Annotated in this window: 103 protein-coding genes, 1 tRNA gene and 2 pseudogenes (1 of these 106 cut by a window edge); 37 read left to right on the top strand and 69 right to left on the bottom strand. The window is 73.6% G+C overall.

Features of this window, described 5'->3' with window-relative positions:
- The 5 genes from ACFWU6_RS02805 to ACFWU6_RS02785 form a co-directional block, all read right to left on the bottom strand.
- Positions 1-1,029, bottom strand: the 5' portion of a protein-coding gene (locus ACFWU6_RS02805) for an ALF repeat-containing protein (RefSeq protein ID WP_383805571.1). 150 nt of this gene lie to the left of the window's left edge; 1,029 of the gene's 1,179 nt are visible here — the first part of the coding sequence; the start codon lies at positions 1,027-1,029; its stop codon lies beyond the left edge, outside the window.
- Between the two features lie 154 nt (positions 1,030-1,183).
- Positions 1,184-1,576, bottom strand: coding sequence for a DUF3662 domain-containing protein (locus tag ACFWU6_RS02800; protein WP_383805573.1), 393 nt, complete (start codon positions 1,574-1,576; stop codon positions 1,184-1,186).
- A 122-nt stretch (positions 1,577-1,698) separates the two neighbouring features.
- Positions 1,699-2,010, bottom strand: coding sequence for a hypothetical protein (locus ACFWU6_RS02795; RefSeq protein WP_383977884.1), 312 nt, complete (start codon positions 2,008-2,010; stop codon positions 1,699-1,701).
- 29 nt (positions 2,011-2,039) lie between these two features.
- Positions 2,040-3,185 carry a glutamate--cysteine ligase gene (locus ACFWU6_RS02790; RefSeq protein ID WP_383977881.1) on the bottom strand — a complete coding sequence of 382 codons (1,146 nt, stop codon included), beginning with the start codon at positions 3,183-3,185 and terminating at the stop codon, positions 2,040-2,042.
- 73 nt (positions 3,186-3,258) lie between these two features.
- Complete coding sequence (locus ACFWU6_RS02785; protein ID WP_383805583.1) at positions 3,259-3,618, bottom strand: subtilase-type protease inhibitor; 360 nt, start codon at positions 3,616-3,618, stop codon at positions 3,259-3,261.
- Between the two features lie 458 nt (positions 3,619-4,076).
- On the opposite strand from ACFWU6_RS02785, the gene ACFWU6_RS02780 reads away from it, so the two are divergent.
- Positions 4,077-4,784, top strand: coding sequence for a hypothetical protein (locus ACFWU6_RS02780; RefSeq protein WP_383805579.1), 708 nt, complete (start codon positions 4,077-4,079; stop codon positions 4,782-4,784).
- Positions 4,785-4,847: 63 nt separating this feature from the next.
- Here the strand turns inward: ACFWU6_RS02780 and ACFWU6_RS02775 are convergent, their stop codons facing one another.
- Positions 4,848-5,489, bottom strand: coding sequence for a hypothetical protein (locus ACFWU6_RS02775; protein WP_383977878.1), 642 nt, complete (start codon positions 5,487-5,489; stop codon positions 4,848-4,850).
- Positions 5,490-5,780: 291 nt separating this feature from the next.
- On the opposite strand from ACFWU6_RS02775, the gene ACFWU6_RS02770 reads away from it, so the two are divergent.
- From ACFWU6_RS02770 to ACFWU6_RS02750, 5 genes are all read left to right on the top strand, one after another.
- A complete protein-coding gene (locus ACFWU6_RS02770) occupies positions 5,781-7,031 on the top strand; it encodes an MFS transporter (RefSeq protein ID WP_383807975.1) in 1,251 nt (416 codons plus the stop codon).
- 142 nt (positions 7,032-7,173) lie between these two features.
- On the top strand, positions 7,174-7,707 hold the full coding sequence (locus ACFWU6_RS02765) for a type 1 glutamine amidotransferase domain-containing protein (protein ID WP_383807978.1): 534 nt from the start codon (positions 7,174-7,176) through the stop codon (positions 7,705-7,707).
- Between the two features lie 463 nt (positions 7,708-8,170).
- Complete coding sequence (locus tag ACFWU6_RS02760) at positions 8,171-8,590, top strand: hypothetical protein (protein WP_383807980.1); 420 nt, start codon at positions 8,171-8,173, stop codon at positions 8,588-8,590.
- Positions 8,587-12,564 carry a hypothetical protein gene (locus ACFWU6_RS02755; RefSeq protein WP_383977875.1) on the top strand — a complete coding sequence of 1,326 codons (3,978 nt, stop codon included), beginning with the start codon at positions 8,587-8,589 and terminating at the stop codon, positions 12,562-12,564. The genes ACFWU6_RS02760 and ACFWU6_RS02755 overlap by 4 nt, the downstream gene beginning before the upstream one ends.
- A 127-nt stretch (positions 12,565-12,691) precedes the next feature.
- Positions 12,692-13,291: a hypothetical protein gene (locus tag ACFWU6_RS02750; RefSeq protein WP_383807985.1), complete on the top strand. Its 600-nt coding sequence runs from the start codon at positions 12,692-12,694 to the stop codon at positions 13,289-13,291.
- Between the two features lie 93 nt (positions 13,292-13,384).
- On the opposite strand, the gene ACFWU6_RS02745 is transcribed toward ACFWU6_RS02750, so the two are convergent.
- The 5 genes and pseudogenes from ACFWU6_RS02745 to ACFWU6_RS02725 form a co-directional block, all read right to left on the bottom strand.
- Positions 13,385-13,594, bottom strand: a complete 210-nt coding sequence (locus ACFWU6_RS02745) for a hypothetical protein (protein ID WP_383977872.1) — start codon at positions 13,592-13,594, stop codon at positions 13,385-13,387.
- Entirely contained in the window at positions 13,591-13,803 is a 213-nt protein-coding gene (locus ACFWU6_RS02740) for a hypothetical protein (RefSeq protein ID WP_383977869.1), read from the bottom strand. The genes ACFWU6_RS02745 and ACFWU6_RS02740 overlap by 4 nt, the downstream gene beginning before the upstream one ends.
- A 61-nt stretch (positions 13,804-13,864) precedes the next feature.
- Positions 13,865-17,146 carry an RHS repeat-associated core domain-containing protein gene (locus tag ACFWU6_RS02735; protein WP_383977866.1) on the bottom strand — a complete coding sequence of 1,094 codons (3,282 nt, stop codon included), beginning with the start codon at positions 17,144-17,146 and terminating at the stop codon, positions 13,865-13,867.
- Positions 17,147-17,540: 394 nt separating this feature from the next.
- A pseudogene (locus ACFWU6_RS02730) lies at positions 17,541-17,747 on the bottom strand (ATP-binding protein); the annotation flags it as partial.
- Between the two features lie 338 nt (positions 17,748-18,085).
- Positions 18,086-18,159: transfer RNA gene (locus ACFWU6_RS02725), tRNA-Trp, on the bottom strand.
- Positions 18,160-18,515: 356 nt separating this feature from the next.
- Here ACFWU6_RS02725 and ACFWU6_RS02720 point away from each other — a divergent pair.
- Both ACFWU6_RS02720 and ACFWU6_RS02715 read left to right on the top strand, forming a co-directional pair.
- Complete coding sequence (locus ACFWU6_RS02720) at positions 18,516-19,850, top strand: glycoside hydrolase family 18 protein (protein ID WP_383977863.1); 1,335 nt, start codon at positions 18,516-18,518, stop codon at positions 19,848-19,850.
- 142 nt (positions 19,851-19,992) lie between these two features.
- The gene (locus ACFWU6_RS02715; RefSeq protein WP_383977860.1) at positions 19,993-20,937 is read left to right on the top strand and encodes an aldo/keto reductase; all 945 of its coding nucleotides are present in this window, start codon (positions 19,993-19,995) and stop codon (positions 20,935-20,937) included.
- 23 nt (positions 20,938-20,960) lie between these two features.
- Here the strand turns inward: ACFWU6_RS02715 and ACFWU6_RS02710 are convergent, their stop codons facing one another.
- Together ACFWU6_RS02710 and ACFWU6_RS02705 are read right to left on the bottom strand one after the other, a co-directional pair.
- Complete coding sequence (locus ACFWU6_RS02710; RefSeq protein ID WP_383977857.1) at positions 20,961-21,983, bottom strand: PfkB family carbohydrate kinase; 1,023 nt, start codon at positions 21,981-21,983, stop codon at positions 20,961-20,963.
- Positions 21,980-22,822, bottom strand: coding sequence for an aldolase (locus tag ACFWU6_RS02705; protein ID WP_383977854.1), 843 nt, complete (start codon positions 22,820-22,822; stop codon positions 21,980-21,982). The genes ACFWU6_RS02710 and ACFWU6_RS02705 overlap by 4 nt, the downstream gene beginning before the upstream one ends.
- 88 nt (positions 22,823-22,910) lie before the next feature.
- On the opposite strand from ACFWU6_RS02705, the gene ACFWU6_RS02700 reads away from it, so the two are divergent.
- On the top strand, positions 22,911-23,693 hold the full coding sequence (locus tag ACFWU6_RS02700) for an IclR family transcriptional regulator (RefSeq protein ID WP_383977851.1): 783 nt from the start codon (positions 22,911-22,913) through the stop codon (positions 23,691-23,693).
- Here the strand turns inward: ACFWU6_RS02700 and ACFWU6_RS02695 are convergent.
- Entirely contained in the window at positions 23,665-25,851 is a 2,187-nt protein-coding gene (locus tag ACFWU6_RS02695; RefSeq protein WP_383977849.1) for a tetratricopeptide repeat protein, read from the bottom strand. The genes ACFWU6_RS02700 and ACFWU6_RS02695 overlap by 29 nt on opposite strands.
- Before the next feature lie 471 nt (positions 25,852-26,322).
- On the opposite strand from ACFWU6_RS02695, the gene ACFWU6_RS02690 reads away from it, so the two are divergent.
- Positions 26,323-28,050 carry a sigma-70 family RNA polymerase sigma factor gene (locus ACFWU6_RS02690; RefSeq protein ID WP_383977846.1) on the top strand — a complete coding sequence of 576 codons (1,728 nt, stop codon included), beginning with the start codon at positions 26,323-26,325 and terminating at the stop codon, positions 28,048-28,050.
- A gap of 58 nt (positions 28,051-28,108) precedes the next feature.
- Here the strand turns inward: ACFWU6_RS02690 and ACFWU6_RS02685 are convergent, their stop codons facing one another.
- Entirely contained in the window at positions 28,109-29,500 is a 1,392-nt protein-coding gene (locus tag ACFWU6_RS02685) for a glutamate decarboxylase (RefSeq protein ID WP_383808037.1), read from the bottom strand.
- A 324-nt stretch (positions 29,501-29,824) separates the two neighbouring features.
- Between ACFWU6_RS02685 and ACFWU6_RS02680 the strand changes: the two genes are divergently transcribed.
- A complete protein-coding gene (locus tag ACFWU6_RS02680; protein ID WP_383808040.1) occupies positions 29,825-30,217 on the top strand; it encodes a tyrosinase family oxidase copper chaperone in 393 nt (130 codons plus the stop codon).
- Complete coding sequence (locus ACFWU6_RS02675) at positions 30,214-31,062, top strand: tyrosinase family protein (RefSeq protein ID WP_383977843.1); 849 nt, start codon at positions 30,214-30,216, stop codon at positions 31,060-31,062. Before ACFWU6_RS02680 ends, ACFWU6_RS02675 begins: the two co-directional genes overlap by 4 nt.
- On the opposite strand, the gene ACFWU6_RS02670 is transcribed toward ACFWU6_RS02675, so the two are convergent.
- Together ACFWU6_RS02670 and ACFWU6_RS02665 are read right to left on the bottom strand one after the other, a co-directional pair.
- Positions 31,017-31,721: a response regulator gene (locus ACFWU6_RS02670; protein WP_383977840.1), complete on the bottom strand. Its 705-nt coding sequence runs from the start codon at positions 31,719-31,721 to the stop codon at positions 31,017-31,019. The two genes, ACFWU6_RS02675 and ACFWU6_RS02670, sit on opposite strands and share 46 nt — an antisense overlap.
- Positions 31,718-33,571 (bottom strand): ATP-binding protein, encoded by a 1,854-nt coding sequence (locus tag ACFWU6_RS02665; protein ID WP_383977837.1) that lies wholly within the window; start codon positions 33,569-33,571, stop codon positions 31,718-31,720. Before ACFWU6_RS02665 ends, ACFWU6_RS02670 begins: the two co-directional genes overlap by 4 nt.
- 105 nt (positions 33,572-33,676) lie before the next feature.
- Between ACFWU6_RS02665 and ACFWU6_RS02660 the strand changes: the two genes are divergently transcribed.
- Together ACFWU6_RS02660 and ACFWU6_RS02655 are read left to right on the top strand one after the other, a co-directional pair.
- Positions 33,677-35,053, top strand: a complete 1,377-nt coding sequence (locus tag ACFWU6_RS02660; protein WP_383808050.1) for a cation:dicarboxylate symporter family transporter — start codon at positions 33,677-33,679, stop codon at positions 35,051-35,053.
- 270 nt (positions 35,054-35,323) lie between these two features.
- A complete protein-coding gene (locus tag ACFWU6_RS02655) occupies positions 35,324-37,096 on the top strand; it encodes a S8 family serine peptidase (protein ID WP_383978042.1) in 1,773 nt (590 codons plus the stop codon).
- A gap of 158 nt (positions 37,097-37,254) precedes the next feature.
- Here ACFWU6_RS02655 and ACFWU6_RS02650 read toward each other — a convergent pair whose 3' ends face one another.
- Entirely contained in the window at positions 37,255-37,926 is a 672-nt protein-coding gene (locus tag ACFWU6_RS02650; protein WP_383977834.1) for a (2Fe-2S)-binding protein, read from the bottom strand.
- A 339-nt stretch (positions 37,927-38,265) separates the two neighbouring features.
- On the opposite strand from ACFWU6_RS02650, the gene ACFWU6_RS02645 reads away from it, so the two are divergent.
- The 4 genes from ACFWU6_RS02645 to ACFWU6_RS02630 all read left to right on the top strand — a co-directional run bounded on the left by ACFWU6_RS02645 (position 38,266) and on the right by ACFWU6_RS02630 (position 41,911).
- Positions 38,266-38,949 (top strand): hypothetical protein, encoded by a 684-nt coding sequence (locus ACFWU6_RS02645; RefSeq protein WP_383977831.1) that lies wholly within the window; start codon positions 38,266-38,268, stop codon positions 38,947-38,949.
- Between the two features lie 206 nt (positions 38,950-39,155).
- On the top strand, positions 39,156-39,641 hold the full coding sequence (locus tag ACFWU6_RS02640; protein WP_383977829.1) for a hypothetical protein: 486 nt from the start codon (positions 39,156-39,158) through the stop codon (positions 39,639-39,641).
- 339 nt (positions 39,642-39,980) lie between these two features.
- A complete protein-coding gene (locus ACFWU6_RS02635) occupies positions 39,981-41,165 on the top strand; it encodes a pyridoxal-phosphate dependent enzyme (RefSeq protein ID WP_383977826.1) in 1,185 nt (394 codons plus the stop codon).
- A complete protein-coding gene (locus ACFWU6_RS02630) occupies positions 41,162-41,911 on the top strand; it encodes a transcriptional regulator (protein ID WP_383807888.1) in 750 nt (249 codons plus the stop codon). The genes ACFWU6_RS02635 and ACFWU6_RS02630 overlap by 4 nt, the downstream gene beginning before the upstream one ends.
- Positions 41,912-42,012: 101 nt before the next feature.
- On the opposite strand, the gene ACFWU6_RS02625 is transcribed toward ACFWU6_RS02630, so the two are convergent.
- From ACFWU6_RS02625 to ACFWU6_RS02615, 3 genes are all read right to left on the bottom strand, one after another.
- Positions 42,013-42,600, bottom strand: coding sequence for a hypothetical protein (locus ACFWU6_RS02625; protein WP_383807885.1), 588 nt, complete (start codon positions 42,598-42,600; stop codon positions 42,013-42,015).
- A gap of 139 nt (positions 42,601-42,739) precedes the next feature.
- Positions 42,740-43,432 (bottom strand): hypothetical protein, encoded by a 693-nt coding sequence (locus tag ACFWU6_RS02620; RefSeq protein WP_383807882.1) that lies wholly within the window; start codon positions 43,430-43,432, stop codon positions 42,740-42,742.
- 690 nt (positions 43,433-44,122) lie between these two features.
- The gene (locus ACFWU6_RS02615) at positions 44,123-44,953 is read right to left on the bottom strand and encodes an oxidoreductase (RefSeq protein ID WP_383977823.1); all 831 of its coding nucleotides are present in this window, start codon (positions 44,951-44,953) and stop codon (positions 44,123-44,125) included.
- A 101-nt stretch (positions 44,954-45,054) separates the two neighbouring features.
- Here ACFWU6_RS02615 and ACFWU6_RS02610 point away from each other — a divergent pair, with 101 nt between their 5' ends.
- Positions 45,055-45,507 (top strand): MerR family transcriptional regulator, encoded by a 453-nt coding sequence (locus ACFWU6_RS02610; protein ID WP_383807876.1) that lies wholly within the window; start codon positions 45,055-45,057, stop codon positions 45,505-45,507.
- Between the two features lie 368 nt (positions 45,508-45,875).
- On the opposite strand, the gene ACFWU6_RS02605 is transcribed toward ACFWU6_RS02610, so the two are convergent.
- The 4 genes from ACFWU6_RS02605 to ACFWU6_RS02590 form a co-directional block, all read right to left on the bottom strand.
- Positions 45,876-46,310 (bottom strand): pyridoxamine 5'-phosphate oxidase family protein, encoded by a 435-nt coding sequence (locus ACFWU6_RS02605; protein WP_383977821.1) that lies wholly within the window; start codon positions 46,308-46,310, stop codon positions 45,876-45,878.
- Between the two features lie 99 nt (positions 46,311-46,409).
- On the bottom strand, positions 46,410-46,679 hold the full coding sequence (locus tag ACFWU6_RS02600; protein WP_383977818.1) for a hypothetical protein: 270 nt from the start codon (positions 46,677-46,679) through the stop codon (positions 46,410-46,412).
- 72 nt (positions 46,680-46,751) lie between these two features.
- Positions 46,752-48,572, bottom strand: a complete 1,821-nt coding sequence (locus tag ACFWU6_RS02595; RefSeq protein WP_383807870.1) for a SulP family inorganic anion transporter — start codon at positions 48,570-48,572, stop codon at positions 46,752-46,754.
- Positions 48,573-48,700: 128 nt separating this feature from the next.
- Positions 48,701-49,300, bottom strand: a complete 600-nt coding sequence (locus ACFWU6_RS02590) for a carbonic anhydrase (protein WP_383807867.1) — start codon at positions 49,298-49,300, stop codon at positions 48,701-48,703.
- A gap of 466 nt (positions 49,301-49,766) precedes the next feature.
- On the opposite strand from ACFWU6_RS02590, the gene ACFWU6_RS02585 reads away from it, so the two are divergent.
- Positions 49,767-50,510, top strand: coding sequence for a response regulator transcription factor (locus ACFWU6_RS02585; RefSeq protein WP_383807864.1), 744 nt, complete (start codon positions 49,767-49,769; stop codon positions 50,508-50,510).
- A 15-nt stretch (positions 50,511-50,525) separates the two neighbouring features.
- On the top strand, positions 50,526-52,058 hold the full coding sequence (locus tag ACFWU6_RS02580) for a sensor histidine kinase (RefSeq protein WP_383977815.1): 1,533 nt from the start codon (positions 50,526-50,528) through the stop codon (positions 52,056-52,058).
- Positions 52,059-52,106: 48 nt separating this feature from the next.
- Here ACFWU6_RS02580 and ACFWU6_RS02575 read toward each other — a convergent pair whose 3' ends face one another.
- From ACFWU6_RS02575 to ACFWU6_RS02565, 3 genes are all read right to left on the bottom strand, one after another.
- Positions 52,107-52,628, bottom strand: a complete 522-nt coding sequence (locus tag ACFWU6_RS02575) for a DUF4396 domain-containing protein (RefSeq protein WP_383977812.1) — start codon at positions 52,626-52,628, stop codon at positions 52,107-52,109.
- A 165-nt stretch (positions 52,629-52,793) separates the two neighbouring features.
- The gene (locus ACFWU6_RS02570) at positions 52,794-53,420 is read right to left on the bottom strand and encodes a DUF305 domain-containing protein (protein WP_383977809.1); all 627 of its coding nucleotides are present in this window, start codon (positions 53,418-53,420) and stop codon (positions 52,794-52,796) included.
- A gap of 121 nt (positions 53,421-53,541) precedes the next feature.
- The gene (locus ACFWU6_RS02565; RefSeq protein WP_383977806.1) at positions 53,542-53,952 is read right to left on the bottom strand and encodes a DUF6153 family protein; all 411 of its coding nucleotides are present in this window, start codon (positions 53,950-53,952) and stop codon (positions 53,542-53,544) included.
- 606 nt (positions 53,953-54,558) lie between these two features.
- Between ACFWU6_RS02565 and ACFWU6_RS02560 the strand changes: the two genes are divergently transcribed.
- Together ACFWU6_RS02560 and ACFWU6_RS02555 are read left to right on the top strand one after the other, a co-directional pair.
- Entirely contained in the window at positions 54,559-55,245 is a 687-nt protein-coding gene (locus ACFWU6_RS02560) for a GNAT family N-acetyltransferase (protein ID WP_383807854.1), read from the top strand.
- 198 nt (positions 55,246-55,443) lie between these two features.
- Positions 55,444-56,748 (top strand): alpha/beta hydrolase, encoded by a 1,305-nt coding sequence (locus ACFWU6_RS02555; RefSeq protein WP_383807851.1) that lies wholly within the window; start codon positions 55,444-55,446, stop codon positions 56,746-56,748.
- Positions 56,749-56,835: 87 nt separating this feature from the next.
- Here the strand turns inward: ACFWU6_RS02555 and ACFWU6_RS02550 are convergent, their stop codons facing one another.
- The 3 genes from ACFWU6_RS02550 to ACFWU6_RS02540 all read right to left on the bottom strand — a co-directional run bounded on the left by ACFWU6_RS02550 (position 56,836) and on the right by ACFWU6_RS02540 (position 59,415).
- Positions 56,836-57,075, bottom strand: a complete 240-nt coding sequence (locus ACFWU6_RS02550) for a hypothetical protein (RefSeq protein WP_383807848.1) — start codon at positions 57,073-57,075, stop codon at positions 56,836-56,838.
- 162 nt (positions 57,076-57,237) lie between these two features.
- Positions 57,238-57,804 (bottom strand): EF-hand domain-containing protein, encoded by a 567-nt coding sequence (locus ACFWU6_RS02545; protein ID WP_383807845.1) that lies wholly within the window; start codon positions 57,802-57,804, stop codon positions 57,238-57,240.
- Between the two features lie 72 nt (positions 57,805-57,876).
- Positions 57,877-59,415 carry a carboxylesterase/lipase family protein gene (locus ACFWU6_RS02540; RefSeq protein ID WP_383977803.1) on the bottom strand — a complete coding sequence of 513 codons (1,539 nt, stop codon included), beginning with the start codon at positions 59,413-59,415 and terminating at the stop codon, positions 57,877-57,879.
- A gap of 186 nt (positions 59,416-59,601) precedes the next feature.
- Here ACFWU6_RS02540 and ACFWU6_RS02535 point away from each other — a divergent pair, with 186 nt between their 5' ends.
- Entirely contained in the window at positions 59,602-59,898 is a 297-nt protein-coding gene (locus ACFWU6_RS02535) for a hypothetical protein (RefSeq protein ID WP_383977800.1), read from the top strand.
- A gap of 95 nt (positions 59,899-59,993) precedes the next feature.
- Positions 59,994-60,281, top strand: a complete 288-nt coding sequence (locus ACFWU6_RS02530; protein WP_383807836.1) for a chaplin — start codon at positions 59,994-59,996, stop codon at positions 60,279-60,281.
- A 96-nt stretch (positions 60,282-60,377) separates the two neighbouring features.
- Here the strand turns inward: ACFWU6_RS02530 and ACFWU6_RS02525 are convergent, their stop codons facing one another.
- The 6 genes from ACFWU6_RS02525 to ACFWU6_RS02500 all read right to left on the bottom strand — a co-directional run bounded on the left by ACFWU6_RS02525 (position 60,378) and on the right by ACFWU6_RS02500 (position 65,865).
- A complete protein-coding gene (locus tag ACFWU6_RS02525) occupies positions 60,378-61,241 on the bottom strand; it encodes a tyrosinase family protein (RefSeq protein WP_383807833.1) in 864 nt (287 codons plus the stop codon).
- 15 nt (positions 61,242-61,256) lie between these two features.
- The gene (locus ACFWU6_RS02520; protein ID WP_383807831.1) at positions 61,257-61,625 is read right to left on the bottom strand and encodes a tyrosinase family oxidase copper chaperone; all 369 of its coding nucleotides are present in this window, start codon (positions 61,623-61,625) and stop codon (positions 61,257-61,259) included.
- A gap of 59 nt (positions 61,626-61,684) precedes the next feature.
- On the bottom strand, positions 61,685-62,224 hold the full coding sequence (locus ACFWU6_RS02515) for a GNAT family N-acetyltransferase (RefSeq protein ID WP_383807828.1): 540 nt from the start codon (positions 62,222-62,224) through the stop codon (positions 61,685-61,687).
- Between the two features lie 358 nt (positions 62,225-62,582).
- Positions 62,583-63,707 (bottom strand): acyl-CoA dehydrogenase family protein, encoded by a 1,125-nt coding sequence (locus ACFWU6_RS02510; protein ID WP_383807825.1) that lies wholly within the window; start codon positions 63,705-63,707, stop codon positions 62,583-62,585.
- Positions 63,704-64,894 (bottom strand): acyl-CoA dehydrogenase family protein, encoded by a 1,191-nt coding sequence (locus ACFWU6_RS02505; RefSeq protein ID WP_383807822.1) that lies wholly within the window; start codon positions 64,892-64,894, stop codon positions 63,704-63,706. Before ACFWU6_RS02505 ends, ACFWU6_RS02510 begins: the two co-directional genes overlap by 4 nt.
- On the bottom strand, positions 64,891-65,865 hold the full coding sequence (locus ACFWU6_RS02500; RefSeq protein WP_383978039.1) for an NADPH:quinone oxidoreductase family protein: 975 nt from the start codon (positions 65,863-65,865) through the stop codon (positions 64,891-64,893). Before ACFWU6_RS02500 ends, ACFWU6_RS02505 begins: the two co-directional genes overlap by 4 nt.
- Before the next feature lie 370 nt (positions 65,866-66,235).
- Between ACFWU6_RS02500 and ACFWU6_RS02495 the strand changes: the two genes are divergently transcribed.
- Entirely contained in the window at positions 66,236-67,150 is a 915-nt protein-coding gene (locus ACFWU6_RS02495; RefSeq protein ID WP_383807816.1) for an SDR family oxidoreductase, read from the top strand.
- Positions 67,151-67,192: 42 nt separating this feature from the next.
- Here ACFWU6_RS02495 and ACFWU6_RS02490 read toward each other — a convergent pair whose 3' ends face one another.
- From ACFWU6_RS02490 to ACFWU6_RS02475, 4 genes are all read right to left on the bottom strand, one after another.
- Positions 67,193-68,026, bottom strand: a complete 834-nt coding sequence (locus tag ACFWU6_RS02490; protein WP_383977797.1) for an enoyl-CoA hydratase/isomerase family protein — start codon at positions 68,024-68,026, stop codon at positions 67,193-67,195.
- Positions 68,027-68,079: 53 nt separating this feature from the next.
- Positions 68,080-68,844 (bottom strand): PIG-L deacetylase family protein, encoded by a 765-nt coding sequence (locus ACFWU6_RS02485; RefSeq protein ID WP_383807810.1) that lies wholly within the window; start codon positions 68,842-68,844, stop codon positions 68,080-68,082.
- 105 nt (positions 68,845-68,949) lie between these two features.
- On the bottom strand, positions 68,950-70,260 hold the full coding sequence (locus ACFWU6_RS02480) for an alpha/beta fold hydrolase (protein ID WP_383977795.1): 1,311 nt from the start codon (positions 70,258-70,260) through the stop codon (positions 68,950-68,952).
- Between the two features lie 200 nt (positions 70,261-70,460).
- Entirely contained in the window at positions 70,461-71,549 is a 1,089-nt protein-coding gene (locus ACFWU6_RS02475) for an S-(hydroxymethyl)mycothiol dehydrogenase (RefSeq protein WP_383807804.1), read from the bottom strand.
- 594 nt (positions 71,550-72,143) lie between these two features.
- Between ACFWU6_RS02475 and ACFWU6_RS02470 the strand changes: the two genes are divergently transcribed.
- Entirely contained in the window at positions 72,144-72,803 is a 660-nt protein-coding gene (locus tag ACFWU6_RS02470; RefSeq protein WP_383807801.1) for a transglycosylase SLT domain-containing protein, read from the top strand.
- Between the two features lie 49 nt (positions 72,804-72,852).
- On the opposite strand, the gene ACFWU6_RS02465 is transcribed toward ACFWU6_RS02470, so the two are convergent.
- Positions 72,853-73,755 (bottom strand): polysaccharide deacetylase family protein, encoded by a 903-nt coding sequence (locus tag ACFWU6_RS02465; protein ID WP_383977792.1) that lies wholly within the window; start codon positions 73,753-73,755, stop codon positions 72,853-72,855.
- Positions 73,756-74,056: 301 nt separating this feature from the next.
- Here ACFWU6_RS02465 and ACFWU6_RS02460 point away from each other — a divergent pair, with 301 nt between their 5' ends.
- The 4 genes from ACFWU6_RS02460 (at position 74,057) to ACFWU6_RS02445 (ending at position 76,175) form a co-directional block, all read left to right on the top strand.
- Positions 74,057-74,935 carry a SigB/SigF/SigG family RNA polymerase sigma factor gene (locus ACFWU6_RS02460; protein ID WP_383807795.1) on the top strand — a complete coding sequence of 293 codons (879 nt, stop codon included), beginning with the start codon at positions 74,057-74,059 and terminating at the stop codon, positions 74,933-74,935.
- A 94-nt stretch (positions 74,936-75,029) separates the two neighbouring features.
- The gene (locus ACFWU6_RS02455) at positions 75,030-75,443 is read left to right on the top strand and encodes an ATP-binding protein (RefSeq protein WP_383977789.1); all 414 of its coding nucleotides are present in this window, start codon (positions 75,030-75,032) and stop codon (positions 75,441-75,443) included.
- Positions 75,444-75,713: 270 nt separating this feature from the next.
- Positions 75,714-75,860: a hypothetical protein gene (locus ACFWU6_RS02450; protein WP_383807789.1), complete on the top strand. Its 147-nt coding sequence runs from the start codon at positions 75,714-75,716 to the stop codon at positions 75,858-75,860.
- Between the two features lie 54 nt (positions 75,861-75,914).
- Positions 75,915-76,175: a DUF4404 family protein gene (locus ACFWU6_RS02445; RefSeq protein WP_383807787.1), complete on the top strand. Its 261-nt coding sequence runs from the start codon at positions 75,915-75,917 to the stop codon at positions 76,173-76,175.
- Positions 76,176-76,333: 158 nt separating this feature from the next.
- On the opposite strand, the gene ppk2 is transcribed toward ACFWU6_RS02445, so the two are convergent.
- The 7 genes from ppk2 to ACFWU6_RS02410 form a co-directional block, all read right to left on the bottom strand.
- The gene (ppk2, locus tag ACFWU6_RS02440; protein ID WP_383813250.1) at positions 76,334-77,305 is read right to left on the bottom strand and encodes a polyphosphate kinase 2; all 972 of its coding nucleotides are present in this window, start codon (positions 77,303-77,305) and stop codon (positions 76,334-76,336) included.
- A 99-nt stretch (positions 77,306-77,404) separates the two neighbouring features.
- Positions 77,405-77,635: a DUF6296 family protein gene (locus tag ACFWU6_RS02435; protein WP_383813252.1), complete on the bottom strand. Its 231-nt coding sequence runs from the start codon at positions 77,633-77,635 to the stop codon at positions 77,405-77,407.
- A gap of 263 nt (positions 77,636-77,898) precedes the next feature.
- Positions 77,899-78,657, bottom strand: coding sequence for a restriction endonuclease (locus ACFWU6_RS02430; RefSeq protein WP_383977786.1), 759 nt, complete (start codon positions 78,655-78,657; stop codon positions 77,899-77,901).
- Positions 78,658-78,751: 94 nt separating this feature from the next.
- Entirely contained in the window at positions 78,752-78,925 is a 174-nt protein-coding gene (locus tag ACFWU6_RS02425; protein WP_383805424.1) for a CsbD family protein, read from the bottom strand.
- An 83-nt stretch (positions 78,926-79,008) separates the two neighbouring features.
- Complete coding sequence (locus tag ACFWU6_RS02420) at positions 79,009-79,797, bottom strand: hypothetical protein (protein WP_383805422.1); 789 nt, start codon at positions 79,795-79,797, stop codon at positions 79,009-79,011.
- Positions 79,798-79,977: 180 nt separating this feature from the next.
- Positions 79,978-80,346 carry a PRC-barrel domain-containing protein gene (locus ACFWU6_RS02415; protein WP_383805420.1) on the bottom strand — a complete coding sequence of 123 codons (369 nt, stop codon included), beginning with the start codon at positions 80,344-80,346 and terminating at the stop codon, positions 79,978-79,980.
- 102 nt (positions 80,347-80,448) lie between these two features.
- The gene (locus ACFWU6_RS02410) at positions 80,449-80,814 is read right to left on the bottom strand and encodes a PRC-barrel domain containing protein (RefSeq protein ID WP_383805418.1); all 366 of its coding nucleotides are present in this window, start codon (positions 80,812-80,814) and stop codon (positions 80,449-80,451) included.
- 180 nt (positions 80,815-80,994) lie between these two features.
- Here ACFWU6_RS02410 and ACFWU6_RS02405 point away from each other — a divergent pair, with 180 nt between their 5' ends.
- Complete coding sequence (locus tag ACFWU6_RS02405) at positions 80,995-82,119, top strand: glutamate--cysteine ligase (protein ID WP_383805432.1); 1,125 nt, start codon at positions 80,995-80,997, stop codon at positions 82,117-82,119.
- 459 nt (positions 82,120-82,578) lie between these two features.
- Here ACFWU6_RS02405 and ACFWU6_RS02400 read toward each other — a convergent pair whose 3' ends face one another.
- From ACFWU6_RS02400 to ACFWU6_RS02370, 7 genes are all read right to left on the bottom strand, one after another.
- Positions 82,579-83,013, bottom strand: coding sequence for an ATP-binding protein (locus ACFWU6_RS02400; protein WP_383977783.1), 435 nt, complete (start codon positions 83,011-83,013; stop codon positions 82,579-82,581).
- Positions 83,014-83,129: 116 nt separating this feature from the next.
- Positions 83,130-83,492, bottom strand: a complete 363-nt coding sequence (locus tag ACFWU6_RS02395) for an STAS domain-containing protein (RefSeq protein ID WP_383805414.1) — start codon at positions 83,490-83,492, stop codon at positions 83,130-83,132.
- Between the two features lie 26 nt (positions 83,493-83,518).
- Entirely contained in the window at positions 83,519-83,968 is a 450-nt protein-coding gene (locus ACFWU6_RS02390; RefSeq protein ID WP_383978037.1) for a response regulator, read from the bottom strand.
- Positions 83,969-83,970: 2 nt separating this feature from the next.
- Positions 83,971-85,782, bottom strand: a complete 1,812-nt coding sequence (locus tag ACFWU6_RS02385) for a CHASE3 domain-containing protein (protein WP_383977780.1) — start codon at positions 85,780-85,782, stop codon at positions 83,971-83,973.
- Positions 85,764-87,047 (bottom strand): PP2C family protein-serine/threonine phosphatase, encoded by a 1,284-nt coding sequence (locus ACFWU6_RS02380; protein ID WP_383977776.1) that lies wholly within the window; start codon positions 87,045-87,047, stop codon positions 85,764-85,766. The genes ACFWU6_RS02385 and ACFWU6_RS02380 overlap by 19 nt, the downstream gene beginning before the upstream one ends.
- Before the next feature lie 107 nt (positions 87,048-87,154).
- Positions 87,155-87,673, bottom strand: a complete 519-nt coding sequence (locus ACFWU6_RS02375; protein WP_383977773.1) for a MarR family transcriptional regulator — start codon at positions 87,671-87,673, stop codon at positions 87,155-87,157.
- Between the two features lie 82 nt (positions 87,674-87,755).
- Positions 87,756-88,937: a PP2C family protein-serine/threonine phosphatase gene (locus ACFWU6_RS02370; RefSeq protein ID WP_383805406.1), complete on the bottom strand. Its 1,182-nt coding sequence runs from the start codon at positions 88,935-88,937 to the stop codon at positions 87,756-87,758.
- Positions 88,938-89,037: 100 nt separating this feature from the next.
- On the opposite strand from ACFWU6_RS02370, the gene ACFWU6_RS02365 reads away from it, so the two are divergent.
- Positions 89,038-89,538, top strand: coding sequence for a MarR family winged helix-turn-helix transcriptional regulator (locus tag ACFWU6_RS02365; protein WP_383977770.1), 501 nt, complete (start codon positions 89,038-89,040; stop codon positions 89,536-89,538).
- An 87-nt stretch (positions 89,539-89,625) separates the two neighbouring features.
- Here ACFWU6_RS02365 and ACFWU6_RS02360 read toward each other — a convergent pair whose 3' ends face one another.
- Positions 89,626-91,065, bottom strand: a complete 1,440-nt coding sequence (locus ACFWU6_RS02360; protein WP_383977767.1) for a cellulose binding domain-containing protein — start codon at positions 91,063-91,065, stop codon at positions 89,626-89,628.
- A 26-nt stretch (positions 91,066-91,091) separates the two neighbouring features.
- Positions 91,092-92,615, bottom strand: coding sequence for a beta-N-acetylhexosaminidase (locus ACFWU6_RS02355; protein ID WP_383977764.1), 1,524 nt, complete (start codon positions 92,613-92,615; stop codon positions 91,092-91,094).
- Between the two features lie 399 nt (positions 92,616-93,014).
- On the opposite strand from ACFWU6_RS02355, the gene ACFWU6_RS02350 reads away from it, so the two are divergent.
- On the top strand, positions 93,015-93,830 hold the full coding sequence (locus ACFWU6_RS02350) for a GntR family transcriptional regulator (RefSeq protein WP_383977761.1): 816 nt from the start codon (positions 93,015-93,017) through the stop codon (positions 93,828-93,830).
- 112 nt (positions 93,831-93,942) lie between these two features.
- On the opposite strand, the gene ACFWU6_RS02345 is transcribed toward ACFWU6_RS02350, so the two are convergent.
- Positions 93,943-94,683 carry a carbonic anhydrase gene (locus ACFWU6_RS02345; RefSeq protein WP_383805396.1) on the bottom strand — a complete coding sequence of 247 codons (741 nt, stop codon included), beginning with the start codon at positions 94,681-94,683 and terminating at the stop codon, positions 93,943-93,945.
- Between the two features lie 236 nt (positions 94,684-94,919).
- Between ACFWU6_RS02345 and ACFWU6_RS02340 the strand changes: the two genes are divergently transcribed.
- Together ACFWU6_RS02340 and ACFWU6_RS02335 are read left to right on the top strand one after the other, a co-directional pair.
- Complete coding sequence (locus tag ACFWU6_RS02340) at positions 94,920-96,062, top strand: alpha/beta hydrolase (protein ID WP_383977758.1); 1,143 nt, start codon at positions 94,920-94,922, stop codon at positions 96,060-96,062.
- A gap of 66 nt (positions 96,063-96,128) precedes the next feature.
- The gene (locus tag ACFWU6_RS02335; protein WP_383805392.1) at positions 96,129-97,214 is read left to right on the top strand and encodes an RICIN domain-containing protein; all 1,086 of its coding nucleotides are present in this window, start codon (positions 96,129-96,131) and stop codon (positions 97,212-97,214) included.
- 183 nt (positions 97,215-97,397) lie between these two features.
- On the opposite strand, the gene ACFWU6_RS02330 is transcribed toward ACFWU6_RS02335, so the two are convergent.
- The 5 genes from ACFWU6_RS02330 to ACFWU6_RS02310 all read right to left on the bottom strand — a co-directional run bounded on the left by ACFWU6_RS02330 (position 97,398) and on the right by ACFWU6_RS02310 (position 103,473).
- The gene (locus ACFWU6_RS02330) at positions 97,398-98,225 is read right to left on the bottom strand and encodes a phosphatase PAP2 family protein (protein ID WP_383977755.1); all 828 of its coding nucleotides are present in this window, start codon (positions 98,223-98,225) and stop codon (positions 97,398-97,400) included.
- A 107-nt stretch (positions 98,226-98,332) separates the two neighbouring features.
- A complete protein-coding gene (locus tag ACFWU6_RS02325; RefSeq protein WP_383805388.1) occupies positions 98,333-99,286 on the bottom strand; it encodes a YihY/virulence factor BrkB family protein in 954 nt (317 codons plus the stop codon).
- Positions 99,287-99,340: 54 nt separating this feature from the next.
- Positions 99,341-101,191 (bottom strand): diacylglycerol kinase family protein, encoded by a 1,851-nt coding sequence (locus ACFWU6_RS02320; RefSeq protein ID WP_383977752.1) that lies wholly within the window; start codon positions 101,189-101,191, stop codon positions 99,341-99,343.
- A 170-nt stretch (positions 101,192-101,361) separates the two neighbouring features.
- A complete protein-coding gene (locus ACFWU6_RS02315) occupies positions 101,362-101,898 on the bottom strand; it encodes a DoxX family membrane protein (RefSeq protein ID WP_383805384.1) in 537 nt (178 codons plus the stop codon).
- 162 nt (positions 101,899-102,060) lie between these two features.
- The gene (locus tag ACFWU6_RS02310) at positions 102,061-103,473 is read right to left on the bottom strand and encodes an MFS transporter (protein WP_383977749.1); all 1,413 of its coding nucleotides are present in this window, start codon (positions 103,471-103,473) and stop codon (positions 102,061-102,063) included.
- Positions 103,474-103,565: 92 nt separating this feature from the next.
- On the opposite strand from ACFWU6_RS02310, the gene ACFWU6_RS02305 reads away from it, so the two are divergent.
- The gene (locus ACFWU6_RS02305; protein WP_383805380.1) at positions 103,566-104,438 is read left to right on the top strand and encodes a helix-turn-helix transcriptional regulator; all 873 of its coding nucleotides are present in this window, start codon (positions 103,566-103,568) and stop codon (positions 104,436-104,438) included.
- Positions 104,439-104,453: 15 nt separating this feature from the next.
- Here the strand turns inward: ACFWU6_RS02305 and ACFWU6_RS02300 are convergent, their stop codons facing one another.
- From ACFWU6_RS02300 to ACFWU6_RS02280, 5 genes and pseudogenes are all read right to left on the bottom strand, one after another.
- Positions 104,454-105,398 (bottom strand): nucleoside hydrolase, encoded by a 945-nt coding sequence (locus ACFWU6_RS02300; RefSeq protein WP_383805378.1) that lies wholly within the window; start codon positions 105,396-105,398, stop codon positions 104,454-104,456.
- Between the two features lie 239 nt (positions 105,399-105,637).
- The gene (locus tag ACFWU6_RS02295) at positions 105,638-107,260 is read right to left on the bottom strand and encodes a serine/threonine-protein kinase (protein WP_383977746.1); all 1,623 of its coding nucleotides are present in this window, start codon (positions 107,258-107,260) and stop codon (positions 105,638-105,640) included.
- 4 nt (positions 107,261-107,264) lie between these two features.
- Positions 107,265-108,536 (bottom strand): annotated as a pseudogene (locus ACFWU6_RS02290) (peptide-N4-asparagine amidase); the annotation flags it as partial.
- Between the two features lie 154 nt (positions 108,537-108,690).
- Positions 108,691-108,957: a GlsB/YeaQ/YmgE family stress response membrane protein gene (locus ACFWU6_RS02285; RefSeq protein WP_383977743.1), complete on the bottom strand. Its 267-nt coding sequence runs from the start codon at positions 108,955-108,957 to the stop codon at positions 108,691-108,693.
- A 139-nt stretch (positions 108,958-109,096) separates the two neighbouring features.
- Complete coding sequence (locus ACFWU6_RS02280) at positions 109,097-110,206, bottom strand: hypothetical protein (protein ID WP_383977740.1); 1,110 nt, start codon at positions 110,204-110,206, stop codon at positions 109,097-109,099.
- Positions 110,207-110,380: the final 174 nt, after the last annotated feature.

The raw sequence follows: 110,380 nt of genomic DNA, 5'->3' as shown, positions 1-110,380 counted from the left end.
GGTGGTGTTACCGGCGCTGCTCCCGCCCGAACCGGTGCCGGGACCGGTGTCCGAGCCGGCGCCGGAGCCCGAACCGCTGCCGGGCTCGTCCTGGGCCGGCTGGGCCTTGGTCCTGTCGTTCTCCTGCTGGGCCTTCCTGTCCCTGGCGCGCGCCTCGTGCTGGCCCGTTTGCAGGAACGCGGTGCGGTCGGCGGCGGTACCCTTCAGCGCGGCGCGGCCGGCCTTGACCAGTTCCGGTCCCCCACCGTCGATGATCCTGGCGATCGCGACGCCGTTGTCCTGGTCGCGCAGCTCGTGCTGGGTCAACTCCAGGAACCGGCGCAGCTCGGCCGGGGCCGGGGAACCGTTGAGGAGCCTGCTGATCGCCTCGCTCAGGATGGCGCCGTCCCAGCCCTGGTCGATGCGGGCGAGTTCGACCCGGTCGTCCGAGGCCTGGGCGAGGTACTGTCCCGCCTTCAGGAAGGCGGTCCGGTCGGCGGGAGTGCCCTTGAGGGCCTTCTTGCCCGCTTCCCTCACGCCGGGGCCGGCGGTGGCGATCAGCCTGGAGATGTCGACCTTGTTGTCGTCGTCGCGCAGTTCGTGCTGGGTGACCTCGTAGAAGTGGCGCAGCTGCGCCAGAGTGTTCCCATGGCCCCGGAGGAGCGTGTTGATGCCCTCCTTCAGGCCGGGCCCGGCACCGTTCCCGAGACGGGTGAGCAGCACCCGGTAGTCGTCGAGCCGGATGCTGTGCTGGTCGGTTTCGATGAAGGCGCGCATTGCCGCGGGGCCGTCGGCGATGGCCTTGCGTCCGGCTTCCTTCATGTACTCGCTGGCCATCGGGTCGGCGATGATCGCGAGGATGGTCTTACGGTCCTGCTCCACCCGGTCCTTGCCGGCCTGGTCCGTCGCCGCCTGGTCGGGTGCGGTCGGCGCCGTCGGAGGGGCGGAGGTGGCGGCCTCGGCGCCGGCGGCGAAGGCCGGAGACGAGAGGAGAACCGCCGGCGCCAGAGCAGCGGTGGTGACCGCTGCGGCGATACGGGACAACTTCACAGACAAAACCCCCTGGAGAATGTTCCTACCGGCCTACGACTCTCCGGATGCGCCGATGGTTGTACCGTCCATCTGAAACGGGACCGGAAGTGAGCGGTGGCCGCGCCGGAGGACACGGTGGACGGTGTCCGGCCGGGGGGTGGTGCGGGGCCGGTCAGTCGGGGAACGCGTTCGCGCTGATGTGCGGTGTTGCGGCGCTGGAGATCCGGTACCGGGCGCCGGCCTCCAGGTCGGCGGAGCGCAGTCTAACCGCCAGCGGGCCGGCCCACTCGTAGTCGCGCTCCTCGGCGTGCCGCACGAGGGCGTCGGTCAGCTGTAGCCCGATCTTGCGGACGTGCCGGGCGATCTTCCGGTAGATGTCCGGAGGCAGGTCGATCTCGTACGCGTTGGGCGCTACGACACGACTGCGGCTGCACACCACGATCTGCTCGTCACACTCGCGCTGCAACGCCTCCACCAGCTCCACCGGACCGTGTCCGCGGATCCGGGCGAGGAGCGCGTCCTGCCGGCGCTCGACCGCTTGCTCCCAGCGACTCAAGGCATTCATGGTGCGCGTCTGCCCGCGGTACGCCGTCTTACCGCCCCGCGCCCGTTCCGGTACGGGCCGCGCAGCGGGCGCGGGGCCCGTACCGGGCACGGGGCCCGTACCGTACGGGGCCGGGCGGTGGATCAGCCCCGGCGTCCCGACGCCAGCACGGCGGCGGAGGCCGACGGCCTGGACCGGGCCGCCTTACGGGCCGCCATCCGGGCGCGCAGCGCCACCCGGTGGCGCCAGAGGGACGCGACGGTGAGGGACAGCAACCCGGTGAACAGGGCCAGGAGCACCAGGGACGCCCACATCTGACGGCTCCCCGGATGCTCCCAGGCCTCCCGGGCGGCCCCGGCCGCCCACAGGACGATCCCGGCGGCGTACACGGTGCGGATGCGGCGCAGCTGTCGTACCGCGCGCGGGGCAAGGGGGGCGGGGCTCAGCGGTTCCATGCCGACCCACTACCCCGAACGCGCCCCCGCTACCGCGGTCGGCGCGGGTGAGTGCGAACCGCCGGACCGGCCGGTCCGGGCTCAACCCGGGGGGCCACACCGGTGATCAGTCCGGTCACCCCCGGCAGTCCCCCTTCGGCCAGGGCCCGGCGCTGGCGGTCGGCGGGCGTACCGTCCCGAAGGAGCCGGTGGACGAGGGCGCTCACCTCCCGCAGGTCGCCGGCGTCCTCCAGGGCAGGGGTGATGTGGCGCAGCAGGGAGCACAGCACGTCCCCGCTGCTGCGCGGCCGGCCCTGCGGATCGACCAGTGTGCCGTTCAGGCCGTGCCGGGCGGCGTGCCAGTTTCCCGCCTGCAGGAGCTCGGGGGCGCAAGCCACCGGCGCCGCCCCGGCCTTCTCCTCGGCGATCGCCGTGGCGACCAGGGCGCGGACGATGCCCGCGAACATGACGGCGTCGTCGACCTGCAACTGCACGTCCAGGCACCGCACCTCCAGGGTGGGGTAGCGGTCGGAGAGCCGGGCCTGCCAGTACACCTGGCCCCGGTCGGCGATCACCCCGGACGCCACCAGGGCGTCGATCCGCTCGTGGTAGTCGGAGATCCCGGCGAAGCACGGCGGCGGGCCGCTCACCGGCCAACGGCCGAACACGATGGTGCGCCAGCTCGCGAACCCCGTGTCCTGTCCGTCCCACAGCGGCGAGTTGGCGGCCATGGCCAGCAGGGTCGGCAGCCACACCCGGATGCGGTTCAGCACCGCCACGCCCGTCTCCGGGTCGGGAACGGCCGCGTGCACGTGCATCCCGCTGATCAGGTGTTCGTCGACGAGCAGCCGGGCCTCCCCCTCCATCCTCAGGTAGCGGGGCGTGGGGGTCACGGGCACGGGCGTCGTCCCCCGCAGCGGCGCGGCGCCGGTGGCGGCGATGCGGCACCCGTTCGCCTCGGCCGCGGAGGCCACCGCGTGGCGCAGGCGCAAGAGGTGGCCCCCCACCTCCTCCAGGACGGAGCAGACGGGGGTGGCCACCTCGACCTGGGCCTGGAGCAGCTCGTCCTGGACCTCGTCGCGCTCCGCCAGGGTTCCGAGACCCGCGGTGCGGCGCACGCCCTCCGAGAGGGGCACGGGCAGCGCCGTTGCCGGGTCCACCAGCAAGTACTCTTCTTCGACACCGACGGTGATCACGTCCTGCGGGTACCCCGGCGAACCATGATCACCCCTTGCCCGCGGCGCCTGCGGGGATGCGCCCGGTCGCGGATCAGAACGCGAAGACCGCGTTGCCGTTCAGGGTCGCGGACATCACGCAGGCGTTGGAGAAGGTGTGCTTCCACGCGACGCGGGTGCCCTGCCACACGCCGTCCGCGGTGACCGTCACGGGGGCGTAGAGCATCGGGCACGCCCGGTCCGGGTTCGGGGCGGCGAGCAGGCGGTCGAAGGCGCCGCCGGTGGACTTCAGGGCCGCACAGGCGCCCTTCGGGTCGGGGTGCGTCCCCTGGGCGCTGGGCGCGCAGCTGAGGGTGGACGCCCGTACGACGGTGGCCGCGGCGTCGTCGCCCTGGGCGACGGTGAAGACGAGGGCGGAGGGGGCGTACAGGCTTGCGGGCTGGGCCTCCGCCATGCCGGAGGCACCGGCCACGCAGAGGAGGGCAGCGGCAGAAACGGTAGCGAAGCGACGCACGACTGACTCACTTTCGATTCAAAGGTTGGGCGCGAACTTTTATTGCGGATTCGCGCTTCGACACAGCTGAGACTGTCGGATGCGAAGGGCAGTTGCACATCGAGGGCCGATTTACGGACAGGGTGTCCGCATAGCGGAGACCGAATGGCCGTTCGGGCAGCTCACAGGGGGTGCGCGCGCCCTTCCGGAGCGTGCCGGTCCGGACTCCGGACGCCGCGACCTGCCCTCTTCGGCCCGCTGACCTGCCGAAGGCCGCCGGCGGTTCACCGAACGGCCACCCAGCTTGTCCGGATAGTGCGGTCCGACGCGGTCGACGCGGGGCGGCCGAGGGTGGTGTCCGTACACCGGCGCGACCGTGTGACCATGACCCTCGACCATCCGCACCACATGGGGGGACCATGCACACCCGCACCACCACCGCCGCGACCGGCCTCGTCGCCGCACTCGCCGCGCTATTCGTCCTGGCCGGTTGCACCGCGCCGGGCGCGAAGCCGCGCGCGGCGGTGAGTCCGACGGCCCCCGCACCCGCGCCGGGCGGCGCGGCGGGCTACGAGGGACCCCGGCCCCAGGACCAGAACCTGCTGGCGTGGACCGGCGACCCCAACGACGCGGGACACGTCACCGCCCAGTCGGCCTCCGGGGTCGGCGGGCGGATCACCCTGGTCCGGATCGTCCTGCGCGAGCAGACCGCATGGTCCAACATCTGGCTGGGCCTGGCCGGCATCGACCCGAACGCCCGGCTCGCCAACTGCTACCTCGGCGTGTACGACGCCGAGGGCACCCTGCGCGCGGCCACCCCGGACGTGTCGCCCCAGCTGATGACCGACGCCATCGCCAAACCGCTGCCCCTCGCGCAGCCGTTCACCGCCGCGCCCGGAACGTACTTCATCGCCCTGCTGCTCAACGGTGAATGGGCCACCAACGCCCTCACCCTGAAGTCCACCGGCGCCGGCATCTCGGTCAACGCCGGCCTGACGCCTCCGAACCTGCGCTACAGCACCGTGCTGACGGGTCAGACCTCGCTTCCGGCGAAGGTGAACCTCGCCGAACAGTCCACCAGCACCATCAACACCGGCTGGGCCAGCCAGTGGTACGCGGTCTCCTGAGATCCCGGGCAACCGCCCCGCACTCCCACGGCCCGCCGGGCCGGCCGGCCTCCCGGAGCGCGCTCACCGCTTCCGGGGCATCAGGCCGGCCCGGCGGGCCGCCTCGTCCTCGGCCGGCGCCCCCTGGCCGAGGCCCGGCGCGGAGCGGCGGACGTAGCGGAAGGGAAGGCCGCCGGGGACGGCGAGCATGCCCCCGAAGCGCGTGTCACCGGCGAACCACACCTCGTCCAGGACGTGCCGCTGCGGCGCCTTCGGCCCCTCCCAGCCGTCCCAGGGCAGGGGGAAGGAGCAGTGGCTCCGGCCGTCCGGCCGCAGCAGCACGATCCGGCCCGCCGTCCCCCACCGGCGCCCCTGCGCACGCTCCCCGTCCGCGGAGGCCACCCGCACCGCCTCCGCCCGGCAGGGCCACACCTGCCAGCCGTACACGGCCATGACGCGCCGCTCCTTGCGCCGCGCCCTGCGCCAGAGGAGCACCACGCCCGCCGTCACCGCCATGACGGGAACGAGCACGGCGAGGGCGACGCCGCCCAGGAGCGACGCGGGGCCGCCGAACAGGAGCGCGGCCAGGAGCAGTACCGCCTCGGCGGCGATCAGTGCGGCGCCCTGCCGCAGGCCCCGCTCGCGGCGCCGGAGCACCGCCTCGACACCGGGGGTGTCGAGGGCCGCGCCGGGCAGCACCTGGTAGCCGTACTCATGAGCCGTCATCGCCATGCTCCGGTTCCGAAGAGGTCCGCACACCGGGCGGCGCCTTCAGTGCGCCGCCGGGCGGCCGGGCGACACCACCCGGGCGCCGACCGGATGGAGCATACTGCCGCCTCCCCGATCTTGAAGTGTTCAGGTAAAGCCCTGCCGCGAGGCGGCCGGTGGCGGCCCGTGGCGCCAGGAGCGAACACCGTATGCCCAGGGCGAAAGCCGCCGGGACGGCCACAGGACGCGGGGCAAGGATGGAGGACCTGAAACCCCGTCACCCGCCACCCCGCCACCCCCGGAGCCGACATGCCTCTGACACCGACCCGGCTCATCCGCGCGTCGCCCTACGGACCCGTGCTCACCCACGCCGCCCTGCGGCGGCTGCTCCCCGGCTTCGCCGTCTCGTCCCTGGGCGACGGCATGGCCGTGGTGGCCGTGAGCTGGCTGGCGATCGAGCTCGCACCGGCCGCGCAGCGCGGCATGTGGGTCGCGCTGGCCGCAGCCGCCTACTCGCTCCCGGGGGTCCTGGGCGCACTCCTCCTGGGGCGGTTCCTGAGGCACCGGTCCCCGGCCCGGCTGGTCGGCTGGGACGCCCTGCTGCGCGCCACCGCGCTCGGCGCGATACCCGTGTGCCACGCCTTCGGGGGGCTCGACGTCGGGTGGTACGTCGCCCTGCTCGCGGCCTCGTCCGTACTGCACTCGTGGGGCCAGGCCGGGATCTACACGACCCTGGCCGGCCTGCTCGCGGAACGCGACCAGCTCGCGGGCAACGCCGTCCTGTCCGGGATCGGCTCGCTCGCCACCGTCGTCGGACCACCGCTCGCCGGTCTCCTCATCGTCCACGGTGGCGCCGCGACCGTGATCGCCGCCGACGCGCTGACGTTCGCCGTCCTGGCCGCCACCTTCCTGCTCGGCGCCCCCCGGGGCGGCGCGCCCCTTCCCGACCCCGCGGCAGGGAAGGGGAGTTCACGCGGCGCGGGATTCGCGGTCATCGGGCGGACACCGGCCCTGACGGGCATGCTCGGCCTCAGTTTCGCCTTCTTCTTCCTCTTCGGCCCGGTGTACGTGGCCCTGCCCCTGCACGTGGCGGACGGCCTCGGCGGACCCGCCGGACTGCTGGCGGCCTTCTACACCGCGTTCGGCCTCGGAGCGGTCGTCGGCTCCGCCCTGACCGGTTACCTGAGCCGCCTGCCGGTGTGGCCGGCCACGACCGGCATCGTCATCGCCTTCGGGGTCTTCCTCCTCCCCGTCGGCCTGGGAGCGCCGACGGCCGCCGCCATCGGCGGCTTCGCCCTCGCCGGCCTGGTGTGGCCCCCGTACGCGTCGTTCTCCACCGCGCTCTTCCAGCGCTCGGCCCCCCGTGACCTGCTCCCCCAGACCCTGGCGGCCTCTTCGGCGGTGCGCGTGCTGTCCGTCCCGCTCGGTACCGCCCTCGGCGGCCCCCTCGTCACCGCACTCGGAGCAGAGGCGACCCTGACGGTCTCGGCCGTCTCGATCACCGTTGTCGGCCTGGCCGCCGCGTGCACCGCACGGGCGACGCGCGGACGCCGGCCGTGACCGCGGACGGGCCGCCGTCCGGTCGCCAACCAGGTCCGGGCACCCGGTCCGGGCATCCGGTCCGGGCATCCGGTGTTTCGTCCTTCGATCGTGGGACAGTCGGTAGACAGACACCGACTTTCCACTCCGAAGGAGACATTTCATGCGTGTGGCGTTCCTGGTGGCGACCGAGGGCATCGAGCAGGTCGAACTGACCGACCCGTGGCAGGCCGTGTCACAAGCCGGGGGCAACCCGACGTTGATCTCCACGGAGGCGGGCCGGGTCCAGGCCTTCGACCACCTGGACAAGGCGGACACCTTCCCGGTCGACCTGACGGTGGACGAGGCGAACGCCGACGACTTCGACGCCCTGGTCCTCCCCGGCGGGGTGGCGAACCCGGACGCGCTGCGGACCAACGGCGCCGCCGTCGCGCTGGTGCGGAGCTTCTTCGACCAGGGCAAGCCCGTCGCGGCGATCTGCCACGCCCCCTGGACCCTCGTGGAGGCGGACGTCCTGCGCGGTCGCACCCTGACGTCCTGGCCGAGCCTGCGCACCGACATCACGAATGCCGGCGGCACGTGGGTGGACGAGGAGGTCCACGTCTGCCGGGCGAAGCCCGGCGCGCTGGTCACCAGCCGGAATCCGGGCGACCTGCCGGCGTTCTGCTCGACACTGCTGGCCGAGCTGAAGGGCTGAGGGGGAGCACCGCCGGGCCGGCGCGTGGGCGGACCCGTTCTCGTCCTCGGAAGAACTCGGCGGGTTCGAGGCTTTCCGTCGAATAGCCGTTGGCCGCCACGAGCCCCTCGACCACCTCCTCCTCCCCCAGCTCCAGAGGGTGCGGCGTGGGCCGCCGCGGTGCAACCGGACACGGTGGTTCCCTTCCTTCGACTGCGTGGCTGGAAACCAGAGCCTGCCCGCGCAGCGCGGCCGGAGGGCGGGCCGAGGGCCCCGTTCCCCCGGGACCTCCGTCCCTGCGGTGACGGACCTGCGGCCCTTGCGCCGGTCGGCGGCCGCGGTGCCGGCCGCGCTTGTGCGAGTCCCGGCCGTCAGCAGGACGAGCGCCGTCACCACCGGCCAAGGGCGTTGACTGCAGGGCCCGTTGGGGCGTCCCCTCACCCGGCGTGCACAATGAACTCCGGACCGAAGAGGGGGGTTGGCAATGGATGCAGGACTGGTGGCACTGGCATCGTCGGCCGCGGCCACGGTGGTCGGGCTCATGGCGACGGACACCTGGGAGCAGACCAAGGTGGCGGTCGCCGCGCTGTGGCAGCGGGCCCGCCCGGAGCAGGCCGAGACGATCGAGGCCGAACTGGTCGCGACCCGTACCGACCTGCTGGTGGCCCGCCAGGACGGCGACGACACGGCCGAGGATCGCCTGAGGACCGGATGGCGCGATCGGCTGCACCGGCTCCTGGCCGCCGATCCGGCGCTCGAACGCGATCTGCGCGCCCTCCTGGCCGAGCTGTCCCCGTCGACGCCCCCGGCCGGCCGGGGCGGCCGGGTGGAGATGCACGGCACGGCCTCGGACGAGGCCAGGATCTACATGTCCGGGGGCGACATGCACATCACCGGCCAGTGACCGACGGGGCGGCCGGTCCCGAGGTCCGGATGCAGGCGTACGCCTCCGGGTCCGGCACCATCTACCTGGCCGCCGAGAGCCAGTACATCGCCGGCCGGGACCTGCACCTGCACTACTGGGACGGCAGCCACCGGGTGGACCGGGTGCGGCCGGGGTCGGGCGCCGGGGACGAGTGCCCCTACCCCGGCATGAGTGCCTTCGGCGTCGAGCAGGCGCCGTGGTACTTCGGCCGGGACGCGTTGCGCGCCCATCTGGCGGCCCGTCTGGACGACTGCCTGCGCGAGGGCGGCGCGCTGGCCGTGGTGGCCGCCTCCGGCGCGGGCAAGTCCTCGCTGCTGAGGGCCGGACTCGTCCCCGATCTGGCCCGGGGCGCGCTACCGGGCTCGCGCCGCTGGCCCTGCCTGGTCTTCACCCCGACCGCCCGCCCGATGGTCGCGCTGGCCACCCACCTGGCCTCCCTGACGAACGCCGAGCCGCAGGAGATGGCACGTCGACTGGACTCCCATCCGGAGGAGGTGGCCGTCCGGCTGCGCGGCGCCCTCACCGAGCGGCAGGCCGGCCGGCTGGTCGTGGTGGTCGACCAGGCCGAGGAGCTGTTCACCCTCGTCACCGACCAGGGGGAACGGCAGCGCTTCGTCACCGCACTCGACCGGCTGGCCCGGGCGGAAGGGCCCGCGCTCGTCGTGTACGGCCTGCGGGCGGACTTCTACGCCCAGTGCGCCGGGTACCGGCCGCTGCGCGACGCTCTGCGGCACCGGCAGGTCCTCGTCGGCCCGATGGACCGGACGCAGATGCGCGAGGCCGTCCTCTTCCCCGCCCGAGCGGTCGGGCTGGAGCTGGAGGAAGGCCTGGTCGAGCTGCTGCTGACCGACCTCGGCGTCGCGGGCGGCACCGAGGAGAGCTACGACCCCGGGCTGCTTCCGCACCTGGCCCACGCGTTGCGGCTGACCTGGCAGCGGCGGCACGGCTCCCTCATGACCGTCGCGGGATACGAGGCCACGGGGCGCATCCACGGTGCGGTCGCCAAGAGCGCCGAAGACGCCTACGGCAGACAGGACGCCGGCGGGCGCGAGGCCGCCGAGGTGATGTTCCGCCGCCTGGTCCGGATCGGGGAGGGCGTCGACGACACACGGCGGACCGTATCCATCGCGCAGCTGACGGAGGGACTGGACCGCGAGACCGCCGAGGGCGTGCTGTCCGACTTCACCGCGAGCCGGCTGCTCGTCCGGCGGCAGGACACCGTCGCGATCAGTCACGAGGCCCTCCTGCGGGCCTGGCGGCGGCTGCGGGACTGGGTGAACACCCACCGGGCCGACAACCTGCTGCGCCAGCAGATCGAGGAGGACGCGGCCACCTGGGCCGCCGGGGATCGCGACCGGGCCCACCTGTACCGGGGCAGCCGCCTGGAGAACGCCCGCGGTTGGGCGGCCAGGGTCGGTCGGGGCAGCCTCGGCCCCACCGCCTCGGACTTCCTCGACGCGTCGGTCTCGCTCGCCCGGCGGACCTCCGCGCTCCTGCGCGGCTCGGTGGCGGCGCTGGTCGCGCTGACGCTCCTCGCCGTCGCGGGCACGATCACCGCACAGGTCCAGAGCCGACGCGCCGACACGTCGCGCGAGGTGGCGCAGGAGCAGCGCCGGCTGGCGGTCGGCCGGGCGCTCAGGGCGCAGGCCGAGAGCCTGCGCGACAGCGACCCCCGGACGTCACTGCGGCTCAGCCTCGCCGCCCAGCGGGTCACGCCCACGCCCGAGGGCCGGCAGGGGCTGCTCACCACCCTCCAGCAGACCCGGTTCGACGGAGCGTCACCCGACGGGGTGCTCGGGCCGGTGGACGACGTCGCCGTCTTCTTCCGGGACGGCACGCTGCTGGCCACCAGCGGCGGACGCACCAGATCAGTCGAACTGTGGGACACGGCGGACGCCGTGCGCCCGCAGCGGCTCGCCACCCTGACCGGCTTCCCCGACGCCGTGTCGACCGTCTCGCTGAGCCCCGACGGGCGAACCCTCGCAGTCCTCACCGGTGGCGACTCCAGCCCCTCCCCCGTCCACGAGCTGTCCCTGTGGAACGTGACGGACCTCCGGCACCCGCGCCGCCTGCCGTTCCGAGCGGACGTCGAAGAGGTCCAGGATGCCGCCTTCAGCCCCGACGGCAGGACGCTGGCGGTCGTGGCCGGCGGCGTGGACGGCACGCTGACGCTGTGGGACGTCGGCGACCCTGCCGCGCCGCGCAGGCTCTCCGAGCCGACCGCCGCGACCGACGCGTACGCCGTACGGTTCAGCGCCGACGGTCGTACGCTGGTCACCGCCGCCGGCCTGGTGACGAAGGGCGCGTCGTTCGGGCCCGACTCCATCGCGCACTACTCCGGCTGGCAGCTCTGGGACGTGGGAGACGCCCGGCGCCCGCGTGCCGTCTTCCGCGGATCGGGCTATGCGGAGGGCACGCTCGCCCTCAGCCCGACCGCCCCCGTGCTGGCCGTCGGATCGGGGCACGAGCTCGCCCTGTGGCAGTTCACGGACCCGGCCTCCCCGAAGAAGATCGGGGTGCTGGGGCACCCGACCCGGGTCGCGAAGGCGGCCTTCCGGCCCGACGGCCGTACCGTCGTCACGGCGTCCGACGGAGGGCGGACCCACCTGTGGGACATCACGGACCCGGCCCGGCCCTCCGGCCCCACCCCGCTGTCCAATCCTGCCAAGCCCGTCGGACTCACCTTCAGCGGCGACGGCGGCCACGTCGTCCTGGCCGACGGCTCCCGCTCGGTCTGGCGGTGGCGGGTCAGCCCGCGTCCCGGGCCCAGCCCCTCGGCCGCGCTCCCCACCGGCGAGGCGGGCCTTGCCGAGGCCGCCTTCAGTCCGGACGGCCGCAGGCTGGCGGTGGGCGGCTTCGGAGGCGACGTCCACCAGTGGGACCTCACCGACCCGGCCCGCCCCCGTCAACTGCCGCCGCTGCCCGGCGAGGCCGGCCGGCCGGTGGAGACGCTGGCCTTCAACCGGGACGGCACCGCCCTGGCGGCCGGCACGGTCGCGGATTCCGTCTCCGCCGGCGGCGAGCTCGTGCTCTGGGACACCTCGGACGCCGAACGACCTCGGCGACGAGCCGTGCTGGCCACGCCCACGGGGGTGGCCTCGCTGGCGTTCAGTCCTCGCACGGCGATTCTGGCCGCCACGGGCAGGGAGCACCCGGTGGGCAGCACGTGGTTCGGCCTCTGGGACACGAGTACGCCCGTCCCCGGCCGGAGGTACCTGCGGGAGTCTCTGAGCCGGCTGCTCGACGACACCGACGACCGGGCGCCCGTCGTGGCACGCCACATCATCGGCACCACCCCCACCGCCTTCGGTCCGGACGGTCGGCTGCTGGCCCTGCCGGGCTCCCTCTGGGACGTGTCGGACCCGTCGGCTCCCGTCCGTGTGCGCCACGCGGAGCCACCACCCGGCGACCGCCGCTCGCGCCCCTTCCTGGGAGGCATGGGCCGGGCGGCCTTCAGCCCCGACGGACTGTGGCTGGCGGCGGATGCGCAGGACCGGGTCGAGCAGTGGCAGGTCGGCTCGAAAGCCGACCCGAAAGCCGACCCGAAAGCCGGCCCGGCGGCCGAGCTGGAGGTGGGTTACGGACCCGTCGGTGCCGTGCCGGTGAAGGAGCCCCAGGACCTCGCGTACCACCCCGGCGGCCGCCTCCTCGCCACCGCCGAGGAACACGGCGTCGTCCGGCTCTGGGACGTCTCCGACCCCGCCGCACCCGCCCTCGCGGCGACGCTGGAGGAGACCGCCGCAGCCATCCGGTTCAGCCCCGACGGCAGGACACTGGCCATGGTCCCCGGGCGGGGCGGCGGCGTCCGGCTGTGGAACCTCGGCGAACTCCCCGCGACCGTCACCGACCCCGCCGGCCTCGCCTGCCGGATCGTGGGAACCGGGCTCTCCGAGCAGGAATGGACCACGCTGTACGCGTCCGGCCTGGCCCATCAGGACACGTGCGGGAAGTGACCGCGTCCGCGGCGGGCCGTTCGGAGCAACCGCGATGGCGGCGCCCGCCGATGCGGGTGACGGTGATCGGAGCGCGCCGGCGACCGCTGCCGGCGTCCCGTTGTCGCGCCAGCCCGAGGAGAAGCCGATGTCCGAACGCAACACCGTCCTGCGGAGCCTGCACGACGTGGGGCTGGCCGCATGGTTCGGCGGTTCCCTGATGGGCGCCGTAGGCCTCAACGGCGCCGCGAAGGCCCAGAGCGGCGGGGACTGGGAGCACGGTGCTCGGATCGCGAGTTCCGGCTGGTCGAGGTGGGCTCCGGTCGGTGCGGCGGCGATCGGGCTGCACCTCGTCGGAACCACTGGCCTGCTCGCCGCGAACGCGGCGCGTGTCGCCACCCAGCAGGGCGTCGCCGCCTCCACGATCGCCAAGACCGCGCTGACCGGCGCCGCGCTCGCCGCGACCGCCTACACCCGGATGCTCGGCAAGAAGATCGAGTACGCCGCCTCCGACGCCCCGGCCGACGCCGAGAAGGCCGAACGGCATCCCGTCGAGACGAAGAAGGCCGAGCAGCACCTCGCCCTCATGCAGTGGGCCGTGCCCGTCCTGACCGGCGGCCTGCTCGTCCTCAACGCCCTCCACGGCGAGCAGCAGCGCCCCGCCCAGCAGGCGCACGGCATGTGGCAGCGCTGCCGCAGCCTCGCCCCCCACATGCCCGCACCGGGCGACTGGCACCTGCGCCACTGACCCCTTCGTACGCGTGCGTCCGTGCGATTCGATTTGGTCAGGCGGTCTGCGAGCGCTCCGGCGCCGGGGACGGGAGGGGCGAGTCGGGATGGGCTACGGCCGCGCCTTGGCGACGCTCCGCAGATATGCGTACACCAGCACCCAGGGCGCGACCAGCATGACCAGCAGGAGCCAGCCGTCCGGGTCTCCGGAGGCGATGAGGAAGACGGCCAGCGCCCCGCCGCACACGACTGCGATGGTGGCGAGCGTGAAGTGGCGCTTGATCCGGGCCCGCTGCTCCATCGTCCGCCCGGGCCGGCTCACGGCCGTGTCTTGCGGTGGCGCACGATTCCCATTCCGATCGCCGGCCCGAGCAGGACCGCCGCGGGTGTGCCGAATGCCGCGGCGGGTGCTGCTCCGGTCAGCAGCATGACGGCGGCCATCACCGCGTAGAGGCCCCCGAAGGCCAGCACGAAGTTCCTCCACGGATGAACGCCGTGGGTGGCACGGGTGGCGTGGGACTCGTTGGACATTCCTCTTCCTTCCCGGGAGGGGTGGGGGCCGTGGTCCACGGCCCCCACCCCGTTCACTGGTTCACGAAAGCCAGGCCTCGACCAGGCCCGCCGTGTTGGCGCCGGCCGCCGCGCAGCCCGCGGTCGCGAGGAAGCCGGTCGCCGGTCCGACCGCCGCCTCGCAGGCCGCACCGACCACGACGCCGGCGGAGAGGCTGGCCGCGCCCTGCGCCGCTCCCGTCACGTCGCCGTTCGCCAGGTCGCGTCCGATGTCGATGACGTCGAGCGCGTCGCCCACGTAGCCGAGCCCGTCGGTGATGCTGCCGAAGCTCAGCAGGCCGCTGGGGTCGATGCGGTTGACGGGGTCGCCCTCGGCGTAGAGGTAGGGGTTCTTCTCCTGGCCGGAGGGGTCCTGCTGGGTGAAGCGGCCGATGTTGGGGTCGTAGTAGCGGGCCTGGAAGTGGTACAGGCCGGTGGGGTCCTGGTAGCCGCCGGCGAAGCGGTAGGGCTGGGCGACCTTCTCGGACGTCGCCGCCCGCTGGACGCCGCGGGGGCTGTAGGCATAGGTGTTGGCCTTGGCGCCGGCGCCGTCCACGAGGGCCACCACGCTGCCGAGCGCGTCGGTCAGGTAGTAGTAGGACGCGCCCCCGGTGGTCATGGAGTTGAGCGTGCCCCCCGGTTCCCGGTTGAATCCCATGTCGACTCCGCCGGTCGTCTTGGCGGACAGGCCGAGCGGCCCGTTGTGGAAGAAGGTGTCGCCCAGCTTGATGCGCTCGCTCTGGTCGGTCGAGCCGTACTGGCCGTCGTACACCTTGCCGCCCACGGTCAGCGAGGTGAGCTGCGAGTGGTCGGACCACGTGCCGGCGGTGCGGGTGCCTTCCGGGGTGGAGGCGCCCGCGGTCTCGTTGCCGGTCTTGTCGTAGGACCAGTTCGTCGTGGAACCGTCCTTCGCGGTGATCTGCTGCGCGTCGTTGAGGCTGTAGGTCGTGCCCCGCGGGCAGCCGGGGTCGACGCCCTGGGAGGTCAGGTTGCCCGCCTGGTCGTAGCAGTACTGCCAGGAGGAGTTGAGGGTGGCGCCCTTCTCCTCCTTCGCGTAGGAGAAGCGGCCGGCGCCGTCGTAGGTGTAGGTCGTCTTCAGACCCGTGACGGCGTCGGTGCTCGTACGGATCTTCCCTCCGTCCTTCGAGCCGTTGAGGTAGGAGTAGGACAGCTCGACCAGGGTGCCCTTCGAGGAGGTCGCCTTGATCTTCTGCGGCCGCCCCGCCTTGTCGGGGGTGACCTCCTGGACGGTTCCGCCGGGGTACACGGTCTTCTTGCGCAGGTCGTTCTCGTTGTACTCGTACGTCGTGGTCTTGCCGCTCGGGTCCTTCAGCTCCTTGAGCTTGTTGACCTCGTTCCACGTGTAGTCGGTGGTGCCGGCCGGGTCCTGGTAGTAGTCGACGTTGCCGGCCGGGGTGTAGGCCAGCTTCGTCTGCGAGCCGTTCTGGAGCGTGCGGACGGTCTCGCGGGACAGCGGGTCGAAGTCGTACTTCGTGACGCCCGTGCCGTCGGAGCGCTGCTTCAGGTTGCCGTCGCCGTCGTACACGTAGGTGACGGTGGCGTAGTTGGAGCTGTCGACCTTCTTGATCCGGTCGCGGTTGTCGTAGGTGTAGGTGATGGTGACGCCGCGGCCGTCCTGCGCGCTCGCCATCCGTCCGAGCTCGTCGTAGCGGTAGTTCGTGACGCCCAGCGGGGCGGGCGGGGTGACGCGGTCGAGGTTGCCCTTGGCGTCGTAGCGGAACGCCGTGGCGACGGACTTGGTGGCGCTCAGCCGTGTCGTCGCCTTGCAGCGCTGCCCCTCGAAGCCGCCGCACGTGGGCGTGGCCGGGTTGTAGTCGAAGGACTGGTTGCCGCCACCGGTGCCGGTGACCGCGACGGACTTGGTGTTGCCCGCCGTGTCGTAGGTGTAGTCCGTCTTCTCGTCGTCCGCGTTCGTCGAGGTCCTCGGCAGGTCGGTGCCGGCGACGGTCTGGTAGCCGGCCGTGGAGGTCGCGCCGGTCGGCAGCTTGGCCGAGGTCGGGTTGTTGCGGCTGTCCCAGCCGTAGTCCGTGACGTTCGCACCCGTCCCGCCGACGCCCATCGCATCGCTGGAGGTGTCCACGTTGTGGTTGGCGTCGAACGTCTTGGAGCGTTCGTGCCGGAGGGCGTCGGTGACCTTGGTGATGTCGCCGTCGGCGTTGTGCTCGTACGCGGTGGCGTGCTGCTCGGGGTCGGTGACCGTGGTCGTGCCGGCGTCGGAGGCGTCCGCGGCGCTGTAGGCGTACGTGTAGGTGGGGCCGGTGTGGCCCGGGCCGCTGGTGTTCGTGGCCCGCAGCATGGAGGTGACGCGGTTCTCGGCGTCGTAGGTGAAGGTGGTCACGCGCCCCTCGGGCGTGGTGATCTTCACCAGTCGGCGGGAGGAGTCGTAGCCGAACGCCGTGGCCTTGCCCTCGGTGTCCGTCGTCTTGGCGAGGTTGCCCGCCGGGTCGAGGTCGAAGACGGCTGTGCGGCCGGTGTGGTCCTTGGCCTGCCACTGGGACGGGTTCGTCTTGAGCAGGTCGACCGACCGGCCGGACCGGGTCTCGGTGAGCTTGAACCCCTTGTGCTCACCGCCCTCGTCGTGCTGGGTCACCGTGATGACCCCGTTGTTGCGGTCGGTGACCTTCGTCAGGGTGCCGTTGGCGTCGTAGGTGTCCTTGACCCCCGACTTGCGGTCGGTGAGCGTGTAGGTCCCGTCCGCGTTCCTCTTCAGGTCCTTCGAATAGCCCGCGGGCGTCGTGAAGGTGCCGTCTGCGTTCTTGGTGAAGGACAGCGTGTCACCCGTCGTGTCGTAGACCACGACCTCGCCGGTGAACACGTGCGCGTAGCGTTCGTACTCCTGCCACCAGCGCTGCGAGACCTTCCCGTACGGCGCGTCGAACGCGTTGTAGGTACGGGCGAGCCTGAGCTTCTGGCCGACGCCGGCGATCTCGAAGTCGGTGGCGGCGAGCATCAGGTTGCCGGTGGAGTGGTTGATCCGGGCCACGAGCGAGTCGGTGATCCGGAAGTCGGAGATCTGGTGCCAGGGCACCGCTCCCTGGTCCTTGGGGACGTAGACGAGCGGGGCCGCGGCACGGGCGGCCGTGCCGGGCTGCGCTGTCGCGGTCTCGGCGGTCGTGGAACGCGACCGACGCTGCTGCGCATGGCGCCAGTCGGCCTGTTCTGTGGACGGCTCGCCCTCCGCCTGGGCCTCGACGGGCCGGTTCGTCCCGACCTGCACCGGCGGGACGGGGAGGGCGGGGGCCTTCGCACCCCAGGCCGAGGACGGCGGCGCCGCCCCGTCGGCGGGGAGGGCAAGGGCCGGCATGGACGAGAGGCTCAATGCGGCCACCACCATGGCGGCGGTCAGGCCGTGCTCGATTCGGAAACGGGCTCGCCGAGAAGGCGCGCCGAAAACACGCGTGGTCATGCGCTTCCCCCCACAGGAAGTCATCACAGGGGCCCCATCGGCCGCTGGAGCTCCTTACGCTTCCACGGTCCAGCACCCGTTCCCGCTAACCAGTTCGATATCCCCGCCGGATTCGGCCAATCTGGAGCACGGCCCGCGGGGCGCCCGAGCCGCACCCGGCATGACATCGACTGCAAGATCGTCCGGCGGTGGCCGCTCGAAGGCGGCCGGAACCTTTCCCTGCACTTGATCGGCTGTTCGCTTGACGGCCGGGGTGCAGTGCCCTGTGAGGTGGCGGACCCGGCCGGGGACGCTACAGAGGCGGCGTACCGGGAAGCCGGACCGTGACGAGGAGGCCGCCGGCGGGACGGGGGACGAGGTCGAGGGTCCCCCCGTGGGCGCGGACGATGCTGTGCACGAGGGCGAGCCCGAGGCCCACGCCGACGTGCTCGTCGGTGTGTACGCGTTCCGTTCCGCGCCGGAAGGGTTCGGTGAGCGTCGGGACCAGTTCGGGCGGCACGATCCCCATCGGTCCCCTCGTCAGCAGGTCCCGACAGACACGTCGGAGCGAACATCATGAGCGGCCGGCGCACGACGGACGCGGCGCCCGCCACGCCGAGGACCGCCAGGGCCGAGGAGGACGATCCCGCACGTGCGGCGGTGCGGTGGCGGCAGGGGGGCAGCGTGGTTCATGCCCCCATGGGAGCCGCAGGACCGTTGCGGTGGCGTATGCGCTCTTCGATACGCCCGCGATACGCACAGTGGTCTGGAAGCATCCGCGGCGACTGCCCCGACCGCGAGCCCGGTAGGCACGGCCATCACGGCGACAACGGCCCGGCGAGGGCCGGTCCTGCACAGCAGGGGCGGCAGGATTCGAACCTGCGGCCTTCGGTTTTGGAGACCGGCGCTCTGACCAGCTGAGCTACACCCCTTCGGTGGCACAACCATGACATGGCGGGGCGCGGAGATCCACTCAATACGTCGATCAACCGGGTGGATTTCCCTCGCGGCACGAGCGCGGGCGGCCCCCGGGCCGGCGGGTGGGGCGGCGTTCCCGCCGGTCATGGCCATGTAGAGCAGCGTCGGCCCGCTCCGTCCGGTCCGGGCGGCGTCCGCGCATCGGGACAACGGGCAACGCGCGGCGCTCCGTTGCCTCCCCCTCCTCGTAGGGCTTCCGCGGACACCGAGTTTCGGCCGCCCCCTTGACCACCCTGGTCCAGACCAATAGTTTCCGGCATGCACCGCGCACGCGCTCATGCCCCACTCCCCGCATCCGCAAAGGAAGCCCATGCGCCGCAGCACGCTCGGCAGACTGGCCGTCGCCGCCTGTTCCCTCTCCCTGCTGACCGCCTTCGCGCCCGCCGCAGGGGCGCACGGCGACGACAGGACGGGCGGCCACGACCGCTCGTACAGGAAAGTCGGCTACTTCACCCAATGGGGCGTCTACGGACGGGACTTCCAGGTGCAGGATCTGGAGGCGAACGGCTCCGCCGGCAAGCTCACCCACATCAACTACGCCTTCGGCAACGTCAGCGCCGAGGGCAAGTGCTTCACCGGGAACGTGCCCGGGGAAGCCGACGCCTGGGCCGACTACGGCAGGCCCCTCGACGCGGCGAACTCCGTCGACGGCGTGGCCGACACCTGGGACCAGCCGCTCGCCGGCAACTTCAACCAGCTGCGTGAGCTCAAGGCGAAACACCCCGGCCTCAAGGTGCTGATCTCGCTGGGTGGTTGGAGCTGGTCGACGCACTTCTCTGACGCCGCGCTCACACCGGCCTCCCGCAAGGCCTTCGTCTCCTCCTGCATCGACCTCTACATCAAGGGCAACCTGCCGCAGGACGGCACCCGGGGCGGCGCGGGCGCGGCCGCGGGCCTGTTCGACGGGATCGACCTGGACTGGGAGTGGCCCGGGTCGGCCGGGGACGCCGACACGAAGTTCCGACCGGAGGACAAGCACAACTTCACGGAACTCGTCAGGGAGTTCCGCACCCAGCTCGACACGTACGCCAAGAGCGAGAAGCGAAAGTCGAAGTACGAGCTGACGGCCTTCGTCCCGACGGCGCCCGCCAAGATCGACGCGGGCTTCGACGTACGCCGCATCATGCGCGACTTCGACTTCGTGAACCTCCAGGGCTACGACTTCCACGTCTCCGGCGAGCCGACCACCGCCCAGCAGTCCGCCCTCTTCGCCCGAGACGACTTCAGCGTCGACGGCACCGTCGAGGCATGGAAGCGGCGCGGCGCGCCCGCGCACAAGTTGGTCGTGGGCATGCCCTTCTACGGGCAGGGCTGGACCGGGGTCTCCGGCGGCGCCGACGGCCTGGGCCAGCCGGCCACCGGCCCGGCGCCCGCCACCTGGGCCGCCGGGTACGAGGACTACAAGGTGCTGAAGAAGCTGGCCGACTCCGGGACCTACACGGTCCACCGCGACCGGCGCGGCGGCCACGCCTGGCTGTTCGACGGCACCACCCTGTGGACGTACGACGACCCGCAGGTGCTGCGTGCGAAGACCCGGTACGTCCGCGACGAGGGGCTGGGCGGTGCGATGTTCTGGTCCCTGGACGCGGACACCGCCGACGGCGAGCTGATGACCGCCGTCGACCGCGGTCTGCGGGGCCGCTGACCGGGCTCCCCCCGCGGGAGCCCCTGCCGACCGGCGCCGCCGGGCCGCGGACACCGATCCGGCCCGGCGGCGTCACACCATGTACGCTGCGGCGCCGCGACCCGCCCGGGGGTCGGGGCGGTGCGCCCGGTACGGTCGCCCGATGACCGCTGAAGCGACCCCCGCAGGACCGGCCACGGCAGGACCGGCTACCGCAGGACCGATCACCGCAGACTCCGCCGGCACCTGGCGGCTCGGGGACCTGACGGTCAACCGGATCGGCTTCGGCGCGATGCGCCTCACGCACCTCGCCGACGGCTCGCCGTCGGACCGCGAGCGCGTGACCGGAGTGCTGCGGCGGGCCGTCGAGCTCGGCGTCAACCACATCGACACCGCCGCCTTCTACTTCTCGCCGCTGCGCTCCGCCAACGAGCTGATCAACCGCGCGCTCGCCCCGTACGCCGACGAGCTCGTCATCACCACCAAGGTCGGTCCGGGCCGCGACGCGGCCGGGGAGTGGTGGTGGGCCGCACCCTCGGAGCTGCGCGGGCAGGTGGAGGAGAACCTGCGCCAACTGGGCCGCGACCACCTGGACGTGGTCAACCTCCGGGTGGAGCGCCGCGAGACGACCGGCTCGATCGCCGAGCACTTCGGGGCGCTCGCCGACCTGCGCACGGCCGGGCTCATCCGCCACCTGGGCATCTCCAACGCCCGGCCGGACCACCTCGCCGAGGCCCGGGCCATCGCACCGGTCGTGTGCGTGCAGAACCCGTACGGGATCGGCTCTCCGGCTGAGGACCACGCCTTCCTCGACGCGTGCCGGGAGCACGGCACCGCCTTCGTCCCCTTCTTCGCCGTCGCCGGAGCGGGCCGGGAGGCGGGGGTGGTCACCAAGGACAGCGCCGAGGTCCTCGCCGTGGCCGAGGCCCACGGCGTCTCCGTCGCGCAACTGCGCATCGCATGGACGCTGGCCCGGGGCCCGCACGTGCTCGCGATCCCCGGCACCGGCGATCCCCGCCACCTGGTCGAGAACGTCGCCGCGGGCGCGCTCCGCCTGTCGCCCGAGGAGGTCGCGCTGCTGGGCGCGGCGGACCCGGCCGACCGGTAGCGGCACCCGGCACGGGCCGCGGGCTACCGCGCCACCGGCCCCCTCCCCGCTCCCGTACCCGTACCCGCACGCGTGGCCGACGCGCCGCCGCCGCCCCGGTGCGCGGCGGCCAACGCCGCCGTCGCCGCGAAGGCGGGCACGTGCCCGGTGCCGCCGCGCCCCGAGACGGAGAGGGACGCGGCCGCCGTGCCGTACGCCACCGCGTCCTCGATGCGGTCGCCGAGGGCGATCCGGGCGGTGACGGTGCCGGTGAAGCAGTCCCCCGCACCGGTCGCGTCGACGGGCGCGGGGTTGACGGGGACCGGGTGGTACTCCGCCCCGGTGCCGTGGTCGAGCAGCAGCCGGCCCGCACCCGCGGTGACGGCCACCGCGCGGGTGCCGAGCGCACGGCAGCGGGCGGCGGCGGTCCGCGGGTCGGCGGTGTCCAGGAGGGCCAGTGCGTCGGCGGGGCAGGAGGCCTTGAGCAGCCCGGTCAGCGGGGCGATCCGGGCGAGGAGCTCCCTGGCCTCGGCCCGACCGGTCAACCGGGAGCGGTAGTTGGGATCGTACGAGAGGTGCCCGCCGGCCCCGTGCACGGTCCGGGCGGCGGCCAGCACCGCGTCCCGGCTCCCGGGCGACAGCGCGCCGGTGATCCCGCTGGTGATGAGGGCCTTCGATCCGGTGAGCAGGGTCCGCCAGGAGTCGACGTGGGCGGGCGAGAGGGTGGAACCGGCGCTGTCCGTGCGCCAGTAGACGAACTCGCGGTCGCCGTCGGTGTCGGCGCACAGCAGGTAGGCGCCGTTGGGGCGGGGCGCGCGGCGGACGTGGGAGACGTCCACGCCGAGGTCCGCAGCCCGGCGCAGGAGGGGGATGCTGAGCTCGTCGTCGCCGACGACGGCGAGCAGGGCGGTCCGGGCCCCCGCCGCCGCCGCGGCGGCGGCCGCGTTGAGGGCGTCCCCGGAGTAGGAGACGCGGGCCGGGGTGCCGTCGGCGGCAGAGCGCAGGGCGGTGTCGGTGTGGACCTCGACGAGGACCTCGCCGAGTACGAGGACGTCGTAGCCGCTCACGTCCGGCCCCGCGCGGTCGGCCCGTTCACGACCGGGGCCGCAGGGCCGCTCGCTGCCGGGACCACAGTGACGTCCGGGCCCACGGCGACGTCCGGGCCCGCGGTGGCCCCGGTGCCGGCCGGGTCCGGGGCGCCGAGTAGGCCCGGGTCCGGGGCGGCCTCGAACCGGACCGGGCGCGGAGCGGCCGTACCCACCGCGGCTGCGGAGTCGGCTGCCTGGCATCCGGGGCAACAGGGGACCGCCAACTCCCGAAAGACATCGGCCACTTCGCGGGGGTCGGCCGGCAGCCCGCTCCCGATGCCGACCGCGCCCGCTCCGGCGGCGAGCCAGGCGCGGACCTCGCCCGGCCGGATGCCGCCCGTGGGGATGATCAGGGCCCGCGGCAGCACGGCCTTGAGGGAACGGACGAACTCCGGTCCACCGACGTGGGCCGGGAACACCTTGGCGGCGCCGGCGGACCGGACCGCGGCGGCGATCTCGCCGGGGGTGAAGCCGCCTTCGATGAACACCGCGGCCCGGCGCCGGGCGACTTCCCGGACCTCGGGCGCCGGGTAGGGGGAGATCAGGAAGGCGGCCCCCGCGTCCAGAGCGGCTTCGGCCTGCGTGGTGGTGGTGACCGTGCCGACCCCCACGACGGCGGTGCGGCCGTGCGCGTCGCGGAGCGGGACGACCCGGCGGACGGCGTCGGCCCAGCCCGGCGTGGAGGTGGTCAGTTCGACCGCGCGGCAGCCCGCGGCGAGCAGGGCGGCGGTACGTCGGACGGCCTCTTCGGCGTCGGGGCTGCGCAGCACCGGCAGCAGTCGCTGGGCGGCTATCACCGCGTACGGGTGGCAGGACAAGGAACCCTCCCGTTCGTTCCACGTAGCGGAACGAGGTATCGTGTACCGGAACCATCTGGTCTGGACCCTACACAGGGCGGGAGTTGTCGTGTCAACGGAGGACCGCTCGGACGGCGTGCGCGGCGGGCGTACGTCCGCGGCCGGATCGGCGCTCGAGAAGTCGCTGCGCATCTTGGAGGCGGTGGCGGCCCCCGGCGGGCCGCACCGACTGGCCGAGGTGACGGCGGCGGCCGCGGTGCCGAAGTCGAGCACCTTCCGCATCCTGGCCTCGCTCGTCGAGCAGGGCTTCGTGCGCCAGGAGGGCGGGAGCCGCTACGGCGTGGGGCCGCGGCTGCGCGGACTGTCCGCCCTGGTGAGCGGCGGGGAGCCGACCGGCATCGAGCACGTCCTCGGCGAACTCCGCCGGGCCACGGGGCAGACGGTCCACCTCGCCCTGCACAGCGGGGAGACCATCACCTACATCCGGAAGCTGGAGAGCGACCAGCCCTTCCGCACGGCCTCCCGCGTCGGCATGGTCATGCCCCTGCACACGACCGCGATCGGCAAGAGCATCCTGGCCCACCTGCCCGACGAGGAGGTCCGGGACCTGATCGCCGCCACCGGGCTCCCGGCCCGGACCCCGCGCACGCTCACCACCGGCCGGGAGCTGCGCGCACAGTTGACCGAGGTCCGCGCCCGCGGCTTCGCCCTGGACGACGAGGAGAACGAGCCCACGATCCGCTGCGTCGGCGCCGCGGTGCTGGGCCCGAACGGCCGCCCGGTCGGCGGCGTCAGCGTCACCACCGTCACCTTCCTGGTCTCCCGCGAGGAGATCGAGGCGTACGCACCGGCCCTCCTCGCCGCTACGGAGGCGCTGGCCCCGCTGCTGTGACGCGGGCGCGGAGCTCGTGGAGGCGTCGCAGGTGGCGGTGGCCCGGCTCCAGGAACGGCGCCGCCTGCTCCAGTGCGAGGTCCAGCAGGGGCAGGGCGGCGGGCGGGCGGCCGGCGGCGATCAGCGCCTGCGCCCATTCCAGCCGGGTGTACAGCGTGTGCGGGTGCTCGGCGCCCAGGACGCGGGCACGGTCCGCGGCCAGCGCCTCCCAGGCCCGCACGGCCTCGGCGGTGCGCCCGGCCCGCGCCGCCGATGCCGCACGGACGGCCCGGACGGCCAGGGTGTGCGGGTCGGCGGGCCCGAGCCGGCGCTGCGTATCGACGAGGAGCGCGGTCACGTCCCGCTCCGCGACGTCCGGTTCGGCGGCGCCGTACCAGAGCAGACCGCGCCGCACGGCCAGCACCCGGGGGTGGTCCGCGCCGAGGACGGGCCGGGCCGCGTCCAGCAGGGACGCCAACTGCCGGGCCGCCGAGCGGGGATCACCGGCCTCGCCGGTGAAGTACGCCAGCTGGTGGCGGGCGTCCAGGGTGTCCGGGTGGCGGGGGCCGAGCACGGCCGCGCTGTCGGCCACGAGGGCGGCGAAGCGGACGGCCGCGGCCCAGGGGTGTCCTGACTCTCCTGTGAAGAAGGCCAGTTGGTGCCGGACCGCCAAGGTGTCCGGGTGGCGGGGACCGAGCCGCCGCTCGCTGCGCCGGGCCAGCGCGGCGAGGTCGGCCGCGGCCCGGCGGGGCCGGCCCGCGTCACCGACCGCGAGCGCCAGGGGCAGCTCCGCGGCCGTCACCCCGCCCCGCAGGGCCCGGGTGAGCGCCTGCACCGCCCGGACGGGCCTCCCTTCCTGCCGGGCGACGATGCCCAGGTCGTACGCGTCCCCCGGCTCGACGTGCGCCAGCAGGCCCCGCCACAGGTGATCGGGGACCGGAGGCAGTCCCGGCAGGTCCAGCAGGCAGCCGGCGGCGGTGTACCCCCGGTCGGGGCTCCCCGCCAGCAGCCCGCCCGCGGCTGCCGCCTCCTCGCAGGCCCAGGCCAGCGCCCGGGTGAAAGCCCGCTCCAGGCCCTCGGGACGAAGCCCTCCACCACCACCGCCGCCGGCCAGGTACGGCTGGTGCAGTGCGCGCAGCAGCGCGTGGTCGACGGGCCGGCGCAGGCCCGCTCGCCGGCAGTCCACCGCGGCGGCCACGACGGCGCCCCCGCGCGCACGCTCATCCGCCGGCCCCGGGACCGTCCCGTACGGACCCGCCGCCGCGTCGCCCGCCCCGCCGCGGCGCCGCCCCCGGCCCGGCTCCCCGCCCGGCGCGTACCGCCCCGGCACTCCCCCGCCCGGCGGATCACCGCTCCCAGCCCGGCCGCCCGGCAGCTCCCCACTCCACGCCCGCCCGTCCGAGACCTCACCGCCCCGCGGAGTCGCGCCCGGCACATCGCCGCCCCGCGGAGCAGAATCCGGCACAGCAGCGCCCGGCGAGGTCTCGGCCGGGGGGCGGGCGTGCGTCCAGCGGGTCCTCAGGCGTACCACCCCGGCCAGGACTTCGGCCACGCCGTACTCCCCCGCGGCCTCCAGCGCCGCCGCGAGCCGGGCGTCCTTCCGGGCGGCGGCGCGGCGGCGCTCCGCGGGTGACCAGTGCCGGGCGAGGGGGACCACCGCCGCGCGCCGCAGCAGTTCGTCCTGCGCCCGCCAGGAGCCCCGGTCGCTCCCGGTGAGCCGGCTCGCCTCCCGGGCCTGGTGGCGGCGGTACTCCGCGGCCCGCATCGTCGCGACCACCACCACGGCCTCGCCCAACCCGTCCAGGTGCGCGGTCGTCAGGCCGCCGGCCCCCAGGTAATCCTGCAGTCCGTCCAGCCACAGCACGGCGCGTCGGCTGCGCGCGGCGAGCCGTACGGCCTCGGACAGAGCCGCCCGGGACAACGGCCGGACGAAGGCGTGCCGGGGATGGCGGGAGCGCACCACCTCGTAGGCGAGCCGGGTCGCGCCCGCCGCGGCCTCCCCCACCACCAGCGCGAACCGGGGGCGCGGTCCTGCCAGGGCCGCGCGCAGCAGCGCGTCGGCGTCCCGCTCCACGTACCCGGGCGTTCCGCCCGGCCCCTCGGCCGGACGGACTCCGGCCTGCTCCGGGCCGTCCAGGTGCCGCAGCAGCGGGATGCGGCCGCCCGGAGTGCGCCACACGCCGGCCGGGCCCGGATCGACGGGGTCCCGCGCCGACCCCCGGCCGCGTCCCCCGGGATCATCCGGTCGTGCGCGCCGTGCGAACCGTGCCGACATGCCGCCCCCACCACGTACCGTGTCGCTTCGCCGTTGCCCACGCGTCCGTTCGCGTACCCAACGAACCTGGGACGGGCGGCAGTTCCCCGGGGCGCCGCCCGGCGTTCGTCGCCCGGCGGCAGCGCTCCGAGGAGATGGCGGAACGGGTGCGGAACGGGTGGTGGCGGGCACCGTTCCGGGGGATGCGATGCTGGCGTCCCTGAGGCGGCTCGCCCAAGCGGACGGCTCGGTTCGGCGGTACCCCGTGCCGGCCGTACCGGAGGCGGTGGAGCCGACTTCGCGATAAGTGTTCGGGAAAAGTGTTATCGAGACCCCTCTCGACGGTCTCCCAGGTATTGGGCATCATCGACCGCCGGTACGGACAGGGAACATCACATGAGTACTCAGCACACGGCAGCGCTGGTGGCAGCGGCCCGCGCGGGCGATCCCCGCGCGCAGGACGAGCTGGTCAGCACCCACCTGCCGCTCGTCTACAACATCGTCGGGCGGGCCCTGAACGGGTCCTGCGACGTGGACGACGTGGTGCAGGACACGATGCTGCGGGCGCTCGACGGGCTGGGCGGCCTGCGGGCGGACGAGAGCTTCCGGTCCTGGCTGGTGGCGATCGCGATGAACCGGGTGCGGGCGCACTGGCAGGCCCGGCAGAACGGCCTCGGCCAGAGCGGCCTGGAGGCGGCGCAGGACGTCGCCGACCCCGGTGCCGACTTCGTGGACCTGACCGTCGCGCGCCTGAACCTGGCGGGCCAGCGCCGTGAGACGGCCCGCGCCACCAGGTGGCTGGAGCCCGACGACCGGGCGCTGCTGTCGCTGTGGTGGCTGGAGTGCGCAGGGGAGCTGACCCGGGCCGAGGTGGCCGCCGCGCTGGAGCTGCCCCCGCAGCACACCGGGGTGCGCGTCCAGCGGATGAAGGCCCAGCTGGAGGCGGCCCGGGTGGTGGAGCGGGCCCTGGAGGCCCAGCCGCCGTGCGAGGAGCTGCGGGCGGTGACCGCGGGCTGGAACGGCGCGCCCTCCGCCCTGTGGCGCAAGCGAATAGCCCGCCACGCCCGGGAATGCGTACGGTGCTCCGGCTTGTGGAGCGGGCTGGTTCCGGCGGAGGGGCTGCTGGCCGGGCTGGCTCTGGTCCCGGTCTCGGCGGCTCTGCTGGCAGGGTTGGACGCGGCCGGGGCGGCCGGGTCCGCCCCCGCGGGCGCCGCCTTCGCCGACGGCTCGGGGGCGGACTTCGCGAACGCCGCGACCCAGCTGTCCCCGGCGGTGTCCGGGCCCGGCCGCGCGGCCCGGCGCCGTTCGGGCGACCAGGCCGGAGCGGCCGGACCGGGCGCGGGCGAGGGGCAGGCCACCCGCGGCACGCTGCGCAAGCGGCGCCGCAGCCGCCGCCGGGTGATCGGCGGCGCCGTGATCGCGGCGTGTGTCGCGGGCGGCGGACTCGCCTACCTCGGCACGCTCCCGGGCTCCGGCGATTCCGAGGCGGGCGGTGGCGCGCCCGCGGCGCCGCTGGCCGCGCTCTCGGCGACCGAGTCGGGAGCGCCGCTGCCTTCCGCGTCGGCCTCCGCGTCGCCCTCTCCGTCGGCGTCCGCTTCGCCTTCGGCCTCCCCGTCGCCCTCGCCCTCGGCGTCGGCCTCGTCCTCCGCCGCGCCGAGCCCCAGTGCGAGCCCGACCCCGGCGCAGAGCCGCTCCAGCGCCCCCGCCCCGAAGCCCTCGGCCCCGGCGCCCGCGCCGGCTCCGCCGGGTGTCGCGGGCCAGGTGGTGGCCCTGGTCAACAAGGAGCGGGCCTCGGCCGGCTGCGGCCCGCTGAAGGAGGACGCGCAGCTCCGCGCGGCCGCTCAGGGGCATTCGGTCGACATGGCGAAGCGGGACTTCTTCTCGCACACCAGCCCCGACGGCGCGGACCCGGGCAAGCGGACGACCGCCTCCGGGTACCGCTGGTCGACGTACGGGGAGAACATAGCCCGGGGGCAGCAGACGGCCCAGTCGGTGATGGAGTCCTGGATGAACAGCTCGGGGCACCGTGCGAACATCCTGAACTGCGCGTTCAAGGACATAGGTGTCGGCATCCACCAGGGTGCGGGCGGCCCCTGGTGGACGCAGAACTTCGGCGCCCGCTGACCGGCGCCGCGGGCCCGGCGCGATCCGAAGGGGCCCGGCACGATCCGAGCGGGACGGACTAGTGGTGGAAGCCCGACCTCGGCTCCGAGGTCGGGACGGGCGGCGGCGTGGCCGTCAGGTGTTCGACGGCCCGGCGCAGGTCCGCGACGAGGAGGGCGATCTGGTCGCGGGTCACGCCGTGTCGGACCAGGACCCTCTGGATGACCGTCTCCTGACGGTCGGCCGGCAGCGGGTACGAGGGCACCTGCCAGCCGCGCATCCGCAGCCGGTCCGAGAGGTCGTAGAGGGAGAACCCGGCCGAGGCCGGATCGGTGAGGGTGTAGGAGACGGCCGGCAGGGCGCCCCGCCCGTCGTACAGCAGGGTGAAGGGTCCCATCGCGGCGATCTCGCGGGCCAGGTACTGGGCGGTCTCGGCGCAGGCGAGCTGCACGCGCCGGTAGCCGCCCCGGCCGAGGCGTAGGAACAGGTAGTACTGGGCGATGATCTCCCCGCCCGGGCGGGAGAAGTTGAGGGCGAAGGTCGGCATGTCGCCGCCGAGGTAGTCCACGTCGAAGACCAGGTCCGCGGGGAGCAGGTCGGCGGTGCGCCAGACGATCCAGCCGACGCCGAGCGGCGCGAGGCCGTACTTGTGGCCGGAGGTGTTGACGGACGCGACGCGCGGCAGCCGGAAGTCCCAGACCACGTCCGGGTGGAGGAAGGGCGCGACGAAGCCGCCGCTGGCGGCGTCCACGTGGATCGGGACGTCCCAGCCCCGCTCGGCCTGGATGCGGTCGAGCTCGGCGGCCAGTTCGGCGACGGGCTCGTAGTCGCAGGTGTAGGTGACGCCGAGGATGGCGACGACGCCGATGGTGTTCTCGTCGACGTGCATGGCGAGCTGGTGGGGCCGCAGGCCGGTGGCGCCCGGCTCCAGGGGGACTTGGCGCAGTTCGACGTCGAAGTAGCGGGCGAACTTCTCCCAGCAGATCTGGACCGGCCCGCAGACCAGGTTGGGCCGGTCGGCGGGCAGCCCCTGGGCGCGGCGGCGCTCGCGCCAGCGCCATTTGAGGGCGAGCCCGCCGAGCATGGCGGCCTCGCTGGAGCCGGTGGTGGAACAGCCGGTCCCGGTGGTGCCCTCGGGTGCGTTCCAGAGGTCGGCGAGGATGTTGACGCAGCGGGACTCGATCTCCGCGGTCTGCGGGTACTCGTCCTTGTCGATCATGTTCTTGTCGAGGCACTCGTTCATCAGGCGGTGCACGCCGTCGTCCGACCAGGTGGTGCAGAAGGTGGCCAGGTTCTGGGCGGCGTTGCCGTCGAGGAGGAGCTCGTTGTGCAGGAGCTGGTAGACGACCTCGGTGGGCGAGTGGTCCTCGGGCATCCGGTACTTGGGGAGGATCTGGCCGCTGAGGGCGGACGCGAACACGTCCGAGTCGGCGTCGGGGCCGCGTACGTCCTTCGTCTCATGAAGAGCCATATCGGGACTATAGGTGAATGCCCCCCATATACACCTGAAGTGACTCGGGAGAACCGGGGGACGACTGCGCAGGCAGCCCGGCGCGGCCCGGCGGCCGGTCCACCCCGCTCCTTCCGGCCGACTCTGGACTGTGACCCCTCCCATAGCGTCCCGGGTCCACCGGAGAAATTACCGTCCAGTAGGGTTACCCGCGTAGATCTTCCCGTCCGAGCCGCTGGAGCCGGTACGGACGGGAAGATCATCCAACTTGTTCTATAAGCAACTTATCGGTTCATGTCCGGATACCGGTCACCGAACTCCGGCGCCCTGATACCTCTTCGGGTCATGAAGAAGATCACCCGCCGGCAGGCTTTGGGTACCACTGCCGGTGCACTCACCGTCCTCGGCATCACCGCAGCCGCCACGAGCGCAAGCGCCGACACCTCCGCGGCCACACCCACCGCCGCGGGCACCGTCGACGAGGTCTACAAGGGTCGACGCATCCAGATCACCCCGGGCGGAGGCGGCCACCACGGCGGCCACCACTCCCCCGGCCTGCCCACCGTCCGAATAGACGGCCGCGAACTGCACGTGATGCGGAACGCCGACGGCACCTGGATCAGCGTGATCAACCACTACGAGACCTTCGCCGACCCGGCCTCGCTGGCCCGCGCCGCCGTGCGCGAGCTCCAGGGCGCCGTCCTCGCGCCGTTCGCACCGATGGGAGGCGCGGCATGACCGTGCGCAAGAACCAGGCCGCGCTCACCCCCGAGGAGAAGCGCGCCTTCACCGCGGCCCTGGTGGAGCTGAAGCGCAACGGCAGCTACGACCGCTTCGTGACCACCCACAACGGGTTCATCATGAGCGACACCGACTCGGGCGACCGGGTCGGCCACCGCTCGCCCTCCTTCCTCCCCTGGCACCGGCGCTTCCTGCTGGAGTTCGAGGCGGCGCTGCAGAAAGTGGACCCGAGCGTCGCGCTCCCGTACTGGGACTGGACCGTCGACCGCACCCCCCGCGCCTCCCTGTGGGCCGCCGACTTCCTCGGCGGCACCGGGCGGGCCCGCGACGGGCAGGTCCTCGACGGACCGTTCGCGTACGCCACGGGCAAATGGAACGTGAACGTACGGGTGGACGGCCGCGCCTACCTGCGGCGCGCGCTCGGGGAGGGCGTCGCGCAGCTGCCGACCAAGGCCGAGGTGGACGCCGTGCTCGCCATGCCGGTGTACGACGCGGCGCCCTGGAACAGCTCGTCGAGCGGCTTCCGCAACAACCTGGAGGGCTGGCGCGGGGCCAACCTGCACAACCGGGTGCACGTGTGGGTCGGCGGCCAGATGGGCACCGGCGTCTCGCCCAACGACCCGGTGTTCTGGATGCACCACGCCTACGTGGACAAGCTGTGGGCCGACTGGCAGGCGCGCCACCCGCAGTCCACCTACCTGCCCGCGGCCGGCACGCCGAACGTGGTCGACCTGGGCGACACCATGCGGCCGTGGAACGACGTGACCCCGGCCGAGATGCTGGACCACCGGAAGTTCTACACGTTCGACACCGAGCCCGCCGCGGCGGCCAGCCAGCGGTAGTGCAGTTCGGGGCGGCCGACCTGGCCGTACCGGGGGGTGCGGTCCGCGCGGCCGGTCTCCACCAGGTGCTCCAGGTAGCGGCGGGCGGTGATCCGGGAGATCCCGGCCGCCTCGGCCGCCCCGGCGGCCGTCATCCCCTCGGGCGCCGACCTCAGCAGCGCGGCGACCCGGTCCAGGGTGGGCGCACTCAGCCCCTTGGGGAGCTCGGCGGGGCGGGGCGCGCGCAGGGCGGCCATCGCCCGGTCGACGTCGTCCTGCCCGGCCGCCTCGCCCGCCGTGGCGCGGAACTCGGCGTAGCGCAGCAGGCGTTCGCGCAGGGTCGGGAAGGCGAAGGGCTTCAGGACGTACTGGACCACGCCGAGGGAGACGCTCTCGCGGACCACGGCCAGGTCGCGGGCCGAGGTCACGACGATCACGTCGACGGGGTGCCCGGCGGCGCGCAGCCCGCGCGCGAAGCGAAGGCCGTGCCCGTCGGGCAGCGCGAGGTCGAGCAACAGCAGGTCGACCCGGGTCCGCTCCAGGACCCGGGCGGCCTCGGCGAGCGAGTGCACGGCGCCGACGGCGGTGAAGCCGGGGACCCGGCCGACGTAGAGCGCGTGCGCGTCGGCGGCGACCGGGTCGTCCTCGACCACCAGCACCCGCACGCCCGGCCCGCTCATACGGGCTCCTCCCCGGTCCGCGGCCGCGGTATCCGAGGCGGCCCGACCACCGGTCCGGAACCCACGCCGCCGGAACCCACGCCCCCGGGGCCCGCGCGCCCGGGGCTTCCGTCCCCGGGGCCCACGCTCCCGGGGCCCGCGTCGCGCCCGGGGCTCCCGTCCCCGGGGCTCCCGCCCTCGGGGCTCCCGCCCTCGGGGCCCGCGTGCCCCTCCGGGCCGACGGCCCGACGCTCCCCCGCCGGGTCGCCGCCGGCGTCGGACGGCGGGTCCGCCAGGGGCAACCGGACCGTGAACTCGGCTCCGCCGCCCGGTCCCCGGGCCGCGGTCGCCGCCCCGCCGTAGCGGCCGGCCACCTGGCGGACCAGCGCGAGGCCGAGCCCGCGCCCCTCCCCCTTGCCGGACCAGCCGCGGCGGAACACGTCCACCCCCTCGGGCAGGCCCGGGCCGTTGTCGGCGACCCGCAGCAGCAGCTCCCCGCCCGCCGGCCGCAGGGTCACCGCGATCCGGGCCGCCGGTACGCCCGCCACGGCGTCGACCGCGTTGTCGATCAGATTGCCCAGGACCGTGACCAGGTCGCGGGCCGGCGGCAGCGCCCCGCCTCCGTCCAGACGGCGGCTGTCGGGGGTGACGACCAGCTCGACCCCCCGCTCGTGCGCCTGGGCGGCCTTGCCGAGCAGCAGCGCCACCAGGACCGGCTCTCCGACCGCGGTGATCACCTCGTCGGTGAGCGCCTGGGCCAGCTCCAGCTCGGCGGTGGCGAAGTCCACCGCCTCGCGCTCGCGGCCGAGTTCGATGAGGGAGACCACGGTGTGCAGGCGGTTGGCGGCCTCGTGGGCCTGGGAGCGCAGGGCCTGCGTGAAGCCGCGTTCGTGGTCCAGCTCGCCCGTGAGCGCCTGGAGTTCGGTGTGGTCGCGCAGGGTGACCACGGTGCCGCGGCGGCCGCCGCCCGCGACGGGCGAGCTGTTGACGACCAGGACCCGGTCCGCGGTCAGGTGCACCTCGTCCACCCGCGGCCGGTCGGCCAGCAGCGCCCCCGTCAGGGGCGCGGGCAGCCCCAGCTCGGCGACGGCCGCGCCCCGCACGCCGCCGCGCAGGCCGAGCAGTTCGCGGCCGGCGTCGTTGATGAGGGTGATCCGGCGCTGTCCGTCGAGCATCAGCAGCCCCTCGCGTACTCCGTGCAGGGCCGCCTGGTGGTAGTCGTACATGCCGCTGAGCTCGGCGGCGTTCATGCCGTGGGTGTGCCGGCGCAGGCGGGCGTTGACGATGTAGGTGCCCATGCCCCCGAGCGCGAGGGCCGCGGCCGCCACCCAGACCAGGGCGGAGAGCTGCGAGCCCAGCCGGTCGCTGATCGCGCGGACGGTGATGCCTGCGCTGACCATGGCGACGACCCGGCCGTCGTCGTCGAGGGGGGTGACCACGCGGATGGAGGGGCCGAGGGTTCCGGTGTAGGTCTCGCTGAAGGTTTCGCCGCGCAGCGCGGGGGCGGTGTTGCCGAGGAAGCGCTCGCCGATCCGGCGCGGGTCGGGGTGGGTCCAGCGCCGCCCGTCGGGGGCCATGATCGTGACGAAGTCCACGCCTGAGTCGACCCGGACCCGCTCCGCGTAGGGCTGGAGCCGGGCCGAGGGGTCGCTCCCGCGCGCTGCCGCCCGTACCGCCTCCCGGACGGACGGGGAGTCGGCCACGGCGAACGCGACGGCCCGGGCCTGGCGCCGGGCGGCCTCCTCGGCCTGGCCGCGGGCGGTCGCGTACGCGAAGACGGCGCAGCCGGCGACGACGACGGCCACCAGCAGCACCTGCATGGCGAAGAGCTGGCCGGCGAGGCTGCGCGGCGGCCGGGGCAAACGGAACATGGCGCTCAGTGTGCACCCGGCCGTGAACTCAATGAACGCAAGGGTGACCGGGGTCACAGCGCGGGCGATGGTCCTCCCGGGACGTATTCACCACCAGGAGGCATCGTGGCCGCCAGGCGCGACAGAACGCACTTTCTCTACATCGCGGTGATCGCCGCGGTGCTCCTCGGCATCGCCGTCGGCTTCGCCGCACCGGGCGTTGCCGTGGAGCTCAAGCCGCTGGGCACCGGCTTCGTGAACCTGATCAAGATGATGATCTCGCCCGTGATCTTCTGCACCATCGTGCTGGGCATCGGCTCGGTCCGCAAGGCCGCCAAGGTGGGCGCGGTGGGCGGGCTCGCCCTCGGCTACTTCATGGTGATGTCCACGGTCGCGCTGGCCATCGGGCTGGTGGTCGGGAACCTGCTGGAGCCGGGCAGCGGCCTGCACCTCACCGAGGCGGCGCGCAGCGCGGGCGAGGCGCAGGCGAAGGCGGGCGGCGCCGAGAGCACCTCGGAGTTCCTGCTCGGGGTCATCCCGACCACGCTGGTGTCCGCCTTCACCGGCGGCGAGGTGCTCCAGACACTGCTGGTGGCGCTGTTGTGCGGCTTCGCGCTCCAGGCGATGGGGGCCGCGGGCGAGCCGGTGCTGCGCGGGATCGGACACCTGCAGAAGCTGGTGTTCCGGATTCTGGCGATGATCATGTGGGTGGCGCCGGTGGGCGCATTCGGGGCCATCGCGGCGGTGGTCGGGGCGACCGGCATCGACGCGCTGAAGTCCCTGGCCGTCATCATGATCGGCTTCTACACGACGTGTCTGCTCTTCGTGTTCGTGGTCCTGGGCACACTGCTGCGGGTGTGCACGGGGGTCAGCGTGTTCGCCCTGCTGCGCTACCTGGGCCGGGAGTTCCTGCTCATCCTGTCCACCTCCTCCTCGGAGTCCGCGCTGCCCCGGCTGATCGCGAAGATGGAGCACCTGGGGGTTTCGCGCCCGGTCACCGGGATCACGGTGCCGACCGGATACTCCTTCAACCTGGACGGCACCGCGATCTACCTCACGATGTCCTCGCTCTTCGTCGCGGAGGCGATGGGCAAGCCGCTCGCACTCGGCGAGCAGATCTCCCTGCTGCTGTTCATGATCATCGCGTCGAAGGGGGCCGCCGGGGTCACCGGCGCCGGACTCGCCACCCTCGCCGGCGGCCTCCAGTCGCACCGGCCCGAACTGGTCGACGGGGTCGGCCTGATCGTGGGCATCGACCGGTTCATGAGCGAGGCGCGGGCCCTGACGAACTTCGCGGGCAACGCGGTCGCGACGGTCCTCATCGGCACGTGGACCAAGGAGTTCGACCACGCGCGCGCAGCCGAGGTCCTCGCGGGACGGCTGCCGTTCGACGAGACCACGCTGGTCGACGACGGCCACGGCGACGAGGCCGCCGCACCCGCGAGGACTCCGGCCGCCGTGCCGGTCCAGCCGGATGCCGACAAAGACGGCGTACCGGCCTGACCGGGGAGGCCGGCAGGGGTCCGGCCGGGCAGGGCTCGCCCCCACGGTGCCCAGCCCGACCGGACCCGACACCGCTCAGGCAAGAGCGATTTTCAGCCATCCACAGGGGAACGGGCGTGCTGTAAAAGGTACTTCCATATCGGGGCACGCGTCTGACATCTTGCGTCCACCACTCGTTTCGTACGGCCCGGTAAGCGCCATCCGCGCGCCACCGGGTCATCGGAGGACGCATTGATACCCCACATATCCAGCCGACCTCGACGCACCCTGGTGCTGGCGGCCGCGCTCGGCGCCGCCCTGGCTTTCGGGGCACCCGCCGCGCTCGCCGGCACCGCCCCCGTCTTCCCGTCCGGCCAGGCCGCCCCGTCCGGCGTCCAGACGGCCCCCGCCGCGGCGCCGGCTTCCCAGAGTGCGACCTGGGTTGCCGGCACCCGCGCCTACCTCGTGCTCACCGCCCCCGGTGACACCTCGGCCGTCCGCTCCGCGGTGGCCGCCAACGGCGGCACGGTCTTCCAGTACTACGACGCCGTGGGCGTGATCGTCGCCCACTCCGCCTCCGGCGGCTTCGCCGCCACGATGCGCGGGGTGAGCGGGGTCCAGCAGGTGGGCGCCACCCGCACCTCGGACGTTCCGGCGGACGCCTACAACCCGGCGCTGCCCGCCAACCCGGCGCAGTCCGCGACCGGTTCGGGCGAGCCGGTGCGTGCCGACATGACCCAGATCAAGGCCGACCAGGCCTGGGCCGTCACCACCGGGTCCGCCTCCGTCAAGGTCGGCATCCTGGACACCGGTGTGGACGACCAGCACCAGGACCTGGCCCCGAACTTCAACGCGGCCGACTCCGCGTCCTGCGCGTACGGCAAGCCGGACACCCGCGCCGGCGCCTGGCGCGACGTCGGCACCCACGGCACACACGTGGCCGGTACGGTCGCGGCGGCCAAGAACGGCAAGGGCGTCATCGGTGTCGCCCCGGGCGTGAAGATCTCCTCGGTCCGCATCGCCGAGCCCGCCACCTCGATGTTCTTCGCCGAGAACACCATCTGCGGGTTCATGTGGGCCGGCGACCACGGGTTCAAGGTCACCAACAACAGCTACTACACGGACCCGTGGCAGTTCAACTGCCCGGACAACGCCGACCAGGCCGCCATCATCGAGGGCGTCCGGCGCGCCCAGGCGTACGCCGAGGGCAAGGGCTCCCTCCAGGTGGCGGCCGCCGGCAACTCCAACATGGACCTGGCGAACAAGAGGACCGACACGGCGAGCCCGAACGACTCGACCCCGGTCACCCGCACGATCACCAACGCCTGCCTGGACATCCCGACCGAGCTCCCGGGCGTGGTCACGGTCTCGGCGATGGGCACCACCGCCAAGGCGTCGTACTCCAACTTCGGGCTCAACGTCGTCGACGTCACGGCGCCCGGCGGCGACGCCACCGGCATCTACAGCACCCTGCCGGGCGGCAAGTACGGCAGCATGAGCGGCACCTCCATGGCCTCCCCGCACGTCGCGGGCGTGGCCGCGCTGCTGGTGAGCACCAACCCGGGCATCACCCCGGCGCAGCTCCGCGACAAGCTGGCCACACAGGCCAACGACGTCGCCTGCCCCTCGGACAGCCGCTGCACCGGCACCACCGCCAAGAACGGCTTCTTCGGGGAGGGTCAGGTCGACGCCCTCAAGGCCGTCGGCGCCACCCCGCCCCCGGGCAAGTACTTCGAGAACCAGGGCGACTTCGCGATCGGTGACAACACCACCGTGGAGAGCCCGATCACCGTCAGCGGTGTGACCGGCAACGCCCCGGCCGCCCTCAAGGTGGGCGTGACCATCGCGCACACCTACATCGGCGACCTCAAGGTCGACCTCGTCGCCCCCGACGGCACCCTCTACACCGTCCACAACCGCGCGGGCGGCGCCACCGACAACATCAACCAGACCTACACCGTCAACGCCTCCTCCGAGGCCGCGAACGGCACCTGGAAGCTCCGGGTCAACGACAACGCCGGCGGCGACACCGGCAAGATCGACTCCTGGAACCTCACCTTCTAGTACGTGCACGGCCCGGCGGGCCACCGGGGCGCGGTCGCGCCCCGGTGGCCCGCGCCCGTTCGGGGTCCGTGCGCGGCGGGCGCGAACGGGCCGGCGGGCGCGAAGGGGCGCGGCGGGCGCACCGGATCGCGTCCGTGCCGGGCCGGCCGGGGCCGGCCCTACCGGGTCCGCAGGACGCAGTCCCCGCAGAAGCCGCCGCCGGGCCCCCTGTAGTAGAGGCAGCAGCTGCGCCGTACGAAGGCGACACCGAGCCCCGGTTCGTGGAGGAGGGTTCCCGTCCCCTCCAGGGCGCCGCCGTCGCCCAGCAGGGCGGCGGCCGCCGTCACCGCCGCATCGCCCTCGACCCGGTCGGTCAGCACCCGCAGCGCCCCGACGAGGCCCGCCGCCGCATTGCCCCGCAGGACCTTCGGCGAGACGGCGAACCGTTCGCGCAGTCCCGCGCCCAGCGGTGCCAGGTTCCCCAGGACGGTCTCTCCCAGCGCTCCGGCCGGCAGGTACGCCGGCTCGGGGAGCCACAGCTCCAGCGAGCCGGCGCCGGGCAGCCGCCACCACACGCGGTCGGGGGCCAGGTCGGGCACCCGACCGGCCAGTGCGAGGCAGCCGAGCCCGAGCGACCACAGCCGCGAGGCGATCCCGAACTGCGCGGTCGAGGCGGCCACCCGGCCCGGTCCGGTGCCGATCCGGCGGCCCACCTCCGCGACGTACGGCCCGAGCGGCTCCCCGTACAGCTCGCCGAGCGGCCGGAATCCGGGACCGGGCGGCTCCTTCCCGTACGGCACGGTGAAGAAGGGGCCGACGGCGGCCAATCGCCGCAGTACGTCGTCGTCCAAGGCCGGGCTCCCCCTCGATGGGTCGGGCACGCACCGGGCGGCCGCCCGCCCGCGCGTCTGCGTCCCGATGGTCTCAGGCCGCGGGCACGGCCCCGCGCGGGGGCCCGCGCCTGGCACCCGGCGCGGGGACCACATCGGCCCGCGGGGCCGGCGGACGCCGCCGAAGCTGCCGCTCACCGGCCTGTACGGCACCGGATCGCTTGGTGGCAGCATGGATCACCTCGGCAACCACAAGCCGAGTACGAGCAACCGGTTCAATGTGGTTCTGGTCATCAAGCAGGGTCACAAGCCCGGTGGCTTCTTCGTCGAGACCGCCTATCCCGTGTAAGGAGCTGCATCATGCACGACCCCGCAGCGCAACACGAGTGGATCGCCTTCGACTTCGGCGTGACCGCGCTCGGAGCCTCCTTCCACGGGGACTGGATGCTTGGCGCCGGCAACGAGCTGGAGCACATCCGCACCTACCTGGGCCCGGCACCGGCCTCCGGCCGCCTCTCTCTGCTTGTAGAGGACGTGCTGCGGCTGCGGGACTCCGGCCTGGACGGTGATGAGCTCAACCTGCTGTGGCGGGCCACGGATCCGCCGCTCGGTGGGTCTCCGGAGATCCGGGGGGCCGAGCGCGCATGGCTGGACCGGCTGCTGACCGTGGTCCTTCCAGTCGCGCGGGCGCGTGGTGCCACGGCGTTACCGATGAGCCATCCCCGGTGTGCACCGGACGGCACGAGTGCGGCGGCGACCGAGCACCGGCGACTGACGGCAGAGGTGGTGGACTTGATCGGCCTGCTCGACCAGCGGGCCGAGGGGCACTACCCCCTGGCTCGGACCCGCCGGGCTCTGGTTCGGTGCGCTGAAACGGTGTGCTCGGAGCTTGCCTTCCGCTTCCTGCTCCATACCGCCAACCAGTTCTGGTCTCGTCTGTCGCCCGAAACGTACGGCCGCCTGGAGCACGTGAGTACAGCGTTCGGGCACGGCCCGCACGTGGTCGACGCGGTCGAGTACCTCATAGAGCAACCGGCCGAGTGACCCGTGCCGGGTCTTGGTCCGCAGCCACAGACGGACGTTGAAGTAGTGGGTCGGTGGCCGGCCCGCAAGGGGCCCGCTGCGAGGCCACACGTCGCGTGGCCCCCGGGGTGCGCGAGGTGACAGTCAGGCTCCCTCCCCCGGACGGGGGAGGGGGTCGGTACCAGCGGTGGAGGTGGCCCGGCCGTTGCTCGCTGCAGGATGAATCCATGCCCCGATCGCACCGGAAACACCTGGCCGCAGCCTCCACCGCCTGCCTCGGCGCCCTCGCCTACACCGTCAGCAAAGTGGACCTGGCGAGCGAGGGCGAGCTGGGCATGCCGGGCTTCCCCGCGCCGGTTGAGGCCTACGCCGCCGTCACCGACGTCGAGACCGCCCAACTCGCCAACGCCGCCCTCGGCCTGCTGATGGCCGTCGTTGCCCTGCTCCTCGTACGCCTGCCGCGGACCCGGCTCGTCCGATGGCCGGCGCTCGTCGTCTCCTGGGCGGGCATCGCAATGGTGGGAGCCGGCGTCCTCGGCTTCGGCGCCCGCGCGGCGGGCCTCGCGCCGAGCCTGGGCGCCAGGCCTCCCCACATGCCCACCGCGCTCGCGGCATTGCTCGTCGGCGCCGTATGGGCGACGGCCTGGACCATCGCCACCGTCTTCGCCACGCGCAGCAGCCGCGGGCGGCGTACCACCAGCGTGGACCTGTGAATGTCAGAGTCACCATCCGGCGCACACCTCCCGCAGTGCCGAGGCACGCTCGCCCCGCCGGCGCGGCCCCCGGAGGAGACTGCCGCCCGTCGGCGCCCTCCGCCCTGGTCCGGGCGGCCGCGTTCGCCACGACTGCCGGTGGACGACGGCGGTCATGCGGCCCAGCTGCGGCAGGACGGTGTTCAGGTGCGCCGATATGGTGCAGCCGTCGGGCTACGGGCAATAGTTAGACTTCCTTTTGAAATCTGGATAGCACGTCTAACATCGGGAGGGCAGGGTGCGCGCCGGGCCGCAAGACCCGGCGGCAGCACGTCGAGCGAGCAGAATCCGGACCCGCCCATGAATGCCGAACAGCACTCAGCCGTCCCCGCCCCCGGCCTCTACGACCGGTCCGGAAGGCGCTACTCCCTGGACGACCCCCGCTGGCGGGGCGAGGACGGCAGCCCCCTCGCCGTCAGTGCACTGCCGGGTCTGCGCCCCGAGCAGATCGACACCGCCGAACGGTCCCTGTGGCGGTACCACGCGGCCCTGCCCGTTTCTGCAGCGCGCCGGGTCAGCCTGGGCGAAGGGTGTACGCCGATGGTCCCGGTCGACTGGGGTGGCCGACGTGTCCACTTCAAGCTGGAGTGGTTCAACCCGACCTCCAGCTTCAAGGACCGTGGCGTATCGGTGATGATGTCCCATCTCGCGGCGCACGGCGCCGACCGCGTACTGGAGGACAGTTCGGGCAACGGCGGTTCCGCGGTGGCCGCCTACGCCGCCGCTGCCGGGATCCGCGCCAAGATCATCGTTCCCACCGCCACCTCCGCGGCGAAGATCCTCCAGGCCCGCGCCTACGGAGCCGAGATCGAGCTCGTGGGCGGCACCCGCGACGAGGTCGCGGACGAGGCGATCCGGCAGTCGGAGCAGATCCCCTACGCCAGCCACAACTGGCACCCCATGTTCATCCAGGGCACCAAGACCATCGCCTACGAGATGTGGGAGTCCCTCGGTTTCACCGCGCCCGACAACGTCGTCCTCGTGGCCGGGGCCGGCAGCAACATCATCGGGTGCGACCTCGCGTTCGGCGAGCTGCTCGGCGCCGGTCAGATCGACCGGCGCCCCCGCCTGTTCGTCGGGCAGCCCGAGCACTGGGCGACCATCGCCGACACGTTCAACGGCGTCGACCCGGCCGGCCGGGGCGAGCGGGTGCCGACGATCGCCGAGGGTGCGTCCATCGCCCACCCGGTCCGGCTGCCCGAGGCGGTGGAGGCCCTCCGGCGTTCCTCCGGCGCCGCCTACGCCGTCCCCGAAGCGGAGATCCACGCAGCGGTCCGCGCACTGAGCGCGCGAGGCTTGTACGCGGAGCCCACCAGCAGCGTCGCCGCGGCGACCCTCGATCACTTCATCGCGACCGGAGAGATCGCTCCGGATGAGACGACCGTGGTCGTACTCACCGGTGCGGGGCTGAAGTCCGCCGAGTCCATGGCCGTGGTGTTCGCCGGGCACGGCGACGGCACTCAGGCATCGGGCAGCGCTCGATGACCCGCCCCACCGGCCGCCCGGCCGACGAACGTGCCCACCCGGCGGACGAACGCGCCCGGTCGGATGACGAACGCGCCGACCAGCCCGCCGTACCGGAAGACGGGCGCTTCCTACCGGAGGACGAGCACCTCGTACGGGAAGCGGAGCGCATTGCTGTCGCCGTCGGGCGCATGTTCCCGGGTCTGTGCGAGGTCGTCCTGCACGATCTGCGCCGACCCGACTGCGCCATCCGCGCCATCGAGAACAACCTGTCCGGACGGCAGCTCGGCGATCCCGCCACCGAACTGGGCCTGCGCCGCATCGCGGACCCCGACTACCCCAGCGTCATCCAGAACTACAGCAACCAGTTCCCCGACGGACGCCCGGCCAAGAGCACCTCGATCGGCATCAAGAACGCCGAGGGGCGTTACGTAGCGGCCCTGTGCCTGAACCTGGACGTCAGCACGCTGTCCCCGCTGGCCCTGACCCTCGCCAACCTCGTCGCCACGGATGCCGAACACCGCGGTGGGGCCTTGGAGACACTGCGCGACCGCACCGGACGCGAACTGCGCTCGGCCATCGACTCCTTCGCGGCGCAGCGCTCCAGCACCCCGCGTGGCCTCACCCGTGACCAGAAGCGTGAGCTGGTGCGGCACCTGCATCGCGAGGGTTTCTTCGAGACCCGCAGCTCCGCACAGCTCATCGCCGACCAGCTCGGCGTCTCCCGGGCGACCGTCTACAACTACACGAAGCAGCCGTCCCGGTGAACGTCCTCAAAGCCTCCTGGTGGAGCTGGTCGAGACCGTCGGCCCCGTGCGGTTGCCCGCGTCGCTGAAGGACCGCTGCTCCTTGCCGGTGTGTGCGGCTGTCAGTGGAAGATGTCCATGAGGTCCGCCCAGGAACCTGCGTCGGCGGCGGGGCGGGCCCGCATCGGGAGCGGATCCGGGTAGGTCTCCGCTGCGGCCCTCGCGCGGACGATGCGGGGCCCACCGCACGCCTCGACCGCGAAGGCGCCGAAAACCTTGGCGAACGCGGCCGGATCGCGGAACTCCACGCCGAACGCCCGGCCGTCCCGCAGCGGCACCCACACCACCCGGTCGCACCGTGTCCATTCCAGCACCGGCTGGTCGTCCGCAGTTGACCGCCCCTCCAGCCACAGCCGCGCCACGTGCAGCAGGTTCACCTTCTCCATCGGCAGTCGCTTGCGCCGCAGCCGCAGTTCACGCGTCGTCAGCTCGACGCGCTGGTCCTTCTTCGGGTACCAGGCGACGCCGATCCCGAACGGCACCCACAGCAGGATTCCGATCATCGGCCAGACCACAGCGTCGCCCCACGACCGGAGCAGCCCGCCGTCCAGCAGGTACAGGGTCCCGAAGACCAGGACCCACTTCGCCGTCATCCGCCAGAACCCGCTGCCCTGCCGGTACAGAACCCGCCGCTTCGCCGCCATCGCCATGCCCGCACGCTATCTTCCGCCCCGCGACTCGCCGTAGGCACCCTTCGACACCGCGCCGGAGCAGCGCCGGCAGGGCGCGGCGGCCGGCCCTGGCCCGCCCTCGCGGGCCGGCCGCCGCGGCGTCAGAGGTGCGCCCGGGTCACGGGCGGTCGCGCGGCTCGTCCACCAGGTAACGGACCGCACTGACCACGTACGGCCCGTGCCCGAACGCCGCACTGACGCGTTCCAGGCGCTCATACGTCGCCGGAGACAGGCGCGAGCAGAACGGGCCGGTGGCGCAGAGCAGGAAGCGGAAGGCCAGTTCCGAACAGACCGTCTCCGCGCAGCGTACGAGCGCCCGGCGGGTGGGCGCCAGCGGTGTGTAACTCCAGGACTGCCGCTGGTCGAGCATCCCGACCAGTCCCACGACGTCCGCCGTCATCCGCCGGTGCTCGGCTGCCGCCGCACTCGTTCCGTCCGGCACGCACGCGGGGTACGTCGAGCAGGAGGCTGCCGAGGCGCCCCGGGACCGCGCGATGGGGACGACGCAGGACAGCACCTCCTGCACCCACTCCCGCTCCTTGCCCGGGATTCCCGGAGCGCCGAGCGATATGTCCGTGGCGTACCACAGCAGGCTGATCTCCTCGCCGCTGAGGCCGGAATCCTCCAGCCTCAGGAGGTCCTCGATGAGCAGGATCACAGGGGTCGGGTCGCCCTCCGCGCCGTACCGCTGCGCGATGTGGTCCAGCGCAGTGTCGGCACAGTTGGACCAGTCGCGGTGGAAGGATGTGCCCAGGTCGGTCGCTCCGAAGTCGAAGGTGAGATTGTCCTGCTCCGTGACGGGGTTGTGCATGTGGGGATTCTTCTACAGCGGGTAGGCGGTGTGGACGTAGAACCGCCGGGTTTGTGGCCACGCTTGGCAGCGAGGATCACTTTGCGTCTGTTGCTTGTCGTGGGACTGTAGTTGCCCAGGTGGTCCATGCTGCCGCCGAGTGATCCGGTGCCGCATGTCCCGGTGAGGGTCAGCTGCTGCTTCCCATTGGCCTTGCCGACATCCGCGACCCACTTCCTGACTTCGGCCCCCTTCTCGGCGACGAGCCGGTTGACGGCCTTCCGCGCGAGGTCGGCGCTCGACCAGCGGGAGTTGGGGGTGGGCCGGCCCGTCCTGCGCCGGGTCCGTCCCGCAGGGAAGGAGCGCGCCGACGGCGGCGCTTGACCTCCACCGGACTTGAGCCATGAGAGTGTCCTCATGACACTCTCAGCACAACGACATGCGGCGGTTCGGAACTGGATCAAGAGCACGGCGTGCTCCTTGACGACCGTTGCCCCCCTGGCGCCGTCGGAGGACCTGCGGCCTCTCTTGGGCATGCTCGGGGAAGACGCGGCTGTGGTGGGCTACGGCGCCGGGACACGCGGAGCGCATGAACTCTTCGCGATGCAGGTGCGCATTGCCCGGCTGGTTCGACGTCCTTCCTTGTCCACGTGCGGCACGTGACGCCGGCCCGCCCGCTCCGCGTCGAGTCCCCACCGAACCCGGAACGGTTCAGATGCCGGTAGAGAGTGCCACGTGGCGCCATTCGTCAAGTTCACGTCGCACCCGGTCCAGCTTCGCCTCGACACGCTCGATCGCATCCGCGCCCAACTGCAGTCGCAGCGGCGGATCGGTGACCTCGGTGATGTCGACGATGGCTTTCGCTGCCTTCACCGGGTCTCCTGGCTGACGGCCGTCGTAGTTGGCCAGTGCCTCGCGCACCGGCCCCGCGCCGACGACGTAGTCCTCGATGGAGGCCGGTTCGACCTGCATGCTCGCCGAACGGTTGAGGAAGTCCGTGCGGAAACCGCCCGGCTCCACGATCGTGACACGTACGCCCAGCGGGGCCAGTTCGCCGTGCAGCGCCTCGGAGATGCCCTCGAGGGCGAACTTCGACGCCCCGTACAAGCCCGCCGCCGGCGCCGTGGCGAAGCCGCCCACGGAGCCGATGTTCAGGACATGTCCGGATCGCTGGGCGCGCAACGTCGGCAGGGTTGCCCGCAATGTGTTGAGCACGCCGAACACATTGACGTCGAAGAGAGCGCGGGCGGATCTGTCGGACGTTTCCTCGATCGCGCCCACGAGGCCGTAGCCGGCGTTGTTGACCACGACGTCGATCCGCCCGAACTCCGCCAGGCCCGCCTCCACAGCGGCCGTCAACTGCTCGGGGTTGGTCACGTCCGCGCTGATCGCCAGCAAGCCGTCCGTCTTCCCCGGGTACGCCATACGCACCGCCTCCGCGTCCCGTGCTGTCGCGATCACGCTGTGCCCGCGCTCCTGCGCCTCGCGGGTGATCTCCGCGCCGAGCCCACGCGATGCACCGGTGACAAACCAAACGCTCATGCTCTCCCCTTGTTCCGATCGCCTGACCGGCCGACTTGCTGACGGCTCGACACTAGAAGCTAGAGTCGGGTCTAGATCAAGAACTGCATTACGGAGCGGTCATGCACCTGAGCATCGGTGAAGTAGCGAAACGCAGCGGGCTCAGCGTTCACGCACTGCGGTTCTACGAGCGGGAGGGCCTGTTCGCCAACCCGGTGCGCCGCCTGTCCAACGGCCGTCGGATCTATCACGAGGAAGATCTGGAGTGGCTGGCGATCTGCACGAAACTGCGCTCCTCCGGCATGTCACTGGCGACGATCCGGCAGTACATCGAGCTGGCCCGCCAAGGCCCGGGCAACGAACACGAGCGACTTGAGCTGCTGCGCCGGCACGAGACCCACGTGGAGGCCCAGATCCAGGAACTGCACGAGACCTTGAATGTGATGCGCCACAAGGTGCGGATCTACGAAGATCACCTCGAACGCGGCGAGGCCGACCGGCTCTGGAATCCGTCGCACGCAGAAACCGCACATGCCGGAACTCTCCAGGAGCACCTCCCTCCAGGGAGAACATGATCCTCCGGCTACGACCTGTGCGGAGTCGGCCGTAACGCCTACCGCTCCTTCACCTCCTGTGCCCAGTCCACTGGCCTCCGCGGCATCCAGCTACACACCGGCCGGAACCCAGGTTCGACCGACAGCCTCATCGATCGGTAAGCGGATGGCTTCTCAGACTTACGTGAGGCGAGGCACTTGAATGACGGGGGAAAGGGCGGCGACGGCGGCGCCACCTCCGTCAGCCTCGGCGGCCGTACCGACACCGCGCCCGGCGGTATCGGTGGGGGCAGTGGGCTCGGCTCCGCGATTTTCGGAGGCAACCGCCGGCGCCGGCGGGAAAAGCCCCAGGGAGGGCTACTGCAGTTACAAGCCGGGCACCGCGGGTGCTAAGTGGCCGTGTAGCTCAGGTCGTTAGCCGTCAGGGACGAGGGGGTCAGCCGCAGCCACATCGTGCCGCGCTGATCAGGATCATCATGCAGGTAGCGGACGAAGCGTGAATCCCAGCGGGACTCATCCGCGCCCAGGTAACGGACCAACTTGCGGCGCCCCCGCGGGACGTCGAAGGGAACAAGTTCGGCACGGCCACGGGCGATGACCTGACGGACAAGCCCCGTAGAGAGGTCACATATGTCCACTACAAGGGCGATCTGCGGATCCGCACTCACACGGTGAAACAGCTTTGCCCACGGCCCGGTCAGAACCCAGAAGGCGCCCTCCTCCCACAGAAACCACACAGGCCGCACGCTCGGTCCATCGGTAGCGATGCGCGCGGTGAGCGGCTGACTGAGGAAGCCGTCGATGTCAAAGGGAGGGGGCGTCATCTCTCCATGGTCGTTGTTCCAAGATCTTCCGAACACCCCGACTTTCGGCCTACGTCGAGCCTGGCAGACCCGGAAGACCCTGGTAGATAAAGAACAAGCTCAGCGGTGTTCGGACTGGGCGAAGAGCCTGCTGGCGAGGGGCCCCAGGGCAGTGCCGTAGCTGTAGGTGTCGTCGCCGCTCACGCTTACGGCAACAACGGTTCCGATGCCCGCCGGATTGAGGTCGACGATGTACACAACCGCCTGCGGGCGCCTTCCCCTGGGGCGGTCGTCAGCACCGAGAGACAACGGGCGGCAGCGATCGAGCAGTTCACCGATCCGGGCGTCGTCGACGCGTCGCGGTGGTGGCTCGTCGAACAGGACCAGCAATCGGGCCGTCCCTGAACGGTGGAAGCGCTACCTCGCGGACCGCAACTGCGCACCGCGCCGCGCCGCTTCGCCCTACCGGTCGGGGCCAGGTGAGCGTCTGGTGTCGGTGAACCAGGCGAAACCGTCCGCCGCCCGGTCCTCCGCACCGGCCTCCCCGCCCTCCGCATGAGGCGCCTGCACCGCTGGGGCCGGGGGCCGGCCGGCGGGGTCGGGCAGGAGCAGTTCGACCCGTACGGTTGCGGACGCGCGCTGCTGGGCGACGAACTCGTCGATCTGGGTCCGGCACGCGTGGTCCAGGTGCGTCAGGGCCGTCAGGTCCAGGCGCATGCGGGGTTTTCCCGCGGCCGCGAGCGCTTCGAGGGCCTCCAGCAGCTGCGGGAGCCGGACGAAGGTGGCGCTGCCCGTGACGGTCAGCTTCGCCGTCTCCGCGTCGGCCGTCTGCCGGAAGGCCGTCCGCGACATGCGCAGCACTGCCAGCAGGGTGGCGGCCGCCAGTCCGATCAGTACGCCTTCCAGGAGCGCCGTACCGAAGATGGCCAGCGTGGTGACGGCCATGACGGCGGCTTCGCCGCGGTCCTGCTTCCACAGCGCGCGGAACTGCTCGGGGGCGAACAGCTTCCATCCGCTGTGCACGAGGACGCCCGCGAGGACCGTGATGGGGATGAGGGCGAGCAGGCCGGGCAGCAGGAGCGCGAAGGCGAGAAGCCACAGGCCGTGCAGGGTGCGCGAGAGGCGCGTGCGTGCGCCGGCCTGGACGTTGGCGGAACTGCGGGCGACGACGGCGGTCATGGGCAGCGCGCCGAGGGCACCGCAGACGGTGTTGCCGATGCCCTGGGAGAGCAGTTCGGTGTTGTAGCGGGTGCGTGGCCCGGTGTGCATGCGGTCCACCGCGGCCGCGGTGAAGAGGCTCTCCGCGGACGCGATCGCGGTGAACGTGAGGATGGTGGCGATGACCGCCGGGTCCGCCAGTCCCGCCAGTTCTCCGGGTCCCGGCAGGTTGACGGAGCCGGGGAGGTCGCCGACCTGGAGGGTCTTGATGTCGACGCCCGGCAGTGCGGCGACGCCCATCCCGAGGACCACGGCGACGAGGGCTGCGGGAACCCGGTTCAGCGGGCCCGGCACCCTCTTCCAGAGGAAGCTGAGCAGCACGGTGACCGTCCCGAGCGCGGCGGCGGCGAGCGCGTCCGGCGTGCCGACGGTCCTGGTGACCAGTCCGGGCAGCCCGAGCAGGTTCTCCACCGGCGTGCCCGGCGCTTTGGAATCGGCCACGGCGTACGCCTGGCCGATCATCAGCGGCAGCCCGATCCCGGCGAGCATGCCCTGGACGACGGCGACCGAGATGGCCTGGAACATCCGGCCGAGCCGCACGAGCGCGAGGACGATCTGGAGCAGGCCGGTGGCGAGCACGATGACGCCGAGCATCGCCAGTCCGTGTTCCAGCACGGCCTCGGCGACCAAGGCCGCCAGGCCGGCTGCCGGCCCGCTCACCTGGAGCGCGCTGCCGCGCAGGAGACCGACGACCAGTCCGCCGACTATGCCGGAGACGATGCCCAGCTCGGGCGGCGCGCCGGATGCCACGGCGACACCGATGCACAGCGGGAGGGCGACCAGGAAGACCACGAACGAGGCGGTGGCTTCCGTGGCGAGGGACGCGCCGCGCAGTTCGGCGACGAGTCCTCCCGCCGCCGGAGCCCTTGCCGGAGCCCCCGCCGGGGCAGCCGCGGGGGCCGCCGTGGGAGGGGGCACGGCAGCGGGAGCGGGTTCGGGAGCCGGGGTGGACGGGCTGGTGGCGCCGGCGTCACCGGCCGTGGGACGGACGGTGAAGCGGGGGCCGGAGCGGCCGGCGGGACGGGCGTGCCGGGCCCGCTGTCGGGGCGGGGACGGGGAGGACATCGTGGGGACTCCTTCTGCGGGCCGGGGGCGGGACCTTCTGCGGGCCGGAGGCGGGACCGGGAGCCGGGCCGGGAGCCGGGCCGGGAACGGGGGCCGGCAGCCGGGGCCGGGAGCGGGGCTCCGGGCGGTCAGTGGGGCGCGAAGGTGCCGTCCTCGCCCAGCTCGTGGAGTTCGCCGGTGTCGACCCGGTAGTACCAGCCGTGGAGCCGCAGCAGGTCGTCGTCCAGGAGGTCGCGGACCACGGGGTAGGTGCCCAGTGTCGCCAGCTGGTGCACCACGTTGAGCTGCACCAGCCGTTCGAGGGAGTCGGGGTCGTCCGGTGTCCGGGACGTCAGGACCGGGCGCACCAGGGACAGCCACGCCTCGACACCGGGAAGGAGCGAGAGGTCGCGTCCGGAGGCGAGCGCGTCCATGGCTCCGCAGTGGGAGTGGCCGCAGATGACGATGTCGCGGATGCCGAGCACGGTGAGGGCGTACTCGATGGTGGCCACCTCGCCGGACGCGTCGGCCGCCCAGCGCGGCGGAACGATGTTTCCCGCGTTGCGGAGTTCGAAGATCTCGCCGGGCCGCGCTCCGGTGATCAGCGAGGGTACGACGCGGGAGTCGGAGCAGCTGATGACGAGGGCCTGCGGGTCCTGGCCGTCGGCGAGGCGCCGGTAGCTGTCACCGGCGTCGGCGTCGGCGACCTGCCGGTGGAAGGAGCGGGCGTGGTCGAGAAGGGCCTGCATGAGTGGTGTCCTCCTGATCGGGGCGGTGCTGGCGGTACTGGCGGTACGGGCGGTCCTGCGGTACGGGCGGTCCTGCGGTAGCGGTCCTGCATGACGGGGGCGGTCCTGCGGCACGGCCCGGCGCGCCTGGTGACGGCGCGCGCGCCGGTTCGACGCGGTGCCACGGGGTGTGCCGCAGTGCCCGGGGACCGTGCGGAGTGCCCGGGGACCGTGCGGACGACCCTAGGAAGGCGTCTTCAAGGAGCAGGCCAGCAGTTGGTTAACGCGAGGCCAGCGGGCGCCCAGAATTTCGCCGCGGGACGGTGTGAGGTATCGCTCGAAGGGCGATGACGGCGGCGTGGGGCGACCGGTCCTGTTGTACGGTGCAGGATCTCGAACAGGTGTTTAGCGAATCGGCAGTTGGAGCATTCCGGGCCCCGCGCGGCGCGTCGCGCCCCGGTGGGAACCGGAAGGACGGGAACGACGCATGCGGGTGCTGCTCATCGAGGACGACGAATCCATCGCCGAACCGCTGGCCGAAGGACTCTCCCGCTACGGACTGGCGGTCGACCGGGTCGCGACGGGCGGGGCGGCGCTCGCCGGGCCGTTCGGGGACATCGTGCTGCTGGACCTCGGCCTGCCGGACATGGACGGCATCGACGTCTGCCGCCGGATCAGGCAGGTGTCCCACGTGCCCATCATCATGCTGACCGCCCGCGGCGAGGAGGCGGACCGGGTGGTGGGGCTGGAGATGGGGGCCGACGACTACCTGGCGAAGCCCTTCAGCATGCGGGAGCTCATCGCGCGAATCCGCGCCGTGACCCGGCGTACGCGCGCCGGGGCGCAGCCCGCGCCGCACGCGTCCCTGCCCGCACCCGCCGCGCCGCGGCCCGGACACGTGCACGTGGGGGCCGGGCCGGCCGCGCACGCCCCGCGCCGACCGGAGGCGCTGGTGGTGGACCGCCGCACCCGCCAGGCATGGGTGGGCGACGTCCTGGTGGCGCTGACGCCCAAGGAGTTCGACCTGTTGGCGCTGTTGGCCGAGGATCCGGGCGCGGTGTACTCGCGCCAGCAGATCCTCGACCAGGTGTGGGACCCGCACTTCCACGGTCCCACCAAGACCCTCGATGTCCATGTGGCGGCGCTGCGGCGCAAACTCGGCGATCCCGCCTGGATCCACACCGTACGCGGGGTGGGGTTCCGTCTCGTCGCCCCCGCCTCGCGCGGCTGAGGGACGGGAACCGTCGTGACGCGCCGTCTGCTCCTGGGCTACCTGACGGTGGCCCTCCTGGTTCTGCTGTGCCTGGAGGTGCCCCTGGGCATCGTCTACGGCCGGGCCGAGCAACAACGCGCCACCCGGGCCGCCGAGGACGAGGCCGAGTCGCTGGCCGCGTACGCCGCGGTCTCGCTGGAGGGCGGCCGGACCGGCGCCCTGGCGGACCGGGTGGAGCACTGTGCCGAACGGATCGGCGGCGAGGTGGCCGTCTTCGACGCGTCGGGCCGTCCCGCCGCCTCCTCCCGGCCGCTGACCCCCGCTCAGGCCCGGGACCTGGCCGGGAGCCGGGAGGTACGGTCGGCGCTGCGGGGGCGGGCGGCCATCGACGTCCGTACCGCTGCGGTGGGCGGCGGGGCGCGGGTGCTGGCCGCCGCGGCGCCGGTGCCGTTCGGCTCGTCGCGCTACGGCGCCGTACGCGTCACCCTCCCCACCGACGCGGTGCACCAGCGGGTCCACGGCGTGTGGCTGACCCTGGCGGCGGCGGGCCTGGTGGCGCTGACAGCCGTGGCGGGGGTGGCGTACTGGCTGGCCCGCTGGACGAGCCGGCCCGTCCTGGAACTGGAGCGGGCCACGGCCCGTCTCGCCGAGGGCGACCTCTCGGTGCGGGCGACCCTGGCCACGTCGACCGGCCCGCCCGAGGTCCGGCGCCTCGCGGTCACGTTCAACGAGACCGCCGCGCGCCTGGAACACCTGCTGGCCTCGCAGCGCGCGTTCGCCGGTGAGGCCTCGCACCAGCTCAAGACGCCGCTGGCCGCACTGCGGCTGCGCCTGGACAACCTGGAGCCGGACGTGGCCGTCCACGCCAGAGGCGGTCTGGCCGCGGCTATGACCGAGACGGACCGGCTGGCCCGGATGGTCGAGGGGCTGTTGGCGATGGCACGGCTCGACGAGAAGGCCGTCACCCGGGTGCCGGTGGACCTCGACCGCATCGCGGCGGAGCGCGTACAGACCTGGAGCCCCGTGTACGAGGCGCGGGGCTGCCGGCTGGCGCTGGGAGTGGAGCAGTCCGGGCAGGCCTTCGCGGTGCCGGGCGCTGTGGAGCAGATCCTGGACAATCTGCTCTCCAACGCCCTGCGGGTGTCCGGGCCCGGGTCCGTGGTGCTGCTGGACCGTCGGCGCCCCCAGCCGCCGCGTCGCGGCCACCGCGAACACCGGTCGTCTTACGTCGAGTTGCACGTCATCGACGAGGGCCCGGGGATGACGGCCGAGCAGCGGGAACGCGCCTTCGACCGGTTCTGGCGCGCTCCGGGCTCCACGGAGGGCGGCAGCGGCCTCGGCCTGGCCCTGGTGCAGCGGCTCGCCGCCGCGGGTGGCGGCCACGTCGTCCTGGAGACGGCCGCCCGGGGCGGCATCGACGCCGTGGTACGGCTGCCCGCCGTCCCGTCACCCGGCGGACCGGGACCGGTGCCCGGCCGGGGTGACGCGCTCCGGCAGTGGCCCACCCGCAGGACCGTCCCCCTCCCCCGCCTCCGCTCCAGACCGCACAGCGGCGCCCGCCCGTGACCGGGCCCACCTCACGGTGTGGCCGGGTACGGAACCGGCCGGCCGCGGTCAGTGGTAGGCGTGGACGACGGCGTGGCCCTTGCCGCGGCCGATCATCCACTTGTTGACCGGCGTCGTGATCACGAAGGCGACGGCGAAGCCGCCCAGCAGCGCCGTCCAGAACAGCGCGTCCGACAGGTGGGCGTCCATCGCCCCGGGCGTCAGGGCGATGATGCCGTTGTCGACGAGTTCCATCACCGCGATCGAGACGGTGTCCGCGGCCAGCGCGACCTTGATCGCGCTCTTCCAGCCCAGTCCGGCCCGACGGACCGCGAAGAGGGTGAAGGAGTACCCGAAGACGAACGCCAGCGTGATCGCCAGGACCATCGTCTGGACGTTGCCCCACATCAGGGCGGTACCGATGACCATGCCGAGGATCTCGCCGATCACACATCCGGTCAGGCAGTGCAGCGTCGCCTTCGCGGCGGCCCCCCAGGTCACCCCGCCCTTCTGCCGCCGGGTGTGACCCGCGCGCCCCTGGTGCGCGCTGTGGTCGTGAGCAGTGCTGGTGTGGTGTGCGCTGTGGTCCATGACCGTCATCCCCAATCCCGTCCGTCCAGTGTGACCCCGTTCCCGCGGACCCGCCCACACCAGAACCATATACCCCCTGGGGGTATTCCGACTGGAGTGGAGTCGACAAAAAGCGGAGGGGTACACGGGGCCGCCCAGGCCCGGTACACCCCTCCGCCGGGTGGGTCAGCCCTCGCCGAGCAGGTCGTTCATCCTGGTGATCTCGGCGGTCTGGGAGGTGATGACGGCCGCCGCCATGGTCTTGGCGTCGGGGAAGGAACCTTCGGACTTCTCCGTCTTCGCCATCGCCACGGCGCCTTCGTGGTGCTTGATCATGAGCTGCATGAAGGCGGTGTCGAACGCCTTGCCCGAGGAGTTCTTCAGCTCGTCCATCTCCTCGGCCGTCATCATCCCGGCCGTGCCGTGCGCCGAGTGGTCCATGGCCCCCTCGGCGGGAACCCGCTCGCCCCAGGACGCCAGCCAGCGGGAAAGCGTCTTGACCTCCGGTTCCTGGGCCTTCTTGATCTCCTCCGCGAGCTTCTTGACCTCGGCGGACTCGGCCCTGGCGGGCGCGAGGTCCGCCATCTCCACGGCCTGGCGGTGGTGGGGGATCATCCCTTGGGCGAACGCGATGTCGGCGGCGTTGTGCTGCCCCTGCGCGGCCGCTGCGGAGGCGGCCGGCGGCTTCGATGCGTGGCCGTCGTGCCCGGTCGGGTTGTCGCCGGTCGACCCGCAGGCGGCGAGGACGAGAGCGGCCGCACCGGCGGCCGCCACAGCGGCGCCGCGGCGGATGGGGGAACGGTTGGTGTTCATGGTGGTGCGACTCCTTGATGCGCCGCCGCGCGGGCGGGCGCCGATGCGGAATGAGGATGCGCGGGAGCACGACATCCCGCACCGGCCCGGGCCGGGGCGAGGAGGTGCCGTGCGGGCGGTCCTATATCCGCAGGAGTTGCAGCTCGGCGAGGTCGGGCGGCGCCCGACCCCCCTCGATGAGTCCCGACGCGCTGCCCGGCGGCGCCATGGGCACGGACCCGGCGTCGAGGGCCGCGGCCAGGACGGGAGGCGCGTAGGGAGCGCTGACACCGGCCGCCGCGCACGCGGCGTCCGCGTGCTCCGCGTGGCCCGTTCCGCCATCGGTGTGCGAGCAGGCCCCCGCCACCTGCCGGTCGGCTCCGTCGTGGGCCGTCGCCATGACGTGGCCGCTGACGGCCGCCGGCGCCTTCGCGGGAGCGGGCCCTGACGCGAAGCCGTGCATCGCCAGCACACCGGCCAGCACCGCCAGCACCAGCAGCACGAAGCCGCGCCCGGCCGGGCGGCGGCTCGACGGCTGCATCATGCTGATCATGCGGTCATCGTACGACCCGACCCGGCGACTCCGCTTCCCCTGCCGGCCGGATGCACCGACGGCGTGAGAGGTGGCGGTCTCCACCACGGCTCGCGTGGTCGAGGGTTCGGAACAGGACAGAGCGCGCACCGGACACGGGTGGCGCAGTCGCAGCGCCACGGCTGGCCGCCCGCCCGTGGACACTCCGCCGACGACCACCTGTTCGATGCCCGGCCGGTCGGGGAGAGCCGCGCGGTCGTCCGCCGGATCCGCCGGCAGGGGCTTGCCCGGGATCACCGGACCTTTCCCCGCATCCGCGCAGCTCAGAGGGTGCGACCCGGTAGCCGGCGGCCCTGGGTGCGGCCGTCCGGGGGGCTCGCATCGGGTGGGTGAACGGTGCTTCGTGGACCGGGATGGCGGGCTCCCCGGCACGGGGGCCGGAGCCGCCGGAAGAGCGGCGCGCGCCGATGCCGAACCGGGGGTTCATGAGAGGACTTCCAGGGGCTACATTGAGCCGCTCGCGTTCACCTGACAGCCCGTTGCCTTTCACTCGTGTTTTGCACGGGGGGCGACGTCAGGGACGCAGACTGTGCAACCACCCCACCGCCCAGAAGGACCGAAGGCTCCGTGCCCGTACCCGTACTCCTCGCCGGCCGCACCGTGCGGCTCGAGCCCCTCGCCCCCCACCACACCGAGGCCCTGGCCCTGGCCGGGGCCGAGGATCGTACGACGTACGCCTTCACCCCCGTGCCCCACGGTGTGCAGGCGTCCCACGAGTACATCGACCGTGCCCTCGCCGATCAGGCGGCGGGTCGATCGCTCCCGTTCGCGGTGGTCAGAGCCACCGACGGGCGGGTCGTCGGTTCGACCCGCTTCCTCGAACTCGACTACTGGCAGGGGCCCCTGGTGTGGCCCGCCGTGCCCGGGGTCCCGTTCGGCGATCCGGTGGCGGCGATCCCCGATGCCGCCGAGATCGGCAATACCTGGCTGTCCCCGGGCGCCCAGGGAACCGGCATCAACACCGAGGCGAAGCTGCTCATGCTCCGCCACGCCTTCGAGACCTGGGGGGTGCGGCGGATCTCGCTGCGCGCGGACGCCCGCAACGGCCGGTCGCGGGCCGCCATGGAACGCCTGGGCTTCACCTGCGAGGGGGTACGCCGGGCCCACTCGCGGGGGCTGGACGGCGCGGTCCGCAGCACCGCCTTCTACTCCGTCCTCGACGAGGAGTGGCCGACCGTACGGTCGGCCATCGAGCTGAGGCTGCCCCCCGCCGTGCAGCGCAGGCGGCGTCGCAAGACCCTGGTTCCCGCCTAGTGCTGTGACAGGGCGCGTCGGCAGGCGAGGACTCCGCGGGTCCGTCTGGTGCCCTGGGCAATGACCTTGCCCAGGGCACCCCAAAAGAAGGAAAAAAAGGGAACCCTGGCATGCTTTTGCTCATCCTTCGAACGGAAGGAACACACCGCCAGACCACCCCGCCCCGCCGGGGCAGCACCAGCCGGAGAGACACCGCACATGTCGTACGCACCCGACGGGCAGCAGGACCAGCCGTACCGGCCGGAGGGACAGCCGCCCCGGCCGCAGCCCCCGCACGGGGGGCAGCAGTACGGTCAGCGGCCCCCGCCTTACGGAGCGCCCCAGCCGCCGTACGAACAGCAGCGGTACGACCGGCAGCCGTACGAGCAGCAGGACCACCGGCAGCCGGACGACACCCAGCGGTACGAGCAACTGCCGTACGGGCAGGAGCCGGAACCGCCGCGCAAGTCGCGCGTGCGGCGCTGGCTGGTCGCGGGTGGCTCCGTCCTCGCGCTCGCGGGTGTCGCGGCACTGGTGATGAACCACTTCGAGATACCCCCCTTCACCGACAAGGGCGCGGCCGTGTCCTTCGGCGGGCCTCCCTCGGACGGTGCGGGAAAGACGGGCGGGGCGGCGGCCCAGCAGCCGGTCAGCTCCAAGATGCTGATGCCCACGGGCCCGAAGGCCGACTTCAAGAACTCGATGACCCTGGCGGACGGGACGCACGTCGCCGTCACGACGCTGGACGGCAAGAAGTCCGGCTTCAAGGGCAAGGTGTGGGTCTGGGCGCCCAAGGAGTACAACGACCCGAAGTTCGCCAAGAGCGGCTTCCCGGTCATGATCGCACTCCCGGGCGGCGCCGGCTTCCCGACCAACTACTGGATGGGCACCGACCTGGGGCTCCAGACCAGCATCGGCAAGTGGTACGCGGAGGGCAAGAGCAAGCCCTTCATCCTGGCCATGCCGGTGCTCAACCCCGGGCCGGACGACAAGGGCGTCTACTGGGACGGCTCGGACATCCCCGGCCAGCCCAAGATGGGGACCTGGCTCACCGAGGACGTCCCGGACCTGATGAGGGAGAACTTCCGCACGGTCAAGTCCCGTGACGGCTGGGCCTTCATGGGCTCCTCCACCGGCGGCTTCGCAGGCATGAAGGCCGTGCTGAAGCACCCGGACAAGTTCAAGGCCGTGATCGCCTCGGGCCCTGACATCGTCCCGGACTCCTCCCTGTGGAAGGGCCACGACAAGGAGAAGGCCGAGAACAACCCGGAGCTGCTGGCGAAGCAGCTCATCGACCGCAAGGGTCCGGACGTGTACCTCGCCTTCCAGGTCGGGGACAGCGAGAACAACAAGAAGACCCTCCCCGACGTGCAGAAGTTCATCGCCACCTACGGCAAGGGACCCGTCCACACCAGCCTGAGGATCATCAAGGGCGGCCAGCACAACGCCAAGACCTACGTCCCGAACATGGGCGAGGGCCCCATCCAGGAGATCAGCAAGGTCATGGAAGGGCCCGTGGAGTAGTCCCGGGTCCGTCCGCCCCGGTGACCACCCCGGCTGAGGGCCCAGCCCGCGGGGGCCCAGTCCGCGGGGGTCCAGTCCGCGGAGGGTCTAGTCCGCGGGCTCCTCGGGCGGGCGGTTGCCCGGGCCGGCTGCCGGCTCCGCCCCCTCGGCCTCCTGGCCCTCGGCCCGCTGCCCCTCGCCCTTGCCGGGGTCGTCGGGTCCGGGCCGGTCGGCTGCCGCGTCCGCGAGGTCCGGGGCGACCGGCCCGACCGGCGGCAGGTCCGGGGTGACGGGGTCGCGGCTCTCCGGCACGCGCGGCGGGAGCTCGGGCTCCGGGGCGCTGGTCATGGCGGTCCTCCTCGGTCGGTCCCACGGTTCACATCCGTGGTGCTGACCTCCGCCTGCCCCGCTCGGCCGCCGGGAACCCCGGCGCCCGCGGGTATCCCGCACCGTCCGGTATCCCTCACCGTCCGGCATCACGCCCCGTCCGGCATCACACGTCGTCCGGCATCACACGTCGTCCGGGCGGGCGGACCCCTGCCGGGGAATGCGTCCGCAGACCAGGTTTCCGGGCTCCGAAGGGTCGTCGCCGATCCAGAACTGCGACCACAGGACGGCGAACTCCGCACGGCTGAGGTACCCGTCGCCGTCCAGGTCGAGCAGGCCGAACACCTCGTCGGTGTCGACCGCCCGACCGCTCCAGGTCTCGATGAGCCGGCGGTGCTCGGTGCGGGAGATCCGGCCGTCCCCGTTCTCGTCCACGGCGTCGAAGACGGTGTCCGCGGTGGCCGTGACGGCCCCGGCCATCGAGGGCAGCCGGTCCACCAGCACGAGGAGCTCGTCGAAATCGACCCTGCCGTCGTCGTCGGCGTCGGCGACCGCCACCAGCCCCTCCCACCAGCCCATGACGACGGCCTCGACCCGGGCGCGCAGTTCCGTACCCGGCCCCACTCCGGGTAGTCGGCCCCAGCGGGCCGCGAGGGCTTCGAAGTCACCCCGCCGCAGGTAGCCGTCCCCGTCCGCGTCGAACGCGTCGAACATGCCCTGGATCTTGCGCTGCTGGAACACACTGGCCATGAACAGCCCTCTCCGAACGGAACCGACCGCTTGCCGCCACGTACGGCGATCGAGCGACCACCATAGGTGACGTCAGGGTCGCTCGAAGACCACGGGAACACCGCTGCCGGGCAGCCGCCGGTCAGTCGCAGCGGTGAAGGCCTTCGGCGGGGCGGAGCCGTCCCAGGGCTCCCAGCCGGGGTCCCCCGCCGTGGCGAAGCGCACCCAGGCCGCGTGCATCTCGCGGGCCAGCTCCCGGGGGGCGTCCGGCCCGGTCAGCCACGCGGACTCCGGCACGTCGAGGGTGTCGAAGACGAAGCCCAGCTCCAGGCCGTGGCAGGACCCCAGGCCCGGGATTGCGGACGGCCAGCCGAATTCGTAGAGGAAGCTCGGCGCGGCCCGGTGCGCGCCGGCGAGGCGCCGCAGCGGGTCCCGCAGCCGCCGGTCGGTGAGCAGCTGCCCCGCGAGCTCGGCCGGGCCCGCCCCGGGCAGGGCGGCGCGCAGCGCCCGTACGGCGGAGCGGTCCTTGCCGGCGCGCCGCCGGGCCAACTCGACGGCGAGGGGGCCCCGCCTGTCGAGAGCCCGCAGCCCTCCCGTGGGCGCCAGCCAGAGCCGGTGCTCCTCCCGGGTCCAGCCCAGCAGCAGGGGCACGTCGGCGGAGACGGCCTGCCCGGCCAGGGCGTCGAGGGGGTCTTGGGGCAGCGTGTCCGGGTCGGTGACCAGACCGAGGGACGGGCCGCCGAGCAGGGGACCCGACCTGCGCAGGACGGCGGCCTGCGCGGCGAGGAGCGCCGGCAGGGGTACGGCGGTGAAGGCCTTCGCGGTGGCGTCCGCCGCGAGCAGCGACGCCATCCGCCGGACCGTGGTCCGCACCCGGGCGCGCGGCAGCACCTCGGGTGCCCCGCTCTGCAGGACGGCCCGGGTGAAGAGACCGGCGGCGCGGGGGGCGGCGAGCAGGGCGCCGACGCTGATGGCCCCGGCGGACTCGCCGGAGACGGTGACGCGGGCGGGATCCCCGCCGAAGGCCGCGATGTTGTCCCGGACCCACTCCAGGGCGGCGATCTGGTCCAGCAGCCCGCGGTTGGCGGGCGCATCGGGAAAGAGGCCGTAACCGAGGACGCCGAGCCGGTAGTTGAAGGAGACCAGCACCACTGCGTCGCGGGCGAAGGCAGAGCCGTCGTAGACCGGCACGGCGGAGGAGCCCCGGGTCAGCGATCCGCCGTGGATCCACACCATGACGGGCAGCCGGGCGTCCGCCGCCGGTTCGGGCGTCCACACGTTGACGCTGAGGCAGTCGTCGCCGGGGATCTCCGGGTCGGGCAGCAGTGCCGCGAAGGGAGCCGGGTAGGGGACTTTGGGCGCGGTGGGCCCGTACGCCCCGGCGTCCCGGACGCCGTCCCAGGCGGCGGGGGGCGCGGGAGCCGCGAAGCGGAGGGCGCCGACCGGCGGCGCCGCGTAGGGGACGCCGAGGAAGACGGCGCTCCCGTCGGCCCCCGACCGGCCTCCACCGTGCCGTACCCGGTCCTGACCCGGGGCCGACGGCCGTCGCCGCCGGGCCCGGCGGCGGGGGCGCCCGCTGCACTCATCCCGTCCTCCTGGAATCCGTTGCTCCGACGCCTTCGGTCCGCGCACGCTCGCACAGCCGTCCCGGGGGTGACAAGGCGTGACCGGGCCCGGGCGCGTCCCGGTTGGTCCGGCATGCGATCCCTCACGCGGTTCCTCACGCGATCCCTCACGCAGTCCCCCCTGCGCTGCCTGCGACCCCTGCCCCTTCCGCCGGTCCCCCGCGCCGCGCGCCGCGCCCTCCGGTCGGCAGCGGTGCCCGCCGCGCTGCTGACGGCCGCGGCGCTGGCCGGCGGACCGGCCCGGGCCGCCGACGGGCCGGACTTCCAGTACCTCGGCCAGGACGACCGGGTGCACGGGCTGACCGCGCCGAAGGGCTGTGTCGAGGCGGAGGGCGGTGGCGCCCGGGCCGTCACGAACCACACCCGGGGCACGGCGACGCTCTACCGGGAGCCGGGCTGCGCGGGCCCGGCCGTGCAGGTGCTGCGACCCGGGGCGGTCACCCAGGTGCGCCCGTACTTCGCCTCCGTCCGCTTCTCCGTCACCGGGTAGGCCCAGGGACCGTGACCCCTTGGCCATCCTTGCGTTGTATGCCATGTCAAATGCCGCAGAGTCTGCGGCGCCCCACATCCCTTGAGGAGATCTTGATGTCGCGTATCGTGAAGGCATTCGCCATCACCGCCGCCGCCGGTAGCGTCGTGGCCGCCGGCGCCGGTCTGGCCGTCGCCGATGCCGGAGCGCACGGTGCGGCGGTCGGCTCCCCCGGTGTCCTGTCGGGCAACCTGGTCCAGGTGCCGGTGCACGTCCCGGTCAACGTCTGCGGCAACACCGTCAACGTGATCGCCCTGCTGAACCCGGCGTTCGGCAACACCTGCGTCAACGCCTCGGGCGGCGAGGACAAGCACCACACCGAGGGCAACGGCTACGGCCACTGACCACCCGGCCTGACGGTCGACGGAAGGGCCCCCGCCTCACGGCGGGGGCCCTTTCCCGTGCGGGCCCCGGGCGTCACCCGTGCGGAGGCCCAGGCGTCATTCGTAGCGGTAGACCCCCCGGTGCCCGAGCATCTCGCGCGGGGTGACCCCCCACGGGGGCATCGGCTCGTCGAGTGCGATGACCCGGCCGCGCTGGGGGTCGCCCGGGCCGGGGGGCACGGCGGGGAGGTATCCGGAGCCGGGGTGCCGCTGCTGCCAGCGGTCCCAGATCAGGTCCACGAAGGCGTGGTGCAGCCAGAACACCGGGTCGTTGGGGGCGGTGCCGCCCGTCATGTGCCCGCCGATCCACTGGTGGACCTTGTTGTGGTTGCGCCAGCGCTCGCTCCTGGGCGCGGCCCAGCCCTCCAGCTTGTTGCGGAAGCCTCCGGCGGTGGCGGTGGAGTCCCAGGGCGCGGTGTCGTAGGCCGGGTCGTCGATCGCCCACTGGAGTTCGGACGGGGTGGGCAGCGCGATCGGGTTCTGCGGCCGGCCCAGGTTGCGGGTGAGGAAGGCGGACTCCGTGATGCCCACGGTCACCGTCCAGTTGCCCTTGTCGTAGGCGAACGGGCCGGTCATCACCCGGCGGTCGTCGGCCCGGCCGGTGCCGCCCAGGAAGTCGTCGGCCCAGAGCGGGGAGACGGGGCTGGTGTCGGTGGTCCAGTCCCAGTACGGGACGGACACCCCGGGATCGACGGCCCGGAGCTGCTTCTCGAACTCCAGCAGGTAGCGCCGGTGCCAGGGGAAGAACGACGGGGACATGTGGCCGACACGCAGCTTGCGGTCGCGGTCGGGCACGAAGTACTTGTCGTGGGTGCGCACGAAGGAGTCGTACACGCCGCTCCGCTTGAGCTCCAGCACGGCGGCCGTGAACCGCTTCTTCTGGGCGCTGGTCAGGTTCTTCTGGTTCTGCCTGGTGTACACGCAGGGCTCCTCCGGTCAGCCGTGGCGCGGGGCGGACGCCATCGCCAGCTGGGCCGAGCCCATTTCGTCGACGGCCGCCCGGGCCAGCTCCAGGGGGGTCCCGTACGACTGGAAGTGGTTGATCCCGCTGAGGTAGCTGCCGTCGGCGCGCCGCATGACGTGGAGCGGGCGGCCGTCGATGCGGACCCCGGCGAGGTCCACGGCGATGTGCCGTCCGCGGTACGTCTCCTCCTCCAGCGGGGCCGGGGTCAGGGTCTGGCGGGGTCGGCGGGCGCGCAGTACGGGGGCCAGCGCGGCGGCCGTCCCGGCGAGCACGGCCGCGGTGAAGGCCGTGCGCAGGACGGCGCGGCGGGTCGGTGGTGGGGCGGCGGGTGCTGCGGACATGCGGTCTCCCTCGCTCGGTGGCCGGTGCCTACGCGTCTAACGCGGCGCGGCGGGCGAGGTCACCCTGCGTGGGCGCGGGGGTGCTTGTAGAAGAAGGTGGTGGGGTGCAGGCGGCCGGCCGGGTCCGTGGCGTAGTCGGGGATCGTGCCGGCCTCGGTCCAACCGGCGGCGCGGTAGACGTGCTCGGCGGCGCTGCCGGTCTCGGTGTCCAGGAAGAGCAGCACCACGCCGGCGCGGGCGGCGGCCGCCTCGGCCTCGGCGAGCAGGGCCCGGGCCGTGCCGCGGCCGCGGGCCGCCGGGTGGACCATCAGCTTGCGCACCTCGGCCCGGTGGCGGCCGTTCGGCTTGGCCTCCCGGTACCAGCCGACGGTGCCGTCGATGCGGCCGTCGGTCCCGGTGCGGGAGACCCAGAGCGACAGGGAGCCCTCCTCGACGGCGGGCACCAGGGAGTCCCACCAGTCGGCGGCGCCCGCGTGGTCGAGGTCGTTGAGGAAGCCGAGCGAGGAGCCACCCTCGACCGTGGCCAGGAGGAGCGAGGCGAGTTCGGCGCGGTGCGTGCGCAGGTCCGCGGCGGTGAGCGCGGTGATGGTGGCCGTCATGCCGTGAGCATAGGGATCGCGCCGTGACACGCCGGAGCCGGGGCCGGGGCGGGCGGGGGCGCGGGTCCGCCCCGGCGGGGTCTGCCGTACGTCCGGCCGCCGGCACGCCCCGTTCGGCCGAGCCGGCGCACGGTGGACCGCGCCGGCCGCCCGCCACCGACCGCGGGCCGCCGGCCGCCAGCCGCCAGCCGGACGAGCTTCGGCGTCGGCCGGGAGCGCCGGTCCCGCCGGTCCCACCGGTCGGCGGGCCGGGACGCTCGGGCGGTACGGGCCCCGCGGCGCCGGGGGTCCCGGCCTCTGCCACCGCCGGGCGGGCTGCCCCGGGGTGCCCGCTTCGGAGGCGGCCCGCGGACGTGCCCTACGGCGCGGGGAGCTCCGCGAAGTCCGCGACCAGGCCGCGGTGGTGGCCGGCCGTGCCGAGGGCGAGGGAGTCGGCCTTGGCGCGCTTGAGGTAGAGGTGGGCCGGGTGTTCCCAGGTCATGCCGATGCCGCCGTGCAGCTGGACGCACTCCTCGGCGGCCCGGACCGCGACGCCCGAGCAGTAGGCCTGGGCGACGGCCACCGTCAGCGGCGCGTCGGGCGATCCGGTGGCCAGGGCGTCGGCGGCGGCCCGGGCCGCCGCGCGGGCCGAGGCCACGTCGAGCCAGAGCCGGGCGAGGCGGTGCTTGAGCGCCTGGAAGGAGCCGACGGGCCGGTTGAACTGGTGGCGTCCCCGGACGTATCGGACGGTCTCCGTCAGGCACCACTCGGCGATCCCGAGCTGTTCCGAAGCGAGCAGTCCGGCCCCCGACAACAGGGCCCCGGCCACGGCGGCGCGGGCCGTCGCCGCGTCGGCGAGCCGGGTGCCGGAGGCCGCGTCGAGGGTGACCCGGGCGAGCGGACGGGTGAGGTCCAGCGACACCAGGGGGGTCAGCCCGGCCGAGGCGGCCGGTACGGCGTACAGGCCGGTGTCGGCGAGTACGAGCAGGACGTCCGCGGCCACCGCGTCCGCGACCGAGGTGACCGTGCCGGTCAGCGCTCCCCCGCCGCCGTCCCGCACGGGGGCGGGCAGGGGCGCACCGGAGGCCAGGGTCAGCGGCAGGGCGGGCGCGCACACCTGCCGTCCGGCGGCCAGCTCCCGCAGCAGCGGCGCCACGTCGGGGGTGTCGCAGCCGAGCAGGATCTCGGTGGCGAGCACCGAGCTCGTCAGGTACGGCAGGGGCGCCGCGGCCCGGCCCAGCTCCTCCAGCACCACGGCGGCCTCGCGGTGGCCCGCGCCCTGGCCGCCGAGCTTCTCGGGGACGAGCAGCCCGGCCGCTCCGATCCCCGCGGCGAGGGTGTGCCACAGGGCCGGGTCGTGGGGGCGGCCGCTCTCGGCCCGGGCGAGGACGGCCGCGGCGTCGCAGCGGTCGGCAAGCAGGGACCGCACGGCCGCGCGCAGTTCCTCCTCGGTCTCGGAGTAGAGCAGGTCGAGGGGGGCGCTGGGGAGGGCGGAGTCGGTCATCGGGCCAGGTCCTTCCAGGCGAGGTCCTTGTCGTCGCGCGGTTCGGGGGGCAGGCCGAGGACGCGTTCGGCGACGATGTTGAGGAGGATTTCGCTGGTGCCGCCCTCGATGCTGTTGCCCTTGGCGCGCAGGTAGCGGTAGCCGGCGTCGCGGCCGGTGAAGTCGACGAGTTCGGGCCGGCTCATGGTCCAGTCCTCGTACAGCAGTCCCTCCTCACCGAGGAGTTCGACCTCCAGACCGCTGATCTCCTGGTTGAGGCGGGCGAAGGTGAGCTTCATCCCCGAGCCCTCGGGGCCGGGCTGTCCGGCGACGAGCTGCTGGCGCAGCCGTTCGCCGGTGAGGCGGGCCACCTCGGCCTCGACCCACAGCTCCAGCAGGCGCTGGTGGAGGGCGTGGGTGCGCAGGGCGGGGCGCTCGCGCCAGGCGGCGGCGACCGGGGCGATCATGCCGCCCTCGCGCGGGATGCGCATCCCGCCGATGGAGACCCGTTCGTTCATCAGGGTGGTGCGGGCGACCGCCCAGCCCTCGCCGACGGGGCCGAGGCGGTGGGCGTCGGGGATGCGGACCCCGGTGAGGAAGACTTCGTTGAACTCGGCCTCGCCGGTGATCTGGCGCAGCGGCCGGACCTCGACGCCGGGCGCGTGCATGTCGCAGAGGAAGTAGGTGATGCCCCGGTGCTTGGGCAGCGCCGGGTCGGTGCGGGCGATCAGGATGGCCCAGCGGGCGGTGTGGGCGCTGGAGGTCCACACCTTCTGGCCGTCGACGATCCAGTCGCCGGACGCCTCGTCGAGGACGGCGCGGGTGCCGAGTGCGGCGAGGTCGGAGCCCGCGCCCGGCTCGCTGAAGAGCTGGCACCAGACCTCCTCGCCCACCCACAGGGGGCGCAGGAAGCGGCGCTTCTGCTCCTGCGTGCCGTAGGCGAGGAGGGTGGGGGCGGCCATGCCCAGGCCGATGCCGATCCGCCGCGGGTCGTTGTCGGGAGCTCCGGCGGCCTCCAGTTCGGCGTCGACGACGCTCTGGAGGGAGCGGGGGGCGCCGAGTCCGCCCAGGCCCTCGGGGTAGTGCACCCAGGCCAGTCCGGCGTCGAAGCGGGCCCGCAGGAAGTCGGCTCGGGCGGTTTCCGTGACGGGGTGCGCGGCGAGCAGTTCCCGTACGCGGGTGCGCAGGTCCTCGGCGGTGGCGGTCATCGCGCTGCTCCGTCCAGGGCGGGTACGACGACCAGGCGGCCGGTGGTGGTGCCGTCGGCGACGCGCTGCACGGCGTCGGCTGCTCCGGCGAGCGGGACCCGTTCGCTGATCAGCGGTGCGATGGCGCCCGTGGCGGCGAGCCGGGTCAGTTCGGCGTGGCAGGCGCCGATGGCGGCGGGCTCCTTGGTGGCGTACAGCCCCCAGTGCAGGCCGAGGACGGAGTAGTTCTTCACCAGGGCGTGGTTGAGCGCCGGGGCGGGGACGGTGCCGCTGGCGAAGCCGACGACGACGATGCGGCCCTCGAAGGCCACGCACTTGGCGGAGGCGGTGTAGGCGTCGCCGCCGACCGGGTCGTAGACCACGTCGGCGCCGCGGCCGGCGGTGAACTCCTTGACGCGGGCGATGAGGTCCTCGGACGTACGGTCGATCACCAGGTCGCAGCCGAGTTCCTCGGCGGTGCGCGCCTTGGCCTTGCCGCCGACGACCCCGATGACGGTGGCTCCGGCGGCTTTGCCGAGCTGGACGGCGGCGCTGCCGACCCCGCCGGCGGCGGCGTGCACGAGGAGGGTCTCGCCGCTCTTCAGCCGGGCCCGGCGGTGGAGTCCGAACCAGCCCGTCTGGTAGCCGATGTGCAGGGCGGCGGCCTCGGCGTCGTCGAGGGAGTCCGGGGCGGGGAGCAGGGCGCGCGCGGGTGCGGTGACGTACTCGGCGAACCCTCCGTGCGGAAGGCTCGGGTTGGCGATGACGCGGCGGCCGTCCTCCGTCTCGGCGCAGACCTCGACGCCGGGGGTGAAGGGCAGGGGGGGACGGATCTGGTACTGCCCGCGGCAGAGCAGCGCGTCGGGGAAGTTGACGTTGGCGGCGAGCACCCGGAGTCTCACCTCGCCCTCGCCGGGCACCGGCTGCGGAACCTCTTCGAGGCGCATGGCCTCACGGGGCTCACCGGGGGTATGTACTCGCCATGCCTGCATCCGGGGCCTCCAGCCGCCGTCGAGGAACCACACTCCGGGCGCATACTAAGCGGTTGCTTGCCATCCTGTGAACCCGTACGGGGAGCGATACGGGGAGCGATACGGGGGGAGCGGTCCGCAGGGGCGCCGAACCCACCGGAATCGGGGCCGGACCGCGCCGCACCGTTGCCGCCGCCGCCGCCACGGCCCGCCGGCCGGCCGCACCTGCGGGTGCGTGGCCGACCCGGTCGGGGCCGCTTCGACCACTCCTGCGGCGCAGCCGGCTCCGTGATCCGGACGGGTGCGGGCACGGGCGGGCGGGAGTACGTCCCGCGGGGCCGATCCCGTCACGGGCATGGCCATCTGGGCGTGCGCGCGCTATCGATGCCCCATGACGGACGACGCCCTGAGGGACCACGCCCCGCGCGGGCTGCCCGCGCCACCGCCGCTCGGCGCCGCCGCGCTGCCCCCCGGCACGTACGCGGGCCGGGTGGTCCTCGTGACGGGCGGCGGCACCGGGCTGGGCAAGGCCATCGCCGCAGAGTTCGCCCGGCTCGGCGGCGATCTGGTGATCGCCGGCCGCCGCCCGGAGCAGCTCGCGGCGGCGTGCGAGGAGCTGGCCGCCGTCCCCGGCGCGGGGCGGGTGACGGCCGCGGTCTGCGACATCCGGGACCCCGGGCGGGTCGCGCAGGCCTTCGACGCGGCGCAGGCGGCGCACGGGCTGCCCGACGTGCTGGTCAACAACGCGGCGGCGAACTTCCCCTCCCCGGCCGAGGACCTGTCCCCGAACGCCTGGCGGGCGGTGGTCGACACCACGCTGACCGGCACCTGGTTCATGACCCGCGAGTTCGGCCGCCGCCACCTCGCCGCGGGGACGCCGGCATCCATCGTGAACATCGGCGCCTCGTACGCGTGGACGGGCGGGCCGGGCTTCGCGCACAGCGCCGCGGCCAAGGCCGGGGTGAAGAACCTGGTGGAGACGCTCGCCGTCGAATGGGGGCCGTACGGCATCCAGGTCAACGGGCTCGTTCCCGGGCTGTTCCCGCACGCCGACATGACCCGGGACATCCGGGACGGCATGGAGCGGGCCTCGCCCGGCGTCCAGGACGCCCGGCAGCCCGCCCTACGGGTCGGCGCGCCGCGCGAACTGGGTTGGGCCGCCACGTTCCTGGCCTCTCCCTACGCCCGGTTCGTGACCGGCCACACTCTGGTGGTGGACGGCGCGAACTGGCAGCGCCGGGCCCTGGTCAATCCCGAGGTGGTGTCCGTGCGGGAGCAGTTGGGGCGCGGCCCCTTCGGACGGTGACGACCGGGGAGACCGCCCGAAACGGGGGTGACGGGACGGCCCTCAGCCTCCCGTGAAGTGCGGGGGGCGGCGGGCGGCCTTCGCGCCGTACCCCTCGCGGCAGTCGTCGGAGGTGAGGGTGAGGGCCGCGGTCATCGCGACGCGGTCGAGGGCGGCCGGGAGCGCCGCGTCAGCGTAGCCGTCGACCGCGCGCTTGATCCCCTGGACGGCGAGCGGGGCGTTCGCCGCGATCTCGGCCGCCAGTGCGCGGGCGGTGGACTCCAGCTCGGGACCGGGGACCACCAGTTGCACGAGGTTCAGCCGCTGCGCCGTGGCGGCGTCGATCCGGCGGCCGGTCAGGGCCAGGTACTTGGCCCAGCCCGCGCCCGCCTCACGGGCTATGCGCAGGTCGCCTCCCGCGTCCACCGCGACGCCCAACCGGGCTTCCGGGAGGGCGAAGACGGCGTCCTCGGCCGCGACCCGGACGTCGGCCATCAGGGCCAGCTCGAAGCCGAAGCCGAGGCAGTGCCCCTGGACGGCCGCCACCACCGGCTGCGGGAGGCGCGCGAGGACGGCGAACCTCTCGTGGACCCAGCGGATGCCCTCGTAGTAGTTGCGGGTCCGCTCGGCGGCCGTGGCGCCGGTGATGGCGCCGCCGGGCGCGGTCACGTCGATGCCCGCGCAGAAGGCCCGGCCCTCGGCGCGCAGCAGGACCGCCCTGGCCTGCGGGTCGAAGCGGATCCGGTCCGCCAGCAGGCCCAGCTGGCGGGTGGACTCCCAACTCCAGCCGTTGAGCCGGTCGGGACGGCAGAGGGTGAGGACGGCGAGGCCGTCGGCGACCTCCAGCCGGACCCGCTCCTCACCCTCCGCGGTCTGGGTGGTGACGGTGTCGATCACCCTGCCTGCACCCCCGTAGATAACTGACGGACCGTCAGTTTAGGTGTCGCCGCTCAGCGGGGGAAGACCTCGAACGGGACCGCGGGACGGCCGTCGAAGCGGGCTGCCGCCTGCTGGACGTTGCCGGTGAGGAAGGCGCGGACGTATTCCTCGGGATCCTGGTCCGTCAGCACCTCGATGTACGCCCTGTGTTCCAGGAGGGACGAGATCGCACGCTCCAGCCCCGGGCCGGCGTCCGCCGCGTGCGTCGGCGTGGCGGAGCCGGACACGGCCACCCAGCGCACCCCGTCCCACGGCTCCAGGCCCTGTTCGCTGATGAGCTCGGGGAAGATCCACCGGTTCCCGGCGTCTCCCGCCGCGTCCAGGGTGGCCCGGCCCACCGCCTTGTGGTCGGGGGTGTTCCAGGCACCGCCGCCCTGCGCGCCGCCCCACGTGTCGCGGTGGTTGAGGGTGACGACCAGCTCGGGGCGGTGCCGTCGGATCGCAGCGGCGATGTCCCGGCGCAGGTCGAGGCCGTACTCGACCACTCCGTCGCGGTGGTCGAGGAACTCGACCCGGGACACGCCGACGACGGCCGCGCTGGCGCGCTGCTCCGCCTCGCGCAGGGGGGCGCAGTCGGCGGGGGCGATGGTGTCGATGCCCGCCTCGCCGCGCGTGGCGAGGAGGTAGACGACCTCCCGGCCCCCGTCGGTCCAGTCCGCGATCGCGGCCGCACAGCCGTACTCGAGGTCGTCCGGGTGGGCGACGACGGCGAGGGCGCGCCGCCAGTCGGTCGGCATGGGCTGCAGGGGCGCGGGGTGATCGGCTCGTTCGGTCATGCCAGGCACCCTAGCGCTGTGACCGGAAGGGTTTGCCGGGGCGCGGTGTCCGGTGCGGGGGTGCGGGGCCCGGATCGTGCCGGGGTGCGGGGGCGGTGGCCGGGGTCAGGCCTCGTCCCGGACGAGGGCCAGCAGGCGGTCCAGGACGCGGGGGCCTCCCGCGCGCAGGCCGTCGTGCTCGAACTCGTCCGTCACCCAGGTCCGCAGCCCCCGGATGGCGCGGGCCGTCTCCAGGGAGTGCGCGGTGTCGACGTACAGGTCGTCGTGGTAGACGGCGGCGGCCACCGGCACCTCGTTGGCGGCCAGCCGTGCCCGGTCGTACAGGGGCGTCCAGCCGGTACGGGCGGCCAGCAGTTCGGCGGTCTCGCGCAGCGGGGCCAGGGCCGGGTCGGTGGCGAAGTGCCAGGGGTGGACGTTCTCCGCGGTGAAGAGGAGGGGCTCCTGGCCCTCGAGGGTCTTCGCGGCGTCGAAGCGGGCGTGGCGGGCGCGCACCCGGTCGGCCGCCCATCCGGTGGGGGCGGCGGGGTCCTGGGCGTAGATCGACTCGTGGAGCAGCGCGTACAGGGGGTGCCCGGCGAAGGAGAGCAGCGCTTGGGCGGCCTCCAGGAAGGCGTCGGACAGCTCCGGTCCGGCGGCGGTCGGGACGAAGGCGTCCTCCAGCAGGTAGTGCAGCTGGTGGCTGCCGTCGCCGCTGCCGAGCAGGATGCCGAGGGACTGGAAGGCCTCGACGGTCAGCCGGTGCCCGCCCGGGAGCTCGGCCGGGCGGGACGCGAGGCGGGCGGCGATCCGGCGGGCGCGCTCGGCGTCCATGGGGTAGCGGGCGTAGTGCGCCAGGGTCTTGCGCTCCATGCGCGGGTACGCGCTCTCGTACACCTCGTCGGCGGTGGCGGTCAGGGACGGCAGGCCGCCGGTGATCAGGGCGGCCGAGAGGCCCTCGGGTGCGGCGCTGAGGTAGTGCGTCGCGCAGAAGCCGCCGAAGCTCTGGCCGAGGACCGTCCAGGGTGCACCGCCGGTCAGGCCGGGCCGGACGGCTTCCGCGTCGCGCACGATGGAGTCGGCCCGGAAGTGGGCCAGGTACTGCGCCTGTCGAGCCGGGGTGCCGCGCAGCGGCAGGGTCTGCCGGTTGGCGGGGGTGGACCGGCCCGTACCGCGCTGGTCGAGCAGGAGGACCCGGTACTCCGTCAGGGCCCGGTCCAGCCAGGCCTGCCGGCCGACGAACCGCCGGGCACCGAAGCCGGGGCCGCCCTCCAGGTACAGCAGCCACGGCAGCGCCGCCGGGTCCTTGCCGGCGGCGACGACCTCGCGGGCGTACAGCTCGATGTGCTCGCCGTCCGGGCGGGCGTGGTCGAGGGGGACGGTGAACCGGTGGTCGGTGAGGACCGTCCCGGGCTGGCGGTAGCTGTGCTCTGCGGTCACGGACGGCCCCTGGGGTACGAGGTGGGAGGGCCCGCGCCCCCGGCCGGATCGCGGCGGGGGACACGGGTACGGCGGTCGGGCCGAGCCTGGTACGGGCTCCGGGCGCGCCTGCGGTACGGGCTCCGGGCGCGGCTCCGGTACGGGCACTGCGCGCGGCTCCGGTACGGGGCTCCGGGCGGTACGGGGGCGGGCCGGGGCCCTCAGGGGAACTCGACCACCGAGCGGAGCACTTCGCCCCGCCCCATCCGGGCGAAGGCCTCCTCGACCCCGTCGAGGGGGATCGTCTCGGACACGAAGGCGTCCAGGTCCAGGCGGCCCTGCAGGTAGAGGTCGATGAGCAGCGGGAAGTCGCGCTCCGGCAGGCAGTCCCCGTACCAGGAGGACTTCAGGGCCCCGCCGCGGCCGAAGACGTCCAGGAGCGGCAGCTCCAGCTTCATCTCGGGGGTCGGGACGCCGACGAGGACCACGGTCCCGGCCAGGTCCCGGGCGTAGAAAGCCTGCCGGTAGGTCTCGGGCCGGCCCACGGCCTCGATGACCACGTCGGCGCCGTTCCCGTCGGTCAGCGCCTGGACGGCTTTGACCACGTCCTCGGTGCCGCCGTTGACGGTGTGCGTGGCGCCGAGACCCCGGGCCCACTCCAGCTTCCGGTCGTCGAGGTCCACCGCGATGATCTTCGAGGCGCCCGCGAGGCGGGCACCGGCCACCGCCGCGCTGCCGACTCCCCCGCAGCCGATCACGGCGACCGAGTCGCCGCGGCCGACGCCGCCGGTGTTCAGGGCGGCGCCGAGGCCGGCCATCACCCCGCAGCCCAGGAGTCCGGCGGCGGCGGGTGAGGCCGCCGGGTCCACCTTGGTGCACTGTCCGGCCGCGACGAGCGTCTTCTCGGCGAAGGCGCCGATGCCCAGGGCCGGGGAGAGCGGGGTGCCGTCCTCCAGGGTCATCGGCTGGGTGGCGTTGTGCGTGGCGAAGCAGTACCAGGGCCGCCCCCGCCGGCAGGCCCGGCAGTTTCCGCACACCGCACGCCAGTTGAGGACGACGAAGTCGCCGGGGGCCACGGACGTGACGTCCGCGCCGACCGATTCGACGATGCCCGCGGCCTCGTGGCCGAGCAGGAAGGGGAACTCGTCGTTGATCCCGCCCTCCCGGTAGTGCAGGTCCGTGTGGCAGACCCCGCAGGCCTGGACCCGGACCAGCGCCTCGCCGGGCCCCGGGTCGGGGACGAGGATCGTCGTCGTCTCCACCGGTGCGCCCTTGCTCCGGGCGATGACCCCTTGTACGCGATGCGTCACGTCCCACTCCACTCTCGTTCGGCTGCCGTCCGAACGTACACGGGCGCCGCGGCGCGCGGGAGTTGTGTCACCGCGCGGCGCGGGAACCGGCCGGCTCCGCGGGTACGGACTCCCGCGGGCGGTGAGGGGGGCGGCCGGGTCCGGGACCGGCGGGCGGGCCGGATGCCCCGGCAGCGGGGCGGCCGGGTGCACCGCCCCTCGGTAGAGCGGCCCGAAGGCCGCCGAGTGCCGGAAAGAGTCCACGATGGGCGATTCGCGGCCAACGCACGAGTCGCCCGAATGAGGCATAAGGAGCGGCGACTTGCCCGTATTGGGCACACGCCCTTCAAACCGTGATGTCAGTCACGCGTGGACCTCCAACATCATTTCCGCACGACGGCCCGATTCCCTTTCCCCGGAAAGGGAATCGGCAATTGCCCGGAGGCCTCTCCATGGTCATGTGGGGGGCGGAATGCGGGAAGTCGATCTCCAAGCGGAATTCACGTCTTGTTCCCGCCCGGCGCATTCGCCTACGGTCACCTCGTTCCCAGCGGCCGACTGCCGAATCCGGCCGCCGCCGGGGCTCTCCCGTCCCCCCACGTGAGGAATTCCGTCATGCCCGCTCAGGGAAAGCACCGCCGGCCCAAGCAGCACCCGATCACCCGCAAGCTGGCCCTCGCCGGCACGGGCGGAGCCGCTCTCGTACTCCCCTTGATCGGCGCGACGAGCGCCGGAGCCGCCGAGGCGGCCGCCCCCACCACCTATGCGGTGGTCGCGGGCGACACCCTTTCCAAGATCGCAGCAGACCACTCACTCGCCGGAGGCTGGGAACAGCTCTACGCGGCGAACAAGACCAGCGTCGGCGACAACCCGGCGGTGATCCGCCCCGGCCTCAAACTGAAGCTCGGTACGGCCGCGCGGAAGACGGCGGCCACCGCGGCCCCCGCGTCCTACGCGAACAATCTGGACGGCTGGATCCGCGAGTCGCTCGCCGTCATGGCGAAGCACGGAATTCCCGGGACCTACAACGGAATTCACCGCAACGTGATGCGGGAATCCTCGGGCAACCCGCGGGCGATCAACAACTGGGACTCCAACGCCGCGGCGGGAATCCCCTCCAAGGGCCTGCTCCAGGTCATCGACCCGACTTTCCGCGCCTACCACGTACCGGGTACCTCGCAGGACTCCTACGACCCGGTCGCCAACATCACCGCCGCCTGCAACTACGCGGCCGCGCGCTACGGCTCCATCGACAACGTCAACGGGCCGTACTAAACCCTCAGCGCGGTGCGCCGTTCGGCGCGGAGGTGGTGGGCCCCGGCCGTCAGGGAGTGGTCCGGTCCGGGAAGCTGAAGGTGTAGCCCTGCGCCCTGAGCCAGGGCAGGTACTCGCCGAGCGCGGCGACCGTCTCGCTGCGGTCGCCGCCGCCGTCGTGGAAGAGGACGGTGGGCTGCGGGGGGAGGGCGCCCTCCACCGCGGACACGATGGCCGGCAGGCCCGGACGGCTCCAGTCCTTCGGGTCCACGCTCCAACCCAGGGGCCGCATCCCGCTCGCGGCCGCTATCGCGCGGCTCTCGGGGGTGAAGGCGCCGCCCGGCGCCCGGTAGTAGTCGACGGTGACGCCGGGCGCGGCCTTCTCGATCATGCCCTTGGCGTCGAGGATCTGCTGCCGCTGGTAGGCGACGGGCTTGTGGTCCATGGTCACGTCGTGGTCGACGGAGTGGTCGCACAGGCGGTGTCCGGCGGCCGCGACCTTCCGGACCAGGTCCGGGTGGGCGCGCGCGCTGGTTCCGATCATGCAGAACGTGGCCTTGACGCCGTTCTCCTCCAGTACGCGCAGCACCTGCGGTGTCCACCGCGGGTCCGGGCCGTCGTCGATGGTGATCGCGACGTCGCGCCCGGTGCCCTGCGCGAGCCGGGAGATGCCGAGCGGGATCTTGGCCCCCGGCGCGGGGGCGACGGCAGGACCCTGGCCCACGGCCTGCCCCGCGGCCTGGCCCGTGGTCCGGCCGGCGGTCTCCCCCACGACCCGGTCCGTGGTCCGGCCGGCGGTCTCCCCCGCGACCCGGTCCGTAGTCCGGCCGGCGGTCTGCCCCGCGGCCTGGCCCGCGGGGCCGTCGGCCGCCGCGAGGGCCGGGGCCCCCGTCGCGGCGAGGAGGCCCACGACGGCCGCCGCCACCGCGGCACCCGACCGCCGTCGGGTCCCGGAACTGCTGATGCTGCCCATGGATGCGTTCTTCCCTTGCGCTCGGCCGGAGGTCTCGTACTGCCGGTCCAGGCTAGGGAGCGCGCGGCGGGTTCCTCTTCCTCCATTCGGCCGATACCCGATCTGCGGTCGGTGTGGGGGGCTTTGTCCTGGTTGATCACGGCAGACTGTTTTCACGCAAGCCGACTCAGGAAAAACTTTTCACGTATTGCTTGACGGGTGTGCCGTCGAGGAGCGATGCTCATGCAGCGCAGCCACGCAGGCCGCGTCACCGGGGAGGGTTACCGGTCATTCGAGTCGAGAACGTCTCAGGGAGCGGAAAGTGAACATTCTCGCCACGCAGCGAACGGCCGCCACGGTCCAGCAGCACTCGGCGGAGGCCTCGGTGCCGCAGCAGCTGCCGCGCATCGACAACGCCCGCGAGGTTGCCCCGGGTGACGCCCGCGCCCTGTCGAAGGTCTTCTTCGAGAGGCTCCGCACCCTGGAGGAAGGCACTCCGGAGCGGCAGTACGTGCGCAACACGCTGATCGAGATGAACCTCTCCCTGGTCCAGTTCGCGGCGCGCCGGTTCCGCAACCGCACCGACGGCACCGAGATCGAGGACCTCATCCAGGTCGGCACGATCGGGCTCATCAAGGCCATCGACCGCTTCGACCCGGCCCTGGGCAACGAGTTCACCACCCTCGCCCTCCCCTACATCACCGGGGAGATCAAACGTCACTTCCGCGACGCCACCTGGGCCGTCCACGTCCCGCGGCGCCTCCAGGAGCTGCGCATCCAGCTCGCCCGCGGCAAGGAGGAGCTCAGCGCCGACCTCGACCGGGCCCCGACGGTCAAGGAGCTGGCGGCCCACCTGGAGCTGACCGAGGACGAGGTCATAGAAGGGCTGGTCGCCGCCAACGGCCACTCCAGCCAGTCCCTCGACAACGAGCAGGACGAGACCTCCGACAACGCCCCGCGCGCCCTGGCCGACACGCTCGGCGACGAGGACCCGGCCATGGGCCTCTTCGAGGACCTGCACAGCCTCGCGCCGCTGCTGGAGCAGCTCGAAGGACGCGAGAAGCTGATCATCCAGATGCGCTTCGGCCAGGAGATGACGCAGGCACAGATCGGCGAGCGGCTCGGCGTCTCCCAGATGCAGGTCTCCCGGCTCCTCACCCGCATCCTGTCCCGGCTGCGCGAGGGCATGCTCGCCACCTGACCGTCCCGGGGGCCGCCCTTCCGGGCCCGGCCCCACCGTAGATGTGCGGGGTGCGGCATCCGCTCGGGCGCCGCCCCAGAACGGGGTGAGAGACATGGAGAAGCTGAGCGACCACGAGGGCTGTACCGCCCACGCGCCGGGGTGCGCCTGCCCGCCGCTGCGCGCGGCGCAGGCGCGGGACGCCGCGTGCGAGTTCCTGGCGGAGTTGAACCCTCCCCCGCCGGAGACGACCGTGCAGAACGTCCTGCTGCTCGTCTCCGAGCTCGTGACGAACGCACTGCGGCACGCCGGCGCCGTCACGGCGCTGAGGCTGCGCGCCGACCGCCACCAGATCCAGGTGACCGTCGAGGACCCCAGCCCGGCCCACCCGCAGGACCGTACGCCCGACCTCAGCGGCCTGACCGGCGGCTTCGGCTGGCCGATGATCCAGCGCCTCGCCCACAGCGTCAGCATCGTCCAGCCCCGCCCCGGCATGGGCAAGGCCATCGTCGCCGCCCTTCCCCGCTGATCAGCCCGCCGACCTCCCCGGTCGGCGGGGCGTCGACGCTTCGTCGCCGCCCTGCGGACAACTCCCTTGGCAACGCGCCGTGTTGAGGCGCGCGGCGCATGCTCCCGCTTGCTTGCGCCTCCACGGTGTGGACGGGGTGAAGAAGCGGGGCGCAGTCACCTGCTTCCTGTCCCCGATCCACGTGACGGGCGGATCGGAACCGGTCTGATTGGCCGGCCGGAAGCGGGGTATCCGACGCTCTGTCAAGAGGATCCGAACTCAGGAGGACCGATGTCCGGAGTGCTCGCGAAGGTGAAGCAGTTCAGCCGCAGCAGGCAGGGACAGAAGGTCCTGGCCTCCGTACGGCGCGCGGCGTCGGACCCGCGCAAGCAGGCGCAGGCGCGCTCGCTCCTCGGACGTCTGCGCGGCCGGCGCTGAGCCGTCGGACCACAGGCGCGAGGAAACGACCAGGAAAAGGCGTAAGGAATCCCCATGCCCCAGCACGAACTGCGAACCTCCCTCACGGCCCTGCGCGCGCAGGCCGCGGATCCCGCCCTGCCCCCGCAGGACCGTGAGCATCTGGAAGCGCTGCTGGGCAGGCTCGAAGCCGCGGCGGCCCGGGAGGACCACTGCGGTGAGCCCGGCTTGTTGGAGGGGCTGAACCTGTCGCTCGCCCGCTTCGAGGTCGAGCACCCGCGCATCGGGGCGACGCTGAACAGCATCGCGCAGAGCCTGACCTCGATGGGCGTGTAGGCATGGGCGGGTAGGCGCGCGGTACGGCAGGTACGACGGGAGGGGCCCGGGTCATCGAGACCCGGGCCCCTCCCGTCGTACGTTCCCCGTCGTCGGACCCCGTCATACGGCGCCCCGGGAGGGCGGCCCCGGCGGGGCGAGCCCGCTGCGGGCCCCCGTCAGGCGGTGTCTTCAGGGTGGGCCCCGGGGCCCGCCGCGTAGGGGGCCAGGGGGGTCGGAGACAGGACCGTCGTCTCCTCTCCCGGTTCGAGGAGGGTGTCGGCGGCGCCCACGACGAGGGTGTCCGGGAGGCCGACCGCTTCGGGGTCCTTGTTGTCGTAGTCCAGGCGCCACAGCAGGTGCCGCATGGCCTCCAGCCGGGCCCGGCGCTTGTCGTTGCTCTTGACCACGGTCCAGGGGGCGTGGTCGGTGTCGGTCGCGCGGAACATCGCGACCTTGGCCGCCGTGTAGTCGTCCCACAGGCCGAGGGAGGCCACGTCGGTGGGCGACAGCTTCCACTGCCGCACCGGATCGACCCGGCGGATGGCGAAACGGGTGCGCTGCTCCGCCTGGGAGACCGAGAACCAGAACTTGACCAGGTGGATCCCGTCCTCGACGAGCATGGACTCGAAGGAGGGGCACTGGTGCAGGAAGAGGCGGTACTGCTCCTCTGTGCAGAAGCCCATGACCTTCTCGACGCCGGCGCGGTTGTACCAGGACCGGTCGAAGAAGACGATCTCGCCCGCGGAGGGCAGGTGGTCGACGTAGCGCTGGAAGTACCACTGGCCCGCTTCGCGCTCCGTGGGTTTGTCCAGGGCCACCACGCGGGCTCCGCGGGGGTTGAGGCGTTCGGTGAAGCGCTTGATGGTCCCGCCCTTGCCCGCGGCGTCCCGTCCCTCGCACACCACCACCACGCGGGCCCCGGTCTCCTTCGCCCAGCGCTGGAGCTTGAGCATCTCTATCTGGAGGATCCGCTTGGCCCGTTCGTACTCGTCGCGGCGGAGCTTGCGGTCGTACGGGTGGTTCTCGCGCCAGGTCCGGATCGGCAGCCCGGCGCCGTCGAGCAGCACCGGCTGCTCGGGACGGGTCTCATCGACCCTGAGCCCGTCCAGGAGCTGCTCGTGCTGCTGCGCGTCCGCCTGGTCAGGCATCCGTGAACCCTCCTCCACAAGGGACCGGCAGGCTGGTTCCCGCCGCCCCGACGGGCGCCTACCCGGGCCGGGCCGGACCATTCGGGGTCGGGGAGCCCGTCAGGACGGCAGTTCCCGGGCGCTGACCCGGTGGGCCGGTTCCTGGCCGCCCCCGCTCGCCAGCATGCGGACCTCGCCGCGGTCGCTGATCTCCGCCCGGACGATGCCGGTCTCGTCGGCGTAGACGGGGTGGCCGCCGGGCCCCTTCTGCCCGGTGTCGGACACCTCCACGACGTCCTGCCCGGCTTCGGGCCCTTCCTCGAAGACCAGCTCGTACCTCTGCGTCTGCATCCTGTCCCATCCGTTCTCGGTCGGGGCCGGGGCCCACGGCCATGCTCCGTCGCGCCCGGCCGGCGCGCATCTTGCGGGCGGCCGGGCGGAGGTCCGACGTCGCGGGGTCCCACATCCGAGGTCCGGAATCCGAGGTCCGGGTTCGAAGGGACGAGACGGGCAGGTGAGGGCGTGCCCGAGCCGGCCGTCGGCCGCGCAGGCGCTCCCCTACGGAGTGTGCCGGGCAGCGGGGGCCGGGCAGCGGCCCGAGGAAGGGCCGGGGGTCAGGTAGCGGACAGCCTGGACGCGGGCCGCTGACTGGCCGCCTCCCAGGGCGGGGGCGCGGCCAGTTCCGTCCACGCGGCCAGTGCCTCGGCGTCCACCAGGAGGATGCCGCAGTTGTCCGCGTACTCGGCGGCGGGTGCGGTGAAGGAACTGGTGGTCACGACGATCGCCACGTCGGCCTCGTGGACGGCGAAGCAGGTGCCGCCGAAGCGCTGGAGGTCCTGCGAACCGACCCGGTTGGTGTCGGCGTAGTGCTTGCACTGCAGGACGATGCGCCGTCCGTCCGGGGTCGTCGCGATCACGTCGGCGCCCAGGTCGCCGGCGCCGCCGACCACCTCGACCGGCGTGCAGCCGTCCCGCGCGCACAGTGCGGCGATCGTGTGCTCGAAGCCGTCGGCGTCGACCGCGGCGTGGTCCAGGGCGTCCGGGCCGACGTCCGGCACGGGAGGCTCCGCCTCCCACCCGGTGTCCCACGCCGCGTCCGGCACCGGGGCGGGGACGGGGACGGGCCCTACGGCGGAGCGGCGCCGGACGGGCGAGACGCTCCACTTGGCGAGCGCCACCCCGATCGCCAGGACCACCGCCGTGGCCACGGGGACCACCGGCACCCCCGTGTCGGCCGCGCCCGCGGCTCTGAGGAAGACGGCGAGGCCCCCCACGCATATCGCCGCGAGTCCCACGACCAGCACCACGTCGCGCCCGATCGGCGCGGCCGCGCGCCGCCCGGGCGTCCTGCCCTCTTCCCCCGATGACGTCATGCGGGAGCCCTCCCTGTGATCGTTCGAAAGCGCCGCGGTCCCGAACCCCCTGACGGGTTCGGGACCGCGGCGCACACGTGCGGTGCGGGTCACGTCACCGCTTGAAAACGTCCTTGATCTTCTCCTTGGCCTGCCGGGCGTCGCCCTTCGCCCGCTCGGCGCGGCCCTCGGCCGTCAGCCGCTCGTTTCCCACCAGGCGGCCGGCCGCCTCCTTGAGCTTGCCCATGGCCTGTTCGGCCCTGGCGCGGCCCTTCTCGTTGTCCGACACGCTCATCACTCCCTGCGGGACGGGGAACTGCCTTCGTGTCCTCGTCTGACCCGGATGGCCCTTCCCAAACGTGGCGGCGCCGGTCAGCGGGCCGCCGGGGGCCCGCCGAAGAGCTCGGCCATGTGCCGCTGGAGGGTCATCACGTCCGTCACTGTGTACAGGCCCTGCCCGGGGCCGGGCTCCCCGCCCAGCGGCCCCTCCCCGTGGGCCGCCGCCACCGCCCTGACCTGGCCGGCGGGGTCCGGCAGGTAGGTGAGGCCGTCGACGCCGAAGCGGGCGCGGCCGCCGGGCCGCGCCGCCCGTCCGCCCGCCAGCTCGGCGGGGGTGGGCGGCTGGGCGAAGGTGCCGGCGTAGAACTCGATGAGCGGGGTCTCGTTGAGCCCGTCCACCCGCCACACGTACGCGGCGTGGAAGCGCCCGCCCAGCTCGACGGAGAGCACGTCTCCGGGACGCAGGAAGGTGAGGGAGCGGGGCGAGGCCGGCTTCCGGGTCAGCGGGGCCGGCGCCGAGCGCAGCAGCTCCTTGATCTCCCGGGACTGGCGCTCGAAGGCGTCGGAGAGGACCACGTCGCGGTTGAGCTCGTCCACCGCGGCAACGGCCTGCGCGGTGAGGTCCGCGTCCTGGAAGCCGTACTTGTGGAGGAGGGTGGCGAGGGCGACCTTGGCGACGTTGCGCAGGGCCGGGCTCGCGTCGTCGGAGTCGAGGAGGCAGCGCCAGCGGGTCAGCACGGGGCCGATCACGGCGTGGGCGACCTCCTCGTGCGAGGCGCCGGGCAGGTGCATCTGCCACCGCACCCAGCGCGCCAACTCCTCGTCCATGGCCCGGACGTGTCCCCGCGCCGCCAACTTGTCCAACACCTGCTGATGCCTCATGCCGCTCCCTCGCGCCCCACCCGGTCCGACAGGGGCCAGGTTAGGCGAGTGCCGGGCGGGCCCTCACGCCCGGCGGCACACCCCGGGCGGGGGCGGGGGAACGCCTGTGGTGCCGGCCCCGTCGGGGAGGCCGGCACCACGGGGCGCCGGAGCGGGCCTCGGACGAGCCCGGCCCCAGCACTAGAGCACGCGCCCGCCGTACGGACCGCCGAGGCCGTAGTAGGTGTCCAGCTGGTCGCGGTAGCCGGGGTCGTTCAGGTGCGCCTCCCGGTGGAATTCGGGGGCGTCCTTGATCTGCTCCTTCGTGCGGTCGACGTAGACCTTCTGCTCGGTCGCGTCGACCCTGACGACCGTGTTCGCCGGCAGCAGGACTTCCTTGCCGAAGATCCACACGCCGGTGTCCACCACCAGGTAGGCGTCGCCCGCCTCGTCGGAGTGCTTGTCGACCTTGCCGATGGCGCCGTCGGTCGCCTCGACCTTGTAGCCGATCAGGTCGGCGCCCACCATGTGGCCCGTGGTCGGCTGGTAGTTCCACCCGTTCTCGGTCACGTGAACACAACTCCTCTGGTAGGGAAGGCGGGGAAGAGGTGGGAAAGGCTGGGAAGGGACAGCCGGTCCCCCGCGTGCCGGGCCCGGCGGACGGGAGCCCGGTCAGGCCGGGGGAACGCCGAACGGCATGCCGGAGAGGTAGTGGGTGCCCAGCACCTCCCGGTAGCCCGCGTCCGCGAGGTGCTGGTCGCGGTCGAACTCGGGAGCGGCCTTGACCTGGTCCTTCGTCCGGTCCACGAACACCTTCCGCGCCGCGTGGTCGATGCGGGTCACCACACCGGCCGGCAGGAGGACCTCCTTGCCCAGGATCCACACGCCGGTGTCGACGACCAGGTAGGCGTCGGTGACCTCGTCGGAGTGCTTGTCGACCTTGCCGATGCCGCCGTCGAGCGCCTCGACCTTGTATCCGGTCAGTTCGGCCGCCAGGTAGTCCACGCCGGCGCGGTAGGACCACACGTTCTCCGTCATGCGAAACAACTCCCTCGATCGGGACCGCGGTCCCGCCGTCCACCGTGCGCCGGGGGCGGCGGCACCTCCGTCGACGGCGCGCCTGCCCCGCACCCCGCCCCTCAACCTGATCCGCATGGCCGGGGCCGGTCAGGGCAGGTGCGGGGGGACATGAGCGGTGGAGCGACGGACGGCGGCGGCATGCGAAGTGTGGGCGTGGAAGAAGAGCTGCTCCTGGTCGACGCGGAGAGCGGCGAGCCGCGGGCCCGCGCGGGAGCGGTGCTGGCCGCCGCGGACCGCTCCGCCCGGCGGGCGCCGGAGAGCGGTGACGGCGAGGCCCCGGGCCACACCTTCGAGAAGGAGCTCCAGAAGGAGCAGCTGGAGTTCGCCACGAAGCCGGTGACGGAGATGGGCGAGCTGCTGGAGGAGATCGTCCGGTGGCGGGCTGAGGCCGCCCGCCACGCGGCCTCAGCGGATACCCGGGTCGCCGCCCTCGCCACGTCGCCGCTGCCCGTCCGCCCCTCGCTCAGCAACGGCAAGCGCTACCAGTGGCTCGCGGAGCAGTTCGGGCTGACGGTTCAGGAGCAGCTGACGGGCGGCTGCCACGTCCATGTGTCGGTCGAGTCGGACGAGGAGGGTGTGGCGGTACTGGACCGGATCCGGCCGTGGCTCGCCGTCCTGACGGCGATGAGCGCCAACTCGCCGTTCTGGCAGGGACAGGACAGCGGGTACGCGAGCTACCGCAGCCGGGTGTGGAACCGGCTGCCGTCGGCCGGCCCGATGGACGTCTTCGGCTCCGCCGACCACTACCACGAGCAGGTCGGCGCCATGCTCGCGACGGGCGTGCTCCGCGACGAGGCCATGATGTACTTCGACGCCCGTCTGTCGGCCACCTACCCCACGGTCGAGGTCAGGGTCGCGGACGTCTGCCTGGAGGCGTGGACCCCCGTCCTGCTGGCCGCCCTCGTACGCGGGCTCGTCGAGACCGCCGCGCGGCAGTGGCGGGCCGGCGAGCCCCCGGCCCGGATCGGCACCGGCCTGCTGCGCCTCGCCTCCTGGCGCGCCGGCCGCTCCGGCCTGGACGGCCCGCTCATCGACCCGGTGTCCATGCGCGAGACGTCCGCCGCCGGAGCGGTCCAGGCCCTGTACGCGCACGTGCGCGAAGCGCTGGTGGACCACGGCGACGACGCACTCGTCCGCGAGGGCATCGCCCGACTGACGGAGCGGGGCAACGGAGCCCGCATCCAGCGCGAACTGCTGCGCACCGGCGGCGACCTGGCCGCGGTGGTCACCCACTGCGCACGGATCACCGCCGGGGCCCGTTGAGGAAAAGCGTGCTCCGCCCGTTTGGGCTCCCGGAGAGCGGCCATACGCGCCGTACCGGGAGTCCGCGGCGGTGAGCGGCGCGGGATCCCGAGCGGGCCCGAGTCGCGTGGTGGCAATCCCCCCGCCACCACGCGGCCGGGGCTCCGTCCGCACGATGCACTGCCGTCCGGAGCCGCACGGCAACCGGCGGTCGTGGCCCGGCGCTCTTCCCGGCCGGGTCGACGGAGGTCGGCACTCCCCCGGCACCCGGCGCTTGAGCAGCCGGGCCCGGGCACGGCTGCGGACGGCAGGCAGGCGCACGTTTCCCCGCGCGGGGAAACCGAGCCCCCTCTTCCGGAACGGGCCGAATGCGCCGAACAGGACGAATGCGCCGAACGCGCGCGCCATCGCGGTTGAGCAGACGGATGCGGCCGCCACGGAGGGTACGGATCGGACGCCGTCCCCGCCGGGGTCGCGCGGTCAGCGGCCTTCCGCGACGGGCGCCGGCCACGGGGCCCCGCCCAGTGCCAGGAGCACCTCGATGCGCTTGCCGCCCTGCGGCGCGGGCACGACCGCCACGCTCCGCGCCAGACGGCGGATCAGCGGCCATCCGAAGCCGCCCGGGAAGGCGGCCCCGGGCTGCCGGTCCACCACGACCGGGAAGGCGTCACTGGCGTCGGCGATGACGAGGCGCAGCCCGTCCGCGGACACGGTGGCGCTGAACCCGGTGATCCCCCCGCCGTGCCGGATGGCGTTCGTCGCGAGCTCCGAGGTCACCAGCAGCGCGTCGGTCAGGACGTCCGCGCCGGACCCCGGGTCGGACGACCCGATCCCAGCCGTCTCGATGAGCGAACGCACACGGTCCCGCGCCTGCCTGGCGGTCCGCGGAACCGAGGGCGTGGGCTCGTTCTCCACTTGTCGCACCTTCACTTCCTCACGGTTCTCGTCACGGCCGGACCGTTCCCGCCTGCCCCGTGACCGCCCGGGCAATCACGAGGGCAAACACGGCGGCCGTCCGTACCGGTGCCGGTTCAGCGCCGCCGGGGCGGTACGGCCACCACCACCGCCTCGGCCACGGTGGGCGCGGTGACGAAGGCCCGGTCCGCGCCGGTGACTTCGAGCAGCCGCGCGAGCCGGCCGGGGACCTCCCCCGCCAGCACCACCGGCCGGTCCAGCGCGGGCTGAAGCATGATGCTGAGCGCGGTCGAGTCCGCGAAGGTCACCCCTGAGACGTCCAGGACGAACCGGGTGACTCCCGCCGCCTCGGGGTCGAGCGCCGTCCGCAGGGCTTCCACGCCGTCCATGTCGAACTCGCCCGCCATCACGACGATGCGCACGTCGCCCTCGGACCGCGTCTCGACGCGGTTGCGCGCGTCGGCGTTGTGCGTGTCCATGTTCCCCACCTTTTCTTTCCGTGCTGTCAGAAGGACCGCGGCAGCTTCACCACGGTGACGAAGAAGTCGTCGATCTGCTGGATCGCCCGGATGAACTGGTCGAGGTCCACCGGCTTCGTCACGTACGCGTTGGCGTGCAGCTTGTAGCTGCGCAGGATGTCCTCCTCGGCCGCCGAGGTCGTGAGCACGACGACGGGGATGTGGCTCAGCTCGGGATCGGTCTTGATCTGTTCCAGGACCTGCCGGCCGTCGTACTTGGGCAGGTTCAGGTCGAGGAGGATCAGGTCGGGACGCGGGGCGTTGGCGTGGTCGCCGCGGCGGTAGAGGAAGTCCAGGGCTTCCAGACCGTCCCGCACGACGTGCAGCGTGTTCCCGATCCGGTTGTCCTCGAAGGCCTCGCGCGTCATCAGCTCGTCGCCCGCGTCGTCCTCGACGAGCAGGACTTCCGCGGGCTGTGCCTGGGGGCCGGTGGGCATGGTCATGGGGTGTTTCCTTCCGCGGCCGCGGGTTCGGCGCTCTGGGGTGAGGAGGGGGTCCGGGCCGGGACGACCGCCGGCGCGGAGACGGAGGCGGGCGCGGCACCGGAGCCCGCGTCGGGACGGGATGCTTCCGCCTCGGAACGGGATCCGTCCACGGGGGAACGGGATCGGTCAGCGGCGGTCACGGGCAGGGTGAAGAGCAGCCTCGCGCCCTCCGTGTGGTCGGTGTCGATCCAGATGCGTCCGCCCGAGTGCTCGACGATCTTCTTGCAGAGCGAGAGGCCGATGCCGGTGCCTCCGTACGCCTCCCGGCCGTGCAGCCGCTGGAAGATGACGAACACCTTCTCGGCGAACTCGGGGGCGATGCCGATCCCGTTGTCCGTGACGCTGAAGGTGTGGAAGCCGGGGTCCGCCCCAGTGTCGGTCACGAGGCCGATCTCGACGCGCGGCGCCCGCCCCGGGGCCCGGAACTTGACCGCGTTGGCCACGAGGTTCTGCCAGAGCATGGTCAGGAGGGTGGGGTCGCCCTCCACCTCCGGCAGGCCGTCCGGCCGCACGACCTCCGCCTCGCTCTCCTCCACGGCGGCGGCGAGGTTGCGCAGGGCCCGGTCGACCGTGCCGTCGAGGGCGACGGTCTCCCTGGCGTCCTGCACGCGGCCCACCCGGGAGAAGGTGAGGAGGTCGTTGATGAGCACCTGCATCCGCTTGGCCCCGTCGACCGCGAAGCCGATGTACTGGGCTCCGCGCTCGTCGAGGCTGTCGCCGTAACGCTTCTCCAGCAGCTGGCAGAAGGAGGCGACCTTGCGCAGGGGCTCCTGGAGGTCGTGCGACGCCACGTACGCGAACTGCTCCAGCTCGGCGTTCGAGCGGCGCAGCTCCACCGCCTGCGCGTCGAGGTCCGCGGCCGAGCGCTCCAGCTCCGCGGCGTTGCGCCGGGAGGCCGCCAGTTCCTCGACGGTACGGCGGCGCATGGCCTCCACGGCCCGGGAGAGCGAGCGCAGGTCGGAGGGGCCGCGCTCGGGGATCTCCTCGTCGAAGGCGCCGCCGGCGACCCGGCGGGAGGCGGCCCGCACCGCGCCCAGCGGGCGTACGACGCCCACGTGGAGCACGATCGCGAGGCAGCCCGCGGTCAGCAGGAAGGCCACGGCGACGGCCAGGAAGATGTGGTCGCGCTCGGAGCGGGCCTGCCCGAAGGTCGCGCGCGCGTCGGCCTGGATGCGGCCCAGCCGCTCCTGCTGCGCGTCGATGCGCCGGCGCACCTCGTCGAAGCGGTCCTTGCCCTCCTGGACGGAGGGGGCGGGGCCGCCGTCCCGTACCGAGGCGATGGCGGGGGTCGCGAAGGCGTCCCGCCAGCCTCGGGCGGCGTCCTTCACGGCCCGGACGTCGGCCTGGGCGTCGTCCTCGCCGTCGAGCAGCATGTCCAGCCGCTTGAGCGCCCCGAACTCGTTCGCCCGGCCGCGTTCGTACGGTTCCAGCAGCGCGGGCTGGCCGGTCAGGAGGTAGCCGCGGATTCCGGTCTCCTGGTCCAGCAGGGCCGCCTCCAGGCGGAGGGCGTCCCGCTGGGCCGGAGCGATCCCGTCGACCAGGCGGTCGCCCGCCGCGGTGGTGTTCGCCAGCAGCGCCGCTCCCACGCCGGCCGTGGTGAGGACCATGGCCGCGAGCAGGGCGAGCGCGGTCATGAACCAGGCCTGCACGCTCAGTCCGCGGAGACGGACGGCGGCGCGGGTGGCACGGGTGGGAGGGGCGGCGGGGCCGGGAGGAGCGGCGGCGGGGTCTGCGTGTTCGGGGGCGCTCACGAGGAGGTGTTCCATTCGAGGTGGAGTACGGCGACGTCGTCGGCCAGCCCGCCCCAGTCCGCGGCCAGGCTCTGGGCGGTGTGGATCAGGGTGTCGACGAACTGTTCGGCGGGCAGGTCGGCGTGCCGGCGGGCGATGTCGAGCAGTCCCTGCTCGTCGAGGCGTTCCGAACCGGGACCGGTGCGCCCTTCGATCAGCCCGTCGGTGAAGAGCATCAGGGCCCCGGACGGCTCCATCGGTATCTGGGTCACGGGCCAGGTGGAGTCCCAGTCCGGCACGATCCCCAGCGCGGGACCGCCCGCGACCGCCTCCATCCGGACCCCCTTCGAGGACCGCACCAGGAAGCCGGGATGGCCGGCGCGCTGTACGGCGACGCCGCTGTCGCCCGGCGGACGGGTGACCGCGATGAGGGTGGCGAAGATCTCGGGCCCGGAACGCTCGGCCACCAGGATCTTCTCCAGGAGGTCGAGCAGCGCCTGGCCGCGGGCTCCGGCCATGACGAACGCCCGCCACGCCACACGGAGGCAGACTCCGAGGGCCGCCTCGTCCGGTCCGTGCCCGGAGACGTCCCCGACGACGGCGTGCGTGGCCCCGTCGGGGGTCTGGACGACGTCGTAGAAGTCGCCGCCCAGAAGGGCCTGGGCGCGGCCGGGCCGGTAGCGGGCGCAGACCGAGACGGTGTCGTCCAGCAGGAGCGGTGTCGGCAGGAGGCCGCGTTCGAGGCGGGCGTTCTCCTCCGCGCGCAGCCGGCCCGTCTGGAGGGCCGCGGCGGCGAGCTCGGTCTGCTTTCGCTGCATTGCGTACCGGATGGCGCGCATGAAGCCGTCGGCTTCGAGGCGGCCCTTCACCAGGTAGTCCTGGGCTCCGGCCGCGACGGCGGCGAGGCCGGCCTGCTCCTCGGAGAGCCCGGTGAGGACGACGACGGCGGCTTCCGCGGACCTGGCCAGCACCTTGTTGAGGGCGTCGAGACCCTGGGCGTCGGGCAGGTGCAGGTCCAGCAGGACGCACTGCGGCGCCTCCGCGTCCAGCTGCGCCAGCGCGTGGGCGAGGGTGCGGGCCCGGCCGAGTCGGACGTCGACCCCGCTGTCCTCCACGAGCGCCTCGACCAGGAGGGCGTCGCCCTCGTCGTCCTCGATGAGGAGGACGTGGGGCGGCCGGTTGCTCCACAGCGTCTCGAAGCGGTCCTGTTCGACCGTGGAGGCCTGCCGGGGCGGGGATGCCGCCAGCTGTCCCGAGGTGTCGGCGGGGTGCTGCGACCCCAGGCCGAGAGCGCTCCCCATGGTGTTCGTTTCCCTTCTCACACGAGAGAGCGGGCGCCTGTCGGGCACCTGGTTCGTCCGGGGTGAGCTTAGAGTGATCATTTGCCGTTGGGCAATATTTTAACTGGTCAATTGTCCTTGCCGACCACCGAGGGGCCCTCGCGTGCGTCCGCGGCCGTCGCCGGGCCGGGCGCGAACCGTGCGTCCGCCGCGTCCCGGAAGCCGCGCAGGCCCACGACCAGGGCCTCGACGGCCGCGGGCTCCATCCGGTCGAGCACCGCCGCCATCTCCAGCAGGCGGATCGACCGCTGCTCCTCCAGCAGCGCCCTGCCCTGCGGGGTCAGGCGCAGCTCGACCTCGCGCCGGCTGGTCCGGCTGGGCATCCGCTCCACGAGGCCCATGGCCGCCATCCTGTCGCACAGCCGGGTGACCGAGGGCGGCCGGGAGCCGAGCACGGCGCCGAGGGTCCGCAGGTTGATCCCCTCGGCCGTCTCGACGACGAGGAGCGCCCGCAGCTGCGAGGGGGACACCGCCGCCCCCGCGGCGTCCTGGCCCCGGGCCCGCAGCACCTCCAGCAGCTCCACGGCGGCGCTGACGGCCGCGGAGGGATGCCCCTCCGCGCCGTTTCGACCGCTGCGAGGCGCCATACGGCCCACTGTGCCATCGCGGAGCGGTGCTGTCGCACCCGCCCCCTCCCCCGTTCCGTCCGTCGGGCGACCCTCGGGTGGGCTACGGGAGCGGGGCCCCCTCCTCCGGACGGCCGTGCCAGTCCAGGCAGACGACCATGGCGTCGTCGGCCGCCTCGATGCGCCCGCGGTGCCCGGTGAGCTCCTCCAGGACCGCGCGCGGCACCTGCGCGGGAGGAAGGAGCCGGGTGTTCGCGATGGCCCGGCCGAGGGCGTGCAGGCTGTACGGCTCCCCGCCGGGCGAGGTGACGTCGTAGACCCCGTCGCTCAGGAAGAAGAGCCGGTCCCCCGGCAGGACCCGGAAGCGCTGGCAGGTGTAGACGCTGTCCTCGAACATGCCGAGCGGGAGCTGGGCCTCCAGCTCGACCGGCTCCACCACGCCCTGCCGGAGCCGCCAGACCCGCGGCGATCCGGCGTCGATGATCTCGACCTCGCCGGTACGCAGGCAGAAGCGCATGAGGAGCATGGCGAGGTACTGCCGGCCCTGGTACTGGCCGTAGACGGCCTGGTCGGCCAGGCTGGCCTGGTCCACCAGGCCCAGGCCGCCCCGGCGGGCGTTGCGCAGGGCGCTGACGGCGAGGTTGGTCAGCAGGGCCGCGTCGATGCCCTCGCCCATGCCGTTGTTCACGGTCAGCGTCAGGTGGTCGGCGGAGGTCGACCAGTCGAAGCTGTCCCCGAAGATGGCGTACGCGGGCTCCAGCTGGCCTCCCAGGTCGTACTCGGGCCGGGAGCAGGACCGGCCCGGAAGCAGCTGCCACTGCATCTCCGCGGCCAGCGTGAGCCGGGTGGCCCGCCGGGCCCGGAGGAAGACGTCGGTGTCGCGCTCGGCGACCAGGATCTCGTGGGCCAGGGCGTCGGCCACGTCCTGGAGCTCGCCGAGGAGTCCGAGGGCGGGGGCGTCCGCCGCGAAGCGCGCGCTCAGGACGGCGAGACGGTCACCGCGCACGCTGACCGGCAGGTGGACGGCGGCGCCGGCGGCGTCGGCGACCACGTAGGCCTCCTGGGCGCCGAAGGCCCGGCCGGGGTCGCTGCCGTGCACGGGCAGCGGTTCGGCGGTGTCGGGGAGGTCCGTCACCGGCTGGAGCCTGGTCATGGCGTAGTCCGCCATCAGCAGCTCGACGCGGCGGGCGCCGTACTCCCGCGTGAACACGTCCCGGACCTCGTCGAACAGCTCGTGCGGCGCGGCGTTCCGCAGAATGCGCTCCACGCCCTCGTGTCTGGACACCGGCCTGGGTCCTGCCTCTCTCGAAACTGTCACTATGGGGGTGCCACGAAGCCGCCGCCCCGATGGTCGAGCGGCTCGTACATCCGGTAGGGAGTGTCACATGCGTCAGAGCCCGATCCGCTCCCCCCGTCCCGCGGTGTCCGCGGTCGTGGAGGTCAGCGAGCTGATCGAGCTGCTGGAGGTCGTCTGGGAGCGGGGCCGGGACACGGTGTGCGCGCCGCCGGTCTCGCCGGCGCAGGCCCGGGTCCTCTTCATCGTCGAGAAGAACGACGAGATCAACCTGAGCGCGCTGGGGAGGCTGCTGGGGGCGGCTCCGCCCTCGGTCACCCGGCTGTGCGACCGGCTCCAGGCGGTCGGCTTCCTGGAGCGGGCGCCGAGTCCCACCGACCGTCGCGAGCACCAGTTGCACCTGACCCCGCAGGGCCGGACGTACCTCGCGGACCTGCGGGCCCGCAGGGAGGAGGCGCTGACGGTGGCGATGGCCGCGATGCCGGCCGCCTCCCGTGCCGCGCTGGCGGTGGGGCTGGCGGACCTCCGCGAGGCGGTGGGCGGGCCGCTGCGCCTGCCGGAGCCGCAGAGCGCGCGGCCCCGGACCGCCTGAGCGGATCCGGGGCCCACGGGCTCGTACGGGCGTGCGGTGCGGCGGCGCTCCGGGGGTGCCGCCCCGGAGCGCAGGCCGGGTGGGGCGTCAGCCGTTGGGGACGGTGTCCTGGAAGGTGGTGCCCGCGGTGCGGTAGGCGCCGACCCTGGCCGCGACCTGGGCGGGGGTGAGGACCCGGTCCTTGACGTGCAGGACGTAGTCCACCTTCTGGTCGTAGGCGCGGGGCGTGGAGCCGGGCTGTCCGTTGAGGTCGATCAGCCACTGGTTGAAGTTGATCGACATGGGGCGCTCGGGGAGGTAGCGGGCGTCGTGGGTCCCGAAGACCTGGCCGTCGACGTAGTAGGTGAGGGTGTTGTCGTCGATGGTCAGGACGAGGTCGTGCCAGCCGGCGTAGCTGGTGCGTGCCTCGGAGTGCTGGTTGACGGCCTCCCACGGGTCGGGGCGGTAGGTCTCCCACGAGGTGGCGTACAGGATGTTGGCCGGCTCGCCCCAGCCGCCGTTGGGGAGGTACTCGAAGTCGTACTCGGCGTAGTCGTCGGCCATGGGGGCCTTGAGGTCGTTGATGGTGAAGAAGGTCTGGACGAGGTGGTCGCCGTCCGGGCCGTGGGTGGGGGCGTCGGAGAACTTCACCCGGGCCGCGTAGGTGCCGTTCTTGAACTTCGTCGCCCGGGTGAGGATCTCGGTGTGCTTGGTGCTCTGGCCGGAGCCGGCGGTGGAGGTCTCCAGGTTCATGACGGAGTTGCCGGACTCCAGCCCGAAGGTGACGTTCTCGGGGGCCCAGGTGGCTCCGGGGACCCCCGGTCCGCCCGCGTTGGAGCGCACGCTCCAGCCGTGCGCGGTGATGGCCGGGTCGGTGTGGGAGGCGTAGTTGAAGTCGTCGAAGAGGGCGGCTCCGGCCGGCCCGGGGTCGGTCGGTGACGGTGTGGGGCCGGTCGGCGTGGGGTCGGGGGTGTTGCCGCCGGGCGCGGTGCCCCAGACGGTGGCGGCGCCCAGCTTCGCAGTGACCTTCGCGAAGTCCCCGTACGCCGTGCGGGAGGCGTCGAAGGAGTAGTCGTCGGACTGGTTCAGGGCCTGCCAGTCGGCGCGGTGGAAGCGCAGCTGCATGTCGCCGGTGTCGGCTCCGGGTGCGAGGGTGCCCGCCCCGCCGGTGAAGGAGATCTCCAGGTAGCGGTCGGCGGTGGCCGTGGGGTTCGCCAGGGTGCCGAAGGTGCCGGTGATGTGGGCGCAGCCCCTGACGGCCCAGGAGCAGGCGAAGCGGTACTGGGTGGTGGCGGCGTCGGCCTTGAAGTAGTAGCGGAGCTTGACCTGGCTCAGCGGGACGGCGGCGGTGCCGTTGTTGACCACCTTCAGCCAGGGCTCGACCTGGTCGGCGGTGGCTCCGCCGGCGCTGGTGCGGTACTGGACCTTGACGGATTCGGCGGCCGCGCTGGCGGGCAGGGCGGTCAGGGCGGTCAGGGCGGCCGAGCCGAGGCCGGCGGTGAGGGCGAGTGCCAGGGCTGCGGTCGTGCGGCGGTTCGGGGTTCGCATGGTGCGTTCCTCTCGGGGTGGGGGGATCACGGGGCGGGGACGGTGTGCGGGGTGCGGCCGCGCACGCCGAGGGCGGCGAGCCGGGTCCGGTGCCGGTCGAGCCGGTGCAGGAAGTCCGGCCAGTCGCGGTGCGTCGACCAGGCGGTCTCCGCGAGGGCGCAGAGCCGGGGGAAGGCCAGGTATTCGAGCTGTGCGGGGGTGCTCGCGTACTCGGTCCACAGCTGGGCCTGGGTGCCCAGGACGTGCCGGACCGCCTCGGGTTCCCAGTGGGCGGGGGCGGGGTCGTTGTCGTAGGCGGCCCGCAGGTCGAGGACGCCGTCCTGGCCGCGGGGCTCGCCGGGGTCGGCGGACTGCGGGTAGTCCAGGTAGGTGGAGCGGAACGGCGCCATGATCACGTCGTGGCCGCGCAGGGCGGCGCGGCGGCCGTGCTCGGGGTCGCGCCAGGGCAGCACGGTGAAGGGGGCGGGGAGTTCCGTTCCGGTGTCGGACCAGGCGAGGGGGCGGCGGCCGAGCGACGTGAGGTGGGCGGCGACCGTCCGCATGAACCAGCCGTGCAGGGCGGCCGGTCCGGGCAGTCCCTCCGCGGCGGCCCGGGCCCCGGCGGCCGGCGACGCCCGCCATTCGGTCAGGGGGCACTCGTCGCCGCCGAGGTGCACGTACGGCGCGGGGAAGACGTCGGTCACCTCGTCCAGGACGGTGCGGCAGAAGTCGAGGACCGCGTCGTGGACGCCGAAGACGTTCTCGCAGACGCCCCACCGCGTCCAGGGCTGCAGCCGGGTTCCCGGGCTGTTGCCGAGGTGCGGGTAGGCGGCGAGGGCGGCGCGGGCGTGGCCGGGCATCTCGATCTCGGGGACCACCGCCACCCCGCGCCGGGCGGCGTACGCGACGAGTGCGACGAGTTCCGCGCGACTGTACGAGCCCTCGTGGGGAAGGCCGTTCCCGTCGCTCTCGGCGCGTCGGCCGCCGACCTCGGTGAGCCGGGGGTAGGCGGGCACCGGCATCCGCCAGCCCTGGTCGTCGGTCAGGTGGAGGTGCAGCACGTTCAGCTTGTGGAGGGCGAGCAGGTCCACGAAGCGGCGTACGTACGCCGCGGGCTGGTGGTGGCGGGCGACGTCGAGCATGGCTCCGCGCCAGCCGAACCGCGGCCGGTCGGTGATGCGCAGGCAGGGCAGGGTCCACGCGGTGCCCCTGCGGGGGCCGTCGGCGAGGGATGCGGGGGGCAGCAGCTGGCGCAGGGTCTGGACTCCGCGCAGGAGGCCTTCGGGGCGGGCCGCGCGCAGCACGACGGCCTCCGTGGAGACGGTGAGCCCGTAGCCCTCCGCTCCGAGGTCGCCCAGTGCCGGGTCGAGGAGGAAGACGATGCGGCCGTCGGGCGCCGGGGGCAGGCGGATGCCGGTGGCGGGGGCGAGCGCCTCGCGCAGCAGGGCGGCGGCGTCCTCGGCTCCGGGGCCGGCCCGCAGGGCGGTCCGGTCGTCGAGGGTGAAGCGGCCCGGCTGCACGGTCATGGAGTCGGGGCGGGGGACGAGCGGGACCTCGGGGTGGCGGGACATGGGCGGTGGGATTCCTCACCTGGTCGGGTGCCTCGTGGGTGCGGTTCCTGGCGCGGTGCTCCTCAGCCCCTGACGGCGCCGCCGGTCAGTCCCCTCGGGACCTCGAACACACCGCGGAGACTTACGACTTGACCAATTGGCAAGGTAGCCGACTGGGTGGCTAGAAGGTGACATGACCAAGTCACGGCGTCAACCCTCCGCGTTTCCGAGGATTTTCGACCGGGACCTCGCAGGGAGGCGTCCGAAATGGTTTGATGCATATGACCAGTTGGACAGGTCACCAGATGAGACGGGGGGCGAGCCGTGGCAGAGAGGCCATCCGGAGCGGACGCAGGACACGGGGCGGGGCGGGGGCCCGCTCCCGGGACGGGGTCCGGGACGCGATCCGGGACGGGGTCCGTGGCCGTCCTCAAGCGGGAGCGGGTCCGCGAGCACCTGTTGGGCCTGATCGACGACCGGCGGCCGGGGGACGCGATCCCGTCCGAGCGCACCCTGTGCGCCGCCCTCGAGGTCTCCCGCCCCACGCTGCGCGCCGCCGTGGACGAGCTCGTGGCCACCGGTGCGCTCGTCCGGGAGCACGGACGCGGCATGTTCGTGGCGCCGGCCAAGATCACACAGGAACTGTCCTCGGAGCACACGCCGTTCGCCGTGCGCCGGGCCTCCGGACACTGGTCCAGCACGGTCCTCCAGCACTCGACCATCCAGGCCGGAGCCCGGATCGGACGCCGGCTGCGGATCTCGCCGGGGGCGCGGCTGCTCTACATCGCCCGCCTCCGCCTCGTCGACGGGGCACCCATGGCCATCGAGCACCTGCACATCCCGGCCGACCTCGTACCGGCGCTGACGCCCGCCGAGTTGGAGGCGGGCGACCTGTACGAGCACCTGCGCGACCACCACGGCGTGTTCGTGCACGAGGCGCAGCAGTCCATCGAGCCCACCGTGGTCAACGAGGCGGAAGCCCGACTGCTCGATGTCCCGCTGCTCTCCCCCGCGCTCCTCATCGAGCGGCTCACCACCGATTCCACCGGTCGCCCCGTGGAGTACGTGCACTCGGTCTACCGCGGCGACCGCTACCGGATCGTCTCGCGGCTGGCCTTGGGGGCGGCCTCCGGGAACCGTCGGGCGGGTCACCACCCGGGCATTCCGCCGGGCGACCTGGGACGCCGCGACATCATCACCTCCACCACCACCGGTGACATCCACACGAGCGCCTGAACCGGTCCCGGGGGCAGGCGTGGAGGCCCGGGGAGCACCCCGGCGCACCGACCGGTCACGGCGGCTGCCCTGCCGCGGCGCCGCGGTGGGCGGGCGGCTCGGCGCCGGAGCGTCAGGCTGCGGTGATCCGGCGGACCCGCTGGCTGGTCAGCTCGTACCGGGCCCCGACGACGGCGAGCCCCCCGGCGGCGGTCCGGGCGGCCAGTACGGGCTCCGCGGCCAGCCGTGCGCGCACCAGCCGCACGTGGGCGGTGATCGCCGCGTCCACGCGGGCGGCTCCCGTCAGCGTGCGGTCGATGGCCGGCCGGATCTGGTCGGCCAGGTACTGCATGTGGCCGGGCAGGCGCTCTCCGGCCGCGTCCGCGCGGACGGCGGCGGCGACCGCCCCGCACGACTGGTGGCCCAGGGTCACGACGAGCGGGATGCCGAGTTCCTCGACGCCGTAGACGATGCTCGCGAGGACCGCCTCGTCCAGTACCCCGCCGGCCGAGCGTACGGTCAACAGGTCGCCCAGGCCCTGGTCGAAGACCAGCTCGGGAGGGACCCGGGAGTCGACGCAGCCCAGGATGACGGCGAAGGGGTGCTGCGCGGCGACCAGCGTCTGCCGGACCGCCCTGCTCTCGTCGGGGTGCCGCTCGTGCAGGGTCCGCCAGCGGCCGTTCCCCGCGGCGAGCGCCCGTAGCGCGGTCGCGGGCGTGGCCGGCCGCGGGCCGTTCGACCCGACGACGACCGGGGTCGCGCGGAGGGGGTGGCCGGCGATGAGTCCGGCGCCCACGACCACGGTGCCCGTCAGGCCGGTCCGGAGGAACCGGCGCCGCCCGGCGCTCCCGTACTGTTCGACCTCGTCCGCCATAGCGGGACAAATTACCCGCTCCGGTGGCCTGCGGAGCCGTTCGGGCCCCCGGACGCGCCAGAGCGGCCGTACCGGCGTCCCCCGTCGGCAGCATCCGGGGGCGCGGCGCCGTCGTGCGGTCGCCCGCCCGGCGCCGGAGTGCGGACCGCACACCCTCGGCGTTCCAGCCACGAAAATCCAAGAATTTTCTAGAACTAGTCTCCAAATACCCGGGGTTGCCGGGCCACACTCGGACCATGGCCCACGACCTGCTCCCCGCGCCCTCCGCGAGACCGTCCCCGACCGCCCGGCTCCCGCGCGTGCGGGCAGCGGTACTCGCCCTGGCTGCCACCGCCCTGCTCCTGCTGGGGGCACCGCCGGTACGCGCCGATGCCCCGGCCCCGCCCGGCATGGCCGACGGATTCGGCCTGACCCAGACCGCCGCCGTGACCGGCGGCGCGACCAACTTCGTGGTCACCGTGTCCACACCCCAGGTCGCCGGCGAGCAGCGCATCCGGATCCTGCTGCCCGCGGACTACGCGGCGGACCCCGCCAAGCGCTACCCGGTCCTCTACTTCCTGCACGGCGCGTCCGACGATCCGGGGAACCCGGCCCTGGCGTACCCGGCCCTCACCGCCGCCCAATCCATGATCACCGTCATCCCGGACGGCGGCCTCCGCGGCTGGTACGCCGACTGGCTGGACCAGAAGACCGCCGCGGGTGCGCAGAACTGGGAGACCTTCCACATCAAGCAGGTGATCCCCTTCATCGACGCCAACCTGCGCACCCTCGCCGGCAAGGAGGGGCGGGCCGTGGCGGGCATCTCCATGGGCGGTTTCGGCGCCCTGCACTACGCCCAGCGCCATCCCGGCCTGTTCAGCCAGGTCGCGACCTTCTCCGGCGCCAACGAACTGTCCCGGGGCCACGCCGTCATGCGCGCCGCCGTGGTCGCCACGCTGACCAACATCGGCGCCCCGCTCTGCGGGACCGGCGCCGGTCCCGGCCCGTCCTGCAGCCTGGACTTCGGGCCGGCCGTCTCCAGCGACGCCATTTTCGGCTCCCCCTACCCGGTGTTCGACGCCGACCGGCGCTGGAACGCCGCCGACCCCACGGCCCACATGGCGGCGCTGGCCGGCATGGGCATCGCGATCTACACCGGCAACGGGAACGGCAACCCCTCCGACGGCGAGTTCTGGGTCCGGTCCGCGGCGCAGCACTCCAGGGAACGGCTCGACGCCCTGGGAATCCCCCACCACTACGTGGACTACGGCAACGGCTCCGGCTGGGGCCCGAACTGCCGCGGCGGCCACGACAGCGGCTGCTGGAGCCAGGACCTCGTGGACTACGTCCCGCGGCTGGAGGCGGCGTTCGCCTCCGCCTCCCGCGGCGACGCCCCCTGAGTACCCGGCCCCGTCCGCGGACCACGTCCCATCCGAGAAGAAGAGAATGACGAGAAAGGCCCACCCATGACGACAGCCCCGGCCTCCGCGCCGGACCGCTCCGCCGCCCCCCTGCGCATGCTCGCCGCTGCCCTGGCCGCCTGCTGCATCGCACTGGGCATCATGGCCTCGCCCGTGGCGGCGGCCCCGGCCCAGGCGGAGGACACCTGCGGCTCCCCGCTGCGCTGCGTGAGCCTCACGTCCGTCAGCAACGGGCGCCAGCTCGACGTACAGAACGGCTCGCGCAACGACGGCGCGTACGTCGTCACCAACTCCGCGCCCGGCCACCACCAGGCGTGGAACCTGGCCGTCGACCCGGCGGACTCCAGCTTCAACATCGTCAACGGGACCACGGGCAAGTGCATCGACCTCGGCTGGCCCGCGCTGCGGCAGCAGACCTGCCGCGGCCAGAAGAGCCAGAAGTGGTACTTCCAGCCGGTGGCCGGGTCCACCACCGCCTTCATGATCCGCAACGAGAGCGACAACTCGTGCCTCGACCTCGTCGGCAACGCGCAGTACGACGACGCGTGGACCGGCCAGTCCCGGTGCCACGCCGGGACCAACCAGCGGTGGAGCACGAACTCGACGGCCGCCTTCAACCTCGCCGTGGACCACGGAGCCCGCGCCTGCCAGAAGGACCCCGCCAACTGCTCCTGGGCGGTGCGCGCCGAAGCCCCCGCCGCGCCCCTGCCCAAGGTCTGCGCCTCCTCGGTCTGGTACAACAACTCCGGCTCGCCGGTCACCCAGTCCTTCTCGGTGAACAGGACCACCGGCTGGCAGAGCAGCATCGGAACCACGCTGTCGTCCGACCTCAGCGCGGGGATCGCCCCCGCCCTGCAGACGCGCGTCGCCACCTCCCTGTCGTTCCAGAACGTCTGGAGCGGTTCCACGAGCGTGGGTGACGGCATCCAGGTGTCCGTGCCCGCCGGGCAGTACGGATGGGTGACCCTGTCCGTACTGGCGAAGAAGGTGACGGGCAACTGGACCTTCGACGCCCGCGGCTTCCCCTGGCAGGCGGACGACACGATCACCGTCCCGGTCAAGGACGACCCGACCGGGGGTGCGACCGTCTACATCGCGAACACCAGCCCGACCTTCACCTCGTGCGCCTGATCCCTGCGCCGGCGCCGGCGCCGCTCCCGCGCCGTCGCTGACCGGTCCCGTCTCCGGTCCCGTCTCCCGTCGCCCGGGCCCGCCCCGCGCGACGGGAGACGCCCGTTCCGCGGCGCGGCGCGGCGGGGTGCTTGCCGCGAGCCCGCATCTCGCCACGGGGTGACCTGTGGCGAGGCACGGCGGCTACCTCTTCGCCTCTTCTGTCCTCGCGTCCCGTACGTCGATCGGCGGCTCGGGGTCGGCGGCGGTGATCTCCGGCTCCAGCCCCTCCGTCACGGCTGTCCGGGGTCGTCCGGCGTCGGCCCGCCAGGCCTCGAAGACCAGCGTCGTCGCGGTGACGACCGCCAGGCCGAGCAGCCAGCCGCCCACCACGTCGCTCACCCAGTGCACGCCCAGCGCGACCCGGGTGTAGCCGACGCCCACCACCGTGACGACGGCGAGCGCCCAGGGCAGCGGTCGCCAAGCGCGCGGCACCAGGGGCAGCAGGACCAGCAGCAGCACGGCACACGAGGTGGTCGCCGTCATCGCGTGGCCCGACGGGAAGGAGAAGCCGGGTGCGTGGGCGACCGGATCGGGCAGGTGGGGCCGCGCCCGCTCCACCACCACCTTGGTCAGCAGCCCGATCAGGCCGCCCGCCACCGCGGTGACGGAGGCCCAGGCGGCCAGCCGCCAGGCACGGCGCCTCAGGAGCCAGACCACCAGCAGCGCCACGAGCAGCCGCATGGTCACCGGGTCCCACACGAAGCCGGTGAGGACGTCGAGGACGCGTACCCAGCCCGGATGGTCGAGGGCGGTGGCGTGCAGCCGCTCGGCCGTCCCGCGGTCGAGCCGGCGCAGCGGAGGCCACCGGGACTCGACCAGCACCAGGGCGAGGGCGAAGGGCACGGAGACCACGGCGGTCGCGGTCGCGCCCAGCACGAGCCGTCCGGCGAAGGTCGCGTCGGGTCCGGCATGGCGGGAGAGCAGCCTCCGGAGAGGCCGTCGTCGGGGACGTTCGGTGGGCTGTGCCATGGTGGCGGCGCTCCCTTCGTGAGTGGTGGCGGGCGGCGGCCCGGGACGTGCGGCGGGCCCGGTGCGGTGCGCGGTGTGTGTGCGGCGGCCCGGGGTGTGTGCGGCGGTCAGACGCCGGGGTCGGCCGTGACCGGCTCGTTCACGCCCGCCCGTACGGCTTCCAGCTGGGCGGCGAAGGCGAGGCCGAGGAAGAGCGCCATCGAGGTCAGGTACGACCAGAGCAGCAGCGAGACGATCGCGCTGAGCGGTCCGTAGACGCTGGTGAAGGAGCTGCTCGCGCCGACGTAGAGGCTCAGCCCCCAGGTCGCCAGGTTCCACAGCAGCAGGTAGACGACGGCGCCGAAGGCCAGCCAGGTGTAGCCGGGCTGGCGCCGCCGGGGGGACAGCCGGAAGATGGCGCTGGTCGCCAGCACGGCGAGCAGCACCCCGATGGGCCAGCGCAGGATCTCCCACGCACGGACGGTCGCCGGGGTGAGCTGGTAGACCTCCGCGAGCGCCAGGGTCAGGTCGGCGCCCAGGACGGTCAGGATGAAGCTGAGGCCGAGCGGGAAGCCGGCCAGCGCGGCCATCACCAGGCCCCGGGCGTACTTGGCGAGGAAGGGCCGGTCCCGTTCGTTCCCGTAGATGCGGTTGGCGCCCCGCTCCACCTGGCACAGCCCGGTGGTGACGTTGGCGAGGGAGAACAGCAGGCCGAGCCAGAGGGCGGCCTGGCCGCCGTTGCCCGCATGGCGGCGGCTCTCGCTCAGCGCCTCGTCCACGACGGCCTGGCCGGGGCCGCTGGTGAGCCGGCGGATCGTCAGCTCGGCTATGCGGCCGATGTCCTCGGTGTGCAGGACGCCGGAGAGGCCCACGGCCGCGATGGCCAGCGGGACTATGGAGAGCACCGTCTGCAGGGCGAGCGCACGGGCGTGGCTGAAGCCGTCGGCGTAGCGGAAGCGTACGAAGGAGTCGCGCGCCAGGCTCCAGCTCCCGTAGCGGCGCAAGGCGGTCCAGGCCTCGTCCCCGGACAGCTCCTCGCCCTGCACGTCATGTCTTTGCGGTACCCGTCGTGCGGTGCCCATCGTTTCCCTGCCCTCGTACGGATCGGTCGGTTCGGCGTGCCCTGGGGGCCGGTGTCAGCACGGGGGCGGCGCGGGCGCGGCCGGAGCGGGTCCGCGGCGGCTGCCGGCGCCGCCGCTCACCTCGGCGCCGGCGGTCACCTCGGCTGCGGCAGCCGCGGCGGCGCCGGCCCGCGCGGCCGGGCCATCGGGTGAGCCCGCAGCCCTGGGCAGGTACATCCGCAGGGCGCCCGGCTCCACCTCGGCGGTCAGCCGGGTGCCGTCTGCGACGACGTCCCCGTCGATCTCGCGGGGCTGCGGCAGGGCGCAGCGGATGTCGATCCGGGTGGCGCTGAAGTACTCCAGCGCGCCCCCGGCTTCGCGGCGCCCGGCGGACGCCCCGTCCGAGTGGTACGGCAGGGGGGTGCGCGGCCGGACGATCCGCAGGGCGAGGTGCCCGGCGGCGGCGAACCAGCCGAAGGCCCCGCGGGGGTCGAAGAGCACCACCTCCAGGCGGCCGTTGTCGGGCCGCGCGCCCGGGAGGAGGGGCAGGCCGCCCTGGAGGGCGCCGACGTTCCCGATGACGACCATGCGGGCGCGGCGCCGGTGGCGGCGGCCCCCGTCGATCCGGATCGACAGGCGCATGCCGGGGTCGCCGAGGTGCCGAACGGCCGAGAGCACGTACGCGGCCCAGCCCATCGCGGACTTCAGGCGCGGGGAGGCGTCCGCGACCATCGCGGCGTCGAAGCCGGCGCCGGCCATGACGGTGAACCGCGTCGGGGCGAGGCCGTCGCCCCGCACCCGGCCCACGTCGATGGCGAAGCTGTCGCCGGCCAGGGCCGCGTCGAGGGCGTCGGCCGGGTCGAGCGGGAGGCCCAGGTTCCGGGCGAGCAGGTTCCCGGTGCCGCAGGGCGCGACGGCCAGCGGGATTCCGGTGCCGGCCAGCAGGTCCGCGCAGGCGCGCAGGGTGCCGTCGCCGCCGCAGGCCACCACGAGGGCGGGGCGGTCGGCGGCGATCTCCTCGGCCAGGCTGCCGCAGGGGCGCTCGGCCGTGGTGGGAATCCACTGCTGGTCCGCGTGGCCGCGGCCGTGGAGCACGGCGCGCACCCGGTCGGCGAGTTCGTCCGGGCAGCCGTACGGGTGCCGCACGACGACCACGCGCCGACCGGCGGCGCTGCCGGCGGGAACGTCGGGCGCCGCGGACGGGCCCGGGACGGCGGAGGGGCCCGGGACGGCGGAGGTGTCCGGGGCGGCGGAGGTGCCGGGTTCCTGCCCGGCGGTCCGGGCGGACGGGCGTCCGTGCAGCAGCAGGAAGCCGATGACCACGAGCGTCGCCGTGCCGTTGAGCAGGCCGCCCGCGACGTCCGTCGGGAAGTGCATGCCGCGGTACATCCGGGACAGCCCCACGGCCGGCGGGACCAGCAGGAGCACACCCGGGAGGGCGTACCGCCAGGGGCCGCGCATCCGCAGGAACGCGATGACGGCCAGCCCGCCGTAGAGGGCGACGGACGCCCCGACGTGTCCGGAGGGGAAGCTCGACGTCGGCGGCGCCCCGTCCAGCTGCGGGACCCCGGGGCGGGGGCGCGCCACGAACACCGTGACCACGAGGAACACCGCCGACTGGGCGGCGACCGACGCGCCGAGGAACAGGGCCTCGGTCCGCCACGCGACGCGGGGCAGCACCAGCAGCGCGACGATGCAGACGAGGGTGACGCCGATGATCACCTCAGTGCTGGCCAGCAGGGAGAACCACTCCGAGACGCCGGTGGTCGGCGCGGCCCGGCTCTCGGCCAGGTCCTGGTTGGCCCGGCCCTCCACCGACAGCGGCCAGTGCCCGGCCGCGGGCCCGGTGACCAGCAGCCCCAGGCCCACCATCGAGACGGCCTGGGCCGGAAGGAGCAGCAGCGGCCACGTGCCTCGTGCGGCCACGCCGCTTCTTCGCTTCATGGGGGCCTTGTTGCCCCTGAGGGCCGGATGATGCGTCCCGACCGGCCGGACGGGTCAGGCGTTCAGCGCCGCCACCAGAAGCCGGGCGCGGTCGCCATCGCCGCCGCCAGCAGGGCGCCGGGTGGGGGGGCGCCCCTCGGTCGGCGCGCCGTTCACTGCTCCCGGTCGTCCCCCCGGTCGGCGTCCGGCTGCGCCTGCGCCCGCTTGGTGACCACCGCCGCCGCGGCGAGCGCACTGCCCGCGAAGGCCAGCGCGAGCATCCACCGCTGGTCGAAGGTGTGGCCGGTGGCGTGGTCCAGGGAGTAGCGGCCCGCGCCCGCCAGGCCGATGGCGGCGGCGGTGAAACCGAGGAAGGCGGGGTACTCGTAGCCACCGCCCTGGGCGAAGAAGCCTGCGGGTGCGTGGACGGCCACGGCGCCCGCCATGGCGCCGGCCGCCGCGGCTCCGGCGGCCGGGGTGGCCAGCCCCAGCACGAGCAGAGCCCCTCCCCCGGCCTCTCCCAGTCCGGCGGCGACGGCACTGCGCCGGCCGGGCGTGAAGCCCATGTGCTCCATGGCGGCCGCCGTCTGCTCCAGCCCCCCGCCGCCGAACCACCCGAAGAGCTTCTGCGTGCCGTGCGCCATCAGCACCGCCCCGGTTCCGGCGCGGAGCGCGAGCAGAGCGAGGTCACGTCGGTTGATGCAGGTCATCGGGGTCTCCCTGGAGGTGGCTGGGCGGGGTGCGCCGACCCATCCGTATCCACTCCGGGCACCGGCGACCCGGGAGCCGTCCGCAGATCCGCCGAACGGATCCACCGGCGGGTCCCGGTGCCCGCGGCCGTCCGCCCGCCGGAGCCGGTCGCCGGGGAGGGCTCAGGCCTTCCGACGGCCGAGGCCGACCGCCACCAGCAGGGCCGCGGCGAGGACGACGGCCGCGTCGATCGCCAGGACCGTCCGCACCCCGTCGAACAGTGACGCCTGCGTGGTGGCCAGCACGCCCAGGAGCGGGATGCCGATGGTGATGCCGACCTGCTGGGTGGTGGTGACCAGGCCCGTGGCCAGGCCCTGTTCCCCGTCGGGGACCCCGCTCGTCACCGTCACCCCGTACGAGATGATCGCGCCGAGGTGGCACATGCTCGCCAGTGACACGGCGGCGGTGGCCAGAAGGGCGCCGGACCCGGTGCCCACGCCGAGCAGGGCCGCGGTGAACACGCCCTGGCCGAGCAGCGATCCGACCAGGACGCGGCGGGCGCCGAGGCGGCCGATGAGCCGGGGGGCATACGCGCCGGCGACCACGGAGGCGATGCCCTGGACGCCGAAGACCAGGCCCGTCCGGAAGGACGACAGGTGCAGGGTCTCCTGCAGGTAGAGGGTCAGCGCGAAGACGACGGTGGACATCATGGAGAAGGTCACCAGCCCGCCGATGTTGCCCCAGGCGATCGTGCGCCGCTTCAGCATCGGCAGCGAGACCAGCGGAGCCGCCGCCCTCGACTCGACCACGGCGAAGGCGGCGAGGAGCACGAGCCCGGCCAGCAGCGTGCCCCGGACGTCCGCGCCGCCGAAACCGCGCTGGGCCGCCGTCGACAGGGCGTAGATCAGGGCGAGCAGGCCGCCGGTGACGGTGACGGCGCCCGGTACGTCCAGGCGCGGCCGCTCCGGAGTGCGCGACTCGGGCAGCAGCCCGGGGGCGAGGAACAGCACGATCACCGCGGCGACCGCGAGCAGGCCCATGGTGGAGCGCCAGCCGAGGGTGTCGGTCATGACGCCGCCGAGCACCATGCCGACGGTGAAGCCGAGGGACAGCAGGGTGCCGGAGATGCCGAGGGCCCTGTCGCGCAGCGGCCCCTCGGGGAAGGTCGTGGTCAGCAGGGACATGCCGGTCGGCACGATGACCGCCGCGCCGAGGCCCTGCACGGCGCGCCCGGTGAGGAAGGACGCCGGGTCCCAGGCGAAGGCGGCGAGCAGGGAGGCCGCGCCGAAGACGGCGAGACCGGTGAGGAACAGCTTCTTGCGGCCGACCAGGTCCGCGACGCGGCCGAAGAGGAGCAGGAAGCCGCCGGACGGCAGCGCGAACGCGGTGACCGCCCACTGGAGGGCCGACGGGCTCATCCCCAGGTCCCTGCCGAGCACGGGCAGGGCCACGTTGAGTACGGAGAAGTCGAGCGCCACCATGAACTGGGCGGCGCAGAGCACGAAGAGGACCAGCCTGGCCCGGCCCGTGAGCCGGTCGTTCCGGGGCGCCGTCTGGTGCGGCACGGTGTTCGTCGTCTGTGTGTCGATCGCCATGGCCCCTACCCTCGCGGCCCGGGAATGCCCGTGAAGAGTGGGAACTTATCCTGGTACCGGCACCACCAGGGAGCCGACCGGGGGGGAAACCGATGGCCACGACGATCGACCGGCACCGCCGTGCCGAGCTGCGCGAGTTCCTCATGAGCCGGCGCGCCAGGATCACCCCGGCGGCGGCCGGCCTGCCGGACGGAGGGGCCCGCCGCCGCACGCCCGGACTGCGCCGCGAGGAGGTCGCCGTGCTGGCCGGGGTCGGCGCGTCCTGGTACCAGTGGCTGGAGCAGGGGCGCGACATCACGGTCTCCTCGCAGGTCCTGGACGCGGTGGGCCGGGTGCTCCGGCTGACCAGCGCGGAGCTGCGGCACCTGTACGTGCTCGCCGGGCTCAATCCGCCGGCCCTGGAGGTCGCTCCGGCGGACCGGGACATGTGCCACGGCCTGAAGCGGCTGATCGACGCCTGGATGCCCTTCCCCGCGCACATCATGGACGTGTACTGGAACACGGTGATGTACAACGACGCGGCCGCACTGGTCCTCGGGATGCGTCCGGAGATCGCGCAGAACTGCCTGATCGCCTTCTTCACCGACCCGCTCTACAGGGTCCGCTCCACGCGCTGGGAGGAGATCGCCTGCGAGGTGGTGGCGCAGTTCCGGGCGGCCTGTACGGAACATCCCGGGGACGAGGGGTTCCGGGCGGTCGTCGAGGAGGCCCGCGAACTGAGCCCGGACTTCGCGGCGTTGTGGGACCAGCGGGACGTCCGACCCGGCGGCCAGCTGCAGAAGCAGATGGAGCACCCCGTGGTCGGCACCCTGCACGTCGAGTCGACCCAGCTGCGCGTGCCGGCCCGCCCCGACCTGTCGATCGTGCTCCACACGCCCCTGCCCGGCACCGACACGGCCGAGAAGCTGGAGTGGCTGACCTCGCCGGAAGGGCGGCGCGGCCTGATGTACCCCGTCGCCGGCTGAGTCCGCCGGACGGCTTCAGCCCGCCCGGGACCCGAGCGCGGCGACGGCCGCGACCATGCGGTCCCAGAACCGTTCGGCGTCGAGCTCCACGGCGACCTGCGCGTTCACCGGGCGGTCCAGGTACCGGTGGAGGTCCACGACGGTGGCGCCGCGGGTGTACCGGCCGTGCAGCTCCACCGTGACGTTGGCGTCCGCGCAGCCCACCATCGCCGGGTCGATGACCCGGGCCACGGCGACGGGATCGTGCAGCGGGGGGTGGGGCATGCCCCAGAGGCGGTCGTACGCGGAGGCGAAGTAGACGAGCAGTTCGGCGCAGACGCGGCCCAGTTCGGTGCCCAGGCCGTCGAAGCGGGCCACGATCTCGGGCGTGGCCAGGGCCTGGTGGGTGACGTTGAGCCCGCACATCGTGATCGGCACGCCGCTGGCGAAGACGATGTCGGCGGCCTCGGGGTCGGTGTGGATGTTGAACTCGGCGGCCGGGGTGCGGTTGCCGCGCCCGGTGGAGCCGCCCATGAGTACGATCTCCCGGATCCGGGCGGCGCTCTTCGGGTAGCGGGTCAGCAGCAGGGCGATGTTGGTCAGCGGGGCGGTGGGCACGAGCGTGACCGGCTCCGGATGCGCCATCAGGATCCGGTGGATGAGGTCGACCGCGTGGTCGCCCACCACGTCGACCGCGGGCTGCGGGAACCGCGGTCCGTCCAGCCCGGATTCGCCGTGTACGTCGGCGGCCACGGCCAGCGGCTGGAGCAGCGGCCGGTCGCACCCGGCGGCGATCGGCACGTCGGTGATCCCGGCGAGGGTGCACACCCGACGGGCGTTGAGGGTGGTCTTCTCCAGCGTCTGGTTCCCGGCGACCGTGGTGATGGCGAGCAGGTCGACCGCGGGGTCCGCCGCCGCCAGCATGAGGGCGAAGGCGTCGTCGTGCCCGGGGTCGCAGTCGATGATGATCGGTACGGGCACGGACGGTCCTCCTCGCCGGGGGCTGCTGACCTGCCCAGTCTGCCGCCGGCGGGTCCCGCGACCGGCTCACCCCGGCCGGAAAGGCACGGGCGCGCCGCCCGCGGCGGGCACTGCGGCCGGGCCGCGAACCGCGGGAGGCCGTGGAGGGGCGCCGACGGCATTGGCCTGATCCGCGCTGGGGTACGACGGGGACCGGACGGGTCAGGACGGGTCAGGACGGGTTCGGACGGTCAGGACGGTCAGGACGGGACGACCTTCTTCACCTTGCCGTCGATGCCCGCGAGCACGTAGCCGCCCTGGCCGTAGGCATCGCTCAGGTAGGGCCGCATGCACGGCACGTGGTCCGTCATCCAGGGCTCGACGATCACGTAGCGCGAGGTCGGGGCGGGCACGTCGAGCTCCTTCTGGGACTGCTCCAGCAGGGCCGGCAGGGCGTCCCAGGCGACGGTGGCCATGTCGATCAGCGGATTCTCCTCGTCGACGGTGCCGTGGGGGCCGGTGCGCTTGGCGAAGCCGTCGCGGTACTGCCAGGCGTCCACCGTCCGGGCTCCGGGCGCGGTGGGGATGGAGGCGAGGATGTAGCCGTCGTAGATCCGCATGTCCACGAACACGGTGGTGCCGGTCTGCTGCTTGAACGCCTCCAAGGCGGTGCGGATCCCCACCGGGGTCAGGAGCCCGCCCCGGGGCCCGGCAGCGGGACTGCTCTGGCGTCCGCCGCCCGGGGCGGTCGCCTTCGGGGTGGTGTTGTGGGCGGGGGTGGCGCCGTGGCTCGGGGTGGTGGTGCCCTTGGGGCCGGCGGCGGACCCGTCCCCGTCGGGCAGCCAGCGGACGAGGCCGACGGCCCCGCCGACCAGGGCCACCGTCAGGACGCCCGCGAGCAGGGCCGGGCGGCGGCGCGGGGTGCGGGCGGACGGTAGGGACGCCGTGGCGCCGTACGGGAAACCGCCGACGGGTCCGAATCCCGAGGCGGACGGGTGCGGTTGGGGCGCGGGCGCGTACGGGCCGAAGCCGGCCGGCGGCACGTTCGGGGGCGCGGCCGGCTGGGGCGCCGCGGCCGGCCGGGCAGGGGCGCCGGCGGGCCCGCCGGCGAGAGCGGTGCTCGCGTTCCGGAGCAGTCGTTCGAGCTCCGCCGCGTCGGGCCGGGCGGCGGGGTCCCGTACGAGCAGCCGCTCCAGTACGGGCGCCAGCGGCCCGGACCGGACGGGAGGCGGCAGCGGGTCGTCGAGGACGGCGACGACCGTGGCCAGGCTGGTGGCCCGGCGCAGCGGGTGGACGCCCTCCGCGGCGACGTAGAGCATCATGCCCAGCGACCACAGGTCGGAGGCCGCCAGCCCCTCCACTCCGCGCACCCGCTCGGGCGCGATGTACTCGGGCGAGCCGATCAGCGCCCCGGTCGAGGTCAGCGCGGTCGACCCGTGCAGGGCGGCGATGCCGAAGTCGGTGAGCACGGCGCCGCCGTCGGGGCGCAGCAGCACATTGGCCGGTTTCACATCACGGTGGAGCACCCCTTCGGCATGCGCGGCCCGCAGTGCGGACAGCACGTCGAGACCGATCCGGAGCACGTCGGGGACCGGCATCGGGCCGGACCCCAGCCGATCGTGCAGGGAGCCGCCGCGGACCAGTTCCATCACGATCCACGGGTGCCCGCCCGCGCCCGCCGGGGGCTCCACGATGTGGTGGATCGTCACCACGTGGGGATGGGCGAGGCGGGCGAGGGCGCGGGCCTCGCGGACGGCCCGTTCGCGCAGCTGGTCGGCGAGGCCCGGCTGGGCGGCGGCGGTGGCCGGGTCGGGCGGGCGCACCTCCTTCAGTGCGACGTCGCGGTGGAGCGCGATGTCGCGGGCGCGCCACACCGTGCCCATGCCGCAGCCGGTGCCCGCCCTCGGTGTCGAGGCGGTGGGCCGCGCCGGGCGCGGCGGGCGTCCAGCGGGAGTGGCCGGTCGGCGTGGCCTCGTCGTGCCGCATGAGGGCTCCGGTGACGACCTCGCGTGCCTCGTCCTGCCACACCAGCAGGTTGGTGGGGGTGCTCCAGCCGCTCTGGCCGGCCGGCACCCCGGCGACGTCCACCTCGACGCGGTGCGGGCGGCCGTCGTTGAGGAGGGCGGCGAACGGCGTGAGGTCGTAGCGCAGCGGCTGGATGTCGAAGGCCCGGGGCCCGGGGGTGACGTACCAGAGGAAGGGGTTGGACCAGCCGCCGGTCCAGACGGTGGGGAAGGGCGCGGCGAGGCCGGCGAGCCGGCCGTCGACGTGGACGCGGACCTCGCGGTGGGGGCCGTCGGGGGCCTTGCAGGAGTAGGGGGCGGCGTCCGGGGTGGTGAGGTACCAGTACTCCTCGCAGCCGCCGCCGGAACCGGTGGCGTACACCTCGGCGAGGAGCCGCTCGGTGTTGCGCGGGGTGGTGACGGCCGGGGAGGTGAGCGGGAGGACCCGGTCGGGGGTGTCGGCGGGGTCGGCGGGGCGGGTGCGGTCGTCGGGGTCGGTGCGGTCGTCGGCGGCGTAGAAGGTGAGGGTGACCGTGACGTCGATGACTCCGGTGTAGGTGTCGTCGACGACATTGCCGATGAGCATCTCGACGGGCTGCGGGCGGGTGAGGGTGTCCCGGTAGCGGGTGACGTCCTTCTCCACGGACCAGGTGATGCCGTCGGGCGAGGGCTGGGGCGTGGAGGTGCGGAGGATCTCGACACCGCCGAGGGAGAGGTGCCCGAGCCGGTCGTACTGACGGCCCTTGACCTTGCCGTCGAGGCGCAGGACGACCGTGGCCCAGTGGTCCGCTCCGCAGCCGGTCGGCGGCGTGTAGCCGCCCCGGTACGGGGTGAAGTCGCGGAACTGCGCCTGGGCGAGGGCGACCCGGCAGGACCGTGTCGCCGGGCGGGCGACGGGAGGTCCGGGGGTGAGGGGGTCGTGCCAGTCGGTCCCGAACTCGGCGGGCGGGTTCGGCCCCCGGCCCGCTCCGGGTGGGCCGGCGGGAGCGAGTGCGGATGCCTGCGGCGCGAGCGCGGATGCCTGCGGCGCGAGTGCTGGGGTTGCTGCGGCCGGGGTGGCGGGGATGGCCGCGGTGGCTGGTGCCGTGGTGCCGGCGAGGGCGGCCGCGGCGAGGGTCAGCGCGCCGAGCAGGCCCGTGGTCCGGTGTCGTCTCATGTCCCCGGAGTCAAGCCCGGCCCCGGGGGCGGCACCAGGGCCGGCCTCCGCGCCTGGCGGAATCCGGCCCCCGGACGCGGGACACGGCCGGTCGGCTCCCGGCGGGGGGCACGGCGGCGCCGTCGTCGGGTCGGCGCCGGGCGGGACGGCCGGGTCAGTCGCGGGAGTTGCCGAACAGGATGCGGTAGCCGATCAGCAGGACCAGTGAGCCCGCGATGGCCGATCCCCAGGTGGCGAGGTCGAAGAACTGCGTCTGGATCGGGCGGTCCAGGAACCTGGCCGACAGCCAGCCGCCGATGAAGGCGCCTGCGACACCGATGAGGATGGTGCCGATGAAGCCGCCCGGGTCCCGGCCCGGGAGGAGCACCTTGGCTATGCCTCCGGCCAGCAGTCCCAGCACGATCCAGCTGAAGATCCCCATGCCCCGTCACTCCGTTTCGGTGGTGCGCTGCGTTCACCGGGAAGGACGCGGACCGGTCCGAAACGGTTCTTCTGCCGTGGCCCGTTCAGCGGCGGGCCGGGAGCACGCGGGAGGAGGGGCGATCCGTCAGCCGTGTCGCTCACGCCGCCACACGGGCGGTGGGGAAGGAGGGGCCCGCGGAGGTCGCTGGCCCGACCGGAGGCGCGGCCACGGCGGCAGGCACGGGAGCCGTCGGGGTCGCGGGAGCGGCGTCCGGTCCCGCCGGTACGTCCGCCCGGACGGCCGCGGTCGCGGCAGGAGGCGCGGGAGCCGACGGGGTCGTCGGCGGCGGAGCCGACCGCACGGCCACGGCGGGAGGCGCAGGAGCCGTCGGGGCTGCGGCAGCCACGACCGGTTCCGCCGGTACGTCCGCCCCGACGGCCGCCGTCGCGGCCGGGGGCGTACGGGTCAACAGGAGCACCCCGCGCGCCGCGGCGAGCGCGCCGGCCGCCGCCAGCAGCACCCCGGCGGCTCCGCCCTGGAGGCGTTCGCCGAGCAGGACCATGCCGATCGCCGCGGCGGCCAGCGGGTTGGCCAGGTTCACGACGGCCAGCGGCGCGCCGAGTCCACCGCGGTAGGCCCGCTGGGACAGCAGCATCCCGCCGACCGCGAACAGCACGACGAGCAGCGCCACCGAGACGACCCGGACACTGAGCAGGTCTCCCCCGCGGCCGCCCGCGACGGCGACGGTCTGGGTCAGGGCGGAGGCGGCCGCGGAGGCCAGTCCGGAGGCGGTGGCGTGCCGCAGTCCCGACCGCGGGTCCTTGGCGGCGGTGAGCAGCAGGATCACCGCCGCCGTCGCGCCCGAGACGGCGAACGCCTCGGCCAGGCTCAGGGTGTCGTCGGGAGCCGGTCCCGAGGCGGGGAGCAGCAGCAGGCCCAGCCCGGCGACGGTGGCCAGGGTGCCCCGCCATTCGGTGGCGGCCACCCGTCGGCCGGCCCCGCGTGCTCCGAGCGGCACGGCGGCCACGAGGGTGAGGGCGCCCAGCGGCTGGACCAGGGTCAGCGGCCCGTACCGCAGCGCCGCGGCGTGCAGCAGTGCCGCGGCGGCGTTCAGTCCGGCCGACCACCACCAGGCGCCGTTGCCGAGCAGGGTCCTGGCGCTGCGGGCGACGGCGGCGCGGGCGAGCCGCTCCTGGGCCACGGCGGCGGCGGCGTACGTGACCGCCGAGGCGAGGCAGAGCCCGACGGCGAGGGCGGTGGCGTTCACCGCCGGCCCCCCGCGCCGGCCGGCGCCCGGCGGACGTGCGACAGTCGACGTACGGGTCCGCCGGCGCCGGTCTCGACACCGGCGGGCGCGGCCGGACCGCAGACCCCACCGGTCCCGCCGGTACCGGCCTCGGCCTCGGCCTCGGCCTCGGCAGACACGGCCAGACCGCGGGCC

Source organism: Streptomyces sp. NPDC058674 (assembly GCF_042716505.1).
Lineage (GTDB): Bacteria > Actinomycetota > Actinomycetes > Streptomycetales > Streptomycetaceae > Streptomyces.
The sequence above is the reverse complement of the archived record's forward strand: the minus strand, read 5'-3'. Positions and strand labels throughout refer to the sequence as shown.

What these genes read in the sequence shown, in the direction of transcription:
- ACFWU6_RS02630 (WP_383807888.1), top strand. Translation starts at nt 41,162, where the DNA reads ATGACCCGCCCCACCGGCCGCCCGGCCGACGAACGTGCCCACCCGGCG.
- ACFWU6_RS02335 (WP_383805392.1), top strand. Translation starts at nt 96,129, where the DNA reads ATGACGACAGCCCCGGCCTCCGCGCCGGACCGCTCCGCCGCCCCCCTG.
- ACFWU6_RS02360 (WP_383977767.1), bottom strand. Translation starts at nt 91,065, where the DNA reads ATGCGAACCCCGAACCGCCGCACGACCGCAGCCCTGGCACTCGCCCTC.
- ACFWU6_RS02485 (WP_383807810.1), bottom strand. Translation starts at nt 68,844, where the DNA reads ATGACCGAACGAGCCGATCACCCCGCGCCCCTGCAGCCCATGCCGACC.
- ACFWU6_RS02330 (WP_383977755.1), bottom strand. Translation starts at nt 98,225, where the DNA reads ATGGCACAGCCCACCGAACGTCCCCGACGACGGCCTCTCCGGAGGCTG.
- ACFWU6_RS02495 (WP_383807816.1), top strand. Translation starts at nt 66,236, where the DNA reads ATGACGGACGACGCCCTGAGGGACCACGCCCCGCGCGGGCTGCCCGCG.
- ACFWU6_RS02405 (WP_383805432.1), top strand. Translation starts at nt 80,995, where the DNA reads ATGCGAAGTGTGGGCGTGGAAGAAGAGCTGCTCCTGGTCGACGCGGAG.
- ACFWU6_RS02735 (WP_383977866.1), bottom strand. Translation starts at nt 17,146, where the DNA reads ATGCCGGCCCTTGCCCTCCCCGCCGACGGGGCGGCGCCGCCGTCCTCG.
- ACFWU6_RS02685 (WP_383808037.1), bottom strand. Translation starts at nt 29,500, where the DNA reads ATGGCTCTTCATGAGACGAAGGACGTACGCGGCCCCGACGCCGACTCG.
- ACFWU6_RS02765 (WP_383807978.1), top strand. Translation starts at nt 7,174, where the DNA reads ATGCGTGTGGCGTTCCTGGTGGCGACCGAGGGCATCGAGCAGGTCGAA.
- ACFWU6_RS02455 (WP_383977789.1), top strand. Translation starts at nt 75,030, where the DNA reads ATGGAGAAGCTGAGCGACCACGAGGGCTGTACCGCCCACGCGCCGGGG.
- ACFWU6_RS02635 (WP_383977826.1), top strand. Translation starts at nt 39,981, where the DNA reads ATGAATGCCGAACAGCACTCAGCCGTCCCCGCCCCCGGCCTCTACGAC.
- ACFWU6_RS02750 (WP_383807985.1), top strand. Translation starts at nt 12,692, where the DNA reads ATGTCCGAACGCAACACCGTCCTGCGGAGCCTGCACGACGTGGGGCTG.
- ACFWU6_RS02530 (WP_383807836.1), top strand. Translation starts at nt 59,994, where the DNA reads ATGTCGCGTATCGTGAAGGCATTCGCCATCACCGCCGCCGCCGGTAGC.
- ACFWU6_RS02380 (WP_383977776.1), bottom strand. Translation starts at nt 87,047, where the DNA reads ATGGGGAGCGCTCTCGGCCTGGGGTCGCAGCACCCCGCCGACACCTCG.
- ACFWU6_RS02590 (WP_383807867.1), bottom strand. Translation starts at nt 49,300, where the DNA reads ATGCAGGCCCTTCTCGACCACGCCCGCTCCTTCCACCGGCAGGTCGCC.
- ACFWU6_RS02500 (WP_383978039.1), bottom strand. Translation starts at nt 65,865, where the DNA reads ATGCAGGCATGGCGAGTACATACCCCCGGTGAGCCCCGTGAGGCCATG.
- ACFWU6_RS02585 (WP_383807864.1), top strand. Translation starts at nt 49,767, where the DNA reads ATGCGGGTGCTGCTCATCGAGGACGACGAATCCATCGCCGAACCGCTG.
- ACFWU6_RS02680 (WP_383808040.1), top strand. Translation starts at nt 29,825, where the DNA reads ATGAAGAAGATCACCCGCCGGCAGGCTTTGGGTACCACTGCCGGTGCA.
- ACFWU6_RS02505 (WP_383807822.1), bottom strand. Translation starts at nt 64,894, where the DNA reads ATGACCGCCACCGCCGAGGACCTGCGCACCCGCGTACGGGAACTGCTC.
- ACFWU6_RS02510 (WP_383807825.1), bottom strand. Translation starts at nt 63,707, where the DNA reads ATGACCGACTCCGCCCTCCCCAGCGCCCCCCTCGACCTGCTCTACTCC.
- ACFWU6_RS02430 (WP_383977786.1), bottom strand. Translation starts at nt 78,657, where the DNA reads ATGACGTCATCGGGGGAAGAGGGCAGGACGCCCGGGCGGCGCGCGGCC.
- ACFWU6_RS02555 (WP_383807851.1), top strand. Translation starts at nt 55,444, where the DNA reads ATGTCGTACGCACCCGACGGGCAGCAGGACCAGCCGTACCGGCCGGAG.
- ACFWU6_RS02620 (WP_383807882.1), bottom strand. Translation starts at nt 43,432, where the DNA reads ATGCACAACCCCGTCACGGAGCAGGACAATCTCACCTTCGACTTCGGA.
- ACFWU6_RS02785 (WP_383805583.1), bottom strand. Translation starts at nt 3,618, where the DNA reads ATGGCGGAGGCCCAGCCCGCAAGCCTGTACGCCCCCTCCGCCCTCGTC.
- ACFWU6_RS02545 (WP_383807845.1), bottom strand. Translation starts at nt 57,804, where the DNA reads ATGGCCAGTGTGTTCCAGCAGCGCAAGATCCAGGGCATGTTCGACGCG.
- ACFWU6_RS02420 (WP_383805422.1), bottom strand. Translation starts at nt 79,797, where the DNA reads ATGAGGCATCAGCAGGTGTTGGACAAGTTGGCGGCGCGGGGACACGTC.
- ACFWU6_RS02325 (WP_383805388.1), bottom strand. Translation starts at nt 99,286, where the DNA reads ATGGGCACCGCACGACGGGTACCGCAAAGACATGACGTGCAGGGCGAG.
- ACFWU6_RS02740 (WP_383977869.1), bottom strand. Translation starts at nt 13,803, where the DNA reads ATGTCCAACGAGTCCCACGCCACCCGTGCCACCCACGGCGTTCATCCG.
- ACFWU6_RS02615 (WP_383977823.1), bottom strand. Translation starts at nt 44,953, where the DNA reads ATGAGCGTTTGGTTTGTCACCGGTGCATCGCGTGGGCTCGGCGCGGAG.
- ACFWU6_RS02665 (WP_383977837.1), bottom strand. Translation starts at nt 33,571, where the DNA reads ATGTTCCGTTTGCCCCGGCCGCCGCGCAGCCTCGCCGGCCAGCTCTTC.
- ACFWU6_RS02465 (WP_383977792.1), bottom strand. Translation starts at nt 73,755, where the DNA reads ATGGGCAGCATCAGCAGTTCCGGGACCCGACGGCGGTCGGGTGCCGCG.
- ACFWU6_RS02565 (WP_383977806.1), bottom strand. Translation starts at nt 53,952, where the DNA reads ATGATCAGCATGATGCAGCCGTCGAGCCGCCGCCCGGCCGGGCGCGGC.
- ACFWU6_RS02675 (WP_383977843.1), top strand. Translation starts at nt 30,214, where the DNA reads ATGACCGTGCGCAAGAACCAGGCCGCGCTCACCCCCGAGGAGAAGCGC.
- ACFWU6_RS02445 (WP_383807787.1), top strand. Translation starts at nt 75,915, where the DNA reads ATGCCCCAGCACGAACTGCGAACCTCCCTCACGGCCCTGCGCGCGCAG.
- ACFWU6_RS02605 (WP_383977821.1), bottom strand. Translation starts at nt 46,310, where the DNA reads ATGACGCCCCCTCCCTTTGACATCGACGGCTTCCTCAGTCAGCCGCTC.
- ACFWU6_RS02285 (WP_383977743.1), bottom strand. Translation starts at nt 108,957, where the DNA reads ATGGGGATCTTCAGCTGGATCGTGCTGGGACTGCTGGCCGGAGGCATA.
- ACFWU6_RS02715 (WP_383977860.1), top strand. Translation starts at nt 19,993, where the DNA reads ATGACCGCTGAAGCGACCCCCGCAGGACCGGCCACGGCAGGACCGGCT.
- ACFWU6_RS02760 (WP_383807980.1), top strand. Translation starts at nt 8,171, where the DNA reads ATGGATGCAGGACTGGTGGCACTGGCATCGTCGGCCGCGGCCACGGTG.
- ACFWU6_RS02575 (WP_383977812.1), bottom strand. Translation starts at nt 52,628, where the DNA reads ATGGACCACAGCGCACACCACACCAGCACTGCTCACGACCACAGCGCG.
- ACFWU6_RS02340 (WP_383977758.1), top strand. Translation starts at nt 94,920, where the DNA reads ATGGCCCACGACCTGCTCCCCGCGCCCTCCGCGAGACCGTCCCCGACC.
- ACFWU6_RS02775 (WP_383977878.1), bottom strand. Translation starts at nt 5,489, where the DNA reads ATGACGGCTCATGAGTACGGCTACCAGGTGCTGCCCGGCGCGGCCCTC.
- ACFWU6_RS02450 (WP_383807789.1), top strand. Translation starts at nt 75,714, where the DNA reads ATGTCCGGAGTGCTCGCGAAGGTGAAGCAGTTCAGCCGCAGCAGGCAG.
- ACFWU6_RS02610 (WP_383807876.1), top strand. Translation starts at nt 45,055, where the DNA reads ATGCACCTGAGCATCGGTGAAGTAGCGAAACGCAGCGGGCTCAGCGTT.
- ACFWU6_RS02470 (WP_383807801.1), top strand. Translation starts at nt 72,144, where the DNA reads ATGCCCGCTCAGGGAAAGCACCGCCGGCCCAAGCAGCACCCGATCACC.
- ppk2 (WP_383813250.1), bottom strand. Translation starts at nt 77,305, where the DNA reads ATGCCTGACCAGGCGGACGCGCAGCAGCACGAGCAGCTCCTGGACGGG.
- ACFWU6_RS02315 (WP_383805384.1), bottom strand. Translation starts at nt 101,898, where the DNA reads ATGACCTGCATCAACCGACGTGACCTCGCTCTGCTCGCGCTCCGCGCC.
- ACFWU6_RS02305 (WP_383805380.1), top strand. Translation starts at nt 103,566, where the DNA reads ATGGCCACGACGATCGACCGGCACCGCCGTGCCGAGCTGCGCGAGTTC.
- ACFWU6_RS02570 (WP_383977809.1), bottom strand. Translation starts at nt 53,420, where the DNA reads ATGAACACCAACCGTTCCCCCATCCGCCGCGGCGCCGCTGTGGCGGCC.
- ACFWU6_RS02640 (WP_383977829.1), top strand. Translation starts at nt 39,156, where the DNA reads ATGCCCCGATCGCACCGGAAACACCTGGCCGCAGCCTCCACCGCCTGC.
- ACFWU6_RS02365 (WP_383977770.1), top strand. Translation starts at nt 89,038, where the DNA reads ATGCGTCAGAGCCCGATCCGCTCCCCCCGTCCCGCGGTGTCCGCGGTC.
- ACFWU6_RS02770 (WP_383807975.1), top strand. Translation starts at nt 5,781, where the DNA reads ATGCCTCTGACACCGACCCGGCTCATCCGCGCGTCGCCCTACGGACCC.
- ACFWU6_RS02550 (WP_383807848.1), bottom strand. Translation starts at nt 57,075, where the DNA reads ATGACCAGCGCCCCGGAGCCCGAGCTCCCGCCGCGCGTGCCGGAGAGC.
- ACFWU6_RS02690 (WP_383977846.1), top strand. Translation starts at nt 26,323, where the DNA reads ATGAGTACTCAGCACACGGCAGCGCTGGTGGCAGCGGCCCGCGCGGGC.
- ACFWU6_RS02310 (WP_383977749.1), bottom strand. Translation starts at nt 103,473, where the DNA reads ATGGCGATCGACACACAGACGACGAACACCGTGCCGCACCAGACGGCG.
- ACFWU6_RS02295 (WP_383977746.1), bottom strand. Translation starts at nt 107,260, where the DNA reads ATGGGCACGGTGTGGCGCGCCCGCGACATCGCGCTCCACCGCGACGTC.
- ACFWU6_RS02345 (WP_383805396.1), bottom strand. Translation starts at nt 94,683, where the DNA reads ATGGCGGACGAGGTCGAACAGTACGGGAGCGCCGGGCGGCGCCGGTTC.
- ACFWU6_RS02670 (WP_383977840.1), bottom strand. Translation starts at nt 31,721, where the DNA reads ATGAGCGGGCCGGGCGTGCGGGTGCTGGTGGTCGAGGACGACCCGGTC.
- ACFWU6_RS02390 (WP_383978037.1), bottom strand. Translation starts at nt 83,968, where the DNA reads ATGCCCACCGGCCCCCAGGCACAGCCCGCGGAAGTCCTGCTCGTCGAG.
- ACFWU6_RS02720 (WP_383977863.1), top strand. Translation starts at nt 18,516, where the DNA reads ATGCGCCGCAGCACGCTCGGCAGACTGGCCGTCGCCGCCTGTTCCCTC.
- ACFWU6_RS02780 (WP_383805579.1), top strand. Translation starts at nt 4,077, where the DNA reads ATGCACACCCGCACCACCACCGCCGCGACCGGCCTCGTCGCCGCACTC.
- ACFWU6_RS02435 (WP_383813252.1), bottom strand. Translation starts at nt 77,635, where the DNA reads ATGCAGACGCAGAGGTACGAGCTGGTCTTCGAGGAAGGGCCCGAAGCC.
- ACFWU6_RS02410 (WP_383805418.1), bottom strand. Translation starts at nt 80,814, where the DNA reads ATGACGGAGAACGTGTGGTCCTACCGCGCCGGCGTGGACTACCTGGCG.
- ACFWU6_RS02520 (WP_383807831.1), bottom strand. Translation starts at nt 61,625, where the DNA reads ATGTCCGCAGCACCCGCCGCCCCACCACCGACCCGCCGCGCCGTCCTG.
- ACFWU6_RS02800 (WP_383805573.1), bottom strand. Translation starts at nt 1,576, where the DNA reads ATGAATGCCTTGAGTCGCTGGGAGCAAGCGGTCGAGCGCCGGCAGGAC.
- ACFWU6_RS02625 (WP_383807885.1), bottom strand. Translation starts at nt 42,600, where the DNA reads ATGGCGATGGCGGCGAAGCGGCGGGTTCTGTACCGGCAGGGCAGCGGG.
- ACFWU6_RS02355 (WP_383977764.1), bottom strand. Translation starts at nt 92,615, where the DNA reads ATGTCCCGCCACCCCGAGGTCCCGCTCGTCCCCCGCCCCGACTCCATG.
- ACFWU6_RS02645 (WP_383977831.1), top strand. Translation starts at nt 38,266, where the DNA reads ATGCACGACCCCGCAGCGCAACACGAGTGGATCGCCTTCGACTTCGGC.
- ACFWU6_RS02385 (WP_383977780.1), bottom strand. Translation starts at nt 85,782, where the DNA reads ATGGAACACCTCCTCGTGAGCGCCCCCGAACACGCAGACCCCGCCGCC.
- ACFWU6_RS02595 (WP_383807870.1), bottom strand. Translation starts at nt 48,572, where the DNA reads ATGTCCTCCCCGTCCCCGCCCCGACAGCGGGCCCGGCACGCCCGTCCC.
- ACFWU6_RS02395 (WP_383805414.1), bottom strand. Translation starts at nt 83,492, where the DNA reads ATGGACACGCACAACGCCGACGCGCGCAACCGCGTCGAGACGCGGTCC.
- ACFWU6_RS02515 (WP_383807828.1), bottom strand. Translation starts at nt 62,224, where the DNA reads ATGACGGCCACCATCACCGCGCTCACCGCCGCGGACCTGCGCACGCAC.
- ACFWU6_RS02375 (WP_383977773.1), bottom strand. Translation starts at nt 87,673, where the DNA reads ATGGCGCCTCGCAGCGGTCGAAACGGCGCGGAGGGGCATCCCTCCGCG.
- ACFWU6_RS02795 (WP_383977884.1), bottom strand. Translation starts at nt 2,010, where the DNA reads ATGGAACCGCTGAGCCCCGCCCCCCTTGCCCCGCGCGCGGTACGACAG.